At 65.2% G+C, this 112,646-nt stretch carries 113 protein-coding genes; 25 read left to right on the forward strand and 88 right to left on the reverse strand.

Translation table 11 applies throughout. The annotated features are described in order from the left end of the window. Positions 1–138: 138 nt before the first annotated feature. Positions 139–2,679 carry a phenylalanine--tRNA ligase subunit beta gene (pheT, locus tag ACX80G_RS12225; RefSeq protein WP_459307920.1) on the reverse strand — a complete coding sequence of 847 codons (2,541 nt, stop codon included), beginning with the start codon at positions 2,677–2,679 and terminating at the stop codon, positions 139–141. A 2-nt stretch (positions 2,680–2,681) separates the two neighbouring features. Further along, entirely contained in the window at positions 2,682–3,773 is a 1,092-nt protein-coding gene (pheS, locus tag ACX80G_RS12230; RefSeq protein ID WP_459307921.1) for a phenylalanine--tRNA ligase subunit alpha, read from the reverse strand. A gap of 134 nt (positions 3,774–3,907) precedes the next feature. Between pheS and ACX80G_RS12235 the strand changes: the two genes are divergently transcribed. Both ACX80G_RS12235 and ACX80G_RS12240 read left to right on the forward strand, forming a co-directional pair. Continuing rightward, entirely contained in the window at positions 3,908–4,375 is a 468-nt protein-coding gene (locus ACX80G_RS12235) for an eCIS core domain-containing protein (protein WP_459307922.1), read from the forward strand. Beyond that, a complete protein-coding gene (locus ACX80G_RS12240; protein WP_459307923.1) occupies positions 4,372–5,016 on the forward strand; it encodes an SIMPL domain-containing protein in 645 nt (214 codons plus the stop codon). The genes ACX80G_RS12235 and ACX80G_RS12240 overlap by 4 nt, the downstream gene beginning before the upstream one ends. Positions 5,017–5,094: 78 nt before the next feature. On the opposite strand, the gene ACX80G_RS12245 is transcribed toward ACX80G_RS12240, so the two are convergent. From ACX80G_RS12245 to ACX80G_RS12260, 4 genes are all read right to left on the reverse strand, one after another. Continuing rightward, positions 5,095–5,724, reverse strand: a complete 630-nt coding sequence (locus tag ACX80G_RS12245) for an HNH endonuclease signature motif containing protein (RefSeq protein WP_459308045.1) — start codon at positions 5,722–5,724, stop codon at positions 5,095–5,097. Beyond that, positions 5,610–6,494 carry a DUF222 domain-containing protein gene (locus ACX80G_RS12250; RefSeq protein ID WP_459308046.1) on the reverse strand — a complete coding sequence of 295 codons (885 nt, stop codon included), beginning with the start codon at positions 6,492–6,494 and terminating at the stop codon, positions 5,610–5,612. The genes ACX80G_RS12245 and ACX80G_RS12250 overlap by 115 nt, the downstream gene beginning before the upstream one ends. Positions 6,495–6,733: 239 nt before the next feature. Then, positions 6,734–7,378: a pyroglutamyl-peptidase I gene (pcp, locus tag ACX80G_RS12255; protein WP_459307924.1), complete on the reverse strand. Its 645-nt coding sequence runs from the start codon at positions 7,376–7,378 to the stop codon at positions 6,734–6,736. Between the two features lie 109 nt (positions 7,379–7,487). Next, complete coding sequence (locus ACX80G_RS12260; protein WP_459307925.1) at positions 7,488–8,687, reverse strand: cysteine desulfurase-like protein; 1,200 nt, start codon at positions 8,685–8,687, stop codon at positions 7,488–7,490. A 91-nt stretch (positions 8,688–8,778) separates the two neighbouring features. Here ACX80G_RS12260 and ACX80G_RS12265 point away from each other — a divergent pair, with 91 nt between their 5' ends. Continuing rightward, a complete protein-coding gene (locus ACX80G_RS12265; protein ID WP_459307926.1) occupies positions 8,779–9,843 on the forward strand; it encodes an Rv2578c family radical SAM protein in 1,065 nt (354 codons plus the stop codon). Here the strand turns inward: ACX80G_RS12265 and ACX80G_RS12270 are convergent. Both ACX80G_RS12270 and ACX80G_RS12275 read right to left on the reverse strand, forming a co-directional pair. After that, positions 9,840–10,283: a (deoxy)nucleoside triphosphate pyrophosphohydrolase gene (locus tag ACX80G_RS12270; protein ID WP_459307927.1), complete on the reverse strand. Its 444-nt coding sequence runs from the start codon at positions 10,281–10,283 to the stop codon at positions 9,840–9,842. The two genes, ACX80G_RS12265 and ACX80G_RS12270, sit on opposite strands and share 4 nt — an antisense overlap. A 41-nt stretch (positions 10,284–10,324) precedes the next feature. Continuing rightward, a complete protein-coding gene (locus ACX80G_RS12275; protein WP_459307928.1) occupies positions 10,325–10,624 on the reverse strand; it encodes a DUF6855 family protein in 300 nt (99 codons plus the stop codon). 183 nt (positions 10,625–10,807) lie between these two features. Between ACX80G_RS12275 and ACX80G_RS12280 the strand changes: the two genes are divergently transcribed. Beyond that, a complete protein-coding gene (locus ACX80G_RS12280) occupies positions 10,808–12,028 on the forward strand; it encodes an MFS transporter (RefSeq protein ID WP_459307929.1) in 1,221 nt (406 codons plus the stop codon). On the opposite strand, the gene ACX80G_RS12285 is transcribed toward ACX80G_RS12280, so the two are convergent. From ACX80G_RS12285 to infC, 4 genes are all read right to left on the reverse strand, one after another. Next, complete coding sequence (locus tag ACX80G_RS12285; RefSeq protein ID WP_459307930.1) at positions 12,021–12,929, reverse strand: TrmH family RNA methyltransferase; 909 nt, start codon at positions 12,927–12,929, stop codon at positions 12,021–12,023. The two genes, ACX80G_RS12280 and ACX80G_RS12285, sit on opposite strands and share 8 nt — an antisense overlap. 46 nt (positions 12,930–12,975) lie before the next feature. Beyond that, positions 12,976–13,392: a 50S ribosomal protein L20 gene (gene rplT, locus ACX80G_RS12290; RefSeq protein ID WP_459307931.1), complete on the reverse strand. Its 417-nt coding sequence runs from the start codon at positions 13,390–13,392 to the stop codon at positions 12,976–12,978. 97 nt (positions 13,393–13,489) lie between these two features. Beyond that, positions 13,490–13,684, reverse strand: a complete 195-nt coding sequence (gene rpmI / locus ACX80G_RS12295; RefSeq protein WP_019483418.1) for a 50S ribosomal protein L35 — start codon at positions 13,682–13,684, stop codon at positions 13,490–13,492. A 111-nt stretch (positions 13,685–13,795) separates the two neighbouring features. Further along, positions 13,796–14,821 carry a translation initiation factor IF-3 gene (gene infC / locus ACX80G_RS12300; RefSeq protein WP_459307932.1) on the reverse strand — a complete coding sequence of 342 codons (1,026 nt, stop codon included), beginning with the start codon at positions 14,819–14,821 and terminating at the stop codon, positions 13,796–13,798. Positions 14,822–15,164: 343 nt separating this feature from the next. Between infC and ACX80G_RS12305 the strand changes: the two genes are divergently transcribed. Next, positions 15,165–15,617 (forward strand): DUF1844 domain-containing protein, encoded by a 453-nt coding sequence (locus tag ACX80G_RS12305; protein ID WP_459307933.1) that lies wholly within the window; start codon positions 15,165–15,167, stop codon positions 15,615–15,617. Positions 15,618–15,690: 73 nt separating this feature from the next. Here ACX80G_RS12305 and ACX80G_RS12310 read toward each other — a convergent pair whose 3' ends face one another. From ACX80G_RS12310 to ACX80G_RS12345, 8 genes are all read right to left on the reverse strand, one after another. Beyond that, the gene (locus ACX80G_RS12310; protein ID WP_459307934.1) at positions 15,691–16,998 is read right to left on the reverse strand and encodes an MFS transporter; all 1,308 of its coding nucleotides are present in this window, start codon (positions 16,996–16,998) and stop codon (positions 15,691–15,693) included. 35 nt (positions 16,999–17,033) lie between these two features. Next, a complete protein-coding gene (locus ACX80G_RS12315; protein WP_459307935.1) occupies positions 17,034–17,909 on the reverse strand; it encodes an SseB family protein in 876 nt (291 codons plus the stop codon). Continuing rightward, positions 17,906–18,664: a bifunctional 1-(5-phosphoribosyl)-5-((5-phosphoribosylamino)methylideneamino)imidazole-4-carboxamide isomerase/phosphoribosylanthranilate isomerase PriA gene (priA, locus tag ACX80G_RS12320; RefSeq protein ID WP_459307936.1), complete on the reverse strand. Its 759-nt coding sequence runs from the start codon at positions 18,662–18,664 to the stop codon at positions 17,906–17,908. Before priA ends, ACX80G_RS12315 begins: the two co-directional genes overlap by 4 nt. A gap of 40 nt (positions 18,665–18,704) precedes the next feature. After that, entirely contained in the window at positions 18,705–18,863 is a 159-nt protein-coding gene (locus ACX80G_RS12325) for a CG2302 family histidine operon protein (protein ID WP_459307937.1), read from the reverse strand. Positions 18,864–18,865: 2 nt separating this feature from the next. Continuing rightward, a complete protein-coding gene (hisH, locus tag ACX80G_RS12330) occupies positions 18,866–19,504 on the reverse strand; it encodes an imidazole glycerol phosphate synthase subunit HisH (RefSeq protein ID WP_459307938.1) in 639 nt (212 codons plus the stop codon). Continuing rightward, complete coding sequence (hisB, locus tag ACX80G_RS12335) at positions 19,501–20,118, reverse strand: imidazoleglycerol-phosphate dehydratase HisB (protein ID WP_459307939.1); 618 nt, start codon at positions 20,116–20,118, stop codon at positions 19,501–19,503. The genes hisH and hisB overlap by 4 nt, the downstream gene beginning before the upstream one ends. Before the next feature lie 82 nt (positions 20,119–20,200). Next, positions 20,201–21,310 (reverse strand): histidinol-phosphate transaminase, encoded by a 1,110-nt coding sequence (locus ACX80G_RS12340; protein WP_459307940.1) that lies wholly within the window; start codon positions 21,308–21,310, stop codon positions 20,201–20,203. Between the two features lie 150 nt (positions 21,311–21,460). Then, on the reverse strand, positions 21,461–21,820 hold the full coding sequence (locus ACX80G_RS12345; protein WP_459307941.1) for a LysM peptidoglycan-binding domain-containing protein: 360 nt from the start codon (positions 21,818–21,820) through the stop codon (positions 21,461–21,463). 453 nt (positions 21,821–22,273) lie between these two features. Between ACX80G_RS12345 and lexA the strand changes: the two genes are divergently transcribed. Further along, on the forward strand, positions 22,274–22,930 hold the full coding sequence (gene lexA / locus ACX80G_RS12350; protein ID WP_459307942.1) for a transcriptional repressor LexA: 657 nt from the start codon (positions 22,274–22,276) through the stop codon (positions 22,928–22,930). A gap of 78 nt (positions 22,931–23,008) precedes the next feature. Here the strand turns inward: lexA and ACX80G_RS12355 are convergent, their stop codons facing one another. Together ACX80G_RS12355 and hflX are read right to left on the reverse strand one after the other, a co-directional pair. Beyond that, a complete protein-coding gene (locus ACX80G_RS12355) occupies positions 23,009–25,027 on the reverse strand; it encodes an ATP-dependent DNA helicase (RefSeq protein WP_459307943.1) in 2,019 nt (672 codons plus the stop codon). Continuing rightward, positions 25,020–26,564 carry a GTPase HflX gene (gene hflX, locus ACX80G_RS12360; protein ID WP_459307944.1) on the reverse strand — a complete coding sequence of 515 codons (1,545 nt, stop codon included), beginning with the start codon at positions 26,562–26,564 and terminating at the stop codon, positions 25,020–25,022. Before hflX ends, ACX80G_RS12355 begins: the two co-directional genes overlap by 8 nt. A gap of 294 nt (positions 26,565–26,858) precedes the next feature. Here hflX and ACX80G_RS12365 point away from each other — a divergent pair, with 294 nt between their 5' ends. Further along, complete coding sequence (locus ACX80G_RS12365) at positions 26,859–27,467, forward strand: class I SAM-dependent methyltransferase (protein ID WP_459307945.1); 609 nt, start codon at positions 26,859–26,861, stop codon at positions 27,465–27,467. Between the two features lie 10 nt (positions 27,468–27,477). Here the strand turns inward: ACX80G_RS12365 and dapF are convergent, their stop codons facing one another. From dapF to ACX80G_RS12400, 7 genes are all read right to left on the reverse strand, one after another. Further along, the gene (dapF, locus tag ACX80G_RS12370) at positions 27,478–28,422 is read right to left on the reverse strand and encodes a diaminopimelate epimerase (RefSeq protein WP_459307946.1); all 945 of its coding nucleotides are present in this window, start codon (positions 28,420–28,422) and stop codon (positions 27,478–27,480) included. A 4-nt stretch (positions 28,423–28,426) separates the two neighbouring features. Further along, positions 28,427–29,356 (reverse strand): tRNA (adenosine(37)-N6)-dimethylallyltransferase MiaA, encoded by a 930-nt coding sequence (gene miaA / locus ACX80G_RS12375; RefSeq protein ID WP_459307947.1) that lies wholly within the window; start codon positions 29,354–29,356, stop codon positions 28,427–28,429. Positions 29,357–29,358: 2 nt separating this feature from the next. Next, complete coding sequence (gene miaB, locus ACX80G_RS12380) at positions 29,359–30,882, reverse strand: tRNA (N6-isopentenyl adenosine(37)-C2)-methylthiotransferase MiaB (protein WP_459308047.1); 1,524 nt, start codon at positions 30,880–30,882, stop codon at positions 29,359–29,361. Positions 30,883–30,989: 107 nt separating this feature from the next. Continuing rightward, positions 30,990–32,300, reverse strand: coding sequence for a coiled-coil domain-containing protein (locus ACX80G_RS12385; RefSeq protein ID WP_459307948.1), 1,311 nt, complete (start codon positions 32,298–32,300; stop codon positions 30,990–30,992). Positions 32,301–32,546: 246 nt separating this feature from the next. Continuing rightward, positions 32,547–33,164 (reverse strand): regulatory protein RecX, encoded by a 618-nt coding sequence (locus ACX80G_RS12390; protein ID WP_459307949.1) that lies wholly within the window; start codon positions 33,162–33,164, stop codon positions 32,547–32,549. Positions 33,165–33,170: 6 nt separating this feature from the next. After that, positions 33,171–34,244, reverse strand: a complete 1,074-nt coding sequence (recA, locus tag ACX80G_RS12395) for a recombinase RecA (protein ID WP_459307950.1) — start codon at positions 34,242–34,244, stop codon at positions 33,171–33,173. Between the two features lie 190 nt (positions 34,245–34,434). Beyond that, complete coding sequence (locus ACX80G_RS12400; protein ID WP_459307951.1) at positions 34,435–34,653, reverse strand: DUF3046 domain-containing protein; 219 nt, start codon at positions 34,651–34,653, stop codon at positions 34,435–34,437. A gap of 99 nt (positions 34,654–34,752) precedes the next feature. Between ACX80G_RS12400 and ACX80G_RS12405 the strand changes: the two genes are divergently transcribed. Then, the gene (locus ACX80G_RS12405; protein ID WP_459307952.1) at positions 34,753–35,226 is read left to right on the forward strand and encodes a MarR family winged helix-turn-helix transcriptional regulator; all 474 of its coding nucleotides are present in this window, start codon (positions 34,753–34,755) and stop codon (positions 35,224–35,226) included. Between the two features lie 81 nt (positions 35,227–35,307). On the opposite strand, the gene ACX80G_RS12410 is transcribed toward ACX80G_RS12405, so the two are convergent. The 6 genes from ACX80G_RS12410 to dapA form a co-directional block, all read right to left on the reverse strand. Continuing rightward, positions 35,308–35,748 carry a helix-turn-helix domain-containing protein gene (locus ACX80G_RS12410; protein WP_459307953.1) on the reverse strand — a complete coding sequence of 147 codons (441 nt, stop codon included), beginning with the start codon at positions 35,746–35,748 and terminating at the stop codon, positions 35,308–35,310. A 126-nt stretch (positions 35,749–35,874) separates the two neighbouring features. After that, entirely contained in the window at positions 35,875–36,384 is a 510-nt protein-coding gene (locus ACX80G_RS12415) for a CinA family protein (RefSeq protein ID WP_459307954.1), read from the reverse strand. Then, on the reverse strand, positions 36,384–37,007 hold the full coding sequence (pgsA, locus tag ACX80G_RS12420) for a CDP-diacylglycerol--glycerol-3-phosphate 3-phosphatidyltransferase (protein WP_459307955.1): 624 nt from the start codon (positions 37,005–37,007) through the stop codon (positions 36,384–36,386). Before pgsA ends, ACX80G_RS12415 begins: the two co-directional genes overlap by 1 nt. A gap of 9 nt (positions 37,008–37,016) precedes the next feature. Next, complete coding sequence (locus ACX80G_RS12425) at positions 37,017–39,932, reverse strand: FtsK/SpoIIIE family DNA translocase (RefSeq protein WP_459307956.1); 2,916 nt, start codon at positions 39,930–39,932, stop codon at positions 37,017–37,019. Positions 39,933–40,068: 136 nt separating this feature from the next. After that, entirely contained in the window at positions 40,069–41,760 is a 1,692-nt protein-coding gene (locus ACX80G_RS12430) for a ribonuclease J (RefSeq protein ID WP_459307957.1), read from the reverse strand. Continuing rightward, complete coding sequence (gene dapA, locus ACX80G_RS12435; RefSeq protein ID WP_459307958.1) at positions 41,757–42,704, reverse strand: 4-hydroxy-tetrahydrodipicolinate synthase; 948 nt, start codon at positions 42,702–42,704, stop codon at positions 41,757–41,759. The genes ACX80G_RS12430 and dapA overlap by 4 nt, the downstream gene beginning before the upstream one ends. An 88-nt stretch (positions 42,705–42,792) precedes the next feature. On the opposite strand from dapA, the gene ACX80G_RS12440 reads away from it, so the two are divergent. Further along, positions 42,793–43,965, forward strand: coding sequence for a heparan-alpha-glucosaminide N-acetyltransferase domain-containing protein (locus ACX80G_RS12440; protein ID WP_459307959.1), 1,173 nt, complete (start codon positions 42,793–42,795; stop codon positions 43,963–43,965). Here the strand turns inward: ACX80G_RS12440 and ACX80G_RS12445 are convergent. The 10 genes from ACX80G_RS12445 to ACX80G_RS12490 form a co-directional block, all read right to left on the reverse strand. Beyond that, positions 43,948–44,406 carry a hypothetical protein gene (locus tag ACX80G_RS12445; protein WP_459307960.1) on the reverse strand — a complete coding sequence of 153 codons (459 nt, stop codon included), beginning with the start codon at positions 44,404–44,406 and terminating at the stop codon, positions 43,948–43,950. The two genes, ACX80G_RS12440 and ACX80G_RS12445, sit on opposite strands and share 18 nt — an antisense overlap. A 58-nt stretch (positions 44,407–44,464) precedes the next feature. Then, positions 44,465–44,947, reverse strand: a complete 483-nt coding sequence (locus tag ACX80G_RS12450) for a hypothetical protein (protein ID WP_459307961.1) — start codon at positions 44,945–44,947, stop codon at positions 44,465–44,467. A 5-nt stretch (positions 44,948–44,952) separates the two neighbouring features. Continuing rightward, entirely contained in the window at positions 44,953–45,711 is a 759-nt protein-coding gene (gene dapB / locus ACX80G_RS12455) for a 4-hydroxy-tetrahydrodipicolinate reductase (protein WP_459307962.1), read from the reverse strand. A gap of 43 nt (positions 45,712–45,754) precedes the next feature. Next, positions 45,755–46,237, reverse strand: coding sequence for a molybdenum cofactor biosynthesis protein MoaE (locus ACX80G_RS12460; RefSeq protein ID WP_459307963.1), 483 nt, complete (start codon positions 46,235–46,237; stop codon positions 45,755–45,757). After that, complete coding sequence (locus ACX80G_RS12465; protein WP_459307964.1) at positions 46,227–46,709, reverse strand: MogA/MoaB family molybdenum cofactor biosynthesis protein; 483 nt, start codon at positions 46,707–46,709, stop codon at positions 46,227–46,229. The genes ACX80G_RS12460 and ACX80G_RS12465 overlap by 11 nt, the downstream gene beginning before the upstream one ends. Further along, positions 46,706–47,191, reverse strand: a complete 486-nt coding sequence (moaC, locus tag ACX80G_RS12470; RefSeq protein WP_459307965.1) for a cyclic pyranopterin monophosphate synthase MoaC — start codon at positions 47,189–47,191, stop codon at positions 46,706–46,708. The genes ACX80G_RS12465 and moaC overlap by 4 nt, the downstream gene beginning before the upstream one ends. A gap of 20 nt (positions 47,192–47,211) precedes the next feature. Next, a complete protein-coding gene (locus ACX80G_RS12475; protein WP_459307966.1) occupies positions 47,212–48,570 on the reverse strand; it encodes a molybdopterin molybdotransferase MoeA in 1,359 nt (452 codons plus the stop codon). Between the two features lie 74 nt (positions 48,571–48,644). After that, the gene (locus ACX80G_RS12480) at positions 48,645–50,207 is read right to left on the reverse strand and encodes a molybdopterin-dependent oxidoreductase (RefSeq protein ID WP_459307967.1); all 1,563 of its coding nucleotides are present in this window, start codon (positions 50,205–50,207) and stop codon (positions 48,645–48,647) included. Between the two features lies 1 nt (position 50,208). Beyond that, positions 50,209–51,414 (reverse strand): sensor histidine kinase, encoded by a 1,206-nt coding sequence (locus tag ACX80G_RS12485; protein ID WP_459307968.1) that lies wholly within the window; start codon positions 51,412–51,414, stop codon positions 50,209–50,211. Beyond that, entirely contained in the window at positions 51,404–52,210 is an 807-nt protein-coding gene (locus ACX80G_RS12490; protein WP_459307969.1) for a response regulator transcription factor, read from the reverse strand. Before ACX80G_RS12490 ends, ACX80G_RS12485 begins: the two co-directional genes overlap by 11 nt. A 151-nt stretch (positions 52,211–52,361) precedes the next feature. Between ACX80G_RS12490 and moaA the strand changes: the two genes are divergently transcribed. Further along, positions 52,362–53,441 carry a GTP 3',8-cyclase MoaA gene (gene moaA, locus ACX80G_RS12495; protein ID WP_459307970.1) on the forward strand — a complete coding sequence of 360 codons (1,080 nt, stop codon included), beginning with the start codon at positions 52,362–52,364 and terminating at the stop codon, positions 53,439–53,441. Next, positions 53,442–53,705: a MoaD/ThiS family protein gene (locus tag ACX80G_RS12500; RefSeq protein WP_459307971.1), complete on the forward strand. Its 264-nt coding sequence runs from the start codon at positions 53,442–53,444 to the stop codon at positions 53,703–53,705. A gap of 96 nt (positions 53,706–53,801) precedes the next feature. Here the strand turns inward: ACX80G_RS12500 and ACX80G_RS12505 are convergent, their stop codons facing one another. The 8 genes from ACX80G_RS12505 to truB form a co-directional block, all read right to left on the reverse strand. Then, positions 53,802–55,268, reverse strand: coding sequence for a M16 family metallopeptidase (locus ACX80G_RS12505; protein ID WP_459307972.1), 1,467 nt, complete (start codon positions 55,266–55,268; stop codon positions 53,802–53,804). 3 nt (positions 55,269–55,271) lie between these two features. Continuing rightward, the gene (locus ACX80G_RS12510) at positions 55,272–57,551 is read right to left on the reverse strand and encodes a polyribonucleotide nucleotidyltransferase (RefSeq protein WP_459307973.1); all 2,280 of its coding nucleotides are present in this window, start codon (positions 57,549–57,551) and stop codon (positions 55,272–55,274) included. 285 nt (positions 57,552–57,836) lie between these two features. Continuing rightward, on the reverse strand, positions 57,837–58,106 hold the full coding sequence (rpsO, locus tag ACX80G_RS12515; protein ID WP_019483462.1) for a 30S ribosomal protein S15: 270 nt from the start codon (positions 58,104–58,106) through the stop codon (positions 57,837–57,839). A gap of 118 nt (positions 58,107–58,224) precedes the next feature. After that, positions 58,225–59,217, reverse strand: a complete 993-nt coding sequence (locus ACX80G_RS12520) for a bifunctional riboflavin kinase/FAD synthetase (protein WP_459307974.1) — start codon at positions 59,215–59,217, stop codon at positions 58,225–58,227. Positions 59,218–59,283: 66 nt separating this feature from the next. Beyond that, entirely contained in the window at positions 59,284–59,901 is a 618-nt protein-coding gene (locus tag ACX80G_RS12525) for a DUF4345 domain-containing protein (protein ID WP_459307975.1), read from the reverse strand. An 82-nt stretch (positions 59,902–59,983) separates the two neighbouring features. Beyond that, positions 59,984–60,454 carry a hypothetical protein gene (locus ACX80G_RS12530; protein WP_459307976.1) on the reverse strand — a complete coding sequence of 157 codons (471 nt, stop codon included), beginning with the start codon at positions 60,452–60,454 and terminating at the stop codon, positions 59,984–59,986. Further along, entirely contained in the window at positions 60,451–60,822 is a 372-nt protein-coding gene (locus ACX80G_RS12535; RefSeq protein WP_459307977.1) for a hypothetical protein, read from the reverse strand. The genes ACX80G_RS12530 and ACX80G_RS12535 overlap by 4 nt, the downstream gene beginning before the upstream one ends. Next, positions 60,819–61,736: a tRNA pseudouridine(55) synthase TruB gene (gene truB / locus ACX80G_RS12540; protein ID WP_459307978.1), complete on the reverse strand. Its 918-nt coding sequence runs from the start codon at positions 61,734–61,736 to the stop codon at positions 60,819–60,821. Before truB ends, ACX80G_RS12535 begins: the two co-directional genes overlap by 4 nt. Before the next feature lie 93 nt (positions 61,737–61,829). On the opposite strand from truB, the gene ACX80G_RS12545 reads away from it, so the two are divergent. After that, complete coding sequence (locus ACX80G_RS12545) at positions 61,830–63,026, forward strand: pyridoxal phosphate-dependent aminotransferase (protein WP_459307979.1); 1,197 nt, start codon at positions 61,830–61,832, stop codon at positions 63,024–63,026. 304 nt (positions 63,027–63,330) lie between these two features. Here the strand turns inward: ACX80G_RS12545 and rbfA are convergent, their stop codons facing one another. The 5 genes from rbfA to rimP all read right to left on the reverse strand — a co-directional run bounded on the left by rbfA (position 63,331) and on the right by rimP (position 69,089). Beyond that, on the reverse strand, positions 63,331–63,783 hold the full coding sequence (gene rbfA / locus ACX80G_RS12550; protein WP_459307980.1) for a 30S ribosome-binding factor RbfA: 453 nt from the start codon (positions 63,781–63,783) through the stop codon (positions 63,331–63,333). Between the two features lie 256 nt (positions 63,784–64,039). Next, positions 64,040–66,925 carry a translation initiation factor IF-2 gene (gene infB / locus ACX80G_RS12555; protein ID WP_459307981.1) on the reverse strand — a complete coding sequence of 962 codons (2,886 nt, stop codon included), beginning with the start codon at positions 66,923–66,925 and terminating at the stop codon, positions 64,040–64,042. Positions 66,926–67,077: 152 nt separating this feature from the next. After that, the gene (locus tag ACX80G_RS12560) at positions 67,078–67,386 is read right to left on the reverse strand and encodes a YlxR family protein (protein WP_459307982.1); all 309 of its coding nucleotides are present in this window, start codon (positions 67,384–67,386) and stop codon (positions 67,078–67,080) included. Between the two features lie 89 nt (positions 67,387–67,475). Next, positions 67,476–68,447, reverse strand: a complete 972-nt coding sequence (gene nusA / locus ACX80G_RS12565; protein ID WP_459307983.1) for a transcription termination factor NusA — start codon at positions 68,445–68,447, stop codon at positions 67,476–67,478. Then, on the reverse strand, positions 68,448–69,089 hold the full coding sequence (gene rimP, locus ACX80G_RS12570) for a ribosome maturation factor RimP (RefSeq protein WP_459307984.1): 642 nt from the start codon (positions 69,087–69,089) through the stop codon (positions 68,448–68,450). It lies immediately after the preceding gene. A gap of 105 nt (positions 69,090–69,194) precedes the next feature. On the opposite strand from rimP, the gene ACX80G_RS12575 reads away from it, so the two are divergent. The 3 genes from ACX80G_RS12575 to ACX80G_RS12585 all read left to right on the forward strand — a co-directional run bounded on the left by ACX80G_RS12575 (position 69,195) and on the right by ACX80G_RS12585 (position 72,187). Beyond that, entirely contained in the window at positions 69,195–70,232 is a 1,038-nt protein-coding gene (locus tag ACX80G_RS12575; protein ID WP_459307985.1) for a DUF4439 domain-containing protein, read from the forward strand. 20 nt (positions 70,233–70,252) lie between these two features. Next, the gene (locus tag ACX80G_RS12580; RefSeq protein ID WP_459307986.1) at positions 70,253–71,038 is read left to right on the forward strand and encodes a VIT1/CCC1 transporter family protein; all 786 of its coding nucleotides are present in this window, start codon (positions 70,253–70,255) and stop codon (positions 71,036–71,038) included. A 123-nt stretch (positions 71,039–71,161) separates the two neighbouring features. Next, complete coding sequence (locus tag ACX80G_RS12585) at positions 71,162–72,187, forward strand: aminoglycoside phosphotransferase family protein (RefSeq protein ID WP_459307987.1); 1,026 nt, start codon at positions 71,162–71,164, stop codon at positions 72,185–72,187. Between the two features lie 20 nt (positions 72,188–72,207). On the opposite strand, the gene ACX80G_RS12590 is transcribed toward ACX80G_RS12585, so the two are convergent. From ACX80G_RS12590 to ACX80G_RS12640, 11 genes are all read right to left on the reverse strand, one after another. Further along, positions 72,208–73,011 carry a sulfite exporter TauE/SafE family protein gene (locus ACX80G_RS12590; RefSeq protein ID WP_459307988.1) on the reverse strand — a complete coding sequence of 268 codons (804 nt, stop codon included), beginning with the start codon at positions 73,009–73,011 and terminating at the stop codon, positions 72,208–72,210. Between the two features lie 9 nt (positions 73,012–73,020). Then, positions 73,021–74,820 carry a proline--tRNA ligase gene (locus ACX80G_RS12595; protein WP_459307989.1) on the reverse strand — a complete coding sequence of 600 codons (1,800 nt, stop codon included), beginning with the start codon at positions 74,818–74,820 and terminating at the stop codon, positions 73,021–73,023. A gap of 145 nt (positions 74,821–74,965) precedes the next feature. Next, positions 74,966–75,691: a hypothetical protein gene (locus tag ACX80G_RS12600; RefSeq protein WP_459307990.1), complete on the reverse strand. Its 726-nt coding sequence runs from the start codon at positions 75,689–75,691 to the stop codon at positions 74,966–74,968. 66 nt (positions 75,692–75,757) lie between these two features. After that, entirely contained in the window at positions 75,758–76,696 is a 939-nt protein-coding gene (locus tag ACX80G_RS12605; protein ID WP_459307991.1) for a GNAT family N-acetyltransferase, read from the reverse strand. Further along, entirely contained in the window at positions 76,650–77,816 is a 1,167-nt protein-coding gene (gene ispG / locus ACX80G_RS12610) for a flavodoxin-dependent (E)-4-hydroxy-3-methylbut-2-enyl-diphosphate synthase (protein ID WP_196841195.1), read from the reverse strand. Before ispG ends, ACX80G_RS12605 begins: the two co-directional genes overlap by 47 nt. Before the next feature lie 45 nt (positions 77,817–77,861). Beyond that, positions 77,862–78,152, reverse strand: a complete 291-nt coding sequence (locus tag ACX80G_RS12615) for a YciI family protein (protein WP_459307992.1) — start codon at positions 78,150–78,152, stop codon at positions 77,862–77,864. Between the two features lie 19 nt (positions 78,153–78,171). Beyond that, positions 78,172–78,678, reverse strand: coding sequence for a hypothetical protein (locus ACX80G_RS12620; protein WP_459307993.1), 507 nt, complete (start codon positions 78,676–78,678; stop codon positions 78,172–78,174). A gap of 75 nt (positions 78,679–78,753) precedes the next feature. Next, complete coding sequence (locus tag ACX80G_RS12625) at positions 78,754–79,353, reverse strand: MarR family transcriptional regulator (protein ID WP_459307994.1); 600 nt, start codon at positions 79,351–79,353, stop codon at positions 78,754–78,756. Positions 79,354–79,558: 205 nt separating this feature from the next. Beyond that, positions 79,559–80,917, reverse strand: a complete 1,359-nt coding sequence (locus ACX80G_RS12630; RefSeq protein WP_459307995.1) for a M50 family metallopeptidase — start codon at positions 80,915–80,917, stop codon at positions 79,559–79,561. A 15-nt stretch (positions 80,918–80,932) separates the two neighbouring features. Beyond that, complete coding sequence (gene dxr, locus ACX80G_RS12635) at positions 80,933–82,150, reverse strand: 1-deoxy-D-xylulose-5-phosphate reductoisomerase (protein ID WP_459307996.1); 1,218 nt, start codon at positions 82,148–82,150, stop codon at positions 80,933–80,935. 135 nt (positions 82,151–82,285) lie between these two features. Then, the gene (locus ACX80G_RS12640) at positions 82,286–82,957 is read right to left on the reverse strand and encodes an SDR family oxidoreductase (protein WP_459307997.1); all 672 of its coding nucleotides are present in this window, start codon (positions 82,955–82,957) and stop codon (positions 82,286–82,288) included. A 91-nt stretch (positions 82,958–83,048) separates the two neighbouring features. On the opposite strand from ACX80G_RS12640, the gene ACX80G_RS12645 reads away from it, so the two are divergent. Further along, positions 83,049–84,593, forward strand: coding sequence for an HNH endonuclease signature motif containing protein (locus ACX80G_RS12645; protein ID WP_459307998.1), 1,545 nt, complete (start codon positions 83,049–83,051; stop codon positions 84,591–84,593). Positions 84,594–84,676: 83 nt separating this feature from the next. Here ACX80G_RS12645 and ACX80G_RS12650 read toward each other — a convergent pair whose 3' ends face one another. The 7 genes from ACX80G_RS12650 to ACX80G_RS12680 are packed head-to-tail and all read right to left on the reverse strand — an operon-like array spanning position 84,677 to position 92,385. Further along, positions 84,677–85,489, reverse strand: a complete 813-nt coding sequence (locus ACX80G_RS12650; protein WP_459307999.1) for an HpcH/HpaI aldolase/citrate lyase family protein — start codon at positions 85,487–85,489, stop codon at positions 84,677–84,679. Beyond that, entirely contained in the window at positions 85,486–86,016 is a 531-nt protein-coding gene (locus tag ACX80G_RS12655; protein WP_459308000.1) for a MaoC family dehydratase, read from the reverse strand. The genes ACX80G_RS12650 and ACX80G_RS12655 overlap by 4 nt, the downstream gene beginning before the upstream one ends. After that, positions 86,009–86,662: a CoA transferase subunit B gene (locus ACX80G_RS12660; RefSeq protein WP_459308001.1), complete on the reverse strand. Its 654-nt coding sequence runs from the start codon at positions 86,660–86,662 to the stop codon at positions 86,009–86,011. Before ACX80G_RS12660 ends, ACX80G_RS12655 begins: the two co-directional genes overlap by 8 nt. A 2-nt stretch (positions 86,663–86,664) precedes the next feature. After that, a complete protein-coding gene (locus ACX80G_RS12665; RefSeq protein ID WP_459308002.1) occupies positions 86,665–87,510 on the reverse strand; it encodes a CoA transferase subunit A in 846 nt (281 codons plus the stop codon). Between the two features lie 34 nt (positions 87,511–87,544). Next, on the reverse strand, positions 87,545–88,705 hold the full coding sequence (locus ACX80G_RS12670) for an acyl-CoA dehydrogenase family protein (protein WP_459308003.1): 1,161 nt from the start codon (positions 88,703–88,705) through the stop codon (positions 87,545–87,547). 3 nt (positions 88,706–88,708) lie between these two features. Next, complete coding sequence (locus tag ACX80G_RS12675) at positions 88,709–90,775, reverse strand: acetyl/propionyl/methylcrotonyl-CoA carboxylase subunit alpha (protein WP_459308048.1); 2,067 nt, start codon at positions 90,773–90,775, stop codon at positions 88,709–88,711. 5 nt (positions 90,776–90,780) lie between these two features. Beyond that, on the reverse strand, positions 90,781–92,385 hold the full coding sequence (locus ACX80G_RS12680) for a carboxyl transferase domain-containing protein (protein ID WP_459308004.1): 1,605 nt from the start codon (positions 92,383–92,385) through the stop codon (positions 90,781–90,783). Positions 92,386–92,547: 162 nt separating this feature from the next. Here ACX80G_RS12680 and ACX80G_RS12685 point away from each other — a divergent pair, with 162 nt between their 5' ends. The 3 genes from ACX80G_RS12685 to ACX80G_RS12695 all read left to right on the forward strand — a co-directional run bounded on the left by ACX80G_RS12685 (position 92,548) and on the right by ACX80G_RS12695 (position 94,245). Beyond that, positions 92,548–93,156, forward strand: coding sequence for a TetR/AcrR family transcriptional regulator (locus ACX80G_RS12685; protein ID WP_459308005.1), 609 nt, complete (start codon positions 92,548–92,550; stop codon positions 93,154–93,156). A gap of 50 nt (positions 93,157–93,206) precedes the next feature. Continuing rightward, positions 93,207–93,674, forward strand: a complete 468-nt coding sequence (locus ACX80G_RS12690) for a GNAT family N-acetyltransferase (RefSeq protein ID WP_459308006.1) — start codon at positions 93,207–93,209, stop codon at positions 93,672–93,674. A 316-nt stretch (positions 93,675–93,990) separates the two neighbouring features. Beyond that, complete coding sequence (locus tag ACX80G_RS12695) at positions 93,991–94,245, forward strand: DUF2283 domain-containing protein (protein WP_459308007.1); 255 nt, start codon at positions 93,991–93,993, stop codon at positions 94,243–94,245. 182 nt (positions 94,246–94,427) lie between these two features. Here the strand turns inward: ACX80G_RS12695 and ACX80G_RS12700 are convergent, their stop codons facing one another. The 3 genes from ACX80G_RS12700 to pdhA are packed head-to-tail and all read right to left on the reverse strand — an operon-like array spanning position 94,428 to position 98,100. After that, positions 94,428–95,900: a dihydrolipoamide acetyltransferase family protein gene (locus ACX80G_RS12700; RefSeq protein ID WP_459308049.1), complete on the reverse strand. Its 1,473-nt coding sequence runs from the start codon at positions 95,898–95,900 to the stop codon at positions 94,428–94,430. Between the two features lie 8 nt (positions 95,901–95,908). Next, positions 95,909–96,916, reverse strand: a complete 1,008-nt coding sequence (locus ACX80G_RS12705) for an alpha-ketoacid dehydrogenase subunit beta (protein WP_459308008.1) — start codon at positions 96,914–96,916, stop codon at positions 95,909–95,911. Continuing rightward, positions 96,916–98,100: a pyruvate dehydrogenase (acetyl-transferring) E1 component subunit alpha gene (pdhA, locus tag ACX80G_RS12710; RefSeq protein WP_459308009.1), complete on the reverse strand. Its 1,185-nt coding sequence runs from the start codon at positions 98,098–98,100 to the stop codon at positions 96,916–96,918. Before pdhA ends, ACX80G_RS12705 begins: the two co-directional genes overlap by 1 nt. Positions 98,101–98,303: 203 nt before the next feature. Between pdhA and ACX80G_RS12715 the strand changes: the two genes are divergently transcribed. Continuing rightward, on the forward strand, positions 98,304–98,783 hold the full coding sequence (locus tag ACX80G_RS12715) for an Lrp/AsnC family transcriptional regulator (RefSeq protein ID WP_459308010.1): 480 nt from the start codon (positions 98,304–98,306) through the stop codon (positions 98,781–98,783). A gap of 99 nt (positions 98,784–98,882) precedes the next feature. On the opposite strand, the gene ACX80G_RS12720 is transcribed toward ACX80G_RS12715, so the two are convergent. Beyond that, positions 98,883–100,505 (reverse strand): monocarboxylic acid transporter, encoded by a 1,623-nt coding sequence (locus tag ACX80G_RS12720; protein ID WP_459308011.1) that lies wholly within the window; start codon positions 100,503–100,505, stop codon positions 98,883–98,885. After that, positions 100,502–100,885 carry a DUF485 domain-containing protein gene (locus tag ACX80G_RS12725; RefSeq protein ID WP_459308012.1) on the reverse strand — a complete coding sequence of 128 codons (384 nt, stop codon included), beginning with the start codon at positions 100,883–100,885 and terminating at the stop codon, positions 100,502–100,504. The genes ACX80G_RS12720 and ACX80G_RS12725 overlap by 4 nt, the downstream gene beginning before the upstream one ends. A 225-nt stretch (positions 100,886–101,110) precedes the next feature. Between ACX80G_RS12725 and ACX80G_RS12730 the strand changes: the two genes are divergently transcribed. The 4 genes from ACX80G_RS12730 to ACX80G_RS12745 all read left to right on the forward strand — a co-directional run bounded on the left by ACX80G_RS12730 (position 101,111) and on the right by ACX80G_RS12745 (position 104,994). Then, a complete protein-coding gene (locus tag ACX80G_RS12730) occupies positions 101,111–102,298 on the forward strand; it encodes a sensor histidine kinase (RefSeq protein WP_459308013.1) in 1,188 nt (395 codons plus the stop codon). Between the two features lie 73 nt (positions 102,299–102,371). Continuing rightward, complete coding sequence (locus tag ACX80G_RS12735) at positions 102,372–103,106, forward strand: LytR/AlgR family response regulator transcription factor (protein WP_459308014.1); 735 nt, start codon at positions 102,372–102,374, stop codon at positions 103,104–103,106. A 10-nt stretch (positions 103,107–103,116) separates the two neighbouring features. Next, positions 103,117–103,500, forward strand: coding sequence for a DUF485 domain-containing protein (locus ACX80G_RS12740; protein ID WP_459308015.1), 384 nt, complete (start codon positions 103,117–103,119; stop codon positions 103,498–103,500). An 18-nt stretch (positions 103,501–103,518) separates the two neighbouring features. Next, positions 103,519–104,994 carry a sodium/solute symporter gene (locus ACX80G_RS12745; protein WP_459308050.1) on the forward strand — a complete coding sequence of 492 codons (1,476 nt, stop codon included), beginning with the start codon at positions 103,519–103,521 and terminating at the stop codon, positions 104,992–104,994. A gap of 7 nt (positions 104,995–105,001) precedes the next feature. On the opposite strand, the gene ACX80G_RS12750 is transcribed toward ACX80G_RS12745, so the two are convergent. The 6 genes from ACX80G_RS12750 to rpsB all read right to left on the reverse strand — a co-directional run bounded on the left by ACX80G_RS12750 (position 105,002) and on the right by rpsB (position 109,986). Further along, positions 105,002–105,580: a DivIVA domain-containing protein gene (locus ACX80G_RS12750; RefSeq protein WP_459308016.1), complete on the reverse strand. Its 579-nt coding sequence runs from the start codon at positions 105,578–105,580 to the stop codon at positions 105,002–105,004. A 34-nt stretch (positions 105,581–105,614) separates the two neighbouring features. Then, entirely contained in the window at positions 105,615–106,580 is a 966-nt protein-coding gene (locus ACX80G_RS12755; RefSeq protein WP_459308017.1) for a phosphatidate cytidylyltransferase, read from the reverse strand. Next, entirely contained in the window at positions 106,580–107,137 is a 558-nt protein-coding gene (gene frr / locus ACX80G_RS12760) for a ribosome recycling factor (RefSeq protein WP_459308018.1), read from the reverse strand. Before frr ends, ACX80G_RS12755 begins: the two co-directional genes overlap by 1 nt. Before the next feature lie 110 nt (positions 107,138–107,247). Beyond that, positions 107,248–107,988 (reverse strand): UMP kinase, encoded by a 741-nt coding sequence (gene pyrH / locus ACX80G_RS12765; protein WP_459308019.1) that lies wholly within the window; start codon positions 107,986–107,988, stop codon positions 107,248–107,250. Positions 107,989–108,129: 141 nt separating this feature from the next. Beyond that, the gene (gene tsf / locus ACX80G_RS12770; protein ID WP_459308020.1) at positions 108,130–108,966 is read right to left on the reverse strand and encodes a translation elongation factor Ts; all 837 of its coding nucleotides are present in this window, start codon (positions 108,964–108,966) and stop codon (positions 108,130–108,132) included. A 108-nt stretch (positions 108,967–109,074) separates the two neighbouring features. Further along, positions 109,075–109,986, reverse strand: coding sequence for a 30S ribosomal protein S2 (gene rpsB / locus ACX80G_RS12775; RefSeq protein WP_459308021.1), 912 nt, complete (start codon positions 109,984–109,986; stop codon positions 109,075–109,077). 561 nt (positions 109,987–110,547) lie between these two features. On the opposite strand from rpsB, the gene ACX80G_RS12780 reads away from it, so the two are divergent. After that, positions 110,548–111,102 carry a M23 family metallopeptidase gene (locus tag ACX80G_RS12780; protein WP_459308022.1) on the forward strand — a complete coding sequence of 185 codons (555 nt, stop codon included), beginning with the start codon at positions 110,548–110,550 and terminating at the stop codon, positions 111,100–111,102. A gap of 20 nt (positions 111,103–111,122) precedes the next feature. Here the strand turns inward: ACX80G_RS12780 and ACX80G_RS12785 are convergent, their stop codons facing one another. After that, positions 111,123–112,313, reverse strand: a complete 1,191-nt coding sequence (locus tag ACX80G_RS12785) for an acyl-CoA dehydrogenase family protein (RefSeq protein ID WP_459308023.1) — start codon at positions 112,311–112,313, stop codon at positions 111,123–111,125. Positions 112,314–112,646: the final 333 nt, after the last annotated feature.

Genomic DNA, 112,646 nt, shown 5'->3' on the forward strand with positions numbered 1-112,646 from the left:
AGTCCTTCTTGTTCCCGAACCCTGTGCGGTTTTGCCCGTTTTCTTGTCTGTCCCTTGGCGTTTTTCCCCCACCCCCCCCCGGTTCTGCACTTTGGGCCGGAGTACCTGGGCAGACGTGCACGGCCTTCGCCCCCAGGTTTAGCGCTGAACGGCGCCGTGGCGCTCGGCGGCCAGGTGGACTGCCGCGTCGCGGGCGACGCTAGCCTCCTCGGCGGTCAGGGTCCGGTCCGGCGCCCTGAACCGCAGGGCGAAGGCAAGTGACTTGTGCCCGTCCTCGATTCCCGCGCCGTCGTACACATCAAACAGGTGCACGTCTTCGAGGAGCTCCCCCGCACCCTCGCGCAGGGTCGACAGCACGACGTCGGCCGGCAGCCCGCCGTCGACCACCAGTGCCACGTCCTGGGTGGTGGCGGGAAATGTCGAGAGGTGCTTCGCGACGATCACATCCGGCGCGGCGTCGAACAAGAGGTCCGCGTTGATCTCCACAGCGACGGTCCGAGGAGGCAGGTCATGGGCGGCGACGAGCTTCGGATGCAACTCACCCGCGTAGCCGAGCAGTTCCCCGGTCCGCAGCCCAATGCGGGCGGTGCGGCCCGGGTGGAACACCTGGTGCTCGCCCTGGGAAATGTCCAGGTCCACGCCGACGACGTCGGCCATCAGCCGGACCGTGTCCAGGGCGTCGGCCCAGTCCCATGCGCGTGGCTGGTGGTTGGCGCCGGCTGGGGAATCGTTGCCGGTGAAGACTGCAGCAATGGTCAGCGGCTGATCGGGCAGCCCGTCATAGAGGCCGTCCAGGGTTTCCTCCGACGGACGCGCGCCGAGCACCGGAATGCTCCGGCTACCGACCGTCTCCTGCGGCAGGAATACCAGGCCGGCCTCATACAGCGCCAGATCGCGGAACCCGCGTGAGTGGTTTCGCTTCGCGACCTCGATCAGGCCCGGCAGGACCGAGCGGCGCAGGTAGCCCAGTTCGGCGCTCAACGGGTTGGCAAGTTTGACGGAGGGTCGCTCCGTCGCGTCGGCGGACCCGAAGGTGTTGTTGCTGTCCAGTGACACGAACGGGTAGGACAGCACCTCGGTGAGTCCGGCGTCGGCCAGCGCCTGCAGCACCCGGCGGCGCTGCACCTGGACGCGGGACAGGCCGCTACCAGGGGGCGCGACGGGGAGCCGCGACGGGATCTTGTCGTAGCCCACCAGCCGGGCAATCTCCTCGGTGAGGTCGTCCTTGATCTGCAGGTCCTGCCGCCAGCTTGGCGCCGTGACGGTGTGACCGCCGTCGTGCGCTTCCACCACGGCCCCCAAATCGGTCAGGGCACCGGTGATCTGCTCATCGGTGAAGTCCATTCCGATCCGGCCGGCCGGGTACCCGGCGGGCAGGTCGATGACGACGTCGTCGGGCTCGGTGCCAACATCGGTTCCGGCGTCGTCAGCGGTGCCACCGGCGAGCTCGACCAGAAGGTCGACCACGCGCTGCGCGGCGATGCCTGCCACCTGCCAGTCCACCCCGCGTTCGAAGCGCTTGGACGCCTCGGACGGCAGCTTGTGGCGGCGGCGTGAGCGAGCGATCGATACTTCATCGAAATGCGCAGCCTCAATCAGCACCGTGGTGGTGGTGTCGGAGACCTCGGTGTCGGCGCCGCCCATGACCCCGGCGATCCCTATGGCGCCCGACGCATCGGCAATCAGAAGGTCCCCGTCGTCGAGCGTGCGAACCTTATCGTCGAGGGTCTTCAGCGTCTCGCCTGGCGTTGCCCGGCGGACCACAATGCCACCGGTCAGCTTGTCCTGGTCGTAGCAGTGGGTGGGCTGACCCAGTTCGAGCATCACGTAGTTGGAGATATCGACGGGCAGGGAGATGGAGCGGATCCCCGCCAGGCGCAGCCGGGAAGTCAGCCACGGCGGCGTGGGACGGGTCGCATCAACGCCGTGCACGGTGCGGGCGACGAACCTGTCGCAGCCCGCCTTGCCGTAGATCGGCGACTCGTCGCCCAGCGTGACCGGGTAGCCCCCGGACATTCCTGCAGGAGCTGTAACCTGGGATGCCGGGTCGGTGAAGGTGGTCCCGGTGGCGTGGGCGTACTCGCGGGCGACCCCCCGGATGGAGAAGCAGTAGCTGCGGTCCGGGGTGACGTTGATTTCGGCGGCCTGGTCGTAGAGGCCGAGCAGGTCCATTGCGTCGGAGCCGACCTCCGGATCCAGTCCGAGGGTGGCGAGCACCAGGATGCCGTCGTGGTCGTCGCCGATGCCGAGTTCGCGCACCGACGCGATCATGCCGGCTGAGACGTGGCCGTAGGTTGTGCGCGCGGCGATGCGGAAGTCGCCGGGCAGCACCGCACCCGGCAGGGTGACCACCACCTTGTCGCCCTCAACGAAGTTGTGGGCGCCGCAGACGATGCCCTGCACCCCCGACGGGTCGATGCCCTCGGTAGTTAGCGTCTGGGCCTGACCTTCGGGGACCACGCGGACCTGGCACCAGTTGATGGTTTTGCCGTTGGTCTGCGGTTCCTTGACGACGGAGAGGACCTGGCCGACGACGACGGGGCCGGACAGGGTGTCGGTCGGACGGTGGACCGCCTCTTCCTCCAGGCCAACCTTGACCAGTTCGGCCATTACGTCTTCGGCGGTGGCGCCAGCCGGGACCTGTGCGAATTCACGCAACCAGGAAAGTGGAATACGCATGCCTAGATCTCCATCCCGAAGTGCTCGCTGAACCGTACATCGCCCTCAATCATGTCCCGCATGTCGCCGACCTCGTTGCGGAACATCAGAGTGCGTTCAATACCCATACCGAAGGCGAACCCGGAAAATTCCTCCGGGTCGATGCCCGCCGCACGCAGCACGTTGGGGTGGACCATGCCGCAGCCGCCCCACTCGATCCACTGCGGGCCGCCCTTGGCGCCGGGGTGCCAGATGTCGAGTTCGGCTGACGGTTCGGTGAACGGGAAGAAGTTGGGTCGCAACCGGATCTGGGCGTCGTCGCCGAACATCAGCCGGGCGAAATGCTCCAGCGTGCCGCGGAGGTCAGCCATGCTGAGGTTCCGGTCGATGGCCAGGCCTTCGAACTGGTGGAACACGGGCGTGTGGGTGGCATCGAGCTCATCGGTGCGGAACACCTTGCCGGGGCACAGCACGTAGAGCGGCAGGGGGCGTTCCAGCATGGAGCGCACCTGGACGGGCGACGTGTGGGTGCGGAGCAGCAGGTGTGCCTCGGGCGGGTCCACGAAGAAGGTGTCCTGCATGTCGCGGGCCGGGTGGTCCGGCTTGAAGTTCAGGGCATCGAAGTTGAACCATTCCGATTCCAGCTCGGGGCCTTCGGCGATCTCCCAGCCCATCCCGACGAAAATGTCGCTGACCCGTTCCTGCAGGGTGGACAGCGGGTGGCGAGCCCCAGCACGACGACGGCGCGGCGCGGCCGTCACGTCCACCGCCTCCTCGATCAGGATGCGGGCGTCGCGTTCGGTCTCCAGTGCGGTGGTGCGGGCGGCGAGCGCAGCGTTGATCTTGCCGCGGGCCGGGCCGATGTTCTTGCCCGCAGCTGCCTTTTCCTCCTTGGCGAGGGCGCCGATGCCCCGGTTCGCCAGGCTGAGCGGAGATTTATCACCGGTATGGGCGATCCGGACCTGCTTGAGCGCGTCAAGATCCGCCGCGGCGGCGATGTCGGCGAGCGCGCGGTCGACTGTCGCGCCGATGGCCTCCGCATCCAGTGGCGAAGGAACGTCGACGACGGCGGACGTCGCGTGGGCGGGTCCGCCCGGCTGTATGGAGTCAGACATCGGGATGTTCATACCTTCAGTGGTGGTGGGCAACTGGTGTTTCACCGCGGATCCGGTGACCGTTGGCAGACGGTGCAAGTCTAGCTAACACCGGCGCTGAGTCCCCAATGGGCGGCCGGGACCCACGTACTAGGATGACTTCCATGGTCCCGGCCCACAGAATGCGATGGCTGCTCAACTGGATGAACCTGTCCACGGCGGCGGGGCTTGCCCTTGCGACAGCGAAGCGCTGCGAGGTCCGCAGTGGCCCGGCCGGTCTACTTTTGGCCTTCGGCTACACCGGCACCTTGCCGGTCGCGAGCGCCTTCACGGTGGGGAACGTGATTCTGTTCCGCGCGTCGGCTTCGGAGGGGACACCCCGCCCAGCACTGCTGGCCCATGAATCCCGGCACAGCACCCAGTATGCGGCGTGCCTGGGTTTACCCTTCCTCCCCCTCTACTTCGGGGCGGCGGCTTTTTCTCTCCTGCGTACCGGCGATCCCGCGTCAGCGAATACTTTTGAACGCCGGGCGGGATTGGCCGATGGCGGCTATGTTCAGCGGCCCGTGCGGCCGCTTGCCACATCACTTTCCGCCGTCTTCGCGAAAAGGGGACCATCATGATGTCCAGCCCCGACGTTCCAACCATCACGGTTACCGGTACAGGCTCGGTCAGTGGTGTACCCGACCGACTCCACCTCGACGTCGGCGTGGAGGTACGCCGACCCACGGCCCCGCACGCCTATCTGCGGGCCGCAGACGCAGCGTCGCGGGTGTTTGACGCCCTCGACGCTTTCGCCTTCCCCTCTTTGACTCGGGCCACCCGCCAGATTGGGTTGCGGGCTGACATTCACTGGGCCGAGAACCAGGAGCAGAAAGTGTCCGGCTACGTTGCCTCGCAGGACCTCACGGTGACGATCGACGACCTCGCGTCCGCCTCGGCGGTCCTCGACGCCGTGGTGCACGCCGGCGGCGACGACGCCCGCATCACCTCCCTGGCCTTCGGGTTCTCCGATCCGGCGGACAGGGCCACCCTGGCCCAGGACGCTGCGTGGCGGGATGCACGTGACCGGGCTCAACGGTGGGCCAACCTGGCTGGGTGCGCTCTCGGTGGCGTGGAAACTATTACCGAAGAGGCGGGGGCTGTACCCCGCCCCGGGATGCGCACCATGATGGCCGAGGATTCGTCAATGCCGGTTACTCCCGGCGAGGCCGCCGTCGTCTGCAGCGTGACAGTGAGCTGGCGCATCGAGCCTGCTGAATAAACGAACTTGTGATGCGGGACCGACACCTTGCGCAGCATCTCGCCTCGACAGCTCGTGTTACCAGGGCAAGGGCGGTCCTTAATCACCGGCCCAGGGGTCCCGGAACCGGGCGTGTGCCGTCATCTGCGTGATGCTGACATGGCGATAGCAGTTGCGCCGCGGCTTCCGACCGGGATCTAGGTAGGGCGGGGGAATGAACCATGGGATGCCCTGACGCATTTTGATCTCCCAATTACCCTGCTCGACCAGATCATGATGAAAGCCGCACAGAAGCACCCCGTTGTCGATGGAGGTTCGACCCTTGGCATACCAGGGAATGATGTGGTGGGCTTCGCACCACACCGCCGGGATGGTGCAGTCCGGGAATCCGCAGCCTTGGTCACGTGCGACCAGCCCTCTGCGGAGGCCCGGTCCGAAGAACCTCTTGACCCTACCGACGCCGAGGATTTCGCCCTTTCCACCCAGCACCATCGGGACGATGTCCGCATCGCAGGCAATTCGGCGGACGGTAGCGGGACTGACTGGCCCGGCAAACACAGCATGACCGGTTCCGTTGACCCTCCCCGCTAGTTCCTCGAAGCCTACGGTCACCATCACCTGAGGCCGATGGCCGCCGGTAGCGAGCAGTTTGGTTGTTGCCAGCGCAATCCGACAGGCGCCAACCAGGCCGTCAAGCAGTTGTTGTGCCCGGGTCCGCCAATCGACGATGGGCTCGGCGTCTGGATCCAGCACCGCGCCGCCGCCGCCGACGCCGACGGTACCGAGTCCTGCGTTTGATCCGCGCCCTGCTGGCGATTCGTTGCTATCCGGGGATTGGTGGCTGTGTTCATGACAGTGGAGAGAACCTCGAACTGTCCTTCAGTGGCAGTGATCTCCAACCGGTGCAGCCCGCGGAGAAATACCCCCTGCCGACTTTTCAACAGCTCGTCGCTGGGTTCGTTTCCGTCCTGGTCAATCGCTGCTTCCCAGTGCCGGGCCACCACTGCCAGGACGTCTGTGTCTGACTCAGCGGCCTGCGAGGTCAAGGCCTGCTCCATGGCCACCAGCATTCCACGCGCCTGCGGTGTGGTGGCAGCCGGACGCACCCGCTCGACACTATCGCTAATCAGCGCGGCCGCTCGCCCTCCGACCTCACCGGCGGCCATCGCTGTGCTGAGATGTTGCAGCCGCGGCGTACCACTTGAGCCGTTGAGGAACCTGGGAGGCACGACGGTTGCCGCGAGCCGGAGCCTTCGGCGCGCTTCAGACCGTCCGATCAGCAGCCTTGCCCGCAAATAGTCGGCCGTATCCCGAAACTCGCCCCGCGGGGAGCCACCCTCCACACCAGGCATGCTCCACCTGATTGTTTGGCCGGACTCCCCCGTCGCCGCGATATTCTGCTGGTCCACGGCATGTGCTCCGAGAATCTGCAGGTACTCCACTGCCCGGGAGAGCTCCTCTACAGCAGCGACGGTATTGGCCAGCTCAAGCCTGCTCATAAGGCACGACCTGCCCGTAAAATTCCCGGCCAACGCGAGGAGATTTCTGTGCAGGGACGACACCGCTTCGGCTGGTCGAGGTTCAGAATCCAGGTGGGTGATGCTCATACCCAATTTTATTCGAAATTGTGTTCGATTTTCATAGATTTAGCCGTTCCTTTTGAGGGCTAACGGCGCTTTTTTCGTGTCACGGCATTCGTCCGCACCTACCTTCTGATGCACGCGCGATGACGAGAATCCTAGTGTTCGGCGCCCGCTGCCAGCCGAAGATCCGACGTCGTCCGCTGGCTGGTGAGCGCGATCTGGCGGAGTGCGGCCGCCATGTCGGCGACGGGCATGCCGGGTGCCCCGTGGGCGTCGGCCTGGTCCGACGAGTAGGGGACGTGGATGAACCCGCCGCGGGCGCCGCCGTCGGGGGTCGTCGCCAGCAGGTCCATCAGCCCGTAGAACACGTGGTTGCAGACGTAGGTGCCAGCGGTTTGGGAGATCTCGGCGGCGATGCCCGAGTCCGTCAGGTCCTGCAGTGCCTGTTTGATGGGCAGGGTGGAGAAATAGGCGGCGGGACCGTCGGCCCGGACCGGGGTGTCGATGGGCTGGTTGCCTGAGTTGTCGGGGATCCGGGCGTCGTCGATGTTGATCGCTACCCGCTCGAGGGAGATCCTTGACCGTCCGCCCGCCTGCCCCACGCACAGCACCAGGGCGGGGCGATGCAGCTGAACTGCGGCGCGCAGGGTCGCGATGCTTTCGCCGAAGGCACAGGGCAGTTCGACGGCGACCGCTTCGACGCCGGACTGGCTCAGGTGTGCGGCGGCCCGCTCGGCCGCCTGCCACGACGGGTTGCTCGCTTCGCCGCCGAACGGCTGGAATCCGGTGAGGAGGATCATGGGTCAAGCCTAGGCGCCGTCCCAGATGAGTGGCGGAGCCGCACCTGAGTGGTTGCCCCACAGCTAGCCTGCGGGTGGGCCACTTTTCTGGGTCGGAAGGCCGGGCGGGTCACGCGAGGCACGCCTTCAGCCCTTCAATCAACCGCTGTACCTCGTCGAGGTTCGTGTAGGGCGCCAGCCCCACTCGTAATCCGCCAGCCTCCCCCAACCCCAGCACGCCCGCTGCTTCGATGGCGTAGAAGTTGCTGGCTGGCACCAGGATGTCCCGTGCGGCGAGGAACCGGCTCACGTCGACGGCGGGGTGGCCGTCGACGGTGAGCAACAGGGTTGAGGTCCGGGCGGCGGCGCGGGAGTGGACCGTCACCGCCGGCAAATCCGCGAGCGCAGCCTCAAGGAGGTGCAGGAGGAACGACTCGTGCTGCCCGATGTCGGAGTGGGCGGCTACGAGACGGTGCCGGCGCGACCCGTCGCTGGTGCCCAGTGAGGCGATGAAGTCCACTGCCGCCGTCGCGCCGGCCATGATCTCGTACGGCAAGGTCCCGAGTTCGAAACGTTCGGGCACGGCGTTGGTGGAGGGTAGCAGTTTATCCGGGGTGAACGTCTCCAGCAGCGCCGGCTCTGCGGCGAGGACGCCGCAGTGCGGTCCGAGGAATTTGTAGGGCGAGCAGACGAAAAAGTCTGCTCCGAGCGCCTTCACATCGACGCTGGCATGGGCTGCGTAGTGGACCCCGTCGATGTACAGGAGGGCCCCGGCGTCGTGCACCAGCGTCGCGATCGCCGGAATGTCGGGCATGGTGCCGAGGAGGTTGGACGCTGCGGTGACGGCGACCAGCCGGGTTTGGGGGCTCAGGGCAGCCGCCAGTTCGTCGAGGTCAAGCTCGGAGGTGGCTGGATCGAAACCCATCCACCGGACTGTCACACCCTGACGCTCGGCAGCCTGGACCCATGGTCGGATGTTGCAGTCATGATCAAGGCGGGTCACGATCACCTCGTCGCCCGGCCCCCACCCGGCGCTGAGGTGCCTGGCGAAATCATAGGTGAGCTGCGTGGCACTGCGGCCGTAGACAATTCCGAGCGGATCCGCGTTGAGGAAATCCGCCAGGGCCGACCGGAATCCGAGCACGGCCGCGTCGGCGTTCCGTTCGGATGCGACCGAGGTCCCCCTGATGGATAGCGGGCTGGTCAGGGTGTCGGCGATGGCCTGTCCGACGATGCTGGGCGTCTGGGTTCCGCCCGGACCGTCGAAGTGGGCGATCCCCGAGGACAGGGAGGGGAAGTGGGAACGCAGACTTTCGACGTCGAGCGGCATGGAGTCCTTTCGGGGAGATGACTGAGCGTGGCTCAAGCCTAATAGCCGCGACTTCCTTCGAATAAGTTCGAAGATGTGTTCTACTGTATTCATGAGATGGGTTGGTCAAAGTACGACGACGACGGCGCCCGGTCCGCAGGAGGCGCTACTCCCCCTCAGCGGGCTGGTCCGCACCGTGAGGACGCCCGAATTCGCTGGCATCACCTTCCATGAGGTGCTGGCCAAATCGGTACTCAATAAGGTGCCCGGCGACTCAAGCATGCCGTTCCACTGGACCATCAACCCCTACCGGGGATGCTCGCACGCCTGCGTCTACTGCTTCGCCCGGAAGACCCACAGCTACCTGAACCTGGACACCGGACTGGACTTTGATTCGCAGCTGGTGGTGAAGACGAATGCCGGAGAAGTGGTACGCCGCGAAGTATCCCGCCGGTCGTGGCGGCGTGAGCACGTGGCCATGGGCACCAACACCGACCCGTATCAGCGGGCCGAAGGTCGCTACCGGTTGATGCCCGCCATCATCTCCGCTTTGGCCGATTCCGGAACCCCGTTTTCCATCCTCACCAAGGGCACGCTGTTGGCACGGGACATCCCGTTGCTGCAAAAAGCATCCTCCGCAGTGCAGATCGGGATGGGCATCTCCCTGGCGATCATCGATCCAGTGTTGGCCCATGCGGTGGAGCCCGGCACCCCGAGCCCCAAGGCCCGGCTGGAGCTGGTCAGCCGATTGCGGGACGCGGGCCTTCCCTGCGGCGTCCTGGCCATGCCGATCCTGCCCTGGTTGACGGACAGCGACGAGTCATTGGATGCCTTGTTTGGTGCGCTGGCAACTGCCGGTGCGACGGGCGTTTCGGCGGGCGCACTACATCTGCGTCCCGGCGCCCGCGAGTGGTATATGGATTGGTTGGCCGCCAATCACCCTGCGCTGGTGGGGCGCTATCAGCGGCTCTACCGCGGCGGAAGTTACGCGTCGAAGGAGTACCGGACCTGGCTGTCCGGCCGTATCCGGCACCACCGGGCCAACCATGGGTTCACCTCCGGGGCCCAGTTTTTCAGAGAGCTCGAACCGGGGGTGTCCAACGACGGCGGCGGCAGTCCCCCGGTAGGGGCATCCTCACCATCACTGGCAGCCGGCCCGGAGCCGACACTGTTCTAGAGCGGCGCAGCAACCAGGGCCAGCAGTGCGTCAACAATGGGACGATCCGCCGGGATCCACGCGAGGTCCACCAGTGCGGGTGAACCAGCGAGGGGAACCCAGGTGAGGAGGTCATGATCCTCCAGCGGCCTCGGCTCGCCCGTGGTCACCTCGGCGAGCCACACCCGCATGATGGCACCCTCGTTTAGGGGCCAACCGCTAGGAAGAGGTCCTCCCACTTCGGCGCCCAGCACCACTGTCACCCCGAGCTCCTCAAGCAACTCACGATGCAGGGCCTCGGTATCCGACTCCCCCGCCTCGACTTTCCCACCGGGGAATTCCCACATCCCGGCAAACTGCTCGGGAGTGGTCCGGCGGGCAGCGAGCAGCCAGGTGGGATGGTCGAGCGAATCAACAATCGCGGCGCCGACAATCTGGCGCGGTAACTTCTCAGCAGGCACGAACCGAGTGTAGCGGGCGGGTGCCTCACGTCGAACCACTCCTACCGGGCTCGCAGCTGGTTGTTCCGCTTGTCATGGGTGAGTTCTACCAACCCCAACTCTTCAGGGATTGGCGGCAGGTACATCCCGAACCGTCCTCGGTAGCCCTTCCGGAGGCCGTACCAGCCGGCCACCGGGTTGCCTTCGGACCGGCCCCACGCCTCGACCGACCCGTTGGGCGCCGGCTTGCTATCATCGGCAGCGCCAAGCGGAACCCATCCGTCCTGAGCGGACAGCCAGGCGACAAGATCCTCGATCGCCCGCAACTGGTACTTGAGCGTGGTGCTGCCAACCTGGCACACCGGGGCAGGCGGATCGGCATCCTCTTCCCTATACATCGAGTACTGGGAGGACCGACGCGAGGGACAGCACAACAGGCGCCGACGGAGCCTACGGCGCTACAGTTGAAATAGACAACGGCGTCGCTGCGTTGCGCCTAACAGACGCATGCCCCCACACCACCCCCAGCCGCCGAAACGAGTTCCATGTCTGACGCCCGAAGCACCGCCCTGACTCCACGTCAGCTGAACTTTGCCATCATCGCCCTCGCGATGGGCGGCTTCGGCATCGGCACCACTGAGTTCGCCATCATGGGACTTCTGCAGGAGATGGTGGGCGATCTCAATATTTCCATTCCCGAGGGTGGACACGTGATCTCGGCCTACGCGATCGGCGTCGTCGTCGGCGCTCCACTCCTTGCAGCGCTCGGCGCCCGGCTCCCCCGCAAGGGGATGGCGCTCGGCCTGATGATGCTGTTCACCGTTGGCAACTTGTCCTCCTACTTCGCCGCTGACTACGGCTGGCTCCTGTTCTCCCGCCTCATGTCGGGCCTGCCGCATGGCGCCTACTTTGGTATCGCCGCGGTCATCGCCGCCTCCCTATCCGCCCCGACACGCCGCGCGCACGCCGTCGCCATGGTGATGCTGGGGCTCAGCATCGCCAACGTCATCGGAGTCCCGTTTGCCACCTGGCTGGGTCAGATGTTCGGCTGGCGGACCATGTTCCTGCTGGTCGGCGTCATCGGACTGGTCACGATCTGGATGATTTCCCGCAGCGTCCCACACCAGAAGGTCCTGCAGAACGCCAGTATCCGGCGGGAGCTCGGTGCGCTGCAGCGCGGCCAGGTCTGGATGACGCTGCTTATCGGGACTGTCGGCTTCGGTGGCTTCTTTGCCGTCTACTCCTACATCTCCCCGACCATGACCGAAGTGACAGGACTCCCCGAGACCACCCTGCCCTTCGTCGTCGCCCTCTACGGGCTCGGTATGGTGACCGGAAACATTGTCGGTGGCCGCCTGGCCGACATTTCGGTGATGGGCACCATCTACTGGGTGATGGGCGTGATTGCCGTGGCGCTGGTGGCGTTCTCGTTCGCCGTCCAGTGGGCGCCAACCGCGCTGCTGTTCGTGTTCCTGGTCGGAGCGATCGGTGCCATGCTGATCCCCTCGCTCCAGGTGCGCCTGCTCGACGTCTCCCCGGATGCGCCGTCGCTCGCCTCGTCCCTGAACCACGCGGCCCTGAACGTTGCTAACGCCCTGGGCGCGTTCCTCGGCGGCGTAGTGATTGCCGCCGGCTGGGGCTACACGGCCCCGGCTCTTGTCGGTGCGGTGTTGGCTGTCGTCGGCCTCGCCGTCGCGCTGGTCAGTGGGCGCATGGACCGTCGCTCCGAGGCTGTTCGAGCGCCCGAACGGGTCACCGTCAGCTGAGGCGCTGCGCCCGCGCTGAGGCGTAGAGGCAGACGGTCGCCGCAGTCCCCACATTAAGGCTCTCGGCCCGCCCATAGATCGGTACGGCCACCCGGTGGTCGGCGCCCTTGAGGACGACGTCGGGCAGCCCCTGTGCTTCGTTGCCGAAGAGCCACGCCGTCGGTGCCTCGAGCTGCGCTTCCTTCACCTCGGTGGTGTCGGCTGATGCCGGCGCCAACCGGCGTCGCGCGCTCTCCTCCTGCAGAACATCGAGGTCGACGTCGCCATACCCGTCGGCTGCCAGCACCGTGATGCCGCGGTCCCGCAAGGATGAGAGGACCAGATCCAGGTCAGCGCCCAGGACCACGGGCAGGTGGAACAGCGAACCGACGGTGGACCGGACAGCCTTCGGGTTGTACAGGTCAACGCTCGACGACGTCAGCACCACCGCGTCGGCGCCCGCAGAGTCGGCGGCCCGCAGGATGGTCCCGGCGTTGCCGGGATCGCGCACTTCAACCATCACCGCGACCAGCCGGGGCTCATCGGCGAGTACTGCGTCGAGCGACACATCGACGAAGGCGCACACCGCGATCACGCCCTGCGGGGTCACGGTGGAGGACATTTCGGCCAGGACTTCCTCCGTGACGAGCCGCGGTGCCGGCTGATTTTCGAACAGGCCGAGCTCCGCGTGGCGTTCAAGGCACTCCTCGGTGATGAAGAGCTCCTCGATCACTGCTGGCGCGCCGGCAGCCCGGCGGGCTGAATGCAGGGTCAACGCCTCACGGACGGACTGCGGGCCCTCGGCGAGGAACCGGCCCTGCCTTAAACGAGCCGGACGCCCTGCGAGCCGTGCCACTTCCTTCACCCGATCAGCTCGGGGGTTGGTCATGGGGGGTGCCGCAGGGCGTCCGGTGTTATTCATGTACTGATATTCCCAGTAATCCGGTCAGGCCGGAAAACGGAGAGGGTTATGCCTTCGCTGGTGTCTTGGCAGCTGTTGACTGAGCGCCGGCCGGAGCCGAGGTGTCGGCAGGCAGGGAGTTCTTGGCAATCTGTACCAGCGCGGAGAACGCATTGGCATCGGAAACTGCAAGCTCGGCCAGCATCCGGCGGTCAACCTGAATCTCAGCGGCCTTCAGGCCCTGAATCAAACGGTTGTAGGTCAGGCCGTTGGCGCGGGATGCGGCGTTGATGCGCTGGATCCAGAGGCGACGGAAGTCACCCTTACGCTTGCGGCGGTCGCCGTAGCTGTAGACAAATGAGTGCAGCAGCTGTTCTTTAGCCTTGCGGTACAGGCGTGAACGCTGCCCGCGGTAGCCCTTCGCCCGCTCGAGAATTACCCGACGCTTCTTGTGGGCGTTTACCGCCCGCTTCACACGTGCCACGTGCGTACTCCTTCAGTAGATCTACCGGATTGTAGTGTCACACCGTCCTGCTGTGAGCAGTTGACTGGCGTAGCCCCGGTTAAGTGGTTTGGGTGAGTTAGATGCCGAGCATCTTTTTGATGACCTTGGTATCGGCCTTCGAAACAATCTTGTCGCTACCGAGACGGCGAGTCAGCGTGGAGGGCTTGTGCTCCAGGTAGTGGCGGCGGTTGGCCTGCTGGCGTTTGAGCTTGCCGCTTCCGGTCAGCTTGAAGCGCTTCTTGACACCGCTGTGGGTCTTCATCTTCGGCATGAGAACCGATCTCCTTTGGTTTCCACCCACGATTGCAGGTGGCTCGTGCGGCACCCGCGGGGGTGCCTGCGGGCTTATTCGGGCGCCTGGCGGCTCCGACGGGGGTGAACCCTAGTCGGAGGTGCTTGGCTTAGGCCGGCTCGGCGCGCTCCGGGGAGCCGCCTTGCTGGCAGGTTTTGGTGTTGCGGGCTTCGGCATGGCCGTCGGCTTAGGAGCTGCCACGGGCTTCGGCGCCGCGACCGGCTTTGCAACCGCTACTGGCTTCTCCGCTGCCTGCTTCTCCGTTGCCTTGACGGGTGCCTTAGCCGGAGTCTTGGGCGCCTCGGCCGCAGCTTTCTCGGCAGCCTTGGCTGCCTGGGCGGCTTCAGCTGCTGCGGCTTCCTGATCGGCCTTGTCCTGAACGGCCTTCTTACGGTCGACGATTTGCTGTGCCGCAGCTTCCTTCGCTGCAACTTCGGCCGCAATCACTTCCTGCGCGGCAGCCCTTTCGGCTGCCTCCTGGGAAGCCGTGGTCGAGTAGCCATCAGGGAGCAGGTCCGCGAGGCTCTGCGTCATGGGCGCCTTGTCCGGGGTGGTGTCGAGCTTCTCGGTACCAGCCTTCACTGCCTCGTTCGCGGCCTTGGCGTCGGCACGCTGGGTGGCGCGTCGCGCCTCAGCCTTGGCCTCGGCCTTGTTCTTGACCGGTCCGATAACCATGACCATGTTGCGCCCGTCGATGCGTGGAGTTGACTCCACGATGCCGACCTCGGCAACGTCTTCGGCAAACTTTTGCAGCAGGCGGATGCCCATCTCGGGTCGCTGCTGCTCACGTCCGCGGAACTGGATCATGGCCTTGACCTTGTCACCGGCACCCAGGAAGCGCATCGCATGTCCACGCTTGGTCTCGTAGTCGTGAGTGTCAATCTTCAGGCGGAACCGGATCTCCTTGAGAACCGTGTTCGTCTGATTCTTGCGCGCCTCACGAGCCTTCACAGCGGCTTCATACTTGTATTTGCCAAAATCCATCAGCTTGGCTACCGGAGGCTTGGCCTGCGGTGCAACCTCAACAAGATCAAGGTCTGACTCGGAGGCAAGACGGAGAGCATCCTCAATACGGACGATGCCTACCTGTTCGCCCGCAGGTCCTACCAACCGCACCTCAGGGACGCGGATACGATCATTGATTCTTGGCTCGCTAATGTGTTGCTCCTGAAATCTTAGGAAGTCTCACCTCGTGCAATCGAAGAAGGCCCCCGACTGCACATGCAATCAGAGGCCTCAATGATCGGCAGGCTCCACAATGCTGTGGAGCCGCACTGGTGAGATGACTACCTCAGACAGTACGTACCGACCTAACCCGGCTGCCACCATGCTTCGCAACGAAACACCTGGCAATCGCGGGTGGGAGAAACTCCGCTTGCAGACTGGAGTGATCTTTTTCATGGCCCATGCGGGCACAAAAAATACCGACCTCCAGTCGGTCTGTGACAAGCTTACCAGCATGAGCACTCCGGCCAGTAATCAAGACAGCGCACGCAACATCTTCCAGGCACCCGGGACCAGCGGCGCCCCCGCCGGGGAGCCGTTGAGCCAGGATCCCCTGGCTCAGACAGCCGATGACGACGGCCGGCAGGTCCGGCGCGACATCGCCGAGGTCAGCGCCGTGGAGCTGATCATGACCTCCGCACTGCACCTGATGAGCGCCGCCGCCGTGAAGTGCGGGCTGGCCGAAGGCGACGACGCCGAGGAACTCAAGGACCTGGATGAGGCCCGCAAAATCATCACGGCTCTGGCCGGGTTTGTGACAGCAGCGGCACCGGAGATCGGCGGCCAGCATGCCGGCCCGCTGCGCGACGGCCTCCGTTCACTGCAGTTGGCGTTTCGTGAAGCATCGATCATCCAGGACGCCCCCGGCAAGGGGCCCGGCGAGAAGTTCACCGGCGCGGTCAACTAGTCTTCGTCGCCGTCAGCCCCACCGCGGCGCCCCGGCCGCAGCGGGCACGGGCGGCGGCAGGCACGGGCGGCAGCTAGCGCCGTCGTCGTCGTCGTACCTGCTGTGCACCCAGACCGAGTAGGCAGATCACGACGGCGACCGCGCCCACCGTAGTAAAGGCGGCAGACGGCCCCACCGTGTCAATGGTGATCCCTGCCAGGGGGGCGCCGAGGGCGACCCCCGAGGTCAGCGCCGAGCCGTACCATCCCATCGCCTCCCCGCGGCGTTCCTCCACCACGAGGTCCGCCACCCGCTCCGACGCTGCGGAGAGGACCGGCGCGCACAGGAGTCCCGGCAGGATGGACAGGAGGCATAGGGTCAGGGTGTTCTCGGCGAACCCCATCGGAATGGTGAACAGGCCCATCAGCAGGAGCAGGAGCAGCGGTGACACCGGTCGATGCAACGCCCCGTAGATCAGCCCGCCGACCACCGAGGCAGCGCACCAGGCGGCGAAGACCAGTCCCAGTTCGCCCTCACGTCCCGACTCCTCGAGAGCCGCGACGATGCCCACCTCGGTTCCTGCGAGCACCATCCCGGCGCCCGCAGCGACCACCATGACCACTGCCACGGCAATGGTCAGCCAGGTGAAACTGCCCGCGACCCGCTCCTTCAACGCAAACCGTCCACGGGAGGAGTGCACTCCTGGGTACAGTTCGGCGGATGCCTCGCCCACATGCGCAGGCGCCGAGGCGACCAGGGCGCCAACGGCCGCCGCCCCGTCCTCAGCCTCGGTCGGTGCGGGGGAAACGGCGCCGAGCTGTTCGCTCCGGGTCGGCGGATTGAACCACATCAGGAACAGGCCAGCCCCGGCGGTGGCCAGCCCCACCAGTGTCAGTCCGAGCACTGTGGAGACCTGCGTGGCCAGTACAACGCCCAAAGCCGGCCCCACCATGAAGATCAGCTCGGTGCCAATCGCGTCCAGGGTGAACGCCGTCCGGCGTTTCTCCCCGGTCACCATCACGCCGAGGGACTGCCGGACCACCGAGAACGCGGGAAGGGTGAACAGCCCACCGATCAGCGCAGCAAGGAGCAGCCACTCATAGGACAGCTGCGGGGCGACGGACCAGATCACGGCTTCGGCGACGACCGAGGGAATCAGCGCCTTCCGCAGCCCGGCACTATCCACCCGGCGTCCCCGCCATGGGGCTCCCACGGCAATGCCGATGGTCAGGAGGGCCGCCACCGCACCGGCTTCCGCGTACCCGCGGTCGAGGGTCTGGACAACGTGGAGGGTCAGCAGGACACCTGCCGCTGAATGCGGGAATCGGGCGATCATGCCGACGATCAGCAGACGCCGCACCGGGACGATGCGTAGCAGGTCCCGGTAGAGGGCAAAATTCACGTGGTTCACTTTTCTGCGGGTCTGCCCGCACATGCTCAGCGGGTCAGGACCACTTCGAGAGAGTCGACCCGTTCCACAAATTCTCTATTGCTCCGCAGTCGGTCCTGCAGTCCCTGGACCACAGCACGGACGGCGTCTTCATCCAACCCGCCGCGCAGTGTCACCTGGAGCCGTACCTCTGGGCCCGGGCCGCCACCGGATGTCAGTGTACCGTCTGCCGCCCGGGCCGGGACCCCGCTGCCGGGGCTCAATGCGACCCGTAGAATTGCCGGCTCCTCCGCGGTGGCCTGGGCCACCAGGTCGGCGACCCGCGGGTCGCTGTAGGCGGGCTGCCACGGAAGCTGCTGGGCCAACGCCCAGACGGCAGGGCGCCGCACCACGAACGTGAAACATGCGCCCGGGTCGATCACCAGCAACTCCGACCCGTCAGCCACTGCCGACAGGGCGGCGCGCGGTGCGTAGACGGCGACGGGCCGGGCGTCGGGATGCCAGGCTGTGAGGGCGGCCGCCGAGCTGAAGACCGGTAAGGCGGTCCGCCCGTCGGGGGCCTTCAGTGTCACAAGGGCCATGTCGGCTTCCTTGTCCCCGGGCTTGTCACCCACTCTGTCCCCCGCCGGCCCGTTGTGCTGCTGGGCGGCTTCGCTATCTTCTGCAAGTTGGGCCATCACCGGGACGAAGACCCGAACCCCGGCGAGGGCGGCCAGCACACTTGCCTCATCGCCCGCGCCGGCACGCAGCCGGTCAACTGCCTCGGTGTAGGCGGGCGGTGCGGCGCCGTCGTCGTCGTCGAAGTTGTGCAGCGGGTTTCCGTCGCCGCTCAGGTCACGGCCCTCCCACGGCTGGCCCGCCGAATCGGTGGTGTTGGCCGCCAGGGCCGCAGCAATGTGCGCCGGCAGGTGCCGCTCGCTCACACCCGCGGCTCCGGGTGGCCGGCGACGTCAAGTGCCTGGGGCAGCGTGAACGCGCCGGCGTAGAGGGCCTTGCCCACGATTGCCCCTTCCAGGCCGTGCGGTACCAGCTGGCGCAGCGCTGCGAGATCGTCAAGGCTGGAAATTCCGCCGGACGCGACCACGGGGCGCGAAGTCCGCTCGAGCACCTGCTGGAGCAGCTCCAGGTTCGGGCCGCGGAGGGTTCCGTCCTTGGTGACGTCCGTGACCACGTACCGGGAGCAGCCGGCATCCTCGAGGCGCTGCAGAACCTCCCAGAGGTCACCGCCCTCTTCGGTCCACCCGCGTGCCGCGAGAGTGGTGCCGCGGACGTCCAGCCCGACGGCGATCTTGTCGCCGTAGCGGGCGATGGCGGCCGCAGTCCACTCGGGGTGCTCCAGGGCGGCGGTACCGAGGTTCACCCGGTGCGCGCCGAGTTCGAGGGCCGCGTCGAGGGAAGCATCGTCGCGGATACCTCCGGACAGCTCAACCTTGATGTCAAGTTCGCTGACGACGCGCTTGAGTAGCTCACGGTTCGAGCCACGGCCGAACGCTGCGTCGAGGTCCACGAGGTGCACCCATTCCGCGCCGTCGTGCTGCCAGGCGAGGGCCGCCTCGAGGGCGTCCCCATAGCCGGTTTCGCTGCCGGCCTCGCCCTGGACCAGGCGGACGGCCTGACCGTCGACGACGTCAACGGCGGGGAGCAGTTCAAGAATGGGCGATTCAGTAAAAGGGCTCATCGGGTGGTGACTCTTTCGTAGCTGTCGGATGTCTCGATAATCAGAGGTCGGTCAAGGTCAGGAGGTAGGCGGCAAGTAGTGCCATTCCCGCCAGCACCCAGAAGCTGATAATCAGGGCCTTGGGCAACTCCTGCCGCCGGAAGGAGATGGCCCCGCCGATCAGCAGCCCGGATAGACCCATCAGCACTATGCTCCACATGGCTACCGCAACCCCGCCGACCAGTTGGAGAGCAGGCGCGCGCCGGCGTCGCCGGACTTTTCGGGGTGGAACTGGGTGGCGCTCAGCGGCCCGTTCTCGACCGCCGCGATGAACGGTCCGCCGTGGTCCGCCCAGGTCACCATGGGAGGTTTCATCGCTGGTTGGGTGACGTCGAACGTCCACTGCTGTACTCCATAGGAGTGAACGAAGTAGAACCGCTCCTCTTCGATGCCGTCGAACAGTGTTGACCCCTCGGGTGCTGTCACAGTATTCCAGCCCATGTGGGGAACGACGTCGGCCTGGAGCCGCTCAACGGTGCCCGGCCATTCGCCCATCCCTTCGGTCCTGATGCCATGCTCAACACCGTCATCGAAGAGGATTTGGAGTCCGACGCAGATTCCGAGGACCGGCCGGCCGCCGGCCACCCGCCGACCGATCATCCGCAGCGCGTCGACGTCCTTCAGTCCCTTCATTACCGTGGCGAAGGCCCCCACGCCGGGCACCACCAGCCCGTCGGCGTTCAGGACGTCGTCGGGCTTGGCGCTCAGCGTAACCTCGGCGCCGACGTGCTCAAGGGCACGCACGGCTGAGCGGATATTGCCTGAACCGTAATCGAGGACTGTGACGCGTGGCGCGCTCATAGTGCCCCTTTGGTGGACGGGATCCCGTCCACCCGTGGGTCCGGCTCCACTGCGGCGCGAAGCGCACGGGCAAAGGCCTTGAACTGGGCTTCCACAATGTGGTGGGGGTCGCGTCCGCCCAGGACCGTCATGTGCAGGCAGATCTGGGCGTGCAGGGTGATGGCTTCGAAGACGTGGCGGGTGAGCGAACCGGTGAAGTGCCCGCCGATCAGGTGGTACTCCTGGCCTGCAGGTTCGCCCGTGTGGACGAGGTAGGGCCGGCCTGAAATGTCGACGACGGCGTTGGCCAGTGCCTCGTCCAGGGGAACTGTCGCTTCGCCGAACCGCCGGATTCCCGCCTTCGTGCCGAGGGCTTCGCGGAGCACTTCACCGATGGTGATGGCGACATCCTCGACCGTGTGGTGGGCGTCAATGTGCGTGTCTCCGGTGGCCCGGACCGTGAGGTCGATCAGCGAGTGCTTGGCCAGCGCAGTGAGCATGTGGTCGTAGAAGGGCACGGAGGTGCTGATTTCCGCGCGTCCGGTGCCGTCAAGATCGAGTTCGACGAACACCGACGATTCGCTGGTGGTCCGTTCCCGGCTCGCGGTGCGTCGGGCGGTGGTTTCCACGCTCATGGCTATCCTTCGGTTGGTACGTAGCGGATGGGTGACGGTAGCTGCATCATTCGGGTGTCGCATCGAACGGCCTCCTACCAGTCTAGGAGACGGTTTTGCCCAGCAGGGCACTGAGGGAGTCGAGGAACACTGTGGTCTCCATCTCGGTGCCGGCGGTGACCCGCAGGTGGCCTGGGATGCCAACGTCGCGAATCAGCACCCCCGCTGCCAGGAGGCCCTGCCAGGTCCCGTGCGGATCCTCAAGCCCTCCAAAGAGCACAAAGTTGGCGTCCGAGGGCACGGGGGTTAGGCCCAGCGCTCGGAGACTGTCGACGATCCGGTCGCGCTGGGTTTTGATGTCTTCCACGTTGGCGAGCAGCTGGACCGAGTGGGTCAGGGCCGCGTTGGCCGCCGCCTGCGTGATAGCTGAGAGGTGGTAAGGCAACCGGACCAGGCGCAGCGCGTCCGCAACCTCCGGTGCCGATGCCAGATAGCCGAGCCGCGCGCCGGCCATGGCGAAGGCCTTGCTCATGGTTCGGGACACCACGAGGCGCTCCCGGCCCTCCAACAAGGTCAGTGCGCTGACGGTATCGGCGTGGGCGAACTCGGCGTAGGCCTCGTCGACAATCACAATGGCGTTGGCCTTCTCGCTTGCCTCGTAGACCGCTTCCACCACGTCCAGACCCAAAGCGGTCCCCGTCGGGTTATTGGGCGAGCACAGGAACACGACATTGGCGCCGGACTCTTGTACCTGGCGTGCAGCGTCTTCCGCGCCCAGGTCGAAAGTGCCGTTGCCTTCCCCGGCTAGGTAGCGGGTGCCGGTACTGCTGGCGAGCAGGGGGTACATCGAGTAAGTAGGGGGGAAGCCGATCGCCGACCTGCCGGGGCCGCCGAAGGCCTGGAGGAGGTGCTGCAGCACTTCGTTGGAACCGTTGGCGGCCCACAGGTTAGCGGCGGTCAGCCCGTGGCCGAGGTAGCGCGCGAGATTTGACCGTAGTTCGCTGAACTCTCGGTCGGGGTAGCGGTTCAGGCCGCCAACTTCCCGACTAACGGCGTCAACAATCGCCCGTCTCACGTCGTCGGGCACCCCATAGGTGTTTTCGTTGACGTTGAGCAGGATTGGCACGTCCAACTGGGGAGCCCCATAGGGGTGCTTCCCCCGGAGATCATCGCGCAGGGGCAACCGGCTCAACCGCTCAAACTGTTCGTTCACCTGTCAAGGTTATGCTCCGAGCCGCATCAGAGCAGAATCCGCGGGGCACTGACTGGCCCTTCGCTGCCTGCTGCCGGCAGCCGAGACTGGCTGGCCGGGCTGTCGTGGCTCACTGGGATTTCGAGAACAGTCCCGTGCTTCGCAAGGGTCTTACCGGTTGGTCGGGACGTCCAGCTGCTGCCCGGCCTGAAGAACTGACGTACCGAGGCTGTTGAGTTCAACGATCTCGGAGACCACGTCGCGCGGGTCGCGCTCGGGAGCGAACTCGGTGGCGATCTGCCAGATGGTTTCCCCGGCAGCGACGCTGACGCTGACGGTCTGCGTGACCTCTCCGCCCTCGGCCGCTGCCTTGGCGGGCGAGTTGAAGAATCCTGACAGCATCAGGACGGCCGATGCCAGCAGAACAATCGGCAACCCGACCAGCAGGAGCCTGCCCCTGCGGGTGAGTCGCAGCTTACCCGCAACCTTCTCGGCAGCGGGGACATTCTGGTGTGTGGTGATGACAGACATGGATAGACCTCTCTGTGCTCTCGAATCAGTCCATTCGAATCCGGGTTTCAAACCGAACCAACCGCGGCGGTTGAAGGTGGTGTTCGAGCAGAAACCGGACTGGCCTGTTTCGTTCGAACCTATCTTCGAATTGCTGCTTTCTTATTTTTAGCACTTATTGACGAACTTTGTCGAGACACGATCGAACAAATGTTTGAAAACGTGTCTCAACTCCCATACCGTTGGCGGTAAGGATGAAGGTTCGGTTCCAGCAGAACTCAGCACATCATCCGGCTCTGACAAAATAAGCTCGGCTCCCGAAATCCAGGGATCTGCCGGGGTACATAGATTCTTATCGAAGGGACAGCGACCGTGAAAGAGTCGGACGGACCACTGGATGGACCAACTTCGGATCTGCCCCCCACCCCGCTTCCAACGCGCGGCCGGCCCCGCGGCCGGCAGGTGCCCAAGGGCATGACGCCCCGGCAGAAGAAGATCCTCGAAACCATCCAGCGGGCGATCGGTACCAATGGGTACCCGCCGTCAATGCGGGAGATTGGGGATACGGTGGGACTCGCCAGTTTGTCGAGCGTCACCCACCAGCTGTCCCAGCTGGAACGGATGGGCTACCTTCGTCGCGACCCCAAGCGCCCCCGGGCCATGGAAATCCTGCTTCCACTAACGCTCGACCACGACCATAAGAGCGCCCCCCAGGGGTCAGATCCCAGCGTCCCGTCCGAGATCGGCGGCGCGGTGGACGCCGCGATGGTACCGCTCGTTGGCCGGATTGCTGCAGGTGGCCCGGTCCTGGCCGATCAGGTAATCGAAGATGTCATGCCGCTGCCCCGCCAATTGGTCGGCCATGGCGACCTCTTCATGCTGCGCGTCTACGGTGACTCGATGATCGACGCAGCCATTTGCGACGGCGATTGGGTAGTAGTCCGCAGACAGCAGGAGGCGCAGAACGGTGACATTGTGGCGGCCCTGTTGGATGACGAGGCCACAGTGAAGACCTTCCGCCAACGCGACGGCCACACCTGGCTGCTCCCGCAAAACACCCAGTACGAACCAATCCTTGGTGACCTAGCCACCATCATGGGCAAGGTTGTCTCGGTGATGCGCGCTCTCTGACCGCACACTGCCCGCCGCCACACCGCGCACCACCGCGGCGGAGGCGAACCGCGCCGAACCGCGCGGAGGGGAAAACTGTTAGGGGCTGGGCTCCCCGGCCAGGCGCTCGAGGACGCCCACCGCCGTTGCGCGGTCCGTGGTCGACCAGAAGGGTGGCAGCGCCGCCCGCAGGAACGACCCGTAGCGCGCGTTGGCCAACCGGGAGTCAAGGATCGCGACCACTCCCCTGTCCTCTGTCGCGCGGATCAGCCGACCTGCTCCCTGCGCCAGCCGGACCGCAGCATGGGTGGCTGACACGCTCATGAACCCGTTGCCGCCGGCCTTGGCCACGGCCCTGGTCCTGGCGGTCATCAAGGGGTCATCTGGCCGGGGGAAGGGTATCCGGTCGATGGTGACCAGCCGGCAGGACCTGCCTGGGACGTCGACGCCCTGCCAGAGGGACATGGTGCCGAAGAGGCATGTGTCGGGCTCATCGGAGAACTGTTTGACCAGGGCTGACATCGAGGATTCGCCCTGGCACAGGATCTGAAAATCGACCCGGGGACGCAGCGCCTCGGCTGCTTCCTCGGCGGCCCGGCGCGAAGAGAAGAGTCCCAGCGCGCCGCCGCGGGACGCCTTGAGAAGGACCTCGAGTTCGTCGAGCTGTTCTGCCGAGGTGCCTCGTTCGGGCTTCGGCAGGTCCTTGGCGACGTAGAGCACGCCCTGCTTCGGGTAATCGAACGGACTGCCGACGTCGACGCCCGTCCAGGAGGGAGCCGAAGCTCCGGCAAGGCCCAGCGACCCGGCAACCGGCCCAAACTCGGAGCCGATAGCCAACGTTGCCGACGTCAGCACGACGGTGTGATCGGCGAACAGGCCCTCACGCAGTTTCCCCGCCACCGACAGTGGAGCAATGTTGATCGTGGCCGGTGCGGCGTCGTCGGGCTGCGAGTACCCGGTACCGGGCGAGAAGGTGCTGGGCCGTGATGCCCAGAGTACTTCGCCCGCAGGGGTGGCCGTGAGGAGGCGCTCACAGAGTTCGAAGACCGCCAGCACATGGGATTTGGCAAGTTGACGCCCACCGTCGGCGGGCGTCGGCCCGTCACCCTTGGCGTCCGACAGGACGGCACGGCAGGCCTCACGGACCTGGGTAACGGCCGATTCCTGCTCCTCGTCCAGCCCGGACGCCATCAGCCCTGATGGGACCCCTTCCACTGTCGACTCGAAGAACCGGTTCGCCGAGTCAAGGGGTTCGGCACTCACCGACAGGTGCCTGCGCGCGGCCGACGCCGCGGCGGAGATCATGCCTGTGGAGAGTTGCCCGGAGACCGCGCCCGTGACGCGGTCATGCAGTTCGTGTGCCTCGTCGATCACCACGACGTCGTATTCGGGGAGCACCGCCAGCCCCTCGAAGGCACTGATGGCGAGCATCGCGTGGTTGGTGATGACAATGTCGGCGTCGCCGGCTTTGGCCCGGGCCCGTTCACTGAAGCACTCGGCGGCGACCGGGCACTTCTGTGCACCGAGGCATTCCATGCTGGTCACCGACACCTGACGCCAGGCCTGCTCACTGACGCCGGGGGTCAGCTCGTCACGATCACCGGTATCGGTGGTCTCGGCCCACTCCCTGAGGCGGACCACCTCGCGGCCCAGGGGTGTGGCGGGGCCGGCCGCTGGGTGCGGGGCTGCTGTGTCCTCCCCCATACTGAAAAGTGCCTCCGGTGCACCTTCCTCAGGGAAACCGCCGCCCGTCTTGTGTTTGCACACGTAGTTGCCGCGGCCCTTCAGGAGCACGACGTCCACCGGCCGGGGCAGTTTTCCCTTGAGGGCCTTCAGTAGCCGCGGCACGTCACGTCCGACAATCTGCGCCTGAAGGGCGAGGGTCGCCGTCGAGACGATGGCCGGCTTCTCATGGGTCAGTGCGTGCGAGATCAGCGGGATCAGGTACGCCAGAGACTTACCGGTGCCCGTGCCCGCCTGGACCAGCAGGTGGTCGCCGGAGGTCAATGCTTCGGCTACCCGCCGAGTCATCTCATGCTGGCCGACACGGTTCTCGCCGCCCATGGCATCGACTGCTGCATCGAGGAGTTCCAGCGGCCCAATGGTACCGCTAGGCATGCTGGCGGAATTCCTCCAGCTCGGCGGCGAGACCCTCGCGGACCATCACATCGAGGCGGGTGCCCGACTCGACGTGCTCAAGACTGAGGATCTCGGCGTCGGACTGGTGGAGCCGGCTCACGACGTCGCCACGCTCGTACGGCACGAGCAGGGCCAGCTTGACGCTGGGGCGCGGGATAGCGGCGCTGACGGCTTCCAGCAGCTCCGCGATACCCTGCCCGGTGCGCGCGGAGACTACGATATGCCGTGGCTCGCGCTGGCGGAGCCGCTCGATCACAAAGGGATCTGCCGCGTCGGCCTTGTTCAAAACGATGATCTCTGGGACCTTGCGGGCGTCCACCTCGGAGAGGACCTCCCTCACGGCGGCAATCTGCCCCTCCGGGTCAGGGTGGGACACGTCCACTACGTGCAGGATCAGGTCCGAGTCGGCGATCTCCTCCAGCGTCGACCGGAACGCTTCGACGAGCTGCGTCGGCAGCGACCTGACGAAGCCAACAGTGTCTGCGAGGGTGTAGCCCAGCCCATCGGCCGTCTCTGCCTTACGCACCGTGGGATCCAGCGTCGCGAACAGCGCATTCTCCACCAGGACCCCGGCGTCGGTCAGCCGGTTCAGGAGCGACGACTTCCCGGCGTTGGTGTAACCGGCGATCGCTACCGAAGGAATCTCATTACGACGGCGGTTGGCGCGCTTGGTTTCGCGGGCCGGCTTCATGGCGCTGATTTCGCGCCGCAGCTTGGCCATCCGGGTGCGGATCTTTCGCCGATCAAGTTCGATCTTCGTTTCGCCGGGGCCACGTGAGCCCATACCGGCGCCGGCACCACCGACCTGGCCGCCGGCCTGACGGGACATTGAGTCGCCCCAGCCACGAAGCCTGGGGAGGAGGTACTCAAGTTGGGCTAGCTCAACCTGGGCTTTACCCTCACGGGATTTGGCATGTTGGGCGAAGATATCGAGGATCAGGGCTGTCCGGTCGATGACCTTGACCTTGACGATGTCCTCCAGGCCACGACGCTGGGACGGGGAGAGCTCGCTGTCGACGATCACGGTGTCGGCTCCGGTGGCGACCACGATGTCCTTGAGCTCCTGGGCCTTACCGGAGCCGAGGAAGGTGCCGGGGTCCGGTTTGAGTCGACGTTGGACTATTCCGTCAAGCACCTCGGAGCCGGCGGTGGCGGCAAGGGCGGACAGTTCGCGCAGGGAATTCTCGGCGTCTTCAGCCGTGCCTTCGCTCCACAGTCCGGCGAGGACGACCCGCTCCAGACGGAGTTGGCGGTATTCGACCTCGGTGACGTCTTCGAGCTCGGTGGACAGCCCTGCGACCCGCCTCAGCGCGCGCCGTTCGTCGAGATCCTGTTGGTCGCCGTCGTAAGACGAACGTGCGCCGTCGTTAGCCGACGAAGGCCCGGCGAAACGGTTTCCAGCCCCCTTCGCGGACACTGCTTCATCCTTCGCCAGGATCCTGTCGATGACTGCCTGAATTTCGGCTGGGCCAATCTCCGGTTCCGGCGTGGCCGGTCCCCCGTTACTCGTGGACATACGCTCCCTAAATGGTGTTGCTCAATGGTAATCGCCCCAGCACCCACTGCGGGAGGCAATTCACTGAGCGCGCAATCATTTCGTCCCCCGACTCTGGGCCGGATCGGTGAGCAACGTGGACCGCGTGGGTCAGTTCAGGCCTTGAGGGTGGAAATACCGCTCACCGATGCCTAGATTGCTCACCGGAACGGACCGGGTGCCCAACGGTGTCCCGCGGTGCCCGCCCGCCGCCCGCCCGGGGTCGGTAGCGGACAACCCCGACCCCTCACCACATATCGTCTAGGCTGGTTTGTTATGGATTCCCACTACTTCAGCGCCCAGCCGTCCGGCCCGGAGACCCGCAAACCGCTGCGCACGATGCTCGCCGGGGTGGAGCGCACACTGGTGACCTCCTCAGGAATTTTCAGCGCTGATTCGATCGACAAGGGCACCCGCATCCTGCTCGCCGAGGCGCCCGATCCGGTGGGCGGGCGAATGTTGGATATCGGCTGCGGCTGGGGGCCGCTGGCGCTCACCATGGCCCTGAAGGCGCCCGACGCCGAAGTGCTCGCCATCGACGTCAACGAACGGGCCCTGGCACTCACGGTAGAGAACGCGAAGCTGCTGGGACTGAACAATGTGCTGGCCCAGCGTCCCGAGGAGGTCGACGCCGACGCAACCTTCGACACCATCTGGTCCAATCCCCCAATCCGGGTCGGCAAGGATGAGTTGCACGCGCTGCTGCTGAAATGGCTTCCGCGGCTGTCCCCGGGTGGTTCATCCTGGCTGGTGGTGCAGAAGAACCTCGGTGCCGACTCGCTGCAGAAGTGGATCGCCGATCAGCTGGGCGATGGCTTCGAGATATCCAGGACGGCCACCTCGAAGACGTTCAGGGTCATCCGGGTCGAGCGGCTCCGCGCCTAGAAGACCGCGCCTAGAGGAGGGTGCCGGTAGCCACGAACACGACTGGCCCGCTGAGGCTGACATGTTCACGGCCGTCGGTTCCCGCATGAAAGCGCACGCCGACGACGCCGCCGGGCACCTCGACCCTCCACACCAAGGGCGCCTCGGCCCCGGCCCAGAACCTGGTGGCCACGGCGGCGGCACAGGCCCCGGTGCCGCAGGATAGGGTTTCCCCGACGCCACGCTCGTGAACCCGCATGCGGACCTGGCCGACACCGTCGTTCACCAGCGGGTCGTGGGGCACCACGAATTCAACGTTGGTGCCATCGGCGGGCGCGGGCTGGACCAGTGGCGCGTCGAAGAGCCGGGTCGCCTCAAGTTCGGCGGGATCGGCGAGGGCCACCACTGTGTGCGGGTTGCCCATGCTGATGGATAGTGCAGGCCGGGGCACTTCAAGGCCGGTGGCCTCGACCAGTGAGTCCGTGCCGCGTGCGGTAGCGACGTCGGGGAAGATGAACTCCCAGGGCCCCATATCCACCGAATAGCCGTCGGGCGACCGCTCCACCACTTTGATCCCACCGCGGGTCCCGATTGACACGGTGGCTCCCTCGGCGAGGCTAAGAAGCCCAGCCGACACCAGCAGATGGACAAACACCCGAACCCCGTTGCCGCACATCTCCGACAGTGAGCCGTCCGCGTTGCGGTAGTCCATGAACCATTCCGCCGAGGGGTCGCCCTGCAGCAATGCCCTGCCCTCGGGGAGGTACTGGGATCGGATGGCCCGGATCAGCCCGTCCGCTCCGATCCCGCGATGCCTGTCGCAAATGGTCCGGACGTCGTCGGGCCCAATCTCCAACGCTCCATCCGGGTCGGTGATCAGCACAAAGTCGTTGCCGGTGCCGTGGCCCTTGGTGAAGGACACCCCGGTGAGGGTGGTCGGGGCGGGGGAAACAGGGGCGTCGGGTGGTGTAGTCACGTGTCTAGGATAGGCCGAAGGTCTGCCGGATGTGGTCCGCAGCCCGAGTGCTGAGGTGCGGATCCTCCCAATCGAGCCAGGTGATCCGCGGGTCGGCGCGGAACCACGTGAGCTGTCGGCGCGCGAAGCGACGGGTCGCGTCGATGGTCTCGGTGGCCGCCTGGTCCAAGGTCAGCCCACCATCGAGAACCTGGAGGAATTGGGCGTAGCCGAGCGCTCTGGACGCGGTGCGGCCGGTGCGCAGCCCGTGGTTGTCGAGGCTGGCCACTTCCTCAAGCAACCCTTTATCCACCATGGTGTGAACCCTGGCCGCGAGGCGCGCCCGCAGGAGGGCGCGGTCGACCTGCAGCCCAAGCTGCAGCGATGGCTGGTGGTAGCGGCGTTGCGGCATGAAGGAGCTGAAGGGACGGCCGGTCACCTCGTGGACTTCCAGCGCGCGGATCAGGCGCCGATCGTCGAGGTCCCGCCCGGCAGAGAGCGGGTCGATCTGCGCCAGCCGCTGGCGGAGCGAATCGGCCCCGTCGCGGGCCAGGTCTGCCTCCAGCCGGGCCCTGACAGGGGGGTTGGTACCGGGGAATTCGAGCATATCGAGGGCTGCCCGCACGTAGAGACCGGATCCGCCGACCAGGATCGGCAGTTTGCCCCGGTCCCGGATGGCGGTGATCGTCGCGCGTGCCTGCTGCTGGTAGGCCGCCACGCTGGCTTCCTCATGCACGTCGAGGGTGTCCAGCAGGTGATGCGGTATCCCCTGCCGTTCCTGGACTGTGACCTTGGCGGTGCCGATGTCCATGCCCCGGTAGAACTGCATGGAGTCGGCGTTGATGATCTCGCCGTCGAACTGCTGCGCCAGGTCAATGCCGAGCGAGGACTTCCCCGATCCGGTGGGCCCGACGACGGCAATCAGGGGTGGCGCTGCTGTGCCCGTCGCAGTCACCGTTAGGCGCCGCGGACCGGGAGCGAGGGCATCCCCAGCGACACAGCACCCGCAGTTGCGGCCCCGGGGCCGGTCGCACCGGGTGCCGGCGCACCGCAGGAATCGGCCTGGGACCTATCCCAGGCGTCGCCGGCCCGGGACCTGCGGATGTGAATGTCGGCGCCCGACGCTGGGTCGGCGACCAGGTGGAAGGCAGCGGCCTCGGTGACCGTAACAGTCACCAGGTCGCCGGGCCGGGGTGGCTCGACCCCGTCGGGTACCGAGAAGTGCACCAGCCGTTGATCGCGGGCCCTGCCTGACAGGCGGTGGGTTTCGCTGGCTTTGCGGCCCTGTTGGGCGGTCACCATCAGCTCGACGGTGCGTCCGAGCTGGAGTGCGTTTTCTTCGGCGGCGATCCGGTCCTGTAGAGCGGTCAGGCGCTCGAACCGTTCCTGCACCACAGCCTTCGGGATCTGGCCGGGCAGGTCCGCGGCGGGCGTGCCGGGACGCTTGGAGTACTGGAAGGTGAAGGCGGTGGCGAACCGGGACTGCTCGACGACGTCGAGGGTGGCCTGGAAGTCCGCCTCTGTTTCCCCGGGGAACCCGACAATGATGTCGGTGGAGATTGACGCGTGCGGCATCTTTTCCCGCACCCGGTCCAGGATGCCCAGGAACTTTGAGGAGCGGTAGGACCGGCGCATGGCTTTCAGAATCTGGTCGGATCCCGACTGCAACGGCATGTGCAGCTGGGGCATCACAGTGGGCGTCTCGGCCATCGCGTCGATGACGTCGTCGGTGAACGCTGCGGGGTGGGGGCTGGTGAACCTGACCCGTTCGAGGCCTTCAATGCTGCCGCAGGCACGGAGCAGTTTGGCGAATGCCCCCCGGTCGCCGAATTCCACCCCGTAGGAGTTGACGTTCTGTCCCAGCAGGGTGACCTCAATGGCGCCGTCGGCGACCAGCGCCTCAATCTCGGCGAGGATCTCCCCCGGGCGCCGGTCGCGTTCCTTGCCCCGCAGGGCCGGCACAATGCAAAAAGTGCAGGTGTTGTTGCAGCCAACCGAAATCGACACCCAGCCGGAGTAGACCGCGTCGCGCTTGGTCGGCAGAGTGGAAGGAAAGACATCGAGGGACTCGAGAATCTCCAGTTGCGCCTCGTTGTTGTGACGGGCCCGCTCCAGCAGGGCTGGGAGGGCACCGACGTTGTGGGTGCCGAACACTGCGTCAACCCACGGCGCCTTCTTCAGGATAGTGTCGCGGTCCTTCTGGGCGAGGCAGCCTCCAACGGCGATCTGCATGCCGGGATGTTTTTCCTTCACCGAGGCGAGCATGCCAAGGTTTCCGTACAGCTTGTTATCGGCATTTTCGCGGACCGCGCAGGTATTGAAGACGACGACGTCGGCCTGCGTGCCGGTGGCCGCCGTGTAGCCGGCGTTTTCCAGTAGCCCCGAGATCCGCTCGGAATCGTGGACGTTCATCTGGCACCCGTAGGTGCGAACCTCGTAGGTGCGCAGCGCCCCTGATAGTGGCGTGGGGTCTCCCGCCAGATCGGCGGCGGGATCTGCGGGAAGGGTAGGGGCGATAGGACTCACCCGTTAAGGGTACGTGTGCCGGGCGTGGCCCCACAATCGGCTCCGGGCGGGGGCAGGGGTGGTTAGTACCAGCCCACACGTTGGGAATGCTGCCAGGCGGCGCAGGGTGATCCGTACCGGCCCGAGATATAGCCCAGACCCCATTCGATCTGGGTGCGGTAGTTGGTGCGCCAGTCGGCGCCGGCACTGCCCATTTTACTGCCGGGCAGTGACTGCGGGATGCCGTAGGCGCCACTGGAGGGGTTGTTGGCGCTGGTCAGCCACCGGGATTCTTTGTTCCAGAGGTCTACCAGGCACTGGAACTCGCCGTCGCCCCATCCGAATGAGGAGAGGCGGGAGGAGGCGTAGGCCTGTGCTCCGGCAGGGTCGTCAACGATCGGTGCCGGGGCCGGCGGAGCTGGTGCAGGGGTTGGCGCGGGCGCGGGTACAGGGGCGGGCTCAGGGTGCGCCGGGGCAGGGGCCGGGCCCGGTAGGAGCGCTGGCGGACGTGGCGCCGGTGCCTGGGGCGCCGGCATCGGGGGCGCCTGTGTCTGGGGCGCCGGCATCGGGGGCGCCTGTGTCGAGGGCGCCGACTTCTGGGGGGTCGGCGGCCGACCTGCCGGATCCGCTACCGCGGGCGGTGCAGGAGCTCGGGGAGGTGCCGTGGTCATCTCAGCGGACTCGACCGCCGCCCGAACTAGCGCAGCAGCCTCTGCTGCCGCTTGCTGCTCGAGGAAGGCGGCCTGCTCCTGCAAGCCTTGAATGCGCTCGGCCTCCACCGAGGCCGTCGTGTCATTGAGCTCCGCGAGCTGTTCGAAGAGCACCGCGGCCCGGGCTTCCTGCTCCTGGACCCCGGCCCGCGCTGCAGCGTCGTCGCCCCGGGCGACGCTGAGACGGTCGGCGGCTTCGGCAGTGAGTTCACGGTGTCGGTTGGCGGCAGCGGCGTAGCGGTCCTGGAGGGATTCCACTTCCTGCTCCGCTGCTACGGCGTTGCTGTAAGAGCCGGCGGCACGATCGGTGACCCTTTCCAGCACCATCATCCGGTCGAGGAGATCCATGGCGCCCTCAGGATCCAGCAACGCCAGCATCCCGGTGTTCGTGCTTCCCGTCTTGTAGGAAAGAGCGGCAGCGGCTCCCGCTGCCTCGTGCTGGTCGGCCGACTCGGCTCGCGCATTGACGAGCTGGATCGCAAGGGTATCGGAGAGCCGCTCACTGACCCGTAGCTCCTCTACCGCGCGGGTGTGGTCGGCAGCGGATTCTACCGCCGCGTCACCCAGCTCTGCCGAGGTCGAGCGGAGCCCCTCCAACAGGGATTCGATGTCCGTGACCTGGCCCCGTTTGGCGGCGGCGTTGTCCTTGGCCTGACGAATGTCGTCCCAGGTCGGAAAGTCCAAGGCGACAGCGGGAGTAACTGGGGTCAGGAGCGAGGCACCAAGGACTAGCACGGCTAACGCTGCACCAGCGCCCATCCGTGCAGCAGTTAAAGTCCGCCCCAACCCGATCATGACGCTGCTCAGCCTACAGTTCAGGGTTCAGGGTCCGCCAGACCTTTGTTGGCCGATTAAGGGAACGAATGGATAACGGGTCAATGGAGCGAGACAACCCTGAACCAACCGGCTGCATCAAGTGGATGCGTCGGGTCAGTCGAGATCCGGACCAGCGCCGGTTCCCTCAGCATCATCGGCGTCAATGTCCCTAGCGGCCTCATCGAGCACCAATCTGACCACGCTGAAGGCCAGCGACGGGCCGTAGCCCTTGCGTCCTAGCATGCTCACCAGCCGTCGGGTCTCTTTGTCACGGGCGGCCCTATCCATGCACACGGCGCCAGGCCGGTGCTTGCGGCGGACGAGCTCTTCAGCTGCGTCGCGCTCCTCGTCGTCGCTCACCTGGGCGAGGGCCTCCTCGGCGATGTCTCCGTGGATACCTTTCCCGGCTAGTTCACGTTTCAGCGCGCTCCGGGCCAGCGACCGGGTCGAGGCCCGGCTCCTTACCCACATCATGGCGAATTCTGCGTCGTCAACCAGCTCGACCTCTTCGAACCGGTCCAATACGGCGACAGCCACCTCGTCCGGCACATCCCGCTCCGCTAGTTTGGAGGCGAGCTGATGGCGACTTTTTGGTGCCAGCGTCAGTTGGCGCAGCACGATCGAGCGGGCGGTCGCGTACAGGTCGGCATCGGGCTCGGAGGCCCGCTTTGCGGTTCCAGGGATGCCCTCTTCTGTCCCACCCCTGGAGCCGCCATTCCGTCCGAACGCCATGGTTGCCTAGCGGTTCTCTCCGCTAACCGCCTTCAGCTTGGGCTCAACCTTTGCCTTTGGCTCGACCGTTGCGTCCTCGGCCGCTACCCCGACGCCGAGCTTCTCGCGGATGCGGCGTTCCAGCTCGTCGGTGAGGTCTGGGTTGTCGAGTAGGAACTTCCGTGCGTTTTCCTTGCCCTGACCCAGCTGGTCCCCGTCGTAGGTGAACCAGGCACCGGACTTTTTGACCAGGCCGTTTTCGACGCCGACGTCGATCAGCCCGCCCTCGCGTGAAATTCCGTAGCCGTACAGGATGTCGAACTCGGCCTGTTTGAAGGGCGGCGCCATCTTGTTCTTGACTACCTTGGCGCGGGTCCGGTTTCCGACCGGGACCGCACCTTCCTTCAGTGTCTCGATCCGGCGGACGTCAATCCGGATGGACGCGTAGAACTTCAGCGCTTTACCACCGGTGGTTGTTTCGGGGCTACCGAAGAACACGCCGATCTTCTCTCGAAGCTGGTTGATGAAGATCGCTGTGGTTTTGCTCTGGGCGAGGCGACCGGTGATCTTCCGGAGCGCCTGACTCATTAGCCGTGCCTGCAGGCCCACGTGGCTGTCGCCCATGTCGCCCTCGATCTCGGCGCGCGGCACCAGTGCTGCCACCGAGTCGATCACGATCACGTCAATCGATCCGGAACCGATCAGCATGTCCATGATCTCCAGCGCCTGCTCGCCGGTGTCCGGCTGGGACACCAGGAGGGCGTCGGTATCGACACCCAGTCGTTTGGCGTACTCGGGGTCAAGGGCGTGCTCAGCATCGATGAATGCCGCAATGCCACCGTTGCGTTGCGCGTTGGCGACAGCGTGCAGGGCCAGGGTCGTCTTACCTGAGGACTCTGGACCGTAGATCTCCACGACCCTGCCCCGGGGAAGCCCGCCAATGCCCAACGCGGCGTCAAGCGCGATCGAACTGGTGGAAATGGTCTCAATTGGGGCGCGCACCTCATCGCCCAGACGCATCACCGAGCCCTTGCCATACTGCTTGTCGATCTGCGCGAGTGCTGCTTCGAGTGCTTTCTCGCGGTCTGCTGGTGCGGCCATTCTTCACCTCGGTTTGTTATGGCCGTGACGGCCTTTTTCGTGTTCAATTCGACCGTAACCCGGGGCACTGACAAATTGAGAAGCATCACGGCGTATGTGGATAACCATGACTGCCGTCTGTTAGAAATGATAGTCCTATCCGAACAAATATTCGAATAACTCGTGCGGCGTGTCAGGGGCTGGCCGGGCCCTAGGTGGGGGTGATGTCTCGGCCCAGGCGCCGTTCAAGTGGTACGTCCTGCAGCTCACACACCGCCGCCCAAATGTCCCGGGGTCCGATTCCTGCGCCGAGCGCCTCCACCGGAGTGCGACCCCCGAGTTCCGCCAGGACGATGGTGCGGGCCAGGGTACGGGAGTACCCGCCCCCAAACTCGTCATCCATAAGCCGCCAAAAGTCACTGGTTCGCATGGGGTAATCCTCTCACTTCTGCCCGGCTGGCGGTTCGACTTATTCTCCCAACGAAACTCTTTCCCCGGCGATTGTGTCGGTCACCATAGAATGAACCACATGACAGCCGAGCATCGTGAAGCCGACCCCACCGTTGACACTGCCATTCAGGCACTGGAGCAACAACTGAGCATGTTGTGGCGGAGGGCACGATCGAACTCCTACAAGGTGGCCAGGCGGGTCCACCCGGACATGGAGCCGGCTGCCTATGGGCTGCTGGTCATCCTCCAGCGCGAGGGTGCCATGAGACTGACGGACATCGCCGCGAGCATCGGCGTCGGGAAACCGTCGGTCAGCCGCCAGATCGCCATGCTCGAGCAGTTGGGGCTGGTGCAGAAGGAGGCCGACCCCCTGGACGGCCGCGCCCAATCCATCACCCTGACCCCCGCCGGATCGCAGCAGTTGGTCACCGCACAGACTGCCCGCAAGGAAGCGTTCCACAATCTGATGGATGACTGGGACGTCAAGGACCTCACCACCCTCGGCCAGCTGATCGCCCAGCTCAATGAGACGTACACCAAAGACAAGTGGTGATTGACCCACAACACAACCCGCCGGGATTGTCCCGGCGGGTTGTGTTTATACGGTCTCGGTGAGACTGCTTTGACCGCGCCGTTAGCGGTTCGTGGCTGCTAGTCCGCGGCTGAAATCGTTGGCGAGGTCATCGCGGATGTCTCCCACGAAAGCCCTGGCGAATTCCTGTGGGACGGTGTCGGGTACTGACACACCCTCCGCCTCGGCGAGACGCTCACTGACCTCGCGGAGCATGAGGGACAACGGGACGTCGAGCGCCGTGCAGATGGAGGAAAGAAGCTCGGAGGACGCTTCCTTCTGGCCTCGCTCCACCTCGCTCAGGTAACCCAGCGAGACTCGTGCGCTATGCGACACCTCGCGCAGTGTGCGTCCCTGCCGCTGGCGAACGTCCCGCAGGACATCCCCAATCTCGTGGCGTAGCACTACCATCTTGCGCTCCTTCGGCTTCCGCTGTGCGTCATCCGCCAACCCCACATCCCGCCAACGGACTACTCCGTTTATGGATACGGGTTGCTTTACCATCTGAATCGCCATGCTCCCTCGTTGCATTTGAACCGGAGTCTCCTTACGGAGCTGTACCGGCTTCGTAGTGTCAAGCCTAAGCTGTCAACCTGTTCAATGGCTGACAGTAATGATAACTGTTCGGTCCTAGGATTTGTTCCCTGCGTCCTGCTCTCGCAATACAGCACTCAATTGGTCCAGTGCGGCAGCACACGCACGCTGGCGCACCTCCTCCCGGTCGCCGTCGAACAGGTACTCGCTGACAGTTGTTCCGGCCGCCGACGCGACAGCAACGAAAACTGTACCGACGGCTTTGCCCCCGTGGGGTTCGGGCCCGGCGGCCCCGGTGGTCGACACGGCCAGATCAGCGGTGAACACCCGGCGCGCCCCGTCAGCCATTTGGCGGGCGACGACGGCGTCCACGGCTCCGGTTGCCGCAAGCCCATCGGCGTCAACACCGAGAACATCCACCTTGACCCTGTTCTGGTAGGTCACCGCCCCGCCCTGAAAAACAGCGGACGCGCCGGGTACCGCTCCGAGCTCCGCGGCAACCAGCCCGGCGGTCAGCGATTCGGCTGTCGCGACGGTCAGGTTTCGGGTGGCAGCCAGGCTGACCACCTCGGCGGCGGACCCCGACGCGTCGGCGGAGGTAGCCATTACGACGTTGGGCCGGGCTGTCCCGGTGCGCGGGCGTCGCGTCGCAGCCGGACCGCCTGCACAATGTAGTCCAGCCCGGTGATGACGGTGACAGCAACGGCCGTGAGCATCACGGCGATGGCCAGCCAGGAATACCAGTCCCCCACCAGACCGGCGAGCGGGAGCAGGTACAGGAAGATCGCGAAGGTCTGGATCACGGTTTTGAGTTTCCCGCCCCGCGAGGCGGGCATCACCCCATACCGGATGACGGCGAAGCGCAGCACGGTAATGCCGAGTTCACGGACCAGGATCACGATGGTCACCCACCACCAGAGTTCGCCCAGGATTGAGAGCAGGATCAGGGCAGAGCCGATCAGCAGCTTGTCGGCGATCGGATCCGCGATCTTCCCGAAGTCGGTGATCAGCCCTCGGCTGCGGGCCAGGTCGCCGTCCAGCTTGTCGGTGTAGATCGCGACGGCGAAGACCGCCACGGCCAGCCAGCGGAACAACCCCCCGCTGCCGTCGTCGGCTGAGTCGTCGAGGAGCAGGAACCAGATGAAGAACGGGACCAGCAGGATCCTCACCACCGTAAGGACGTTGGCGATGTTCAGCGTAGGGACCTGTTTGGCCGGAGGGATACTCACGGCTCAAGGCTACCTTCCCGTGAGGGACCAGGCGTCAGTGGAACCGTCAGCGTCGTCGTCGGACCCGTCGTGATACTGACCCGTCTGGCGGCGGGCCTCAAGGTCGTCGGCCACCAGATCGATGGGCGCCGCAGCGCTGGCGGCCGGTTCGTCGGGGACCGAGACCGGGCCGTCGCCGCGCATCGCGCCGAGCACGGCGGCCAGGTCATCCGGCTTGACCAGCACATCACGGGCCTTGGAGCCCTCCGAGGGGCCCACCACGCCGCGGGACTCCAGCAGGTCCATCAGTCGGCCCGCCTTCGCGAACCCAACCCGCAGTTTACGTTGCAGCATGGAGGTGGACCCGAACTGGGTGGTGACCACCAGTTCGGTGGCCTGCAGCAGGACGTCGAGATCATCCCCAATGTCGTCGTCGATCTGCTTCTTCGGGGCCTCGACGGCCACGTCCTCCCGGTAGTTGGCCTTCAACTGACCCTTGACGTGTTCCACCACGCGGTGGATTTCGGATTCGGTGACCCAGGCGCCCTGCACGCGCATCGGCTTGGAGGCGCCCATCGGGAGGAAGAGCGCGTCGCCCTGACCAATCAGTTTCTCGGCGCCTGGCTGGTCCAGGACCACGCGGGAGTCGGTGACCGACGACGTCGCGAACGCCATCCGTGACGGCACGTTGGCCTTGATCAGGCCGGTGACGACGTCGACCGACGGTCGCTGGGTGGCGAGGACCAGGTGGATACCGGCGGCACGCGCCAACTGGGTGATGCGCACAATCGAGTCTTCGACGTCGCGTGGTGCCACCATCATCAGGTCGGCGAGCTCATCGACGATGACCAGCAGATAGGGGTAAGGGCGGACCACGCGCTTCGATCCCTCGGGCGGGATGACCTTCCCGTTCCGGACGGCTTTGTTGAAGTCGTCGATGTGCTTGTACCCGTAGTTGGCGAGATCGTCGTAGCGGGTGTCCATTTCGCGGACTACCCACTGGAGCGCCTCGGCAGCCTTTTTGGGGCTGGTGATGATGGGGGTGATCAGGTGGGGAACGCCTTCGTAGGCGGTGAGTTCCACGCGTTTGGGGTCGACCATCACCATGCGCACCTCGTCGGGGGTGGAACGCATCAGGATCGACGTGATCATCGAGTTCACGAACGATGACTTACCGGCGCCGGTGGCACCAGCGACCAGCAGGTGGGGCATCTTGGCGAGGTTGGCGACGACGAACCCGCCTTCAACGTCCTTGCCGACGCCCATCACCATCGGGTGGTCGGTTTTGCGGGCGTTGCCGGAGCGCAGGACGTCGCCCAGCGACACCGTCTCGCGGTCGGTGTTGGGGATCTCGATGCCGATCGCCGACTTGCCCGGGATCGGCGACAGGATGCGGACGTCGGAGCTCGCCACCGCGTAGGAAATGTTCTTGGACAGGGCGGTCACCCGCTCCACCTTGGTGCCCGGTGCCAGCTCGATCTCGTACCGGGTCACCGTGGGACCGCGGGAGAACCCGGTAACTTTGGCATCCACGTGGAACTGGTCGAGGGTGTGGGTCAGCGCGGCGACCACCGAGTCGTTGGCGTCGGAGCGTTCCTTGGGAGGGGTTCCCGCGGGTAGGTAGTCCGACGGCGGGAGGGTGTAGGTGACATCACCGGCCAGTTGCAGCTGCTCGGTCCGCTGCGGCATGGGGGTTGGCGGTACCTGCGGTTGCACGGGGGTCGAGGGAACCCGGGGCACCGCTGTGGGGAGCACTGCCATGGCTTCGGTGGCCGGTTCGGGGCTCTGGGCGCCCGGGTCGTGTCCGGGGTCGTGGGGATCAGCCGGGATACCGTGATCCTGCTTGATCTTCTCGGTAGCCCGTTCCTGCTGGGTGGGACGACGGACCCCCGGCGGTACCCGCGGCTCCGTGGGAGCAGCGGCCTGGTGCCCCCGCTGGTCCTGGGCATCGTGATCGACGTCGTCGTCCACCACCGCCCGCTCAAACGCCTCGTCGCCGACGTAGCCGTCCAGCTCAGCCTGCTCCCGGTCAGCCGCGCGGTCACGTCCGAAGAGGCGCATCCTTCGCTTGGGCTTCTTCGTGGGGGTGGAGGGGCGTTCGTCGAGGTAGCTCTGGTCGTGCTTCCCGTCGGCGGCTTCGCCGTCACCACGCTCGCCCTTCTTCTGCCGATCCTCGTCAATGAGGTCCTGCCCCATGAGGTGTTCATACAGGGCCCGGAGCCGGGAGGGGATATGCCGGAAGGGGGTGGCGGTAACGATAAGCACGCTCAAAAAGATCAAGACCGACAGCAGAACAACCACTGGCCAGACGGTCAGGATAGCGCTCAGCGGGCCAGCAACCAGGAAGCCAACCACTCCCCCGGCCTGCCACAGGCGTTCGAAGCCGTCCACGAGGGCGGGCGCCCCGCCGGAGAGGTGCGCGATACCGGAGCCAGCGAACAAGGCGATGGTCATGCCGATGCCGACCCGGTTGTTGGCACGGTGATTCTCGGGGTACCTGAAAAGACGGACCGCACCGATCAGCAGCATGAACGGCACCAGCAGCGCCATCCAGCCGAACGTTCCGGCGGCGACAGCGTGCACGACGTCGGCGCCGGGCCCGGTCAGTGCCCACCACTCGACTGCGGCAACGGCAACGCTAAGAATCATGAGGAACAGGCCTGTGCCATCCCGGCGCAGTTCCTTCTCCGGGCGGACATCATGACCAAACTTGCGGACTCCCGATGCAACCATGTGGGCCAGGCCCATCCATAGTCCCCTCAGGGCGCGCAGCGGCAGGGGAAGGGTGTCACCGGGCTGCACGGGCTGCTGTTTGGTCGGTTGCCGGGTGCTGCCGCCACTTTTGGTAGCACCGCTGCGGCCCGAAGTTGAACGCGCAGCAGTCGAAGTGTTCTTACCGCGCGACTGCTGTGAACCTCTGGGGCCCGGGGAAGTACGAGTCGCCATGGAGCTAACGGTACCGGACATCGCCCCGGATTTCCGGGACATACGCGGCCGGTTCTGCACTGCCGCCTGCACAGCTGCCCGCCAGGTGAGCGAGTTCGGTGGGCATCGAGGCCTATGCCCAGTGGGTCCCGGTCGCCTAGGCCTCCAGGACCACCGGGATGATCATGGGCCGACGGCGATAGCGACGGTTCACCCACGTGCCAATCACCCTGCGGACCACCTGCTGCAACTGGTACACGGTGTGGTCCTTGTTACTCATGACGGCTTCCTCGAGTGCCGCGTTGAGCTGGGGCTTGATCTCGTCGAACACCGAGTCGTCTTCGGCGAAGCCCCGGGCGTGAATGTCGGGACCCGACACGATCTTTCCGGTGCTCCGGTTGACCACGGTGACGATGGAGATGAACCCCTCTTCGCCGAGGATGCGGCGGTCCTTGAGATCGGCGTCGGTGATCTCCCCGATGCTCGACCCGTCCACGTAAACGAACCCACATTCCACCGCCCCAACGATGCGGGCGACACCATTCGCCAGGTCGATCACCGAGCCGTCGTCGGTCAGCAGCACGTTCTCGGTGGGGACGCCGGTCTGCTCGGCCAGCCGGGCGTTGGCGATCAGGTGCCGGGTTTCACCGTGTACCGGCATCACATTGCGTGGCCTGATGATGTTGTAGCAGTAGAGCAGTTCGCCCGCCGCAGCGTGCCCGGAGACGTGGACCTTCTCGTTGCCCTTATGGATGACGTCGGCACCGAGCTTGAGTAGCCCGTTGATCACCCTGAACACCGCGTTCTCGTTGCCGGGGATGAGGAAGGATGCGAGGATCACCGTGTCGCCCTTGCCCACGGTGATTCTGTGGTCGCCGTTGGCCATCCGGGACAGGGCCGCCATCGGCTCCCCCTGGGACCCGGTGGACATCAGCACCACTTTGTCGTCGGGCAAACTGTCGACGTTCTTGATGTCAACGAGGATTCCGTCGGGGACTTTCAGGTACCCCAACTTCGTGGCGATGGTCATGTTCCGCACCATTGATCGCCCGGCGAAGCAGACGAAGCGCCCGTGGGCTTCGGCGGCGTCGAGTACCTGTTGGACCCGGTGGATGTGGGACGAGAACGAGGCGACGATAACCCGTTTGGTGACCTGTCCGAACAGCCGGTTCAGGACCGGGCCGATCTCGCGTTCAGCGGTGGTGAAACCGGGCACGTCGGCGTTCGTGGAGTCGACCATGAACAAGTCAACCCCCTCCTCGCCGAGCCGCGCGAACGCCCTCAGATCGGTGATGCGCCCGTCCAGCGGAAGCTGGTCCATCTTGAAGTCCCCGGTGTGCAGGACGTTTCCGGCAACAGTGCGGATGAAGACGGCGAGGGCATCCGGGATGGAGTGGTTGACCGCCACGAACTCGCATTCGAACGGGCCGAACTGCTCAATCTGCCCCTCGGTAACGGTGAGGGTGTAAGGAGTGATCCGGTGTTCCTGCAGTTTCGCTTCGATCAGGGCCAGCGTGAGCTGGGAGCCGATCAGCGGGATGTCTTTCTTGTGCCGCAGCAAATAGGGGACGGCGCCAATGTGGTCCTCATGACCGTGCGTCAGGACCAGGCCGACGACGTCGTCGAGCCGGTCCTCGATGTACGAGAAGTCGGGGAGGATCAGGTCGACGCCGGGCTGGGTTTCTTCGGGGAACAGCACTCCACAGTCGACGATCAGAAGTTTGCCGTTCAGTTCGAACACCGCCATGTTCCGGCCAATTTCGCCGAGACCGCCCAGTGGGACGATGCGCAGCACGCCCGGCGCGAGGTCCGGTGGGGCGATGAGTGCTGTGGCGGCCGACACCGTCATGCCCGGGTTCCCTCCGAGCGGCGGGTGGAGCGCGGGCGGTCGAAGTTCATCCCCGCTTCGGCCAGGTCGGCGAGAATGGGCTCCATCTCGGTGGTGGAGGGCCCTACGAGGGGCAACCTGACCACAGCGTTGGGGATGAGGCCCTGCATTTCGAGGATCTGCTTCGCTGAGACAGTACCGGGGAGGTGGGTCATGACTGCGCGGACCACCGGATCAAGCTCGAAGTGGATCCGGCGGGCGGTGTCGACGTCGCCCGCGCCGGCGGCGTCGACCAGTGCTCTGAACTGGGCAGTGGCGACGTGCGCGCTGACGCTGACCACGCCAACGCCGCCGGCGATCATCCAGGGCAGGGTGAGGCCGTCGTCGCCGGAGTACACGTCGAGGGTGGTGTTGGCGAGCACCCGGGTGATCTCGGCGAAGTCAGCTTTCGCGTCCTTCAGCGCCACGATCTTCGGGTTGTCCGCCAGCCGGATCATGGTCTCGGTGCGGATCGGGATTCCGGACCGGCCCGGAATGTCGTAGATCATGATGGGCAGATCCGTGGCTTCGGCGACCGCCTCGAAGTGGGCCAGCACACCGGCCTGGGTGGGCTTGTTGTAGTAGGGGGTCACCACCAGTTGACCGTCGACGCCGGCGCGCACGGCGCGCTGCGCCATCTCGATGGAGTGCGAGGTGTGGTTGGTGCCAGTGCCGGCGATGACCTTGGCACGCCCGCCCACCGTTTCGACGACTACCCGGAAGAGGTCTTCCTTCTCCTGGTCCTCGAGCGTTGACGTCTCTCCGGTGGTACCGGAGATCACCAGCCCGTCGCAGCCGTCGTCGACCAGCTGATTAGCGAGCTGGGCGGTGGCCTCGAAGTCAACGCTGCCGTCAGCGTGGAACGGGGTCACCATCGCTATGGCCAGGGTGCCGAAGGGAAGGGTGCGGGTGTCGGTGTGAGCCATGGGTAAAACGTTACCCGCTTCGGCACTGATTGGCGCCCGCCACGCATCCCCGCCGCGGTGCGACTCCCCGCCGTGAGACGATCAGGTCATGGTATCTGGCAAGGCAACCCGTCGACTGAGCGGAGTCGACGCCGCCCGCGGCGTGGCTCTTTTCGGGATGATGAGCACCCATATTTTCCCCCTCTATGTTCCGGGTAGCGCGACCGCCACCTGGGTGGCGCTGGTCTTCTCCGGGCGGGCATCGGCCCTGTTCGCCGTCGTCGCCGGACTTGGCCTGGCCTTGCTGACCGGAGGGCACCGGATCCATAACCGCCCGTCGTTGGGGATGGACCGCCGGGGTATCGCAGCCCGGGCCGCGGTGATCATGCTGATCGGGCTGATGCTTGGCGGACTGGAAACCAACATTGCCATCATCCTGTTCCACTATGGGGTGCTGTTCCTGCTTGCCCTGCCGTTCGTGTCGATGCCCCTGCGGCGCCTCGCGTGGTGGGCTGCCGGGTGGGTGCTCCTCTCCCCCGTCGCCGCGTACCTGCTGCGGCCGTGGATCGCGGACACCGTCAGCCCGCCATCGGTGGGCGGTAACCCCCTGTTTGAAACGCTGCTTGAACCGGCAACCCTGCTGGCTGACATCACGGTGACCGGCTACTACCCGGCGCTGCAATGGCTGAGCTACCTCCTGATCGGGATGGCCGTCGGTCGGCTGCCGCTGAGAGACCTTCGTGTGCAGCTGGGACTCGTCGTTTCCGGTGCCGCAGTGGCCCTTGCGGCGAAGGCGGCCAGCGGCTACCTGCTGGGACCGGCCGGCGGCCTGACGGCACTATTGCAGACCCCCGACGGCAGCCGGTACCCGCTGGAGGCGATGATGAACGTCAGCCTGACCGGTGTTGACCAGTCGGGCTCGTGGTGGTGGTTGGCGGTCAGCGCCCCCCATTCGGGCTCTCCGCTGGATCTGCTGCACACCAGCGGGACGGCTGCCCTGGTGATCGGGCTATGCCTGCTCGCGACCCGGCGGTTTGAATCCGCGCTGCTCCCCTTGTCCGCGGCGGGCGCGATGACCCTGACCCTGTACACCCTGCATATCTGGACCATGAGCATTGTCGACGCCCAGAATCCCGTGCCGGAACCGTCTCTGGTCTACTGGGGACAGGTGGCCGTCTTCGTCGTCCTGGGGGTGCTCTTCCTGAAGGTCAATGCCCGCGGGCCGTTGGAGCTGGTCACCTCGGGTGCGTCCCGGACGGCTCGGTCAGGCCTGGGCAGCTGACGCTGGCTCGGAGCGGCGGCGGGCGTGATTGACGCCGTGGACTGTCAGGAGAATCCCGGCCAGCATGCAGCCGGCCACGAGCAGCAACGGACCAGCACCGACCGGGCTGATCAGCAGACTCATCAGGATCTGGTAGCTGGTCGATTCGCTGATGCCATCTGGTGCGGGGATGAACCTGGCGTAAGGATTCATCCCCTGTAGGGAGAACACCACCGACGACACTCCCGCCACCACCATCAGGAGGGCCAGCAACCAGGCTGCCATGAAGAACGGGTTGACCGACCGTTTACCCGTGACGCGGTGCCGGGTGGTCCCATCATCGGTCCGGCGCTGCCCCGCCTCACCGTAGTTGCCGTCGTCGCCGTGTGTTGCCTGACGATCACCTGACGCACCCACTTCGGTGATGATGACCCGGTCCGTATCGTCTCTCTCAGTCCCCATGGGGCGACTCTACGGATCTTCTGCCGCGGAGCCAACCGGGTGCACCCGCCACGGGAGGTTAGCGGGCTGTTGCGTACAGTTTCCCGGCCGTCCGCATGGAGCGCCGGGCACGGGTCCTGTCCCCGGCTGCGTCGTAGGCGCAGGAGAGCCTGAACCAGCCCCGCCAGTCCTCAGGTGCCGCTTCTACTTCCGCCTGGTATTCGGGGAACCGGGCGTCGGCCGCCGACCTGACAATCCGGCCAGCGGGAGTCCGGGGGAGGTCGTCGATGGGTAGCCTCCCTTCGGCGTCGAGGTCGTTGGCCATCTTCGACGTCTGCAGCCCGAACAGGAGTTCGCGGATCATGGCCCAGCCGCCGATCAACGGCAGCAAGAGATAGGCGAGTCCCAGGGCCTTGGCCACCAGATCGGGGTCGGCCAGGAGGATGATGCTGCGTTGCAGGGCGACGACGAGCCAGAAGACGAGCAGCAGGCTCACCAGGGCCACCCCCACCTTGGAACGGTGGCGCTTCAGGGTGCCGAAGAATCCAACAGTTTCAGCCATGCGGCTCACGCTTCCAGATCGAGGTAGCCGTCCAGCCCCACCGTCAGGCCGGGGTGGGATGCGACGCCGCGGACACCCAGCAGGACGCCGGGCATAAACGACTCGCGGTGATACGAATCATGACGGATGGTGAGCTGCTCCCCCGCGCCGCCCAGGAGCACCTCCTGGTGCGCCACCAGACCGCGCAGCCGCACCGAATGCACCCGGACGCCGTCGACGTCGGCGCCGCGGGCACCGTCACGCTCACTGGTGGTCGCGTCGGGACTCAGCGGGAGGCCGGCTTCGCGGCGGGTCTGGGCGATCAGGGTTGCCGTCCGGACGGCAGTGCCGGAGGGCGCATCGATCTTGTCGGGGTGGTGCAGTTCGATAATCTCCACCGACTCGAAATATCGGGCGGCGCGGGCGGCAAAAGCGGTGGCGAGTACCGAGCCGAGCGCAAAGTTGGGGGCGATCAACACGCCGGTCGCCGGGTGGTCGACCAGGAGGGTGCGGAGCCGGTCCAGGCTGGGCTCGTCCCAGCCGGTGGTGCCCACCACGGCGTGGATGCCGCGTTCGACGGCGAATGTCACGTTCGCGAGCGTCGCGTCGGGCACCGACAGATCAACGATGCACTGCGCGCCGGCGGCCACGAGGGTGTCCAGCGAATCGAGCCGCCCCAGGGCGGCGACGAGGTCAAGGTCCGGCGCGGCGTCGATGGCTTTGACCGCTTCCGACCCCATCCGCCCGGCGGCTCCCAGCACGGCGACGGCAAGTTGTTCAGTCATAACACCCAACCCTACTGATCAGGTACTCTCCTGCCCATTTGGGTCAGGAGTCCGCCCCGGCGGCCGGAGGTTCAGTGCCGCCACCGGTGGAGGCTGCACTGCCGGCCCCGACCCATTCGACGGTACCGTCGGTGAAGAACTGTTCTTTCCAGATGGGGACCCTCTCCTTGACTGTGTCCACCAGTTCCGAGCACGCGGCGAAGGCCTCGCCGCGATGCGCGGAGGCGACTGCTGCCACCAGCGCAGGATCACCGATAGCCAACGGGCCGACGCGGTGTGCCACCCAGATCCGGACGCCGTCATACCGGGCGGCGATCTCGTCGGCGATCCCGGCGATGATCCGCCCGGCACTGGGATGCGCCGTGTAGCTCAGGGAGGTGACTTCTCGGCCGCCGTCGTGATTCCTGACCACGCCGCCGAACCCGACCACAGCGCCGCAGTCCGCAGCGTCGACCCGCGCGAGGGCCTCGTCGAGACTGATGCTGTGCTGCGCGAGGGACACATGCACCACACTGCTAGTGTTCACTTTTTCCTTCCAGCTGGGAGCAGATGTGCCCCAGCAGCGGTTTGAGGACGGCCAGGCCGTCCTTGACCCCGCCGGGCGAGCCGGGCAGGTTGATGACGAAGGTGGTGCCCGCGGTACCGGCATGGCCCCGGCTGAGCGCCGCCGTCGGCACCTTTTCGGTACCGACGCGGCGGACGGATTCCATGATGCCGGGCAGATACCGCTGGAGGTACGGTGCGGTTTGTTCGGGGGTGACATCGTCGGGGCTGAGCCCGGTCCCGCCGCTGGTGATGAGCACCGAGGGTGAACCGGTGAGTGCCGCACCGATCGCCAGGCCCACCTGGTCGCCGTCGGGCACCACGTGTGCCTGCTCCGCCGCGAAACCGTTCTCCAGCAGCCAGCCGAGGATGACCGGGCCACACTCGTCCTGGTAGATCCCGGCGGCGGCCCGGGTGGACGCGATGATTACTGCTGCGGTGCGCTGCCCGGTCATGCCGTCCAGTCCCCGCTTTTGCCGCCGGACTTCGCCAGTACCCGCGTGTCGGTGATGACGGCGCGCTTGTCCACGGCCTTGATCATGTCGTAGAGCGCCAGAGCTGCCAGCGACGCCCCGGTCAGTGCTTCCATTTCGACGCCGGTGACCGCCGTCGTCTTGACCAGGCAGGTGATAGTGACCGTGTTGTCGGCGGCACTGAAGTCGACGGTGATTTTGCTCAGCGGCAGCGGATGGCACAGCGGGATCAACGAGGAGGTCTGCTTGGCGGCCATGATCCCGGCCACCCGGGCGACAGCCAACGCGTCACCCTTGGGGAGCCCGCCGGCGGTGATCAGGCCCACCACCTCGGCGGTGGTGCGCAGGACGGCTTGCGCGGTGGCCTCGCGCGGCGTTTCGGTCTTGGCTGACACGTCAACCATGTGCGCGCTGCCGTCCTCGCGCACATGGCTGAGCGACGCCGGGCCGGTGTTCTCGGTCATGCTGTCCTCACTGTCATGCTTCAAAATCGTGTGCCTTCGGTGGCGAGCGGGTGCGACGCCGGGATCCCGAACGCGGGGCTACCTTGCACTCCATCCACCAGCCAGACCGACACCAAGTCCCCTGCTGTGAGGTTTCCGGTGCCCACGGGCAGGTGCACCAGCACATTCGATTCCGCCAACGCGTGGATCAGGTGCGATCCGGGGCCGCCTATCAGCCTAACCGTTCCGACCGGCTCCCCCGCTGCCGCCCGGGGGGTGTACCAGCCCCGCCTGACCTGGTGTTTCGCTTCCGGTGATGTCACGTCGTTTTCAAGGGCGGCGATCAGCGACACCCGAGGGTGTGGGACGCCTGCGACGGCGGTGAGTGCCGGCCGGAGGAACATTTCGAAGGATACGAGAGCGCTGACCGGGTTGCCGGGGAAACCGAGGAACGGAACCCCGCCGATCGTCCCGAGCGCCTGCGGTCCGCCGGGTTGCATAGCGACCGCGAGGAACTCGACGCTGCTATTGGCCAGCGCCTGTTTCACCACCTCATAGGCACCCTGGCTGATCCCGCCGGTGGTGAGGATCAGGTGGATGCCGCTGCTGGCGACGGCGGAGAGAGCTTCCCGCAGGAGCGTCGGGTTGTCGTCCATCAGCCGGTGCCTGACGACGGCGGCGCCAGCGTCGAGGAGCGCGGTTTCCAGGAGGGTGGTGTTGGCGTCGAAAATCTTCCCGGGTTGCGGCGTGCTCCCGGGCTCCTGGACTTCGTCGCCGGTGGTCAGCAACAGGACGGTGAACGGGCGGCGCACCGGGACGCTGGCCACACCGCAGGCGGCGAGGAGCCCCAGCTGGGCCGGGCCAAGCAGCGTACCGGCGGCAAGCGCGACGGTCCCGGCGGCGATGTCGCTGCCGGTCCGGCGGATGAACGCTCCGGATTCGACTGTGCCGGGCAGGCCGACGGTCAGCTCCTCGCCCGAGTCGTAGTCTTCGGCCGAGTAGAACTGGGCTGGAGTCACCCGTTCGATGGGAACGACGGCGCCCGTGCCCCGCGGGATCATGGCACCGGTCATGATGGGCGCCGCCGTGCCCTGCACCAGCTCCGGCGGTTCGATCCCGGCGGGGATGGGCGCGCCGACGCTCAGGGTTCGCCCAGCCGGGTCGCCCGCCGAGCCAAGATCGGCCTCGTGGACGGCGTACCCGTCCATCTGGGAATTGTCGAACGGGGGCAGGCTCACCGGGGCCAGCAGGTCGGAGTCCAGCACCCGTCCGCGGGCGTCGGCCAACCGTACCCGCTCGGTGACCTCGTCGTCGTCGGACCGGTGGCCGGCGGGGTAGCTGCTGCTGTAGCGGAGCAGCCCCAGCACGGCCTGTTGATGTTCCTCGACGCTTCTGATCATGGGGTCCCTACTTGCCGTCACGATTGCCTCTGGTTCTCCACCCTAGTGCCCGGCGGACGGTAGCGGCGGGATGGTCAGGAAACGGTGAACGACACGGTGTGGAGTCCCGTGGCGCCGTCGGGGGCCACCGGCGCCAGGCTCTCCTCCTGGCTGGTGCCAGTGGCATCGGTGGCCCGCACCTGCACGCTGTGGGTCCCCGGTTCCAGATCCACGTCGGCGGAGAACTGACGCCAGGTGTCCCTGGAAATTTCAGACCCGAGGCGGGCCTGCTGCCACTGCCCGCCGTCAACCCTCACCTCCACCGTCTCGATTCCGCGGTGCTGGGCCCAGGCGTAGCCGGCGATCGTCACGGTTCCCGCCGGCACCGTGGCATTGTTCCGGGGCACGTCTATCCTTGATGAGGTCTTGACCGGGCCACGCTCGGACCAACCGCGCGTGGACCAGTAGGCGACGTCGTCGTCGTAGCGGGTGACCCTCAACTCGGTCACCCATTTGGTCGCGGACACGAACCCGTACAGTCCGGGCACCACCAGACGCACCGGGAAACCGTGCTCCATCGGGAGGGTTTCCCCGTTCATCCCGACGGCGATCAGCGCGTCCCGGTCATCGGTCATCGCTGCCAGCGGGGTGCTGGCGGTGAACCCGTCGATGCTGCGGGACAGCACCATGTCGGCGCCGTCCTGCACACCTGCCCGAGCCAGCAGTTCGCGCACGGGCCAGCCGAGCCACTTGGCGTTGCCAATCAGGTCCCCACCGACCACGTTCGAGACGCAGGCGAGGGTGATGTAGCGCTCTACCAGGGGCAGGGCGAGAAGCTCGTCGAAGGTTAGCTCGACCTCCTGTTTCACCATGCCGGTCACCCGCAGCCGCCAGGAGTGCGGGTCGACGACCGGCACTACCAGGGCGGTGTCGATCCGGTAGTAGTCGTCGTTCGGGGTGACGAGGGGCGGGACTCCGTCGACGCCGAGATCGGCCCCGGCGGGGATGACCGCGGTGGCGGCCGGGTCGGCGCTCGCCGTCGGTCTCGGCGTGGGGAGCACGATCAGCTCCCGGGCCCGGGTCACCAGCGACTGGCTGTTCCGCACTCCGGCGGCCGCGGCGCCGGTGACTACTGCCACGGCACCCCCGACGCCCACCCCGGCCAGGAAACGCCGCCGCGCCACCGGCCCGGGGCTTACGGCGTCCCCGTTGTCCCGCCGGGGCTGCCACGCCAGCAGCCTGTCGATCAGGATGCTGATCAGCATGACGCCGAGCACCAGCGCGACCACCGGGGCCGCGAACGATGCCGTCGATGACTGAGGTCGGGTGGCGACCGCTGCGATCCCGGCCAGCCCGAACGCGAGCACTACTGCGGCCCCGGCGCGGCGCCACCGGTACTCAAGCATCCCGGCGCCCGCCGCCACTACGGCAATGACCATCAACATGGTGATGAGGAACACGAGCTTGTCGGCTGTGCCGAACGTTTCGATCGCCCAATCCTTCACTCCCGGCGGGAGCACATCGATGACCGTGGAGCCGGTCGCTGTCACCGGGGAGAGGGAGGGGCTTGCCAGTGCTGCTGTCAGCTCGGCCGCAATCACCGCGATAGCCACCGCAATCATGCCGGTGAGGGCTGCCCAGCCTTTGGTCCGCGCCATCTCAGTGTTCTCTCTCTACTGTGCTGGAGATACCGGGGGTACCCGCGCTATCCACTGTGCTGGTGGGGGTGTCGCCGTCGTCTCCGTACCCGGCCAGGGGAAGCACAGCTGTGAAGCAGCAGCCGTCGAGGGTGGTCTCGACGGCGAGGCTTCCGCGGTGCGCGCCGATGATTCCGGCGGCCACGCTGAGCCCCACACCGGTTCCGGTGTAGCCGCCTGTTTCTCGTCGGGGATTCTTCTGCCAACCGGCGATAAAGACCTGGTCCAGGTCGTCGACGGCGATCCCCCCGCATTCGTCAGCCACCGTGAGCACCGCATTGTCGCCCAGCCTGGACAGGCCGATCCTGACCCTGGTTTTTTCCCCGGTGTAGAGGATGGCGTTGAGGATCAGGTTGCGGACCGCCCTGGACATCATCGGCCCGTCGCCGGGCACTATCGGGTTGTCCCCTCCGTCGCCCTCAACGGCAACGCCCCGCTGCGCTGCCAGCGGCATCAGGTCGGCGATGGCGTCGCTCACCACGTCGTACAGGTGGAGCGGCTCAGACGACAGGTGCAGGCTACCCTCCTGGATTTTTGACAGCTCGAGCAGTCCGTTGATCATCACCGCCATCTGGTCGGTCTGGGAGATGAGCTGGGAGTGGTAGCCGGAGACGTCGGCGGCAAGGCCGTCTTCGAGGGCCTCTGCCATGGCCCTCATGCTCGCCAGCGGGGTCCGCAGATCGTGGGATATCCAGGTGACCATCTTCCGGCGTGAATCCTCGATTGCTGCTTCTCGACGGCGTGACTGTTCCAGCCGGGCGCTCGTCCTTTTCAGTTCCTGTGCCAGGGATGCCAGCTCCGAGCTCATGGATTCTGGGCCGAGCTGGATTGTCTCTCCCGCCCCGATGCTGCGCGCCGCCGTCGCCAACTGCACTGCGTTCCGTGCAACCCGCGTCCCCAACAGCAGGGACAGGCCGAACGCTACAAGCGACGCCACACCGATGATGTACCACATGATCTGCAGGTCCAGGGCGGTGATCACCATGGCGTTGACGGCGCTGATCATGCCCGCCACGAGGACCCCGATGGTCGCGAACAGCACCAGGCAGAACTGGACCACCAGGGATGAACGGCGCAGCAGCCGCAGCAGGGCGAACGTCGCAGCACCGATCACCACCGCCCAAAGGAGGGCTAGCGAGACGATCGAGAGCAGCTGGTCAGTGGTCATCGCTGCCTCCCCCGGTCGCTGCTGAACCGGCCCCAGGTCCGGCTCCGGCCGCGTTGAAGCGGTAGCCGACCCCCCAGACGGTCTGCAGCAGGCGGGGACTGGTGGGGTCCACTTCGATTTTCTCCCTGACCCGCCTGACATGGACGGTCACCGTTGAAAGGTCACCGAATTCCCACCCCCAGACGGAGCGGATCAGCTCGTCACGGGTGAACACCTGCCGGGGATGATGCAGGAACCAGGCCAATAGTTCGTACTCCCGCACGGTCAGGTACAACTCGGTCCCACGGTGTTCGACGGTTCGGGCTGCGGGGTCCAGCCGGAACCCGGCGACGTCGACAGGTTGGTCAGGGCTGGTGTCAGGAGTTCCTCTACGCAGCACTGAGTGGACCCTGAGCACCAGTTCACGGGGCGAGAAGGGTTTTGTCAGATAGTCATCCGCGCCGGCTTCCAGCCCATGGACGCGGTCGTCCAGAGTTCCGAGCGCGGTGAGCATGATGATTGGAAGGGTCCGGCCCGAAGGGTAGGCGGGGGCAGAACGGATCCGCCGACAAACTTCCATCCCATCCAGGCCGGGCAGCATCCGGTCAAGGATCATGAGGTCCGGCCTGCTGGTCTGGGCGAGATGCAGGGCCGTGACCCCATCGGCCGCTGTGTCCACAGCAAATCCTTCCTTAAGCAGGTAATCCCGCACCACCTGGCGGAGCACCGATTCGTCCTCAACGACCAGGATTCGTCGTTGCCCCGGCGGAAGGTCGCCGGGATGGGCGTTGCGCGGCACTTTCGAGGGGGTGGACACCCTCCTATCCTAGATTTCTCCGGCTGCATCAACCTCCCGTTTACCCGCTGGCGGGTAATTTGTTCGTGTTCTGGAAGGAATCGGGGATTCCCGTGACCTGTCGGACGCACACGAAATAGAGACCGCAGCTGAAAGGGCGTAATCTCGAAGGATGGGAATTGAACTGGGAATGCCGCATCTCGGGGTCCAACGCCCCACCGATGCCGGGCCGGGGCTCATGGATAGTTTTGGCCGAAAGGCCACTGACATGCGGCTGTCGTTGACAGATAAATGCAATCTGCGCTGTACCTACTGCATGCCCGCCGAAGGACTGGACTGGCTGCAGAAATCGGCTGTCTTGTCCCGCGAGGAAATTGTCAGACTGGTGCGGATCGGCGTCGACACCCTCGGTGTGCGTGAATTGCGTCTGACAGGTGGCGAGCCTCTGGTCCGCGCCGACCTGCTGCAGATCATCGGAGACATCCGCGCCAATCACGCCGACCTGCCGATCTCCATGACGACCAACGGCCTCGGCCTGGACAAGAAGGCCCGCGCCCTCAAGGATGCCGGCCTGAGCCGGATCAACGTGTCAATGGATTCCCTGCACCCCGACACGTTCGCCCAGCTCACCCGCCGCCCGTTCCTGGACCGGGTCCTGCGCGGTATTGAGGCTGCAGCCGAGGTGGGGCTGGGTCTCGTCAAGATCAACGCCGTCCTGATGCGCGGCATCAACGACGAGGAAGCACCGGATCTTCTTGAGTGGGCGGTGTCCAAGGGCTTCGAGCTGCGTTTCATCGAACAGATGCCCCTGGACGCCGATCATGGGTGGACCCGCGACGGTATGATCACCGCCCTGGAGATGCGGACCCTCCTGGAGCGCCAGTTTGTGTTGACGCCCGACCCCCGCAACCGCGACGGCGCTCCCGCCGAACGCTGGGAGGTGCGCCGGATCGCGGCACCCGACATCGTCGTCGGGACCGTCGGCATTATCGCGTCGGTGACCGAGCCTTTCTGCGCCGACTGCCGGCGTACCCGGGTCACCGCCGAGGGCAAGATCATGAGCTGCCTGTTCTCGCGCGAAGAGACCGATCTGCGGGACCTGCTGCGCTCAGACGCCGACGACGACGCCATCGCCGCCCGCTGGCAGGACGCCATGTGGGCCAAGCCCAAGGCGCACGGAATGGGCCATGTGGGGCTGGGGTCGGCCGACTTTGTGCAGCCGGACCGCAGCATGAGCGCGATAGGCGGCTAGATGCTGGTCCGATACTTCGGCGCCGCGCAAGCCGCAGCCGGTATGGCAGAAGAGCGCCTCGACCTCGGTCCGGCGTCACTCGACGCGGTGCTGGAGCACATCACGGTCCGCTACCCGCTACCGGTTCGGGTGGGCGGGCCGGCGATGCCCGAGGTGATTGCCCGGAGCAGCTTCCTCCTGAACGAGGTGGCCGCCCGGGACCGCAACCGGGTGCTCGTTGTCGGCGACGTCCTGGACATCCTGCCGCCCTTCGCCGGCGGCTAACAAACCTACGCCCCACCCCTGCGTCATCAGCCTTAAGCACCGGCGACGCGCCCCGGGCGGGGTGCGTCGCTGATGGCTTAAGCGTGTTCCGGCCGACTAGTGACCGAAATCCGCCGGGGTATCAAACGGCCCGACGACGGTGATGGTGCGCGGCGCTGCAGCCAGTTCGGCGGCCAGTTCCCGTACCTGCTCTTCGGTGACGGCGTTGACCCGGGCCAGAACCTCATCCAGGCCGAGGAACTCCCCCGACACCAGTTCGGCCCTGCCGAGCCGCGACATCCGCGACCCGCTGTCCTCAAGCGCCAGCACCATGCCACCGGAGAGCTGCCCGACGGCGCGGCGCAGTTCCTCGGCTGAGATGCCATCAGCCGCGAGCCGGTCCAGCTCAGCGCCGAGCAACCCGATCACCTGACCGGTCTTCGCCGGCGAGCACCCCGCATACATGGCGAAGTAGCCAGCATCCGCGTAGGAGGCGGAGAACGAGTAGGTCGAATAGACCAGTCCTCTCTTCTCCCGGATCTCCTGAAACAGCCGCGACGACATGCCACCCCCCAGGACAGCGTTCAGCACGCTCATCACGAACCGGCGGCCGTCGGTCGCGGTGATGGACGGGCAGCCGACCAGGATGTTCGCCTGCTCTACAGCGCGCCGGATGACCCGGATCCCCCCGGTGCTTTCAATCGGCACCGGCGTAGCCGACCGACGGGCGACGGGTAGCGCCTCGGCCTCCAGGGTCCAGCCGGCGGTCCGCAACGCGTCGAGTACCAGGCCACAGACCACGTCGTGGTCCAGTCCTCCGGCCGCGGTGACGACCAGTTCCGACGGCCGGTAGTACTGGCGGTAATGCGCCAGTACCGAGTCGCGGGGCACCGCCTTGATGGCGTCGGGAGTGCCACCGATGGGGCGGCCCAGCGGGTGGGACCCGAGCACCGCCCCGACGAACTCTTCGTGGGCGACGTCGGCGGGGTCATCGCTGTCCATCGCAATTTCCTCGAGAATGACGTCGCGTTCCTGCTCCAGCTCGTCGGCGTCGATCACTGCTGACGTGACCATGTCCGCAATCACGTCGATCGCCATCGGCAGGTCGGCGTCAAGGACCCGGGCGAAGTAGCAGGTGTGCTCTTTCGCGGTGGCGGCATTCGATTCGCCGCCCACCTCATCGAAGGCCTCGGCGATTTCCAGCGCGGTGCGCCGCGTGGTGCCCTTGAACAGCAGGTGCTCCAGGAAATGGGTGGAGCCGTGCTGGCCTTCGGCCTCGTCCCGTGACCCGACCCCCACCCAGAAACCGATGGTCGCCGACCGCTGACCGGGCATCGCCTCGGTCAGCACGCGGACCCCGCCGGGGAGCACCGACCGGCGCACGACGGCGCCGCCCAGCGTTCCGGCGACAAGCGTCGGATCCTGGCCGGCGTCAGTGCCGTCGGCTGAGGGCGCGGGGGTGGGCAACAGCGGCAGGACGATCGACGTCGGCCCGGTACGATTCTCTTGTGAAACGACCAACGGCCCTGCTCCCGACGACGTGTCGGGAACAGGACCGGAGGCGTTGTTAGCTGATACAACCATTTGTTAGTTGTCGTCACCCTCTGTTGAACCGACCGATGCAGCTGAGTCTGCTGAAGCATCGTCAGCGGCAGCGTCGTCGGCAACAACTGGGGAGAGCGACAGCTTTCCGCGGTCGTCGATCTTGGTGATTTCGACCTGGACCTTCTGGCCCACCGAGACGATGTCGTCGACGTTGTCGACGCGCTTGCCGTTGGCCAGCTTCCGCAGCTCGGAGATGTGCAGGAGCCCATCCTTGCCCGGAGTCAGGGAGACGAAGGCACCGAAGGTGGTGGTCTTGACGACCGTACCCAGGTACCGCTCGCCAATCTCAGGAATCTGAGGGTTGGCGATGGCGTTCACCGCGGCACGTGCAGCCTCGGCCGCACCACCGTTGGTGGCGCCGATCAGGACGGTGCCGTCATCTTCGATCGAGATGTCAGCGCCGGTGTCTTCCTGGATCTGGTTGATCATCTTGCCCTTGGGACCAATGACCTCGCCGATCTTGTCAACCGGGATTTTCACCGAGATGATGCGTGGCGCGAACTCGGAGAGCTCGTCCGGCACGTCGATGGCTGCCTCAAGGACACCCAGGATGTGCAGACGGGCTTCGCGGGCCTGCTTCAGTGCTGCCGCGAGCACAGAGGCGGGAATCCCGTCGAGCTTGGTGTCCAGCTGGATGGCTGTGACGAATTTGGCGGTACCGGCAACCTTGAAGTCCATGTCGCCGAAAGCATCTTCGGCGCCGAGGATGTCGGTCAGTGCCGCGTAGCGGGTCTGACCGTCGACGACGTCGGACACCAGGCCCATGGCGATACCGGCGACGGGTGCCTTCAGGGGCACACCGGCGTTGAGCAGCGACAGGGTTGAGGCGCAGACGGAGCCCATCGACGTCGAGCCGTTGGAGCTCAGCGCCTCGGAGACCTGGCGGATCGCGTAAGGGAATTCCTCACGGCTCGGCAGGACCGGCATGAGGGCGCGTTCCGCGAGGGCACCGTGACCGATTTCGCGGCGCTTCGGCGAACCGACGCGGCCGGTTTCACCGGTGGAGTAGGGCGGGAAATTGTAGTTGTGCATGTAGCGCTTGCGCGTTACCGGCGACAACGAGTCAATCTGCTGCTCCATTTTGAGCATGTTCAGCGTGGTGATACCCATGATCTGGGTTTCGCCGCGCTCGAAGATCGCCGAACCGTGGACGCGAGGCAGCACCTCCACCTCGGCGGTGAGCTGACGGATGTCGCTCAAGCCGCGGCCGTCAATACGGATCTGGTCCTTGAGGATGCGCTGGCGGACCACGCTCTTGGTGACGGACCGGAAAGCAGCTGAGAGCTCCTTTTCGCGGCCTTCGAACTGCCCGGCGAGGTCAGCGGTGACGCTGTCCTTGAGGGCGTCGGAGGCGAGATCGCGCTCCTTCTTGTCAGCGATCTGGAAGACCTCGGTCAGCTTGGCTGCAGCTGCCGATTCGACTGCCGCGAAGACGTCGTCCTGGTAGTCGAGGAAGACCGGGAAGTCGACGGTCGGCTTGGCGGCGCGGCCGGCTAGGTCAGCCTGCGCGTCACAGAGGGCGCGGATGTACGGCTTGGCCGCTTCCAGGCCGTCGGCGACGATCTCTTCGGTCGGTGCTGTGGCGCCGTCTTCCTTGATGAGCTTCCACGAATTGTCGGTCGCTTCGGCTTCGACCATCATGATGGCGACGTCGTCGCCCTCTGGTCCGGTGACGACGCGGCCAGCGACGACCATGTCAAAGACCGAGTTCTCCAGTTCGGAGTGCTTTGGGAACGCGATCCACTGGTCCTGGCCGCTGCCATCGGAAACGAGTGCCACGCGGACACCGCCGATCGGACCCGAGAACGGGAGGCCGGAGAGCTGGGTGGACATGGAGGCTGCGTTGATGGCGACGACGTCGTATCGCACGTCGGGGTTGATCGCCAGGACGGTGACGACGATCTGGACCTCGTTGCGGAGGCCCTTCACGAAGGCCGGGCGCAGCGGGCGGTCCATCAACCGGCAGGCGAGGATCGCCTCGGTGGAGGGACGGCCTTCGCGGCGGAAGAAGGAGCCTGGGATACGCCCTGCGGCGTACATGCGCTCCTCGACGTCCACGGTCAGGGGGAAGAAGTCGAAGCCTTCGCGGGGGTGCTTGCCGGCGGTGGTTGCTGACAGCAGTGCTGTGTCTTCATCGATGTACACCATGGCGGCGCCGGCTGCTTGCTGTGCAAGACGACCGGTTTCGAACCGTACGGTGCGCTTGCCGAACCGGCCGTTGTCAATCACGGCTTCGGCGAATTGAATTTCGGGACCCTCCATAGAGAGTCACCTCCGTTTCTGTTGGGGCTGGTGCCCTGCCGGAACCTGATCACCTTTCTATGCGGTGATTCTCGCACCCGGTCTTCGATCGAGATCCACGGGGACTCTCGCGTGCGCTGCACTGTCTAGTGCTGCACGGCCGTCTGCTCCCGGAGACCACTACCGAGGACCGCGAATGCGCGGTACCTGCCTGGCTCCAATGTGTTTTTAGTTGTTCGTGTGGCCGGAGGCCACACGTGGAAGGCGGCTCCTTCCCTCAAGGAAGGCGCCGCCCCACGTGTCTGACTAGCGGCGCAGGCCGAGACGCTCAATGAGCGTACGGTAGCGCGTGATGTCGGTTTTGCGCAGGTAGTCCAGCAGACGACGGCGGCGTCCAACCATCAAGAGCAGGCCACGACGCGTGTGGTGGTCGTGCTTGTGCATCTTGAGGTGTTCGGTCAGGTCGAGAATACGGCGGGACAGCATGGCAATCTGCACCTCAGGTGAGCCTGTGTCGGCTTCCCCGGTTGCATATTCCTTAATGATTTCCTGCTTGATAGCGGCGTCAAGGGCCACAATAACTCCTAGAGTTGTACCGTGAACAAGTTCCCTGGCCTGCGCGGAGGTCACCCGCCGCATCACAGACACAGAAAGATCCAGCCACCACGGACTGCAGCCGGATCCACGGTCTAGTTTACCTGCTGAGGCGTTGTTCTGTCGAAAGGACCGTACGGGTCTGCCCGACGTCGAGCCGCATCTGCGCGATCAGGGCATCCGGCCCCGTATAGGCCACCATCCCGCGAAGCCGACAGGTGAACTCCACGATGACGGTCTGCCCATAGAGGTCGAAGTCAGAGACCTCTTCCGGGGGCCGGTCTATGACGTGGGCCTCCACCTGCCGGCTCACCCCTTCGAAGGTGGGATTCGATCCCACGGAAATGGCGGCGGGCCAGCGGGTGCCCGCTTCGTCGACGAGCCAGCCGGCGTAGATCCCGTCGGCGGGGATGTACCCGCCGGACGCTGGGGACAGGTTGGCGGTCGGGTAGCCCAGCTCGCGTCCGCGGGCCGCGCCGTGGACCACTTCGCCGCGCATCCGGTGTGGCCGTCCGAGGATCCGCGCGGCGGTGGCGACATCGCCGTCTTCCAACGCCTCGCGCACCCAGGTGGAGGAACACCGCCGGTCGCCGTCGGCCTCGGTCGGGGCAGTGGGGCTGGCGCCGAAATCGTCGATGACAATGACCTCGAACCCGAGCTTCTGGCCAAGTTCACGCATGGTGCCCAGATCACCGCTGTTGTCGCGGCCAAACCGGACGTCGTGCCCGATGACCACCGCGCGCACGTTGAGCGTATCGACGAAGACCTTCTGAACAAATTCTTCCGGCGTATTTGCTGCTAGTTCCAGCGTGTAGTGCATCATCAGCAGCGCCTGGATACCGGTGGTGGCCAGCGTCTCGACGCGGTCCTCGAGCCCCATGATGAGTTCGGGCGCCTGCTCCGGCCGGTGCACCTTGGCCGGGTGCGGTTCGAACGAGATGACCACCGCTGCTGCGTGGTGGGCTTCGGCCGCGGCGACCAGTTGCTGCAGCACGCGCTGGTGTCCGCAGTGGACGCCGTCGAAGTTGCCGATGGTGACCACCGATGGACCAAAACCATTCGGAACACTGGCCAGGTCAGTCCAGTAGTGCACGCATCTCCTCTTTCGTTGTGAACCGGTGCCGGGCGGGCCCGGGTGGTTCGGTGCCGACAGCCGGTGTTAGCCGCGGGCTGCGTATTCGTTGCGGATTTCGGTGGTCTTGGCAATATACCGGTGCCAGACGAGCAGTGCCGCCGGGAAGGCGAGTTCGATGACCATCAGGATGATCATCATGAAGTGCGGGGTGCCGGAGAAGGCCCACGACAGGACGCGGCCGATACCGCCGATGAACACCATCAGGCAGACCAGCCACAACATGTTGGCCCATTCGAATTTCACGGCGATGGTGATGAACGCCGCGCCGACCCCCACCATCATGGCCGCGAAGAACCGGAACTGGTTTTCCAGGGTGGGGTTGGAACTTGCCTGGTCGGCCTCGGGAAGGCCGCCCGTCCCGGTAATCAGGTAGTACGCTCCGAAGCCGGCGATGACGAGGCCCACCAGGACGACGACGGTGCGGAAGACTCCCCACTCCGATTTCCCGGTCCTGGTTTTGGTCGTGGCCTTGCCGGAGGTCTTTCCGCCCCTGGAGGTTGGGCTGGCGCCGGGCGTATCGGTTTTGGGCTGCTGGTTGGATCCGCGCGACTGCCCGGCGACAGGGCCGCCCGGCGTGGTGCCGGATGCCGGACGGGTGCTGTCCTGCGGGTTGCCGGCGGGGTGATTCTCTGGGCTGGACATGATGCTCCTTCGAAGGTGGCTGACGAACGCTGCTGCTGCCGGTGATCGTAAGGCTGCTGCTGATGTTCCTGCTGTCATACTCTCACGCAGGGGGGCTGGACCGCTCGGTTGCTGGTCGCCTCGCTGTGCCAGGCCGGTTGAGATACAGCCACCACAGTCCAAGCACCGGAAGCAGCAGCGGTACAAAGCCGTATCCTCTGCCAAACAGGGACCACACCGTGTCGCTGGGGAACGCCTCGGGGTCCAGGAGGCTGAACAGCCCAACCGTCAGCACCCCGACCAGTTCCAGGCCCACCGCTCCAACCGAAATCCAATACCACCGTTTGCCCGGCATCGCGAGGGACACCGTGGCGAGCACGTACACGCCGGCGGCCAGGGCGGTGAGGAGATAGGCCAGCGGCGCCTGACCGAATTTGGTGCCGATCTGGAAGGCCGCCCGCGCGGTTGCCGCGAGGGCGAAGACACAATAGACGGCGATGAGCAGCCGACCTGGGCCACTGTTGCGGTGCCGGGTCGGCACAGCGGGTGTCTGTTCAGCAGGGGTCGTGCTCACAGGGGTACCCGATCCCAGATTTGTTCCATCCGGTACAGCATAACGAACACGGTGATCCCGGCGGCGCCGAGCACCAGGTTGCTCCACCGGCTGCGCTCAAGAATGGCCCACCAGAATCCTGCCAGCGGAATACACAGGGCGGTCAGAAGGTAGCCCCAGAACTCCCACGCCTCACCATTGAGGGTCTCTCCCCCGGCCTGCCTGATGATGGCGGCCACCCCGTAGACGACGAGGAACAGCTCGACGGCGGCGACCGAGAGGATGGTGATGTCATTGGGTGGCTGGCGGATCACCGCCGCGCCGACGCAGATCGCTGCAGAGACCAGGCAGACGACAACTCCCGCGATGAAGAATCCGTCGACGATCACTGGGCGGAGCCGTTTCCGGGCGCGAAGACCAACAGGGGGCGGGCCCGTTCTGACGAGTTCTTGAGGAGGGCGACCAGTGTGCCGTCGGGGGCGAAGGCGGCCACTGGTCCGTCGTCGTGCCCGGCCGGGATGAAACGGCCATGGGATAGATCGAGTGCCTCAGCTGCGGAGAGCTCGCGGGGGGGAAAGAGCACACGCGCAGCATCATTGATAGGCAACAGCCGGAGGTCAGTGGCCAGTTCCTCGAGGGTCGCGGCCTGCTCCAGCGAGTAGGGGCCCACCCGGGTCCGACGGAGCGCGGTCAAATGTCCGCCGACCCCCAACGAGACACCCAGGTCGCGGGCCAGCGCCCGGATGTACGTTCCCGAACTGCACTCGACTGTAACGTCGACGTCCTGCAGGGTGCCCTCGGCCGGTGTGGTGATCACGGGCCGGATGTCGTGGATGTCGAAGCGGTGGATGGTGACGGGACGCGCCGCAAGCACCACGTCCTCGCCGGACCGGACTCTGGTGTAGGCGCGCTCCCCGTTCACTTTGATGGCACTGACACTGCTGGGCACCTGCTCAATGTCGCCGGTCAGGGCTGCAGCACCAGCGCGAATGGCTTCGGGAGTCACCCCTGCAGCGGTGGCGGAGGCGACCAGGGCGCCTTCGGCGTCGTCCGTGATTGTCGACTGGCCCAGCCGGATGGTTGCAGTGTAGGTTTTGGAGGTCCCGACCACATAGGTGAGGAGCCGGGTAGCCCGGTTGATGCCGACCACCAGCACCCCCGTTGCCATCGGATCGAGGGTGCCAGCATGACCCACCTTCCGGGTCCCTGCCATCCCGCGCATTTTGCTGACCACGTCATGACTGGTCCAGCCCTGAGGCTTGTCCACGATAATCAGTCCTGAGTGGACCTGCCCGGAATTCACGCCTCCCAGTATAGGCGCGATGCGGTGGACGCCAGGTCCGGCCTCGGTGGTCCACCCGTCGCCGTCGCTGTCGGGCGAGGATACGCTTGCCTCATGCCGAAGATTTCTCCCCACGCCGACGGACTGCCCGCCAACCAGATCCGCGAAATCACCCAGGCCGCCTGGGCCACGCCCGGTGCAATAGTGCTCAGCATCGGCGAGCCGGGCTTTCCGGTGGCGCGCCACGTGCTGGAAGCCGGGATGGCGGCCCTGGACCGGGACGAGACCAACTACACCCCCAATGCCGGCATTGCGCCCTTGCGGGAGGCATTCGCTGCACGGTTTGCTGACCAGCAGTCGGTCGGGGTGGATCCCGGGCGGGTGTACGTGACGGCCGGCGCCCAGCAAGGGCTGCACCTGGCGATGAGTCTGCTGCTCGACGCCGGGGACGAGGTGCTGATTCCCAATCCCGGCTACCCGACCTTCGGCATGACAGCGAGGCTGTTGCACGCGGTCCCGGTGGAGTACCCCCTGCATGCCGGGCACGGTTTCCAACCGCGGGTTGAGGATCTTGAGGAGTTGCTCAGTCCCCGCACCCGGGTGCTGGTACTCAACTCGCCGTCGAACCCTCTCGGCGCGGTGTTCAGCGAAGCCCTGACGCGGTCCTTGATGGATTTCGCCCGCGCCCACGACCTGTGGGTCATCTCGGATGAGTGTTACGAATCGTTCATCTACGACGTGCAGCATGTCAGCCCGGCACGCTTCGATGGGACCGGAGAGTCGGATGGTCCGGCCGAAAACGCTGCCCGCGTGTTCACCTCGGTCACCCTGTCGAAGACCTACGGTCTGACAGGAATCCGGGTTGGCGCCCTGATCACCCCGCCAGGGATGCAGCAGCGGCTCGACAATGTGATGGAGTCAATCGTGTCCTGTGTTGCGGCGTCGTCGCAATATTCGGCGCTGGCGGCCCTGACCGGACCGCAGGACTATGTCTCCACGGCCCTGGCTCATTACCGGAACAACCGGGACGCGGCGTCGGCGGTGCTGGCGTCACGTGGCATCGAGTTCCTTGACGCGGAGGGGGCTTTCTACCTATGGGCTGATCTGTCCCACGCCACCGAGGGGGATGTGCGGAGCTGGGTGCACCGCCTGCTCCGGGAGCAAGACGTTGCGGTGGCGCCCGGCACGGCGTTCGGCTCGATTGGTGAGGGCTGGATCCGTATCTCGCTCTGCGGCGATGCGGCCGAACTCATGGAGGGCCTTTCCCGCCTTCCGTCCCGACCGCAGGCCACCGATCGGACGCTGCATTGAATCAGCTCTTCGGGCCTGATCAGCTGAAGCTCGTTCCTGGTGGCTTCTTTCGCCAACGCGAAGCGCGCTCCGACTCGACACTTGACGTCGTGGTCCACCAATTTCACCTGAGCCAGACCCGGATCGCTGCCGCACAGAGCTCCTCACTGCAGCCCTGGACTGGGCCTGACCAGGCCTCAGACCGCCCCGTTTATCCGGCGACCCGGTTCGATGCAGTTCAGGGTTGAGACCGGGCCTCCAGGTCCCATACAAAGCAGGAGGGCGGGACCGCCACTGCGGACCCGCCCTCCTGCTGTTGAGCTCGTTACTTCGAAGCGTCGACGTCGTCCTCGTCGTCTTCTTCCGGTTTGCGGTACGGATCAGCATCGCCGGCGAACTGTGCCCCCTGAGCGATTGCCGCAACCTCGGCGTCGCGTTCACGGGCGGTGCGCAGCAACTCTTCGAGGTGGCTCGCGTTGACCGGGATCTCGTCGGGGACGAATTCCAGGGTAGGCGTGAGCCGGGCGGTGATGTTCCGGCCCACCTCGGACCGCAACACACCTCGCGCCGATTCGAGCGCGGTGCGGGTGGCGACCTGTTCGTCTGCGTCGCCAAACACCGTGTAGTACAGGGTGGCGTGCTGGAGGTCGTTCGTCACCCGCGCATCGGTGATGGTCACTGCTTCAAGCCGTGGATCCTTCACCCGACGACGCAACGCCTCAGCGACAATAACCTTAATCCGTTGTGCAAGCCGTGAAGCCCGTGCCGGATCTGCCATAGCTAACTCCTCCTGCCTAAACATTTATCTAAACAAAAATCGGGGACTTCAAGGACGCTGGCGAGGACTGCCGTCGTCGCAAGCCCCCAGCGTGCGGTCAAGCCGAGAAGGCGACTTAACCGCGCTAAACGAACGCCCGGGAATCCGGGGCGCCTACGGTTGGTGGGCGTCTGAGCGAACGCTCCGGACGAAGTCCGTGTGCGGGCGCGAAGTGGGCAAAGGCGCCCCGGATTCCCGGGGCGCCCAAGCTCACAACCTAGACGCGCGGCTTTTCGCGCATCTCGTAGGTTTCAACAATGTCGCCTTCCTTGACGTCATTGAAGGACCCGAGGCCGATACCACATTCGAAGTCAGTCCTGACCTCGGTGGCGTCGTCCTTGAAGCGACGCAGGGACTCAACGGTGAGGTTGTCGCCGACAACCGTCCCGTCGCGGACCAGACGCGCCTTGGAGTTCCTGCGGATAACACCGGAGCGGACAATCGAGCCGGCGATGTTGCCGAACTTGGAGGACCGGAAGACTTCCCGGATCTCTGCGGTGCCGAGCTGTGCCTCTTCGTACTCTGGCTTGAGCATGCCCTTGAGCGCTGCCTCAATGTCATCGATTGCTGCGTAGATGACGGAGTAGAAGCGCAAGTCGACGCCTTCGCGGTCGGCAAGGTCTGCCACTCGCTCGGCTGGCCGCACGTTGAACCCGATGATGATCGCCGAGTCAACGGTGGCCAGGTTGACGTCGTTCTGGGTGATGGCACCCACGCCGCGGTGAATAACCCGCAATGCGACGCCGTCGCCCACATCGATCTTGAGCAGTGAGTCTTCGAGTGCTTCAACAGCGCCGGACACGTCGCCCTTGAGGATGAGGTTGAGGGTGTCAACCTTGCCCGCTGCAACCGCCTGATCGAAGTCCTCGAGGCTGATGCGCTTGCGGCGCTTCGCCAGGGCAGCGTTACGGTCGGCGGCCTCACGCTTCTCAGCGATCTGACGGCCGGTCCGCTCGTCCGGCGTCACCAGGAAGGTGTCACCGGCGCGAGGCACCGTCGAGAGTCCAAGGACCTGGACGGGGCGCGACGGTCCGGCGATCATGACGTTGTCACCGTCCTCGTTGAACATGGCGCGGACGCGTCCGTGGGCCACACCGGCGACAATCGTGTCACCGACGCGCAGCGTTCCCGACTGGACCAGAACCGTGGCAACCGCACCGCGGCCCTTATCGAGGTTCGCTTCGATGGCAATACCGCGGGCGTCCTTGTTCGGGTTGGCTCGCATGTCGAGAGCCGCATCGGCTGTCAACAGCACAGCTTCGAGGAGCTCGTCGATACCTTCGCCCTTGAGCGCCGACACGTGGACGAACATGGTGTCGCCACCGTATTCCTCGGGAACCAGACCGTACTCGGTGAGCTGCCCCTTGACCTTGTCAGGGTTGGCGCCCTCCTTGTCGATCTTGTTCACTGCGACGACGATCGGCACGTTGGCGGCCTGTGCGTGGTTCAGCGCCTCAACCGTCTGCGGCATGACGCCGTCGTCGGCTGCGACAACCAGGACCGCGATGTCGGTGACCTTCGCACCACGGGCACGCATGGCGGTGAACGCCTCGTGACCGGGTGTATCGATGAAGGTGATGGCCCGTTCGGTACCCTCGTGATCGTGGTCGATCTGGTAGGCACCGATGTGCTGGGTGATGCCGCCCGCTTCGCCTTCGACGACGTTGGACTTGCGGATCGCATCCAGCAGGCGGGTCTTACCATGGTCAACGTGACCCATGACGGTGACCACTGGAGGACGGGCCTCAAGCTCAGTGTCGCCTTCGGCTTCAAGTTCGGCGTCGAGGTCAATGTCGAAGTTCTCGAGCAGCTCGCGCTCCTCGTCCTCCGGGGACACGACTTGGATCTTGTAGCCGAGCTCGGTGCCGAGCACATCGAAGGTGCCTTCGTCGAGTGACTGGGTTGCTGTCGCCATTTCACCGAGGTGGAACAGGACAGTGACCAGTGCCGCCGGGTTCGCATCTATCTTCTCGGCGAACTCGGCGAGTGAGGAGCCGCGACGCAGCCGGACAACGGTGTTGCCGTCGCCGCGGGGTACGCTGACGCCGCCCAGGGACGGAGCTGACATCTGCTCCAGTTCCTGACGCTTGGCGCGCTTGGACTTGCGCTGCTTGCCGCGTCCTGCTCCACCCTTACCGAAAGCACCGGCGGTGCCGCCGCGTCCGCGACCACCCTTGCCGAAGCCGCCGCCTGCCGGAGCTCCGCCGCCCGCACCGGGAGCGCCGCCCGGGCCGCCACCTGGGCCGCCGCGGCCTGGTCCGCCGCCTGGCCGGGCCGCGCCGCCGCGGCCTGGAGCCGCTGGACGTTCGGTGCGGTTAGGCATCATGCCCGGCGTGGGGCGTGAACCTGCTGCACCGGCTGCCGGACGGGGACCGCCCGGACGGGCTGATCCGGCGGCGGGACGTGGTCCGCCTGCGCCGGCGGCGGGACGTGGTCCGCCTGCGCCAGCGGCTGGACGCTGTCCACGCTCGTCGTCGCGACGTCCCGGGCGAGGCATCCCCTGTGAGGGGGCAAAGGGGTTGTTGCCTGGACGGGGTCCGCCTGAGCGATCCCCGTCGCGTCCCGATCGGGGCATCCCCTGTGAGGGGGCGAAGGGGTTGTTGCCTGGCCTGGGCGCCCCAGGGCGGGCTGCGCCGGAACGTGCGGCGGGTGCCTGCGCCTCGGCCGGTTTTGGTGCTGGTCGGGCGCCTGGCTTGGCTGCCGATGACTGTTCCTGCGCTGCTGGTTCCGCCGCGGAAGCCTGCGGCGCCGCAGCTGCCGGCTCGGGGGCCGCAGCCGGGGTTTCCTGGTGTTCCTTTTCCGGTGCCTTCGGTGCGGGGCCGGCCGGGGTGGCGGCTTTCGGCGAGGCTGGAGTGGGGGCGTTCGGGGTGGCAGCTGGGGTTGTCGCCGGTGCTGGTGCGGCCTTGCCCGGCGCTGGTTCAGCGGCTGGCTTGGCTGCAACGGGTGCATCCGGGAATGCGCCGCGAAGTTTCTTCACGACGGGTGCCTCAATTGTCGATGAGGCGGAGCGGACAAACTCGCCCAGCTCCTGCAGTTTGGCTACTGCATCTTTCGAAGTAATTCCGAGCTCTTTGGCGAGCTCATGTACGCGGACCTTAGCCACATTTCTCCTGTCTCGGTCCGCACCGAGTCAGGCACGAACCGTCTAATTCCTACTGCAGACCACAGCTGCCGGGGCAACTGAAAAGCCATTTGCAAAGCTCAACAGATTGTTCATCGTTGGGCACTCATCGCTGGGTACTCATCGGGAATCCATCAGTTTTCTGACCCGCTTTCAGGGAGGACGGTTTGTTTGGGGTGGCTTCGTAACGAAGCTTCCTTGAGTGCCTGGAGTCGATCCTCGACGTCGCGAGTGTCAACCTGGCCCCGAAAGGCGCGGTTGAACGCGCCGCGTTTGAGGGCCTGTTCCATGCACGCCGGCTGGGGGTGCAACCACGCACCTCTACCGGAGAGCCGGCGGCGATCGTCAATCATGACGGCGTTGGAGCCGTCCATCTTGTCTTTCACCAACCGCAGCAAAACAGCCTGGTCATCGCGGTTCCGGCAACCCACGCACGTTCTCATGGCGGTTTGTTGAGATGGCAATGACCTAAGCCTCTTCCATTCTAGCGCCTATCCGGAGGCAAGACAGCATCGGTGATAGTCGGGGGCGTTCAGGCCTTCACGGCGTCGGACACAATGTCGATCCGCCAGCCGGTCAACTTTGCTGCCAGGCGGGCGTTCTGGCCTTCTTTGCCGATGGCGAGTGAGAGCTGATAGTCGGGGACCACGACGCGGGCCGATCTGGTGCTCTCGTCGGTGATCGTGACCGACGAGACCCGTGAGGGCGACAGTGAACTTGCGATGAAGGTGGCGGGATCGTCGCTGTAGTCGACAATATCGATTTTCTCGTCGTTGAGCTCATTCATGACTGCCCGCACACGGGACCCCATCTCGCCGATGCACGCACCCTTGGCGTTAACGCCAGGTCTTTGAGCCCTGACGGCGATCTTGGTGCGGTGTCCCGCCTCCCGGGCAAGTGCGACGATCTCGACCGTGTGGTCGGCGATCTCCGGCACCTCCAGTTCGAACAGCTTCCTGACGAGGCCCGGGTGGGATCGCGACAGCGTGATCGAGGGGCCCTTCATGCCGCGGTGAACGTCGACGACGAAGGCACGTAACCGGGTGCCGTGCAAGTATCTTTCGCCGGGAACCTGCTCGGGAGGTGGCAGTAGCGCCTCGACCGATCCGAGGTTGACCTGAATCATGTGCGGGTTGGTGCCCTGCTGGATCATCCCGGCCACCAGTTCGCCCTCCTTCCCACGGAACTCACCGAGGATGTTGTCGTCCTCGGCGTCACGTAAACGCTGCAGGATGATCTGGCGGGCCGTGCTGGCCGCAATTCTGCCAAAGCCGGTGGGGGTGTCGTCGAACTCCCCCACTGGCGCGCCGTCGTCGTCGGTCTCGGTGGCCCAGATGGTGACGTGACCGTTCTTGCGGTCCAGTTCGGCCCGGGCGGTGTCCTGCGATCCCGCGGTCTTGTGATAGGCCACCAGCAGCGCCTGCTCGATGGTGGGGATCAGGAGCTCCAACGGAATTTCCCGTTCACGTTCAAGCAGCCTTAGCGCACTCATATCAATATCCATTTAGGCCTCCGAAGCTGGGTGTGTCGTAGAGGTACGGGCATCGTCGCCGATGCCTTCGTCCCCGGTGTCATCAAGATGCGCAAACTCAACCTGCACTGTGCCCTTCCGGATGTCAGTGAACAGCAGAGTCAGGGGGTCGCCTGTTTTAGGCTTCATCCCCTTTTTTACGGGTAGGTGGGGGGTCAACCGGATACCGTCGGCGGTGACTGTCAGAAGCCGGCCAGTCACGTCGTCGCCCTTTGACGGGCGGACCGTAACCAGTCGACCCACGTTGCGCCGCCAGTGGCGGGGCTGGGTGAGGGGACGCGACACCCCCGGCGAGGAAACTTCGAGGCTGTAGGGACGCCCGTGGTCGTGGGGATCGGCATCCATGGCGAGCGAGACATCGTGGGCGACGGCGGAGATCAGGTCAAGATTGACTGAACCGTTCTGATCCTCGGGCAGGTCGACCACCACGTTCACTACCCGCTCGGATCCCGCAGATTTGATCTCAACGGCCTCCAGGAACAGGCCGTGCCGCTCAACGGTGGGCAGCAGCAGCGCGGTGAGCCTGGCCGATTCGCCCTGGTCGTCGGCCTCGCGTGCCTGTTGCTGCAGCGTGCTTGCCGCAGGCGGACTGTCATTGCCCGGCCGAACCGCCATTGCTGCCTCCCACTCGATGATGTTGTAGCTCTAGGGTACCGACTTTCCGGCGTATGCGGTGTACCGGCTGCCGATCGGGCGGGGATCGTGACATCATCAGGAGTTGTGAAGGACTCTGCTGCCCCCCGGCCTTCCGGCTTCCCCGTCGCCGCGCGTACCGTCGCACGACGAATCGCCAGGACGCTCGGGCTTCTCCTGACGTTCGCCCTCGTGGTTGCCCTCGGACTGAACCTCGACGGCCCCCAACCCGAGGGCCCGCCGCCCCTGACCTTGACCGAGGAAGCCCAGCTGGCTGCCGAGGTCCGGGCGGCGGACCTCTCCGGTGCGGCAGCAGTGCTTGCTGGCTCCACCGTATCGGCTACCCCGGGATCGGATCTGGGGGGCACCTACACCAAGACTGCCAGCATGCTGCAGGACCAGGCCGAGGCCCTCAGGCACCCGATGCCCTCCGCTCCGGCGACGACCGACCGGTCTACCACCGAGGCACCCATCCCCCTCGAGCCGGCACCTACGCCGTCCGGGTTCGTTGCTGACCTGTTCGCCTCAGCCCAACAGAACCTCGACGCCGCGATCACCGCCGAACCGGGTATTGCACGGCTCCTCGCCTCAGTGGGGACCAGCCAACGGCAGCAGGCAATCACACTGGCCGGGCTGCAGGACCTGGAAGTTCCGCCGGCAGCCGTCATGCCTGCCGCCGCGGTGAACCCGTCCCCAGACTGCGCCGGTGCCACCCCGGCCAATAGCACGGAGGCCAGCTGGCTTGCTGATGCGGTGACCGCCGAATGCCGATCGGCCTATGCCTACGAGGTCACTGCAGCGCGAACACCCGACCCGGCACCCCTGCTGATGTTGGCAGACCAACACACAGCCGCAGCAGTGGAGGGTGAGACCCTACTCGACGCTGGAGCCTGCACCCCTGTCCCCCCGCACCTTCAAGCGTTCTCCCTCGACCCCGGATTCGTTGAGGATCCGGCCGCGACGCTCGCCGCCCTCGACACGAGCCTGGTCGGGATGTACGCCGATCTGGTGGGTTTGACCGACGGTTCAGCACGGCAGTGGGCGGTCCAGCGGTTCGCTGCCGTGACCGACCACCGGCGCTCAACCACCAACGTCGTTGAGGCGTTTCCCGGCATCGCCAAGTGAAGTCCTGAAAGGTAGCCACCATGTCAGACCGTGTTCCTGATTCGAATAGCGTTTCTCGACCGGCCAGTGTTTCTGGGCCAGTCACGGCCGCCACCGCTGCCCTGCACACCGACGAACCACACCGCGGCGATCTGGCGCACCGCCTGAACTGGCTGCGCGCCGGTGTCCTCGGAGCAAACGACGGGATCGTGTCGGTGGCTGCGATAGTGGTCGGCGTCGCCGGAGTGACCAACACCACGGGCCCCATCCTGACCGCCGGCCTGGCGGCACTGGTCGGTGGGGCCATCTCCATGGCACTCGGCGAGTACGTATCGGTGAGCAGCCAGAGTGACAGCCAGCGCTCCCTGATTGAGAAGGAACGCCGTGAGCTCAGGGAACAGCCCGACGAGGAGCTTGCCGAACTCGCTGCCATCTATGAGGCCCGCGGTCTCACCCCGGCCACGGCTCACACGGTGGCTGTGGAGCTCACCGGCCACGACGCTCTTGCCGCCCATCTGGACGCCGAGCTGGGCATCAAGGAAACCGACGTCGTCAGCGCCTGGAACGCTGCGTTCGCCTCGGCGGCTGCCTTCATCCTGGGTGCGATCCTGCCGCTGCTGGCCATTTTGCTGCCGCCGCCAGAATGGCGGGTCCCCAGCACATTCGTTGCTGTCCTTCTTGCCTTGTCGGTGACTGGGGCGATGGGGGCGGCAATCGGTGGCGGATCCAAGACCCGGGCCTCCCTCCGCGTGGTGGCCGGCGGCGCGTTAGCCCTGGTCGCGACCTTTGTGATTGGGTCATGGCTGGGCGCGAGCAACCTCGTCTAACACCGCCGAGAAGCGAGATCCGCCGACCTGGGACTCCACCGCGACCCGGGGTGCCCCTGACTCGCCAGATCTCACGCCTCGGCGGGGGCTTTGGGCGGGGGCTCGGAGCCTAGACTTAGCCTCGTGGACGTACCCGGAATCGAGCTCCCCGCCGCGTTGGTCGGTAATGCACTGCGCCTTCCGGGCGGGCGCGGCTGGCTTACCCGGTGGCGGGAGCTGGCCCAGACCCTGCTGGCCGAGTGGGATCTGACCCTCGATCTTTCCGCCGCAACTCGCCCCTGGTTCGGCAGCGCCGCTGTGGTCCTCCCGGTTCGGTGCGACGACGGCAGCCCCGCCGTGCTGAAGGTATCGGTCCCCCACGACGAGGCACTCACCGAACCTGATGCGCTGGCACTCTGGGCTGGCCGGGGAGCCGTGCGTCTCCTGGCAGCAGCCCGGGACGACTATGTCCTGCTGCTGGAGCGGTTGGACGGCGATCGGTCACTCACCGGGACGCCGCTGGATGAGACGGCGTCCGTGTGGGGCACCCTGGTCCGGTCCCTTTCCTTGCGCCCGAATAACGGCAACTTGTGGCAGGACATCCCTTCGGTTGCTGCCCAGGCCGAGATGTGGACCGACACGCTGCCCGCTGACTGGGACCGGCTGGGCCGACCGTTCGACCGATGGCTACTCGAGTGCGCCCTGGAGGTTTGCCAGGTGCGCGGCGCGGTGGGGCGCCGGTCCGAGCAGGACGTGCTGGTGCATTCCGATCTCCACTATTCCAACATCCTCCCCCGGCCGGCATCTGCTCGCACAGGATCCACCGGCCCTGGGGCCGGTGCTTCCACCTTCGTGGCGATCGATCCGAAGCCGATGATTGGAGATGCCGAGTTCGCCGTCGCGCCGATGCTGTGGAACCGGATCGGCGAGCTGTTTCCCCGGGACCCGGCTGGCCACCTTCGGGAAAGATGTTCCGATCTGGCGTTCGCCGCTGACCTGGACCCGCTGCTGGCGCGGGACTGGTCCGTGGTCAGGGAGGTGCAAAATGCACTCTCAGCAGTCGAATCGGGAAATCGGGACGGTGCGCAGCGCTCCCTGTGGGTGGCCAGCACCCTGCTGCGGCGCACCCTGCCCGAGCTGCCGGCGCCAGCGGACCTGGTCAGGCCCTGAACGATCTCCCGGTTCGGGACCTACAGGTTCGGTCTAATGTTCTCGATCCACACGTCGTAACCGAGTTTGGCGACCAGCGCTGACACCACCACCAGAAAGACAATCCTGATGAATTTGCTGCCCTGCGTGATGGCCATGCGTGAGCCGAGGTACCCACCGGCCATGTTGGCGAGGCCGAGCACCAGGCCCAGCCCCCACAGCAGCGAACCATTCGGGAGGAAGAACATCAGCGCACCGAAGTTGGTGGCCAGGTTCACGATTTTCGATTTGGCGCTGGCGTCGAGGAAGCTGTAGCCGAGCAGTGTCACCATCGCGATGATCAGGAAGGACCCGGTGCCCGGGCCGATCAGCCCGTCGTAGAACCCCAGCACCAGCCCGATTGCCGCTGCTGTTCCGTAGTGCCGCCCACCGGCGTGGCGCAGCGTCGTCAGCGTGCCTACGGTGGGGCGGAACGCGGTGAACACGGCGACCGCGATGAGCGCCACCACGATGATGGGTTTGAAAACCGAGGACGGCAGGGAGGTGGCGATGATCGCCCCACCGAACCCACCCACCAGGGCGATACCTGCCATCGGCAACGCCGTCCTCAGGTCCGGTTTTGCCCGCCGGTAATAGGTGATAGCGCTGGTGGTGGTGCCGAAGAGGGACCCCATCTTGTTGGTCGCCAAGGCCTGCACCGGGGTGATCCCCGGGACCAGGAGCAGGGCGGGTAGCTGAAGCAGCCCGCCACCACCGACTACAGCATCCACCCAGCCCGCAGCGAATCCCGCGACCACCACCAGGAGCAGGGTCGCGAGCTGGATCTCCTCCAGCCCGGAGTACATCCGGTCCCGCTACTGGGTGACAAGGCGGCGGAGGTGTTCAACAACCTCAGCCACTGCGACGTTCTCCGCCTCGCCGCTGCGGCGATCCTTGACCTCCACCACGCCGTCCACCAGGCCGCGCCCGACGACGACGACGGTCGGCACGCCGATCAGCTCGGCGTCACCGAACTTCACCCCCGGGGAGACCTTGGGTCGGTCGTCGTAGATGACCTCCAACCCGGCGGCGGTGAGGTCCTCGGCGAGCTGGTTCGCTGCAGCGAAAATTTCCTCGCCCTTACCGGTGGCCACCAAATGGATGTCGGCTGGCGACACATTCCGTGGCCAGATGATGCCCTTGTCGTCCCGGTTGGATTCGGCCAGGGCAGCGATGGCACGGGTTACCCCGACGCCGTAGGAGCCCATCGTGACGGTTGCGAGTTTGCCGTTCTGGTCGAGGACCTTCAGCCCCAACGCGTCAGCGTATTTCCTGCCGAGCTGAAAAATGTGGCCCATCTCGATACCGCGGGCCGCCTTCAGTGGGCCGGACCCGTCGGGTGCCTCGTCGCCGTCGCGCACCTCGACTGACTCGATGACCCCGTCCCAGGCGAAGTCGCGGGAGGCGACCAGACCGAAGACGTGTTTGCCGGAGACGTTGGCACCGGTGATCCAAGAGGTGCCCGGAACGACACGCGGGTCCACCAGATAAGGAATCCCGGTGGATCCGTCGGCGCCAAGTACCGGAGCGTCGAGGCTCAGCCCCGGGCCGATGTAGCCCTTGACCAGGCCCGGGTGCTTCCTGAGATCGTCTTCTGAAGCGGGTTCCACCATCACTTCGCCACCGACTTCAAGGTGCGGCGGCAGGTTCGCTTCGATGCGTTTCAGGTCAACGCTCCGGTCGCCCGGCAGACCGACAATCACCAGGCGGCGTTCACCGGTGGGCAGGACCGCGGCAAGCACGACATTTTTCAGGGTGTCAGCGGCAGTCCACTGACGGTCGTCGCGTGCGAGAACCTCGTTGGCATGGCTGACCAGCGTGTCGATGGTGGGGGTGTGAGGGGTGTCCTTGATGTCCGCCGGCGCGGCACCGGTGAAGTCGATTTCCTTCGGCACGACGGTGGTGACTGCCTCGACATTGGCGGTGTAACCGCCTTCGGATGCGACGAACGTGTCTTCGCCGATTTCTGACGGGTGCAGGAATTCTTCGCTCTTGGATCCGCCCATCGCGCCGGCAGTGGCGGCAACGGGGACCACTGTGAGGCCGAGGCGCTCAAAAATCCGGAGGTAGGCGCCGCGGTGCAACTGGTAGCTGCGCTCCAGGCCGGCGTCGTCGATGTCGAAGGAGTAGGAATCCTTCATGATGAACTCCCGGCCGCGCAGCAGTCCAGCGCGGGGGCGTGCCTCGTCGCGGTACTTGGACTGGATCTGGAAGAGGCTCAGGGGAAGATCCTTGTACGAGTTGTACAGGTCCTTCACCAGGAGGGTGAACATCTCCTCATGGGTGGGTGCCAGCAGGTAATCTGCGCCCTTGCGGTCCTGCAGCCGGAAGATCCCGTCACCGTACTCGGTCCACCGGTTGGTTGCTTCGTAGGGCTCTTTGGGCAGCAGTGCAGGGAAATGGACTTCCTGGGCGCCGATGGCTGCCATTTCCTCGCGGATGATGGTCTCCACCTTGCCGAGCACCCGCAGTCCGAGCGGCAACCAGGTGTAGATCCCTGGCGCTGCCCTGCGGATATAGCCAGCCCGGACCAGGAGCCGGTGGCTGGCTACCTCGGCGTCGGAGGGGTCCTCGCGCAGGGTGCGCAGGAAAAGTGTGGAAAGTCGAAGGACCACGCGTTAAAATCCGTTTCTTCAGCACTGACTGCCTCGGCAGCTTCATCAGATACCAATCTAACCGTTTCCGGCAGACCCCGGTGACACAGACGCTCGTCACGGACACTTGGCACGGACGCTTGACACCGACGCTTGTCACGGACCGCTAAAGACCACGCAGCGCGGCAACCGTCGAATCAGCGAGGTCCCGTCCCCGTGCCAAATCCAGCGTGTCGTCCCCCGAGCTGCCGATCGTCACGTTGATGGTGGTGGTCCCGGTGACGGCGGTCAGCGAGATGGTTTGCTGAATAGTCCCCGGCACCCGGACCATGGTCTGGACTGCGAAGGCTTCGTCGGCGATGGTGGTGACCGGCAGTTCGGTGACGCCCACGGATACCACTTCCCCAGCGATCTCCATGTCGAAATCGCTGCAGTCGGCGAGTTGGTCCCGGTTGGCGTCGAGTTGGTCCTGGATCACTTCATCCGATTCGTGGCTGGACAGGCCGATCGAATCCGGCTGCAGAGACGACGCTCCGGCGAAGGTCATGGTGGCGAGTGCTGCGCTCAGGGCCTGTTCGGTGAGCTCCGGGTCGGCGAAGACGTTGCATTCCTCGGGCGAGACGGTCAGCTCGCCTAGGTTCGCGGCCTGATCCACGATGAGCTCCCGAATCTCCGGGTCGGTCAGGATGACCCCTTCAAGGGACGCCTCCTCGTTGACCGTTGCCAGTGCCGCTGCCAGCTCGCTGGGAGTGAACTCGGCGTTCAGGCTGGCCGACGGGTCACCGCCAGGTTCGGCGGTGACCGTTGGGTCGCTGCCTCCTCCTGGGTCAGGGGCCCGGAGCGGGCGACAATGTGGACGGGGGCGGGCGGTCGTCAGTGCCCTGGTCCGCACTGCACCCGGTGCCGATGACCAGCACGGCACACGATAGCGCGGTCAGCCGGCGGCCACCCCGCCCACTCAAAGCAGGACCGTGGCGAAGGTCCCCACTTCGCTGAATCCCACCGTCCGGTAGGCGGCCAGCGCCCTCGTGTTGAACGAGTTGACGTAGAGACTCACTACCGGGGCGCGTTGCTGGGCGGCGAGGACGACGGCGGCAAGGTAGCCCGCGCTGAGCCCCTGCCCGCGGTAGGCCGGGTTCATCCAGACACCCTGGATCTGAACCGTGGTGCTCGAGACTGTGCCAAGTTCGGCCTTGAAGATCACCTGGCCGTCGTCGTCGAAATCTGCCAGCGACGCCTGTCGCCGGACCAGGGACGCCACCCTGCGACGGTAATATTCGCCGCCGCCGGTGAAGGGTGAGTAGCCGACTTCTTCCTCGAACATGGCGGCGCACGCAGGAACAATGACGTCCAGCTCGTCTTCACGGGTGAATCGGAGCCCAGCAGCGGGCTCGACCTTGGGCTGTCCGGTGATGGCCAGCAGCGGCTGTGCGGGGCGCACGTCGAATGGCTCTGGACTGTACTCCTGCAGGGTGGACCAGATGGCCAGCACCGCTTCGGAGGGCCCGAAGATCGAGGAGAACTTTCGCGTGGACTGCCCCAGGTAGGTGCCGAGGGCGGCGCCGTCGGCAGCCGACACTGCGATGGGCACCAGGTTGACACCCGCCCAGCACGCCGAAACCAGCTCACCGTCACGGAAAATGCCGATCACTTCGCCGCCAGCATAGGACGGCGACAAGCCGCGGGATGCCTCAAGGTGCGAGGCGATGAAGACGTTGGCGGTCGGGTCCCGCTCAACCAGCCGTCCGAGGGCTTCGTTGTGCTCCTTGCCGAGCGTCGCGAACCCATCGGACGGGGCGGGATTCGCCGGCCCGACCGGGCCGGTCGTGTCGTACTGCTCGGTGGGGGACCTAACTGACGGTAACCATGGGGCCACCCTGGCCAGCAGTCTCGCCATCTGCTTCCCCCATCTCCTCGGCTATTCTCATGGCTTCTTCAATGAGTGTCTCAACAATCTGGTCTTCGGGAACAGTCTTGATGACTTGGCCCTTCACAAAGATCTGGCCTTTGCCGTTGCCGGAGGCCACACCAAGGTCCGCTTCGCGGGCTTCGCCTGGACCATTCACCACACAACCCATCACTGCCACCCGGAGCGGGATCTCCATGCCTTCAAGGCCGGCGGTCACCTGCTCGGCGAGCGTGTACACGTCGACCTGCGCACGCCCACAGGAGGGGCAGGACACTATTTCCAGTTTGCGCGGCCGCAGGTTCAGCGACTGCAGAATCTGGTTCCCTACCTTGATTTCCTCCACGGGCGGGGCCGAGAGGGACACCCGAATGGTGTCACCAATCCCCTTGGACAGCAGCGCGCCGAACGCTGTCGCCGACTTGATGGTGCCCTGGAAAGCGGGACCCGCCTCAGTGACGCCGAGGTGCAGGGGCCAGTCGCCCCGTTCGGCCAGCAGTTCGTAGGCTCGGACCATGATCACCGGGTCATTGTGCTTCACGGAGATCTTGAAGTCGTGGAAGTCGTGTTCCTCGAAGAGGGAGGCTTCCCAGACAGCCGACTCTACGAGCGCTTCCGGGGTTGCCTTGCCATATTTTTCCATCAGCCGCGGGTCGAGGGAGCCAGCGTTGACGCCGATGCGGATCGAGGTTCCGGCGGCCTTGGCCGCGGCGGCGATCTCCTTGATCTGGTCGTCGAACTTGCGGATGTTTCCAGGGTTGACCCGGACGGCCGCGCAACCAGCATCGATGGCAGCAAAAACGTACTTCGGCTGGAAGTGAATATCAGCGATGACCGGGATCTGTGACTTTCGGGCGATGATCGGCAGCGCTGCGGCGTCGTCAGCGGACGGGCAGGCGACCCGCACAATGTCGCAGCCGGTGGCCGTCAGCTCAGCAATCTGTTGCAGGGTCGCGTTGATATCGGTGGTGGGGGTGGTGGTCATGGACTGGATGCTGATAGGCGAATCCGATCCGACGCCCACTGAGCCGACCTTGATCTGCCGGGTTTTGCGGCGGGGAGCAAGGACGGGCGGTGGGGCGGCTGGCATTCCTAAACTGACCGAGGTCAAAGGATCCTCCATGTGTAGTTCATCGGTACATCAAATGTGGTGGGTCTAGGCATACTGCGACAACAGGCCAATGCCGGGCTTCCACTCGGTGGCCTTTACCGCGGCGATGGCACCCTGGAGGGCGAACGGATCCTGGCGCAGAAGGTCGTTGAGCGACTGCTCGTCGTCGGCGGTGAAGATCAGCAGCGCACCCGCGCCATCGGCGAACGCGCCGGACGCGAGGACCCGACCATCGGTCACGAGGCTGGTGAGCCACTCGCGGTGAGCCGGCCGGTGCTCGTCGCGTAGGTCGGAGCTATCGGGGCCATACACATATTCCACTGCGTAAACACTCATGGATCCACCTTATACGTGATTACAGGAGGTACGCCGCCGCGAAGCCGGCGACGGCGGCAGCCCACAACAGGGATGTCAGGGTTCCGATGATGAAGCGTTCGGCAACCGCTGGGGTCTCCTTCAACTCCGCGTACCTGCCGAGGCCCTTGATCGCCACGACGTAGGCGATCGCGACCGGTTCGTTGGCGATGATGGCGCCAGCCACCCCGAGACGCTCCAGGATGCCGATGACCAGACCACCACGGAGGACCCCGGGTCGGGCTGGTGGCTGCGCCGGGGTTGCTGGTTCGTGTGCTGGCGGGTCTGGAATCACGACCCTTGCGGCACCGGCGGGTACCTGCTCAGCGCGATCCGGCGATTCGTGCTCGGTCGTCTCGTGCTCGGCCTTCTCGTGCTCGGCTGTCTCGAGCTGGGTCGTCTCCTCGCGCTCGTCGACCGAGCGTGCGAGCTTGAGCACACCGGTGGTCACCGGCCAACCGACACCGGCCGCCACCAGCAGCGTCAGTATGATCCACAGTGCTTCCATGTAGGCCCTCGTCTTCCTGTCGTTACACCGGGACTCTACAGTCTGGGTCTGACGCTTTCCCCCCGGGAAACGACCTTACCCACGCGAAGCGACGTCGGCCCGCTGCAACAGCACCGCCGCAGCGGGACGGGCGGCCCATTCCTCGACCCACGCCGACCGGCTAACCGCCTTGCTGACAGCCTGGGAGGTGATGCCGAGCTGGCGCGCCACAGCAGTCTGACTCCCCCATTTGCCTGGTTCCAGCAGATCGAGGACACGCCATTCCGCGGCGGTCCGTTTCATGACGTGCAGCCCGATCAGCATCAACACGCCCTCGGCTTCGGCGGTCCCCAGTCCACCATCAACTGCGACGGCCGCGCGGTCGCCAGCCTTCTTTGCTTGTTCGACTGCGGAACGGGCGGCGACGAAGGCGGAGCCTCTCCCCTCACGCGCGCTCGATGGCAGGGGCAGGTCCACGCCCCCAACGCCGATTCCGACATACCAGCCGCCCACTCGAAGGCAGAGGAGTGCGACGTCGACCACCGCCTCTGGCGAGTCAAGGACCCCTTGAGCTTCGTCGCCCACCGACCGATCGAAGGGGACGACCGTTGGCACGTGCCGCAGCAGGTCGAGGAGCCCGGGGACGCCGTCATTGGCATGGGAGCTGCCCTTTTGGTCGATGGTCATGACAAACATAGCTTCACCCTAAAGGGTTGCAAAAGTAATAACAACCTATTTGGCGCTCAATTCGATTTACAACCTTTAATCCGACGCCCGACTGTGCATCCCACCGACGCCAGAAAAGTGGGCTAGCTGCAGGGAAGTGGTCGGCCAACAGCGATCCTGCGCCTAGACCACTAGTTCGCGCGGTTCGGCAGCGGTTCGGCTCGTTGGGTGGAAGCTAGCCGAACAGATTGACCGGCTTCACGATGTCCGCGTAAATCAGCAGGGCACCCATTCCCATGAGCAGGACAGCGACCACATAGGTGAGCGGGAGAAGCCTGGCCATGTCGAAAGGGCCGGGATCGGGGCGCTTGAACAGCCGTGCGGAGGTCCTGCGGATTCCTTCCCACAGCGCACCCGCGATGTGTCCGCCGTCGAGGGGCAGTAACGGGATGAGGTTGAAGACAAACAAGGCGATATTGACGCCACCCACCAGGCCCACCAGGGTCGCCACCCGGGATTCGATGGGGATTTCGTCCATGGCGGACACCTCCCCGGCAATCCGGCCGACGCCGACCACGCTGATCGGCCCTTCGGGATCCCGCGGCGCATCGGAGAACGCGGCTTGCCCCACTTCGACGACCCGCTGCGGCAGATTGATTACCACGCCGGTCACTGCCACAACGTTTTCACCCACCGCAGGCAACACGTCGCTTGCCGGGCCGGGAACGAGTTCCTGTTGGGAGCCGACGCCGATAAACCCGACGGCTTCGAGGACCGGGCTGCCGTCGTCGTCAAGCTTGGGCCGCCCGTCAATGTCGGGAACGGGGCGTTCCGTCAGCAGCGGCGTAATGGTGGCGTTGACGGTGTCGCCGTCGCGCACGTAACTAATGTCGGTTTCTTCGCCTGCCGTGTCCCTGATCCAGGCGGACAGCTGGGTCCAGTCGGTGACTTCCTGACCGTCGTAGCTCACCACCTGGTCGCCTGGCTGCAGTCCGGCGTCGAAGGCTGGGGCGGGGGGATCCTCGTCGGAGCAGGCAGTCTGCCCCGTCGATGCCTGCTGGCTGGCTGGCACCACACATTCGTAGACCTCGGAAACCGTGGTGGTCGCCTGCGGCGAGCCGAAACCCATGATCAGGATGGCGAACATGATGACGCCGATGAGCAGGTTCATCACCGGCCCGCCGAGCATGATGACGATGCGCTTCCAGATGGGCAGCTTGTAGAAGACCCGGTTTTCGTCGCCTGGGCGGAGCTGCTCGGCGGCGGCCTGTCGCGCGTCGGTGGTCAGTTGCTGGAACATCCCGGTGCTGGAGGGGCGGACTGCTGTCCCGGTGCTGTCACCGTCGTTGTCCTTCGCTGGCGGGAACATTCCGACCATGGAGACGTAGCCGCCGAGGGGAATGGCCTTGAATCCGTATTCGGTGTCGCCGCGGCGGCGCGAGAAGAGGGTGGGCCCAAACCCAATCATGTACTGGGTCACGCGGACCTTGAAGAGCTTGGCGGGGACAAGGTGCCCCACTTCGTGGAGAGCGATGGACGCGGCAATACCTATTGCAACGAAGAGCACTCCCAGAACGAAGAGCAGAATGGACAACGCGTTTCCTTTGGCTTAGCTGAACTGATCCTGCACACCACAACGAATCCGGGCCAGTGTGCGTGCCCGTTTCTCGGCGTCGAGCACCGTGCTGACAGTGAGCGGCCCGCTGCTGTCGTGCTCAGCGGTGACGGCCTCTACCGTATCCACAATGTCAGTGAAACCTATCGCTCCGCCGTGAAAAGCTTCAACCGCTTCTTCGTTGGCGGCGTTGTAAACGGCCATCGCCGTTCCGCCGCGGGCCGCTGCCGCTTTGGCGAGCCGGACGGCGGGGAACGCCTCCTCGTCGAGGGGCTCGAACGTCCAGGTGGCCGCCGTCGTCCAGTCGCAGGGGGTCGCCGCTCCAGGAACGCGGTGCGGCCACCCGATGCCGAGGGCGATGGGCAGGCGCATGTCGGGTGGCGACGCCTGGGCGATGGTGGACCCGTCGGTGAACTGCACCATCGAGTGGATGATCGACTGGGGGTGGACGACGACGTCGATCCGCTCCAGTGGGATGCCGAAGAGCAGGTGCGCCTCGATGACCTCGAGCGCCTTATTGACCATGGTCGCGGAATTGGTGGTAACCATTTTGCCCATGTCCCAGGTGGGGTGTGCCAGGGCCTGCTGCGGGGTGACGTCTTCGAGGTCTTTCTTCGCTTTGCCGCGGAAGGGGCCGCCCGATGCGGTGAGGATCAGCCGGTCCACCTCGCCCGCGGCGCCGGAGCGGAGGCACTGGGCGATCGCTGAGTGTTCGGAATCCACTGGGACAATCTGGCCCTCGGCTGCTTCGTCCTGAACCAGCTGGCCACCCACAATGAGGGATTCCTTGTTCGCAAGGGCGAGCATATGTCCGGCTTTGAGCGCCGCAAGGGTCGGGGCGAGTCCGATCGATCCCGTGATGGCATTGAGAACGACGTCGGCGTCAGGCCAGGCGGCGAGGTGGGCCGAGGCGTCCGGACCGGTAAACAGTGTCGGCGAATAGTTCTTGCCTGACGCTGTCCCGGCGGCTGCCGCGCGGATGGCGGCGCTGAGTTCTGCTTCGGTGCCGGTTGCTGAGGCGACTGCCTGGGCGTTGGTCGCGACGGCCTGTTCCGCCAGCAACGCGAGGTTTCCACCGCCGGCCGCGACGGCCGCGACGGCAAACCTGTCCGGCGCCTGGCGGATGACGTCGATGGCCTGGGTGCCGATCGAGCCGGTCGATCCGAGGATGACGACCCGGCGGCGTCCTGTGTCAGGCGCGGTGAATATCATGGTTCAAGTATCGCGCACCGGCAGGTTCGTCTACGCAAAAAAACGGCCCCCAGGCCCACGTCCGCCGGTTGGATTGGCAGCATCGGAGCCCAAGGGCCGTTTCTGTGATCTCGCGGATCTTGCGGGGTAGACCGCTTAGCGGCTGATCGAGGCAAGTGCGTCGGGGATGGCTTCCTCGCCCGAAATCAACTCGAGGATCTGCCGGTCCCCCAGCTTTGTTTCGAGCAGTGCGGCGATCACTGCTGCCACGTCCTTCCGAGGCACCGATCCCTGGCCGGTCTTCGAGGTGAGGCGCACCCGTCCGGTGGCGGGGTCGTCGGTCAATCCACCCGGTCGAACGATGGTCCAGCTAAAGGAGGACCGCGCTGCCAGGTCTTCTTCGGCGGCGAGCTTCGCCTGGAGGTAGGAGTAGAAGGTGTCGTCGAGGTCGTCGGGACGCTGGCCGTTGCGGACCGTGTCGGCTCCCATTGACGAGATCTGCACAAACCGTTTCACGCCAGCTATTTCGGCCGCGTCCGCCAGCAGCACCGACGCACCGCGGTCGACCGTGTCTTTGCGCTCTGCGCTGCTCCCTGCCCCGGCACCTGCTGCGAAGACGACGGCGTCGGCTCCGGCCAGCACCGTGGCAAGATCGTCGGCCGAACTTGATTCAAGGTCAACGACCGCTGGGGTGCCGCCGTCGTTCTCGATGTCTTTGTTGTGCTCAGGGTTGCGAATAAGACCGACAACCTCGTGACCCTGGTGAACAAGCTGGCGGGTGAGTTCGCGGGCAATTTTTCCGTGGGCTCCTGCTATTACTGTTCTCATACAGGGGTAACGGCTGAAGGGGTCCATCAAATTCCCTCGGGCAATTTTTTGGAGTACTGATTTTAGTACACATATTCGAATATAATTAGTTATGGCCGTTGAGACCGCTGACCAGATGAAGCTCGGACAGGACACCACCCCGCCCAGCAGTAGCGGAGAGCGCACAATAAGTGACGTCCGGCCGGGGGTAAGCGGCAGTATTTGCCTGTTCCGGGAGGATGAGCTGACACCGGAACGGGCCATTGAGACGCTGACAGTTCTGGAATCACTCATCGGGTGGGCCCAGGCGATGAGGGCGAAGGTCATTACGGTGGTCGAAGCGCAGGTACGTGATGAAGCTCGGAACACTCAAGGTCTCGATGGTTGGGTTGACCCGGCGGCGGCGGCCAAACTAGCCGAGTCGATGACCGAGAGTCTGGCCGCCGCCGAGATAGCGTGCGCTCTGAGGTTACCGGATCGCACGGCGCTAGGTCTCCTTCAGGACAGCATTATCTTATGCAGGGACTTCCCGGCCACCCTCGAAGCCCTGACCTGGGGGAAGATCAATTACCCGCAGGCGCTGACCATCGTTGAGGAAGCAACGCTCCTCCCCTCAACCGCCCGCGTGTCGTTTGAGGCAGCACTGCTGGAAAGAGCCCCGGAAATGACCAGAGCGCATCAGCCTGATCAGGACGGCATGTGCTGGATCTCCGCACATCTGGCCGCAGAAATTGGAATCGGAATCCACAACATGTTGACTGCCCTTGCCCAACAATGCCAGGGACCCGACCAACCGCGCACCCTCACCCAACTCCGCGCAGACATCTTCAGCGATCTCCTCACGGGCCGCTCCGCGCTGCCCGGCAGCCTGGCTCACCCAGCAGAAGGAGCCCCCACGGCTCGACCCAGTGTAGAAGGATCAGCCGTAGAAGCCGGGGAATCTATTGGTGAGTCCGGTGCCAAGTCTGCAGGCGGATCCGGCGCTGAGTCATCGGTCGAGCCCGGTGAAGAGTCTGCGGTCGAACCGGGTGAAAAGTCTGGCGCCAGGTCTGCTGGCGAACCGACAGGTGAAACCGGTAGCCCACCCCAACCGTCCCGGCAACGGTTCACCGGCCCGGAGGTTCTGGTCACCATTGACGCGGCCACCCTCGCCGGGCTCACCGACCATAACGGCACCCTCGAAGGGTACGGACCGCTCAGCCCCGACGTGGCTCGCGGCATCGCGGCCGTGGCCGGGACTTTCACCCCACTACTCACCGACGACCACGGCAACCTGCTGGCTATCGGCCGTAAACGACGATTACCTTCACCGATGGTCCGCCGATGGCTCCGGGTCCGTGACGAGACCTGCCGGTTTCCCGGTTGTCGACGGTCGGCGGCAAATTCTGAGATCGACCATCTCATCCCCTGGGCGAAGGTACACGACACTCACCACGCCAACCTTGCACACCTCTGTCGAAAGCATCACCGGTTCAAAACCCTCACCCGATGGAACGTGGTTCAAGACCGTACCGGCTGGCTCGACTGGACCTCACCGTCCGGTGGAAAATACACCACCAGACCGGCCGTCGACCTGGCCCCACCACGATCGAGTCACAAACAGACTGCGGAACAGTCACCGAATCAACTACCCCGAGACGACCCACCGCCGTTCTAGGTCTGCGGATGCCGCAGTGGCTGGACGGCGAAGCACCGGGCGCGAAAGCGATGCGACGCTTTCCGGCTTCCGCCGGCTACTTCCTAGCCTTTGTCGGCCCTCGCCAGGGTCTGCTCTGCGTGACGGAGAATCGGGCCGTCGATCATCCGCCCCCGTAACTGGAACACGCCACCACTTCGGGCAGCCTCAGCCAGAATCGCTCGAGCGTAGTCGACCTCCTCCGCAGTTGGTCGATACGCCGCCCGGATCACCGTCGCCTGGCTCGGATGGATACACGCCTTCGAGCCGAAGCCGGACGCCACAGCGTCTCGCGATTCAGCAGCCAACCCGTCAAGATCAGCGATATTGATATACACCGAATCCATCGCCGCCTTGCCAGCGGCCGCCGCCGACAGCAACACCTGCGATCGTGCGTGCGATGCCACCTGGCGGTACGACCCGTCGTCGGTACGGCTCGAGGATCCGCCCAACGAAGCCACCAGGTCCTCCGCACCCCACATCAAAGCCACGACGTTGGGTTCGGCGGCGATCGCCGGCGCGTTGAGAATTCCTCTCGCAGTCTCACACAGCGCAACGACCGCGAACCGGTTCAACCCCCATAGGTCAGCCGCTGATTCGGTCTTCGCCAGCATCACCGTGCGGTACGCCGAGTGCTTGAGCATCTCGACGTCGAGCGCGAAGTCGGCCGTCGACGCAGGGTTGATTCTCACGATGGTTCGCGACGGGTCGAGTCGGCTGGCAGCAACAGCGTCACGGGCCGCCATCTTGGCCGCTGGCGCCACAGCATCCTCAAGATCGAGAATGACCGCATCCGCACGTTCGGCCGCCTTACCGAACCGCTCAGGCCGATCTGCCGGGCAAAACAACACCGCCGGGCCCATGGTGAAAGTACTCATGAATTTTGGTGCCCTTCCTTGGTCCACATCAACACGCTCCGGGTCAGCGTGGCGACAACCGTCCCGTCCTGATTGCGGCCGGTGTGATCCATCGTGACGATTCCCTGGCCGGGACGCGACGCCGACAGCCGCTTCTCAGTCACCACGGTCTCCGTGTACAGGGTGTCGCCATTGAACAACGGGTGCGGAAATCGCACGTTGGTCATGCCCAACTGCGCCACGATGGTCCCCTGCGTGAGCTGCGGGACTGACTGCCCGACGACGGTCGCCAACGTCAGCATCGAGTTCATCAGCCGCTGCCCGAACGGCTGTGATTCGCTCCACGCAGCATCGAGGTGCAGCGCCTGGGTGTTCATGGTCATGGTGGTGAACAGGACGTTGTCCGCCTCGGTCAGGGTGCGCCCTGGCTTGTGCGAATAGATCACCCCGGTATCGAGCTCATCGAAGTACAGCCCCCGTTGCTCGACGACGGTCCAATCCGATCCCGACGACGATGCTGACGTCGATCCCGACGACGGCTCAGGCATGGAGGTCAACCTCCAGGTGGGCGCCGGTGGCGGCAATAACCTCGTCGACGCTCACGCCGGGCGCCGTTTCGCGCAACACCAGAGTGCCGCCGTCGCGATGGGGGTCGACGTCGATCACCGCGAGATCGGTGATGATCCGGTTGACGCACCCCTTGCCCGTCAGTGGCAGCGAGCAGGATCCAACGATCTTCGGCTTGCCGCTGCGATCAACATGCTCCATCATCACGATGACCCGCTTGGCGCCAAACACCAGGTCCATGGCACCGCCCATACCCTTGACCATCTTGCCGGGAATCATCCAGTTGGCGAGATCGCCATTCTCGGCAACTTCCATTGCGCCCAGAACCGCCACATCGACGTGGCCACCGCGGATCATGCCGAAGGAGGCCGCCGAGTCGAAGAACGCCGCCCCGGGATTGACAGTCACCGTCTCCTTTCCTGCATTGATCAGGTCCGGATCCAGCTGATCCTCGGTGGGATAGGGTCCGACGCCGAGAATCCCGTTCTCCGAATGCAGTACCACCTCGACACCCTCGGGGATGTAGTTGGGAATCAGCGTTGGCATGCCGATACCCAAATTGACGTACTGTCCGTTGTCCAGTTCCTGGGCGACCCGGGCTGCGAGCTCGTTACGTGTCAGTGCCATGGTCAGACCGCCTTCGCCGGGTTGGAGATATCAGATGCTTCGGAGAACAACGGCTGCTCGGTGGCCGGCGTCAGCCCGGACGGCTGCGCCCGATCGGCGGCGAGCGCCACGGTCCGCTTCTCGATCCGTTTCTCCGGATCCGGCGTGAGAACCACGCGCTGAACGAAGATCCCCGGAATGTGGACGTGCTCGGGATCGAGCTCCCCCGGCTCGACCAGCTCTTCAACCTCAGCGATAGTGATCCTTCCCGCCTGCGCGCAGAGCGGGTTGAAGTTCATAGCGGTGGCATGGAAGACGAGGTTGCCGTGCCGGTCGCCCTTCCAGGCATGAACCAACGCGAAGTCGGGGTTGACGGACTCTTCCAGCACATAGTCCTGCCCGCCGAAGCTGCGTACCTCTTTCGGTGCCGATGCGACGGTCACGTTGCCGGCGTCATCGTACTTCTGCGGCAAACCTCCCTCGCTCACCTGGGTGCCGACCCCGGCCGGCGTGTAGAACGCGGGGATACCGGCGCCACCGGCGCGCAGCCGTTCGGCGAGGGTGCCCTGCGGCGTCAACTCCACCTCGAGTTCGCCCGACAAATATTGACGCGCGAATTCCTTGTTCTCACCCACATAAGAGCTGATGGTGCGGCGGATGCGGCCGTCGAACAGCAGGACACCCAGTCCCCAGTCGTCGACACCGCAGTTGTTGCTGATGGTTTCGAGGTCGGTGGTGCCCTGCTGGTGCAGCGCGTCGATCAGGGCCACCGGGATTCCGCACAGCCCAAACCCGCCGACGGCCAGGGACGCACCATCGGGGATATCGGACACTGCCTCGGCGGCCGTCGCAACAACTTTGTCGATCACTGTAACTCCTTCACTACTGGCGTTTGACGGGCTGCTACAGCCCGAGTTCCCGGGCGATCAGCATCAGCTGAACCTCGGTGGTTCCCTCGCCCACTTCGAGAATCTTCGAGTCGCGGTAGTGACGTGAGACGGTGAACTCGTTGATGAAGCCGTAGCCGCCGAAGATCTGGGTGGCGTCACGGGCGTTATCCATTGCAGCTTCGCCCGCCACCAGCTTAGCGATGGAAGCCTGCGTCTTGAACGGCTTACCAGCGAGCATGCGGGATGCGGCGTCGTAGTACGCCAGCCGCGCGGTGTGCGCCCGAGCCTCCATCCGCGCGATCTTGAACTGGATCGACTGGAACGACCCGATGTTGGTGCCGAACGCCTGCCGTTCCTTGGCGTACTTGATCGACTCTTCGACACAGCCCTGGGCGGCACCGGTGGCCAGCGCGGCGATGGCGATGCGGCCTTCGTCGAGGATCTGCAGGAAGTTGGCGTAGCCGCGGCCGCGGGTACCCAACAGATTGGCTTCGGGAACGCGGACATCGGTGAGCGTGAGCGGGTGGGTGTCCGAGGCGTTCCACCCCACCTTGTTGTAGGCCTTCTCGGCTGTGAAGCCCGACGTGTTGGACGGCACCAGGATGGTTGAAATTTCCTTTTTCACCGACCCGTCGTCACGTGTGATGGTGTCGGTGACCGCGGTGACGGTGACCAGACGGGTGATGTCGGTGCCGGAGTTGGTGATGAACTCCTTGGTGCCGTTGATGACCCATTCACCGTCAACGAGTTTCGCCGTCGTCTTGGTGCCCGACGCATCCGAACCGGCCTCCGACTCGGTCAGACCAAAGCCGCCGAGTGCCTTGCCGCTGGCCAGCAGCGGAAGCCATTCTTGCTTCTGCTCCTCGGTACCGAACCGGTAGACCGGCATCGCGCCGAGTGACACGCCGGCCTCGAGGGTAATAGCCACCGACTGGTCGACCCTGGCCAACTGTTCCAGGGCGAGGCAGAGGGCGAAGTAGTCGCCACCCATGCCGCCGTATTCCTCGGGGAAGGGCAGCCCGAACAGGCCCATGTCGGCCATCTGGTCCACGACGGCGTACGGGAAGCTGTGCTCCTCGTCATGCTTGGCTGATACTGGCGCAACAACCTCGTCGGCGAAATCGCGGACGGTGGCTACCAGGTCCTGGTATTCCTCGCTAAGTTCAAAGTTCATGACTTACGCTTCTTCTTTCCTTGGGGTGTGTCCTGCGGCGGCGGGCAGGGTTTCTGTGGCGTGAATTCGTGCGACGACCTGGTTGGCTTTGACCAGATCACCGGCTTTGAGGTGGATGGCCACCGTGCCGGCGACGGAGGCCGTCAACTGGTGTTCCATCTTCATGGCCTCGACGCTGAGGATCGGCTGTCCCGCGACGACCGTGTCGCCGTCGGCCACTGACACCGAGGTGACGGTTCCTGGCATTGTGGAGCGCACCTCGGGGTCGGCGGTCCCGTCGGCCCGGGCGATCTGCGACAGCTGGGTTTCGAGGCGCTCGGCACGTTCAAGAATCCGGACCGACGTCGACCACCCGGCGTCGGAATACCAGAGGGTAGCCCCGTCCTGTTCGACGGCAGCCCGACGGCGGATGCCATCCACCGTGACGATGCCCTGTGCCCGATCATGGGTCACCGACCGGGACAACCCGTCGCCGATCCGAACGCCGTACCCTGTCGCTGTCGGCTGCACCAGCACCTCCCGCACATCGTCCGGTGTGACGGCGAGATGCAGCGTGCGGGGTCGGTGCGCGCCAATCCGCCACCCGTCCCGACGCGCCCAGGGCGAGCCGGCGGTGGTGGCGTCCGGTGTCCCCGCCCCGACGGCTGCAAGGATCGACACTTCCTCGTCGGAAATACGGCGGAACGCCAATCCCGGCAATTTGCGTTCGATCATGGTGGTGTCGAGACGGCCGGCGCGGACGTCGTCGTCGTTGATCAGCAGCTTGAGGTACTCGATGTTGGTGCTGATGCCCAACACGACGGTGTCGGCGAGCGCCTGGTCCAACCGGTCGAGGGCCTCGGTGCGGTGCCGACCCCACGCGACCACCTTGGCGAGCATCGGATCGTAGCTGGCCGAGATGTCGAGTCCGCCGAGCAGGGAGCTGTCTACCCGGATTCCCTCGCCGACTGGTTCCACGAGGTGGACTACTGTACCGGTGGAGGGCAGGAACCCCGCCTCCGGATCCTCGGCGTAAACGCGCGCCTCAACCGCGTGCCCGGTGAGCACGACGTCGTCCTGGGACACGGTGAGCTTCTCGCCTGCCGCGATACGCACCTGCCACTGCACCAGGTCGATGCCGGTGACCAGCTCGGTGACAGGGTGCTCCACCTGGAGCCGGGTGTTCATCTCCATGAAGAAGAACTCATCGGGCGCGTCGGCTGACACGAGGAACTCGACGGTTCCCGCTCCGCTGTAGTCGACGCTGCGGGCAGCGTTGCAGGCGGCTTCGCCGATGCGGGCCCGGGTTGCCTCATCCAACAGGGGCGAAGGGGCCTCCTCAATGACCTTCTGGTGCCGGCGCTGCAGCGAGCACTCCCGCTCCCCCAGGTGAATGACGTTGCCGTGGTTGTCGGCCAGGACCTGGACTTCGATATGTCGCGGCGTGAGGATCAGGCGTTCCAGGAACAAGGTGTCGTCCCCAAACGCCGACGCGGCGACCCGGCGCGCGGTCGGCAGGGTCCCGGCGAGGTCCTCCGGGCGTTCGACCACGTGCATCCCCTTGCCGCCACCGCCGGCCGAGGGCTTGATCAGCAAGGGGAACCCGACGTCGGCCGCAGCCTCCAGTAGCTGCTGATCGGTCAGCCCCGGCTGGGCAATACCAGGCACCACCGGCACCCCGTAGTCCATCACATGGTTCTTGGACCGGATCTTGTCGCCCATGACGTTCAGGGCGTGCACCGAGGGACCGATGAAGGCTATTCCGGCGTCGCTCAGCGCCTGCGCGAAGGCCTGATTCTCACTGAGGAATCCGTATCCGGGATGGACCGCCTGGGCGCCGGTGCGCCGGCAGGCGTCGAGGATGGCGTCGATGGACAGGTAGCTGAGCGCTGGTGACGCTGGCCCGATCCGCACCGCTACGTCGGCTTCCCGCACATGGAGGGCACCGGCGTCGGCGTCGCTGTAGACGGCGACCGACCGGATGCCCAGCGTACGGAGGGAACGGATCACCCGGCACGCGATTTCGCCGCGGTTGGCCACGAGGACGGTGTCGAACAGGGCGCAATCGGTATCAGGTTCGATGGGTAACATCTCGCTCACATCCGGAAAAGGCCGAAGGAGGTGTCCCGGACCGGCGCGTTGGCACAGATGTCCAATGCGAGGCCGAGCACCGTGCGGGTATCCGCGGGGTCAATAATGCCGTCATCCCAGAGGCGGGCCGTTGAATAGTAGGGGCTGCCCTGCGCCTCGTACTGGTCACGGATCGGGGCCTTGAACGCCTCTTCGTCCTGAGCGCTCCACTGCTCGCCGCGTCCCTCAAGCTGGTCCCGCTTGACGGTACCCAACACCGATGAGGCCTGATTGCCGCCCATCACCGAAATCCGGCTGGCCGGCCACATCCACAGGAACCGCGGCGAATAGGCCCGCCCGCACATCGAGTAGTTACCGGCCCCGAAGGAGCCGCCGACGACGACGGTCAGTTTGGGGACCCGGCAGGTGGCGACGGCGGTGACCATTTTGGCGCCGTTCTTGGCGATTCCACCCGCCTCGTAGTCGCGGCCGACCATGAAGCCCGACAGGTTTTGCAGGAAGATCAGCGGAATCCCGCGCTGGTCGCAGAGTTCGATGAAGTGGGCTCCCTTGAGGGCCGACTCGCTGAACAGCACACCGTTGTTGGCGACGATGCCCACCTGGTGGCCGTGCAGGGTGGCGAAGCCGGTGACCAGGGTCGTGCCGTACTCCTTTTTGAATTCGTGGAACAGGCTGCCATCGACGAGCCGGGCGATTACTTCGCGGGCGTCGTAGGAAGCGTTGACGTCGGTGGGGACGGCCCCGTACACCTCGTCAGGGTCGACTGTTGGTTCGGCGGACTCCGTGATCTCCCAGGCCGGCGAGTTCCGGGGCAGGGTGGAGATGATGTCACGCACGATCTCCAGCGCATGGGTATCATGCTCCGCCAGGTGATCGGTGACCCCCGAAATTTTCGAGTGGACGTCTCCCCCGCCCAGTTCCTCGGCGGTGACGATCTCGCCGATCGCCGCTTTCACCAGGGGCGGCCCACCGAGGAAGATGGTGCCCTGATTGCGGACGATGACCGTCTCGTCGCTCATCGCCGGAACGTAGGCTCCGCCTGCGGTGCAGGACCCCATGACCGCTGCAATCTGGGGGATTTTCCGGGAGGACATGGTGGCCTGGTTGAAGAAGATCCGGCCGAAGTGCTCCTTATCCGGAAACACCTCGTCCTGCCTGGGCAGGAACGCCCCACCGGAGTCCACCAGGTAGACACACGGCAGGTTGTTTTCCAGCGCAATCTCCTGGGCGCGCAAATGCTTCTTCACCGTGAGGGGGTAGTAGGTGCCGCCCTTCACGGTTGCGTCGTTGGAAATCACCAGCACCTGGCGTCCGTGAACCAGTCCGACACCGGCGATCACGCCCGCGCCGGGGCATTCGTCGTCGTACAGGCCGTTGGCAGCCAGCGGTGCGATTTCCAGGAAAGGGCTACCGTCGTCGAGCAGTTGATCGATGCGCTCGCGCGGGAGGAGCTTGCCGCGGGCGACATGCCGCTCACGCGACCGCGGCGGGCCCCCGAGAGAAGCCGCAGCGAGCCTCTCACGCAGTTCGGTGACCAGTTGCCGCTGCGCAGTGTCGTTCGCGAGGAAGCCGGGGCTGGTGGGATCCACCTGGGATGTCAGCGTCTGCATAGGGGTCTTTCCCTGGCTGGTCGCTCGTCGACGAGCGGACCGTCTGTTTGGAAGCACTTTCAGTTAGTATGTACTAACTGAGTTTAGGTTAGTAGCTAATAGCCGACTTGTCCACCAAAATGGGGTGACCGGTCCATGAGACCGCACGAGATGGGGGCGACAATGGAAGCTTCTGCTCCGAGTCGGATGACCGGCCGCAGCATGGCGAAGGCCTCCCGGCGCGCTGCGCTCCTGGATGCTGCGGCCCAGCTGTTTGCCGATCGAGGCTACAACGGTGTCTCCATCGAGGACCTCGGCGCCGCCGCCGGCGTCAGCGGTCCGGCCGTGTACCGTCACTTCAGCAACAAGCCAGCGGTCCTCGCGGCGCTCCTGGCCGGGGTCAGCGAGGATTTGCTCCGTGGCAGTAACGCCGTGGTAGCGAACGCCCCTGATCCGGCGTCGGCGCTCCGGGGACTGATCGAGTTCCAGGTGGATTTCGCATTGCGCAATGCCAATGTGATCAGGGTGCAGGATCGGGACCTCAACAGCCTGACCCCCGAGGATGAGCACACTGTGCGGTTCCTGCAGCGCCAATATGTGGAAGTGTGGGTGGATATCATGGCCAAACTCCTGCCCGACGACGACCCCGCCCAGCTTCGCCGCAAGGCCCACGCGGCCTTCGGACTGATCAACTCGACTCCGCACACGACTCCCCGCCGGAAAAGCAGTAGCGACATTTCCGACCTGCGACTCCTGCTGGAGAAAATGGCATGGTCGGCGCTTAATGCGTAGTCCATTGCCTAGTACCCTGTTTCTACCCGCCACCTAACCGAAAGTTCGATGTGACTTCACTACGCGCCGTTGAACCCTCCGACCTGGACGAGTTTTTCACCCATCAACTCGATCCCAGCGCCAACCACATGGCTGCCTTCACGGCCAAGAACCCAGCGGACCGTGGGGTGTTCAACCATCACTGGCAGAACATCCTCAACGATCCCCAGATCACCGTGCGCACCATCCTCAACGACGGCGCAGTGGTAGGCAGTATCCTCGCCTACCGTAACGACGAAACCCCCGAGATCAGCTACTGGATCGATAAGGCCCAGTGGGGTCAGGGCATTACGACGGCGGCCGTGGGGCTGTTCCTCGAAGAGTTCACCGACCGACCCATCCGTGCCCGCGCCGTGGTGGACAACGTCAATTCCATCAAGATCCTCGAACGCTACGGCTTCGAGCACATTGGCGAGGTCCAGGGATTCGCCAACGCCCGCGGCGCCGTCGTCAAGGAACTGGTGCTGGAACTCCGCTAAACCCTCCAGGCTCCGCGACGCTTCTTTACTGTCGCGTTCCGGTGGGTACCGTCGCGTTCCGGTGGGTACCGGAGGCTACCGCCGGGTACCGGTGGGTACCGCCCCGGTCCGGTGAACCCCGCTCCACTCAGGTGGGGAATGTGGACCAGAGGGAGGGACATATCGGACACTGATGCCCGGATTGACCCGCCTGGTCCACTTCGCTCACCAGAATCGGGTACGAAACTCACCGGAACCGATGACGAAAGCCGTGTAGCGCCGTCGTCAAGGAACTGGTGCTGGAACTCCGCTAGACCCGCAGGATCAAAGGTCGACCATGAAGATTACCTACGACAAGCAGGCTGACGCCGCGTATGTCATGATTGCCCATCGGATCAGGGATTGGGAGTCGGGCACGCAGGTGCATGAGATAGCGACGCCCGGCGGACACGGCGAGATTGCGCTGGATTTCGACAGCCAGGGACGCTTGCTCGGCGTAGAGGTTCTTGGCGCCGGGCGGGTCCTCCCGGCCGGGGTCCTGGCGGAGGCCGAGCCGAATCAGGACACCGAGCCGGCTCAGGACACCATCTGACCCGATCCGTTCCGCTCCGGCCCGTTCTGCTCCGGTGAGCAAGGTAGACCTGAGGGAGGGACAGGTTGGGCACCGAGGCCCGATTTGACCCCTCCGGTCCACTTTGCTCACCGTCATCGAGGGTGAAGCCGGCCTGCAGCCACCCATTCGAAAGTGAGTCTGCTGCCCGCGCGTCGCCTCTGCTAGATCATGGTCAGGACCATGCCGGGATCGGACAGGATGGTTCCGATATCGGCAAGGAACCGTGATCCCTGCTCTCCGTCGACCAGCCTGTGGTCGAAGGACAGGCTCAACGTCATCACCGAGCGCAACGCGATCTCGCCCTGGTACTCCCACGGGGTCCGACGGACGGCTCCCATCGCCAGGATGGCTGCCTCCCCCGGATTGAGGATCGGCGTGCCGGCATCGATCCCGAACACCCCAACATTGGTGATGGAGATGGTCCCATCGGAGAGGTCGGCCGGGCTGGTCTTCCCAGCGCGTGCAGTCTCGGTGAGTCCGGTCAATGCCTGAGCGATCTCCTTGAGCGTCAGCTGATCGGCATCCTTGATGTTCGGCACCATCAGTCCCCGCGGCGTCGCGGCAGCAATGCCGAGGTTCACGTAGTGGTGCTGCACGATCTCGGAACTGGCAGCGTCCCAGCGGGTATTGACCGTCGGGTTGCGGTCCGCCGCAATACAGAGCGCCTTGGCGACCACTGTGAGCGGGGTGATCTTCACACCGGCAAACGCCCGGCTGGCTTTCAGCCGTGCGATGAGGTCCATGGTGGGCGTGACATCGATCGTGAGGAACTCGGTCACGTGCGGCGCGGTAAACGCGCTCGCGACCATCGCCGCAGCGGTGTGCTTGCGGACTCCCTTAATCGGTGTCCTGGTTTCCCGCTGGGTTGACCGCTGCGGCCTGGCGGCCATCTCCGGCTCAACTACCGGTTGCTCGCGGTGGCTGACCGCGCCCACCACATCGTCACGGGTAATCAGCCCGGCGGGACCGGATCCGGTCACCGATGCGAGCTCGATCCCAAGGTCGCGGGCAAGCTTCCGCACGGGTGGAGTGGATCGGGGACGTCCCGACGGAGAGGTGGCCAGCGGGCTAGCCGTTGGTTCAGGCGCCGGCACAGCGCGCGGCAGCACAGCGGGTGCCGGCGCTAGTGCCGCTGGTACCGCTGGTACCGCTAGTGCCGCTGGTACCGATACTGGCAGCAGGCTCGCTACAGCCGATCCACCTACAGCCGCTCCGCCTCGCGCACGCCGGGCCGGACGGCCACCCTTCTCGACTGCTGCGCCATACCCCACCAGGTTGGGTTCGCGTTTGGCGGGGACATCCCCGTCGGTCGTTCCCGCAACAGCCTCCGCGCGGTCAGAACCCGCGGCCGCCGGCCCCCCGACCCCGGGGCTCCCTCCCTTCGCTCCTTCGACAGCTGGAACATCAAACGAAATGATCGGTGCCCCTACCTCGACCACCGTGCCCGGCTGCTCGTGCAGCCTGGCGACCACCCCGGCATAGGGCGACGGCAACTCGACCACCGCTTTGGCGGTCTCGACGTCGGCAATGATCTGGTTAAGTTCGACGACGTCGCCCTCGGCGACATGCCAGCTGACAATCTCCGATTCGGTCAGACCTTCGCCAAGATCCGGGAGCCTGAATTCCTTGATCACAGTTGCCACTACCTTTCGAGCCCGCTCAGCGAATTGGTCCGTCCCAGGACGCGGTCAACGCCGTCGAGAATACGATCCAGATCGGGCAGGTGATGAAATTCGAGTTTGGAGTACGGGTACGGGATGTCGAAGCCGGTCACCCGAACCGGTGCGTGCTCCAGATAGTCGAAGCAGCGTTCGGTGATGCTGGCAGCAATCTCAGCGCCCAATCCGCCCGACTGTGCCGCCTCGTGAGTGATCACCAGCCGGCCGGTCTTACGCACCGAAGCCTCAATGGTGGCGAAGTCGATGGGGGCGAGCGACCGCAGGTCAATCACCTCGACGGAGACACCGTCGTCGGACGCCGCGATTGCCGCGTCCCGCGCGGTGGGAACCAGCGGACCGTACGTGACCAGGGTGACGTCGCTGCCCTGGGTGACCACGTGAGCGTCTTCCATCGATGTTGCTGACAGGTCGATCGACTCATCCACCTCGCCCTTGACGTGGTAACGGCGCTTCGGCTCGAAGTACAGCACCGGGTCGTCGCTGGCGATCGCCTGCTGGATCATCGTGTACGCGTCCTGCGGGTTGGAAACGCTCACCACCCTCAACCCGGAGGTGTGGGTGAAGTAGGCTTCCGGCGACTCGGAGTGATGCTCGGGTGACCCGATGCCCCCACCAAACGGCACCCTGATGGTGATGGGCATCTTCACGGCGCCCTGGGTCCGGTAATACAGCTTCGCCACCTGGCAGACGATCTGGTCAAACGCCGGATAGATAAACCCGTCGAACTGGATTTCCACCACCGGTCGGTACCCGCGGTACGCCATCCCGACGGCGGTGCCCATGATGGCCGACTCGGCCAACGGGGTGTCAAGGACACGGTGCTCGCCGAAATCCTTCTGCAGCCCCTCAGTGATGCGGAAGACACCGCCGAGCTTCCCGATGTCTTCACCCATGAGGATCACCTTCGGATCGTTCTCCATGGCCCTGCGCATACCGGCGTTGATGGCCCGGCCAAAGGTCATCGTGGACATTAGTGGCTTCCTTCCGTGGCTGACCCGCTGGCATCCTGTGATGCTGAATCAAAAGGCGCTGAATCGTCAGACGCCAAGTCAACAGGCGCCGAGTCGAACGACGCCAGATAGCGTCCGTAGTTGTCCTGCTGACGGTCCAGCCAGGAATTGGGGGTGCTGTAGACGTGCTTGAAGACGTCCATCGGTTCGGGCTCGGGCATCTCAATGCAGCCGGCGCGGAGTTTCGCGGCGACGTCGTCGGCCTTGGCACCGACCGAGGAAATGAAGTCGGCGGTGAGCAGACCCAGTGAGTCAAGCAGCGCCGACAGCCGGGAAATGGGGTCCTTTGCCGCCCAGTCCTCAAGTTCGTTCGCGTCACGATATTTGGTGGGATCGTCGGCTGTGGTGTGGGGACCCATCCGGTAGGTGACGGCCTCAATGAAGCTCGGCCCGCCGCCGGTCCGTGCCCGGTCAAGCGCTTCGCGAGTGACCGCCAGGCAGGCAAGCACGTCGTTGCCGTCAACGCGTACCGAAGGGATCCCGAAGCCGGGCGCCCGGTTGGCAATGGGAACGTGTGCCTGCAGGCCCACGGGTTCCGAGATGGCCCAGTGGTTGTTCTGGCAGAAGAAGATGACCGGCGCCTGGTAGCTCGCGGCGAAGACCATCGCCTCGTTAACGTCCCCCTGGCTGGTGGCGCCATCGCCGAAGTAGGTGACAGCTACCGAGTCCGCACCATCCTGTTGGATCCCCATCGCATATCCGGTGGCATGCAAGGTCTGCGCACCGATGATCACCTGCGGGGTGGCCATGTTGATCGAGAAGGGGTCCCAACCCGCCGACGCGTTGCCCCGCCAGACCCGCAGGATGTCGGTGAAGTCAACCCCTCGGCAGTACGCCACCGCGTTCTCGCGGTAGCTGGAGAAAACAAAGTCATCCTCACGCAACGCGCGCCCCGAACCGATCTGCGCTGCCTCCTGCCCCAACAGGGGCGGCCACAGTGCCAGCTCTCCCTGCCGCTGCAACGCGGTTGCCTCGGCGTCGATCCGGCGCACCACCACCATGTCCTCGTAGAGCGCCTGCAGCGCCGGGCCGTCGACGTCGGCGACCCACCGGTCGTAGTGTCCGCTCGTTCGCCGAACACCCGAGGGTGTCAGGAGCTGGATCAGTGTGTCTTCTCCGGCGGAAGTGGCGTCATTCAGGGGCACAATTACACGACCTTCAATGGTGTGGCCGGGCCCCCATCCGGATCGCATGAGACGGAAAGGGAAGCCTGATCCTTGACCTCCAGGCGTCTTTACCCAAAGATACTGTGACCCTACTCACAGGCGCCATGGAGCACAACCGATAACCGTTTGATTGAGCACAATGCCAGATATCCGGCATCAGCACCGTGTTAGCATTGCGCATTATGCTACCCCTGGATTCTACTGACACTCGCCTCCTGATCGCCCTGGCGAAAGACCCCCGGCGCACGGTCGTGGCGCTGGCCCAAAAGCTGGGTCTGTCCCGCAACACGGTACAGGCCAGGATGGCTCAGTTGGAGAAGAAGTCGGTGTTCCTCTCCTTCGAGCGCCGGATCAATCCGGTAGCCCTGGGCTACCCGCTGATGGCGTTCATTCACGTCCACGTTCAGCAGCAAAAACTCGCCGCCATCACTGAACAACTGGCCAATATTCCCGAGGTGCTCGAAGCGTACGGGCTCACCGGTCAGGCGGACATCCTGGTACGGGTGGTGTGCGCCGACGCCGAGGACCTCTTCAGGATCAACGGGAAAATCCTCGGCTGCGACGGAGTGGAACGATGCGATACCTCCCTGGCCATGGGGGAACTGGTTCCCTTCCGGGTTGAGCCCCTCCTGGAGCGCGGGCCCCGTCACCCGGGCAAGTAGGGAGCGGCCGGGTCAGGCACAACCCCCTTACACGGCAGCAGGCCGACCCGATGTCGGGTCGGCCTGCTGCCGTGTAAGGAAATGATCGAACCCGGCGACTTAGTGTTCAGTCGCCTTTTCCGCGCCGACCCCGGTCAGGGACCGTACTTCCATTTCCGCCTGCTTCTGCGGATCCTCGGTGGTCTTGGCGAGGACGCTACCCAGCCAGCCGAGGAAGAACGCCAGCGGGATGGAGACGATACCCGGGTTGTTCAGTGGGAACAAGACGAAGTCGGCGCCCTGAATCATCGAGGTCTCCTTGCCCGAGACGACGGGCGAGAAGGCGATGAGCAGCAGTGCTGAACCGAGCCCGCCGTACATGCTCCAGATCGCACCCTGGGTGTTGAAACGCTTCCAGAACAGCGAGTAGAGGATGGTCGGCAGGTTGGCGCTGGCTGCAACCGCGAAGGCCAACGCCACCAGGAAGGCGATATTCTGCCCCTGCGCGCCGATGCCACCCAGGATGGAGAGGATGCCGATCACGACGACGGTCCGTCGCGCCACCTTCACCTCACCGTCGGGATCCAGGTTGCCCTTGCGGATGACGTTCGCGTAGATGTCGTGAGCGAACGAGGCTGCGGCAGTGATCGTCAAACCGGCGACGACGGCGAGGATCGTCGCGAACGCGACCGCCGAAATGATGCCGAGCAGGATGGGCCCGCCCAGTTCAAACGCAAGCAGTGGTGCTGCCGAGTTGACCCCACCCGGAGCGGCCTGGATGCGATCCGCGCCGATCATGGCGCCGGCGCCGTAGCCGAGGACCAGGGTGAACAGGTAGAACCCGCCGATCAGCCAGATGGCCCACACCACTGAGCGGCGGGCTTCCTTGGCGGTTGGTACGGTGTAGAACCGCATCAGCACGTGCGGTAGTGCTGCGGTGCCGAGGACCAGCGCCAGGGCGAGGGACACGAAGTCCAGCTGCGAGGTGCTGGTGGCACCGTACTGCAGGCCCGGGTTGATGATGTCGGGGTTTCCAGCGGTTTCCATCGCTGCACCCAGCAGCGTGGAGAGGTTGAAGTCGTGGAGAGCAAGCACCCAGATGGTCATGATGAACGCGCCGGTGATGAGCATGACCGCCTTGATGATCTGCACCCAGGTGGTGCCCTTCATCCCACCGATCAGTACGTAGAGGATCATCAACCCGCCGACGACGGTAATGACCAGGGACTGACCGATCCGGTCGTCGATCCCCAGCAACAGGGAGACCAGTCCGCCGGCGCCAGCCATCTGTGCGAGCAGATAGAAGAAGCAGACGGCCAGTGTGGTGATGGCGGCGGCGATGCGCACGGGGCGCTGGCGCAACCGGAACGAGAGGACGTCGGCCATGGTGAACTTGCCGGTGTTGCGGAGCAGTTCCGCCACGAGGAGCAGGGCCACCAGCCAGGCCACCAGGAAGCCGATGGAGTAAAGGAATCCGTCGTAGCCGTTGATGGCAATAGCACCGACGATTCCGAGGAAGGAAGCCGCCGAGAGGTAGTCGCCGGCAATGGCGGTGCCGTTCTGCGGTCCGCTGAAGGACCGGCCCGCTGCGTAGTAGTCGGCGGCGGTCTTGGTGTTACGGCTTGCACGGAGCACGATCACGAGGGTGACCGCGACGAACAAACCAAAAATGGTCATGTTCAGCCATGGTTCACCGACCTGGGTGCTTTCGACCGTCTGCATCGGCAGGGAGACCGGCATCATTTGTTCACTCCTGGCTTTTCAGTGAAGACCTCCGGAGCGGTGACCTCAAGCTCGTGGCGGATATCCGCGGCGATCGGGTCGAGCTTCCGGTTGGCGTAGGTGACGTACCCCATCGTGATGGCGAAGGTGGTGACGAACTGCAGCAGGCCCATGATGAGCCCGATGTTGATGTTTCCCCAGACCGGGGTGGACATGAAGTCCGTCGCGTAGGACGCCAGCAGCACATACAGGAAGTACCAGAGCAGAAAGAAGACTGCCATGGGAAAAACGAAACTGCGGTGGCGTTTGCGCAGTTCCACGAACTGCGGATTCTTCTGGTATGCGGTGAAGTCGACGGTCGCTGTGGTGCCAGCTTCCGGCGGCGATGGCTCGGTAGCCATGGTTCCTCCTCGTTGAGAACGTCTTCCACGCCGGGCCGACTCCGATTCGGTTAGGAGCAGCGACAGGCGCGTGAAGGTGTGACTCCCATCACCTTGCGTCCTGCGAGCGCGGTTTCACAGTACCGCAGCACGGTGTATCGCTCAGTGGACGCTCAGCTGCGGTGAGCGGACCCCTCGTGCGGCGAGTGGGACGACCGCGGAGTGGTTGACGGCTACTGTTGAGCAATGTTCAGCACTGCCGTCGACACCGCCCTAGTAGGCGCCATTGTCTCCCTGACGATCGCCATGGTTGCTGCCCTGGGATTCAAGCTGTCCCGCTCCTACCGAGACCTGGGGTCCGACGCCGACCGCGCCACCTATGCGACCCTGCACACCGCGGCGCTCGCGTCGGAGCACCTGCGTGCCGGGCTCACCCCCGCGGGAGCCTCGAAGGCCAGCAAGCATTTACGCAGCCTGCTGCGGTGCGACACGCTCCTGATCACCGACGAAAGCGCTGTGCTCGCCTGGGATGGTGGGCGCGAGATGCCCGAGCAGGTGATGGACCTGGTGCAGCAGGTCCTCACCAGTGGGCGGACCCAGATTTTCAGGGAGGCCCAGTTGGGCCCGGCCGCAGTACCAGGTGACGGGCAGGTGGTGATCTCCCCGATCCGCGTCGACAAGCGGGTGGTCGGCACGGTGGGCGCCTTCGCCCCGCACGTCAATGCCGGCCTGGTACGGGCCGCCAACGAGGTGGCCGGCTGGGTGTCCACCCAGGTGGAACTCGCCGAACTTGACTCCTCCCGGACCCTGCTGATGGAGGCTGAGGTGCGTGCCCTCCGCGCCCAGATCAGCCCCCATTTCATCTACAACTCGCTCAACGCCATCGCATCCTTCATCAATACGGACCCCGTCCGGGCCCGCGAACTGGTGGTGGAGTTCGCCGACTTTACCCGGTACTCCTTCCGTCGGCATGGTGACTTCACCACCGTTGCGGAGGAGCTCCGGTCCATCGACCGCTACCTGCTGCTGGAGCGTGCCCGGTTCGGGGACCGACTGAAGGTCAGCCTGGAGATTGGCCCCGAGGTGCTCAGCACAGTCATTCCGTTCCTCAGCCTCCAGCCCCTGGTGGAGAACGCCGTCCGGCATGGCCTCGAATCCACTGACGGATCGGGTCACATCACCATTACGGCGCACGACGCCGGAGCAGTCGCCGAGGTGACGATTGAGGACGACGGCGTCGGCATGGATCCCGACTATCTGCGGTCAGTCCTCGCTGGGCATACCGACGGGGTACATGTTGGGCTCCGGAACGTCGATCAGCGGCTACGCCAGGTGTACGGCGAGGATCACGGGCTCGCCATCGACACCGCGGTGGGCGCTGGCACCATGATCACCCTGCGGATCCCGAAGTCGCAGCCAGACCACCACGCCTGAGCACCTGTCCCACATCACAGGTCACACAGCCCACGTCACACGTCGACGGGCAGGTGCGCGTAATCTTGAGCACATGGTCAATGTTGTCATCGCCGACGATGAGCTCCCCGCAGTTGAGGAACTGGCTTTCCTACTCGCCAAGGATGCGCGGATCGACACCATCCACCGTGCCTCCAGCGGCGCCGAGGCACTGCGCGCCCTCGAGACCCACGACGTCGACGCGTTGTTCCTCGACATTCACATGCCGGCCCTCTCCGGCCTGGACATCGCCCGGGTCATTTCCCGGTTCAGCCGACCTCCCGCCGTCGTCTTCGTCACCGCTGACGAGGACCGTGCCCTTGAGGCGTTCGATCTGCGGGCCGTCGATTACCTGCTCAAACCGGTGCGGCTGGAACGCCTCGCCGAGTCTGTCCGGCGTATCTGTGAACTGATGGAAGCGGGCCAGGACGGCACCGCGGCCGCGCCCGAGGTGATCACCGTCGATCAGGGCGGTATCAGCCGGATGATCCGGCGGGACGATATCCGCTACGTCCAGGCGCAGGGCGACTATGCGCGCCTCCACACCGCCGAGTCGAGCTACCTGATCCGTATTCCCCTCAACGATCTGGAGCGTCAGTGGGCCGACGCCGGCTTCCTGCGGATCCACCGGTCCTACCTGGTGGCGATGAACCAGGTCCGTCAGGTCAGGATCGGGGCGGGCCGCGCATCGCTCCTCGTGGGGGACGCCGAGCTTCCGGTCAGCCGCCGGCACCTTCCGGTGGTGCGGGACAAGCTTGAGGCCACCCGCCTCCGGCCCCGACAGCCGTGAGGTGCCCTCGATGACGACGCCGGACGGCGTACCCCAGCGGGTGCGGGTCACCGCGCCGCGCAGCGCCGCCCGGCCGGTTGGCGGCTCCTACCCGGTCACCCGGGAAATGGCCGAGCAGTCGGAGGTGGGCGAACTGTTTGTCCGTTCCTTGATCCGGTCCCAGCTCAGGCTCGCCGTGGTGGTTGCCGCCGGCTTCCTGGTCATCCTGATTGGTATCCCCGTGATGTTGGCGGTCTTTCCACAAATCGGGAATCTTTCGGTGTTCACCATCCCGGTGCCCTGGCTCCTGTTGGGGGTGGGCGTCTACCCGCTGGTCATCAGCTGCGCGGCCCTCTACGTGCGCAGCGCTTCCCGCAACGAACAACGTTTCAGGGACCTGGTCGATGAGGACTAGGCCGCTGTGAACGCTGAACTGAATCCGGTGGTCGGCTACCTGGCGCTGGCCCTGGTCTCCCTGAGCACCGTGCTGATCGGCATCTATGGGCTGCGGATCTCGCGGACCACCGGCGACTTCTACGTGGCCTCGCGGACCGTACGGCCCTGGTGGAATGCGTCAGCGATCGGCGGCGAATACCTGTCGGCTGCGAGCTTCCTCGGCGTCGCCGGGCTGATTCTCATCTCCGGCGTGGATGCACTCTGGTTTCCGATCGGGTACACGGCCGGGTACCTGATGCTGCTCCTCTTCGTGGCCGCTCCCCTGCGGCGCTCCGGCGCCTACACGATCCCCGACTTCGCTGAAGCCCGCCTCGAATCGCTGATGGTGCGGCGCGTGACCAGCCTGCTCGTCGTCGTCGTCGGCTGGCTCTACATTGTGCCGCAACTGCACGGGGCCGCACTCACCGTCCAGATCACCACTGGGCTCCCGCCGTGGGTGGGCGCGGTGGCGGTGGTGGTGGTGGTCTGCCTCAGCGTCGTGACCGGCGGGATGCGGTCCATCACTTTTGTGCAGGCCTTCCAATACTGGCTCAAGCTGACCGCGCTGGCGGTGCCGATCGTCTTTATCCTGCTGCGGCTTTCCGCAACCGGGAGCCCGATCACCGATGCCGGTGCGGTGTTTGCTACCGAGCTGAATATTGTCGGTGACGCATCGCTGTACCGCAATATTTCCCTGGTGATCGCGCTGCTGTTCGGCACTCTTGGCCTGCCCCATGTGCTGGTGCGTTTCTACACCAACCCGGACGGCGCCTCGGCTCGCCGGACCACCCTCATTGTGCTGGGCTTGCTGTCGGTGTTCTACCTGTTCCCCACCATGTACGGGATTCTCGGCCGGATCTATACCCCCGATCTTGCGGCCGACGGCACCGCCGACGCCACGGTCTTGCTACTCCCGAGCCGTATCTTCGAGGGTACCGCCGGGGATCTGCTGTCGGCCCTGGTCACGGCGGGGGCGTTTGCCGCGTTCCTCTCGACGACCAGTGGGCTGGTGGTATCCCTCGCCGGGGTGGTCAGCCAGGAGTTCTTCCAGGGCAGCGTGCGCGGGTTCAGGCGGGCCGCAGTGATTTCGGCGTTGATCCCCTTGCTGTTGGCACTAGCCACCAACACGCTGGCGTTGGCCGGCAGCGTGAGCATGGTGTTCGCCTTTACTGCCTCCACGATCTGTCCGCTCCTGCTGCTCGGAATCTGGTGGCGCGGGCTGACCGATGTGGGAGCCGTTGCGGGCATGCTCGCTGGGGCCGTCCTGTGCGGCGGATCTATCCTGACCGCGGCGGCGCTGGGGCCAGCGGCGGCGCGCTACGAATGGCTTGAGCAACCCGCGTTGTGGACGGTGCCAGCGGCGTTCGCTGTCACCATCTTGGTGTCGCGGCTGACCGCCCGCCGGACGCCGGGAAGCGTGTCACGGGTCCTGGCCAGGCTGCATACACCGGAACCGGTGCAGGGACCAACGTAGGCCGCAACTAGTCGATGGCTGCCATCAGTTCGACCACGCGGTCCATGAATGCGTCGACCTGGGTTTCCTCGTAACCCTCAGCGCCCACCGCGTCACGGAAGACGGAGCGGCGTACGACGTCGACACTCAGCGGGGCATCGCTTTCGAAATAGGCGAGAAGTTCGTTGCAGAGGGTGTCGACGTCGTCGACGTTGTAGCTGGCGGCCTTTCGCCTGGTGGGACGCCTGAACCTTTCGCCGGGCTCACGGTGCAGCCTGCTTCGCAGCACGGCCGAGGAGCGGCCAATCTGCATGAGCCAGACGTCCTCGCCCTTCGCCGAGATCAGGCGGTCGCGCTCGCGCTGCGCGAAGACGTCCTCCAACCGGTCCAGCGCAGCGTCGACGGCCTGCGGCTCGTAACCACCCTTGGCGGGGTCGAAGGCCATCGACCGAACGTCGATGCTGCTCACCGGGCCACCGGTCAGGTCTTCCGTGTTGTAGAACTCGCGAGCCCGGGTGAGAAAGCTGTCCACTTGCCGAAGGTTGTAGCCATACTCCCGGCGTCCCACCCGCGCGAAGGGAGAGCTGCCCTGACGAGCTTCGTCCATGGTGTCCTGAGTCCTTTGGGTTGTGCGGCCGGGGCTAGAGGAATCCCGGTACCAATGTAACTGACAGCACGAACGCAACCGGGGAGGCGAAGACAATGGAGTCGAGCCGGTCCATCATGCCGCCGTGCCCCGGCAGAATATTGCCCATGTCCTTGACGCCCAGTTCACGTTTGATCATTGACTCGGCGAGGTCCCCGGCGGTCGCGGCGGAGACGGTGGCCACTGCCAGGACGAGGCCAAACCACCAGGGCCGCTCCAGGAGGAACACCGCTGCAACGGTTCCCACCAGCACGGCGCCGCCCACTGAACCGGCGAAGCCCTCCCATGACTTCTTCGGGCTGATCTTCGGCGCCATGGCGTGCTTCCCGAAGAACGCTCCGATCAGATAGCCGAAGGTGTCGTTAGCGACCACCAGAAGAAGCAGCGTCGCCACCAGCAGCTTGCCCGAAGGTTCCCGCAACAACAACATGGCGAAGCTGAGCAACAGTGGTATCCAGAGCACAACGAAAACGCCAGCCGCGATGGATCTCGCTGCATCCGGTGCCGGGTCGACACTGCGCCATAAGGCCAGCGCGGTGGTGGATAGGACGACGGCGTAGGCCAGGGCCTCGGGGCCGCCGAGGTATGCAGCAAACGGCAGCGCAATCGTCGCAACGATGGCGGGTACCAGGGGAAGCCGAATCTGTCGCACCTCGAGCGCCCGGGAAACTTCCCAAACGCCGAGCAGTGCAAAGGCTGTGGAAATCGCCACGAAGGCAATGGGCAGGTAGAGGATCCCGCCCAGCACCGACCCGAGGAGCGCGACTCCCACGGCGATTGCCGCTGGCAGGTTTCTTCCTGCCCGGGATGGGCCCTTCGGCGTGCCACGGGTCTTCCGCCCGGACCTGCGGCGGAGCTGCCGGGTGCCGGGAGCCTGCTGGGCGCGCCGCCCCCTCACCACGGCGTCCACGCTGGCCGCTGGCTGGGCGCCGGTGTTAGCAGAGTGGTGGGTGTCGCTCATCAGACCTCGAGCAGCTCGGTTTCCTTGCGCTTGAGCAGCTCGTCGATCGTGTCTGTGTGCGATTTGGTGCGGGCGTCGAGGTCTTTTTCGCCTCGCGATCCCTCGTCTTCGCCGGCGCCGCCGTCCTTGACTGCCTTATCAATGCCGTCTTTCGCCTTGCGGCGGATGTTGCGGATGGCAATCTTGGCGTCTTCGGCTTTCGTCTTGACCAGCTTGACGTATTCTTTGCGGCGTTCCTCGGTCAGCTCCGGAAGGACCACCCGGATAATGTTGCCATCGTTTGATGGATTGGCGCCTAGGTCGGAGTCCCGCAAGGCCCGCTCAATGTCGTTCAGCGCCGCCCGGTCGAAGGGTGTGATCAGGAGGGTACGCGCCTCAGGGTTCTGGAAGGACGCCAACTGCTGGAGCGGCGTTGGAGCGCCGTAGTAGTTGACCATGACCTTGGAGAACAGCGAAGCGTTGGCACGTCCGGTCCGGATGGTGGCGAAATCTTCCTTCGCGGCCTCCACCGCCTTATCCATTTTCTGGGTGGCCTCTAGCAATGTTTCGTCGATCACTGTAACTCCTAAGCAGTGCGCCCGCTGAGGTGCAGCGGCGCGTCGTCCGGTTCGATTTCCAATCCTAGTTCACGCGGGCGGCCCCGCTGGGGCAAACCGGCGGAGTCCGCCTAGGTGGTGACGATGGTCCCGATCTTTTCGCCGAGGATCGCCCGGGTGACGTTGCCCTCGCCCTCCATGCCGAAGACGACCATCGACAGGTCATTGTCCTTGCACATGGTCATGGCTGTCTGGTCCATGACCCGGATATCCTGGCGCAACGCATCATCGTAGGAAAGCGTCTCAAGCTTCTTCGCTGAGGGATCCTTATGCGGGTCGGCGGTATAAACGCCGTCGACACCGCTCTTGGCCATCAGCACCAGGTCAGCGTGCACTTCGAGGGCCCGCTGCGCCGCGACCGTGTCGGTGGAGAAGTAGGGGAGCCCCGCCCCGGCGCCGAAGATGACGACGCGGCCCTTCTCGAGGTGGCGGATGGCGCGGCGCGGGATGTAGGCCTCGGCGACCTGCCCCATCGTGATGGCGCTCTGTACCCGGGTTTCGACGCCCGCCTGCTCCAGGAAGTCCTGCAGGGCCAGGCAGTTCATGACGGTGCCGAGCATGCCCATGTAGTCGGCGCGGGACCGGTCCATGCCGCTCTGCGAAAGTTCGGCTCCCCGGAAGAAGTTACCGCCGCCGACGACGATGGCAACTTCCACCTGACCGACCGTCGCGGCGATCTGCTTCGCTACCGAGCGGACCGTCTCCGGGTCGACGCCGAGCTTGCCACCACCGAAGACTTCGCCGGAGAGCTTCAGAAGCACCCGACGTCGTTGGCTTTCCTGGCCATGCGTGCCCAAATCAGAGTTATCCATTGTGCCTCCAAGGGCGGTTGCGGGGTTCGTTGCTAAAAGAATACGTTGCGGTGCCGTCTGGCTTGTCCCATGGGGCAGGAAAAAGGGGTGATCACCGTGGTAACCACCCCTTTGTCCAACTGCCTGCTGTGCCTAACTGACCTAAGCTCCAACCCGGAACCGGGCGAATGCGGTCGGCGTGGAGTTGGCCTCAGCCAACACCTGGGCCACCGACTTCTTGGCGTCCTTGGCGAATGCCTGGTCGACGAGTACGCCCTCCTTGAAGAAGCCCGTCAGACGCCCTTCAACGATCTTGGTCAATGCTGCCTCAGGCTTGCCTTCGGCGCGCGCGGTCTCGTCGGCGATGCGACGTTCCGTCTCGACAAGTTCCGCCGGTACTTCGTCACGGACGAGGTAGGTCGGCGAGTAGGCAGCGATGTGGACTGCGATGTCGTGGGTGGCTTCCTTGGCGGCGTCGCCCTCACCCTCAACAGCGAAAAGCACACCAACCTGGGCCGGAAGGTCCTTGGACGTCTTGTGCAGGTAAGCATCGACGATGCTGCCCTCGATGCGTGCGAGACGGCGGATAGCCACCTTTTCGCCCAGCAGGGCGCCGGCCTCGATGACATGCTCGGAGACGGGCTTGCCGTCAACCGTGTAGGCGAGGAGGGTGTCGACGTCGTTGGCGCCGGACTCGATCGCTGCGGCAAGGACCTTGTTGGAGAATTCGACAAACGGGCCTGCCTTGGCGACGAAGTCGGTCTCGCAGTTGACCTCGACCATGACGCCGACGTTGCCGTCGACCTTGGCTGCTACGAGGCCCTCAGCGGTTGAACGGCCCTCGCGCTTCGTTGCACCCTTCAAACCCTTGATGCGGATGAGCTCCATCGCCTTGCCGGCGTCGCCGTCGGCCTCGTCGAGGGCTTTTTTCACGTCCATCATGCCAGCGCCAGTGCGCTCGCGGAGGGCCTTGATATCAGCGGCGGTGTAGTTCGCCATATGAACTCCTAAGTATGTTGTGTCCAAGAAGGGTGGTGCCTGCAGGCTCTGACGCCTGGGCAGATAGAGAAGGGGGCGCAGGTGAGACACCCGCACCCCCTCATCCGGTTACTTGCTGTCGTCGGCTGCTGGTGCTTCCTCGGCTGCAGGAGTTGCTGCTGCTTCAGGTGCGGCGGCCTCTGCAGGTGCAGCTTCAGTTCCGGCTTCCTCAACTGCTGGCGCGGCGTCTGCCGCTGGTGCGGCGTCTGCGGCGCTGTCGCCCAGCAGTTCGCGCTCCCACTCGGCCATTGGCTCGGTCGCGGCGTCGGCGTCGTTTCCACCGGAGCGGTTGTGACGGGCGATCAGGCCCTCTGCAACGGCATCTGCAACCACGCGGGTCAGCAGGTGAACGGCGCGGATGGCGTCGTCGTTGCCGGGGATCGGGAAGTCAACCTCGTCAGGATCACAGTTGGTGTCGAGGATCGCGACGACGGGGATGCCGAGCTTCTTGGCTTCGTCGATGGCCAGGTGTTCCTTCTTCGTGTCAACGATCCACACGACCGAAGGGGCCTTGGTCAGGTTGCGGATACCACCGAGGTTGGTTTCCAGTTTGGTAAGTTCGCGGCGCAGGAGGAGGAGTTCCTTCTTGGTGTGCCCGGATCCGGCCACATCGTCGAAGTCGATTTCCTCAAGTTCCTTCATGCGCTGGATGCGCTTGGACACGGTCTGGAAGTTGGTGAGCATGCCACCGAGCCAGCGCTGGTTGACGTAGGGCTGGCCCACGCGGGTCGCCTGCTCGGCGATGGCTTCCTGTGCCTGCTTCTTCGTGCCAACGAAAAGCACCGTGCCGCCGTGTGCGACGGTGGCCTTGATGAACTCGTAGGCGCGGTCAATGTAGGACAGCGACTGCTGGAGGTCGATGATGTAGATGCCGTTGCGCTCGGTGAAGATGAAACGCTTCATCTTCGGGTTCCAGCGACGGGTCTGGTGGCCAAAATGTACGCCGCTGTCGAGCAGTTGGCGCATGGTAACGACTGGCATGTCGTTCCTCTCTATCGGCAGGGCGCGTGGCGCCGTTTCTGCCTGTTGACGGTTGCTAGTGTTCCGTTCGGGATGAACGTCACTCCTGGTACCAGTTGGCCTTCGCCCATGGAGTCCATCACCGGAAGATTTTCCGGACCGTTGGAGCCATGCCCTTTGCGACCCGCAGGGCCGCAAAGGGAAAAGATACGCGTAGTCAGTCACGACGAGCTGCCACTCTCCGAAGATCTTGCGGAAGGCGCGCGGCATCGCAGCAAACTGCTGTATCGAGTGTACTACAGGGCGCTCGTCAGCCGGGACCGGAGGCATAACTGCACTTATCCACATAGCAGCCCCACACCCCCAATGCAGGGCCGGCCGGCGAACACTTGAACCATGTCGAAGAGCAGCATTCGAAACCGAGTCCGGCGCGGGGGCAAAATCGGGGGCAGGGGCCCCGACCCAGGCAAGGGTTCCACCCTGGTCAGAAGCACCGACTGGAATCAGGGATCCGGCCAGGTCACGAGCCCAGGCCAAATTCATGGTTCAGTTCGGAGCAGGGCCGCCGCTCTCGTGGTGCTCGTGGCTAGCGCCTTGCTGGTGCTGGCCACCGGGTCCGCTGGTGCCGGTGCGGTTCGCACGGGCCCGGGCATCACGGCCGAGCCAACGTGGACCTGGCCGCTCTCCCCCACACCGAGGGTGCTGAGACCCTTTGAACCACCGGCCCAGCGGTGGCTGGCAGGCCATCGAGGCGTCGATCTCCCAGCCACCGGGACCGTCGACATCCGCAGCCCTGCGCCGGGTCGGGTGGTCTTCACTGGGTGGGTGGTGGACCGGCCGGTGGTCACCGTGGACCACGGCGGCGGGCTACTGAGCAGTTTCGAGCCAGTAGTTGCCCGCCTGCAGCGCGGGGAGGTGGTTCACAAGGGCCAAACGGTCGGCGCCCTTGCGTCTGAGCTGCGAGGCCCCGAACCGGACGCCGCCGATCTGCGCACCTCAGGTCCGGAAGCCGCCGGGACGCACTGCCCGACGACCTGCCTGCACTGGGGGGTCCGACGGGGTGGCGTTTACGTGAATCCGCTCGACTTTGTCGTTGACCGCCGCCCGTCGGTGCTTCTCCCCCTGCACGGCCCGTGAGTCAAACGATACGCATGGGCTTAGACGAATGCGGCGATACCCGTGATGGCTCGTCCTGTCACCAGGGTGTTGATCTCGTGGGTGCCCTCATAGGAGTACACGGCCTCCGCGTCGGAGAAGATCTTGGCCATTTCGTAGTCAGTGACAATTCCGTTTCCGCCGAGCAGGCTGCGGCCCATGGCAACTGTCTTGCGCATTCGTGCCGTGGTGAAGGCCTTAGCCATGGCCGACTGCTCGTCCTTAGCAAGCCCATCGTCTTCCAGCTGCGCCAGACGGACCATCATGCCCATTGAGCTAACAGTATTACCCAGCATCTCGACGAGTTGCTGCTGGACGAGCTGGAAGGAGGCGAGCGGGCGCCCAAACTGGTACCGCTCCACTGTGTAGCGACGCGCCACATCGAATGCTGCGAGCTGCTGACCTACCGCCTGCCAGCCGACCGAGAGCCTGGTAACCTTCAGCACTTTGTTGGTGTTCTTGAAGCTGTTGGCCCCTTTAAGGTGGAAGTCGTCGTGGACCACTACGTTGTCGAGGGTGATATCGGCGTTCTCGACGGTGCGCAGCGCAATCTTGTTTTCGATCTTGGTGGCGTGGTAACCCTTGAGACCGGTGTCCACCATGAAGCCTTTGACCTGGTTGTCCTCGAGATCACGGGCGTAGATGACGACCCAGTCCGAGAAGGTGGCGTTTCCGATCCATCGTTTGGCTCCATTGATGATCCAGCTATCGCCGTCGCGGCGGGCCGTGGTGCGGGTGCCGCCGGCCACGTCGGATCCGCCGAGAGGCTCGGTTAGTCCGAACGCGCCGATCTTTTTCATCGAGTAGATGTCTGGGAGCCAGGCTTCCTGCTGCTCCTGCGAGGCAAGTTCTTCGATCGACCCGGTAAACAGACCATCATGGACCCCAATAAATGTTGCGATTGAGGTATCGGCGCGGGTGAACTCGGCGTGCATCAGACCGGCGAACAGATTGGAGAAGCCCTGACGGCGGACCGGGCTCATTATATCCAGTTCGGCAAGCTTGGGGATGAGGTCTTTGGGGAACGTTGAGGCGTTCCACCAACCCGTGGCATGAGGCTTGACTTCGGCTTTCAGGAACTGGCGAATCTCTTCGAGCCGGTCTCGTTCCTTCTGGCTGAGTAGTGCTTCGTAGGAGTAGAAGTCGCCGTCAGCGTACGGGAGGTTGTTTACATCGATGACCGGCTTGCTCATGCGGGTGTCCTTTACGTAGTCCAGCGGTTCTTGGGACTATGTTACCCATGAGTAACTTCGTTGCCAATGACCGACGCGGGATCAGGCGAAACAACGAAGTCCCCGGAACGCATTGTTCCGGGGACTTCGCAGAGGTAGGGCTGATGGGGCTTGAATCCAGGACAAACGGATTAGCAATCCCTGTCTTTTGTCAGTTTCCGGTGGATTCCACCACCCCATAAATCCCCAGTAATAACGCCCCTTGAGTGATTCCGACTGATCATCGCCTTTCGACCCGGCTCGTTGTTTCCGGTGGGTAAGCGGTGGGCTGAACGCCACCTGTGTGCGACCGAA

The sequence above is a fragment of the Arthrobacter glycogeni genome (assembly GCF_054510815.1).

Bases quoted from the DNA above. Each gene is read 5' to 3' on its own strand.
- pheT (WP_459307920.1), bottom strand. From the start codon at position 2,679: ATGCGTATTCCACTTTCCTGGTTGCGTGAATTCGCACAGGTCCCGGCT.
- pheS (WP_459307921.1), bottom strand. From the start codon at position 3,773: ATGTCTGACTCCATACAGCCGGGCGGACCCGCCCACGCGACGTCCGCC.
- ACX80G_RS12235 (WP_459307922.1), top strand. From the start codon at position 3,908: ATGACTTCCATGGTCCCGGCCCACAGAATGCGATGGCTGCTCAACTGG.
- ACX80G_RS12240 (WP_459307923.1), top strand. From the start codon at position 4,372: ATGATGTCCAGCCCCGACGTTCCAACCATCACGGTTACCGGTACAGGC.
- ACX80G_RS12250 (WP_459308046.1), bottom strand. From the start codon at position 6,494: ATGAGCAGGCTTGAGCTGGCCAATACCGTCGCTGCTGTAGAGGAGCTC.
- pcp (WP_459307924.1), bottom strand. From the start codon at position 7,378: ATGATCCTCCTCACCGGATTCCAGCCGTTCGGCGGCGAAGCGAGCAAC.
- ACX80G_RS12260 (WP_459307925.1), bottom strand. From the start codon at position 8,687: ATGCCGCTCGACGTCGAAAGTCTGCGTTCCCACTTCCCCTCCCTGTCC.
- ACX80G_RS12265 (WP_459307926.1), top strand. From the start codon at position 8,779: ATGAGATGGGTTGGTCAAAGTACGACGACGACGGCGCCCGGTCCGCAG.
- ACX80G_RS12280 (WP_459307929.1), top strand. From the start codon at position 10,808: ATGTCTGACGCCCGAAGCACCGCCCTGACTCCACGTCAGCTGAACTTT.
- ACX80G_RS12285 (WP_459307930.1), bottom strand. From the start codon at position 12,929: ATGAATAACACCGGACGCCCTGCGGCACCCCCCATGACCAACCCCCGA.
- rpmI (WP_019483418.1), bottom strand. From the start codon at position 13,684: ATGCCGAAGATGAAGACCCACAGCGGTGTCAAGAAGCGCTTCAAGCTG.
- ACX80G_RS12305 (WP_459307933.1), top strand. From the start codon at position 15,165: ATGAGCACTCCGGCCAGTAATCAAGACAGCGCACGCAACATCTTCCAG.
- priA (WP_459307936.1), bottom strand. From the start codon at position 18,664: ATGAGCCCTTTTACTGAATCGCCCATTCTTGAACTGCTCCCCGCCGTT.
- ACX80G_RS12325 (WP_459307937.1), bottom strand. From the start codon at position 18,863: ATGTGGAGCATAGTGCTGATGGGTCTATCCGGGCTGCTGATCGGCGGG.
- hisH (WP_459307938.1), bottom strand. From the start codon at position 19,504: ATGAGCGCGCCACGCGTCACAGTCCTCGATTACGGTTCAGGCAATATC.
- hisB (WP_459307939.1), bottom strand. From the start codon at position 20,118: ATGAGCGTGGAAACCACCGCCCGACGCACCGCGAGCCGGGAACGGACC.
- ACX80G_RS12345 (WP_459307941.1), bottom strand. From the start codon at position 21,820: ATGTCTGTCATCACCACACACCAGAATGTCCCCGCTGCCGAGAAGGTT.
- lexA (WP_459307942.1), top strand. From the start codon at position 22,274: ATGACGCCCCGGCAGAAGAAGATCCTCGAAACCATCCAGCGGGCGATC.
- ACX80G_RS12355 (WP_459307943.1), bottom strand. From the start codon at position 25,027: ATGCCTAGCGGTACCATTGGGCCGCTGGAACTCCTCGATGCAGCAGTC.
- hflX (WP_459307944.1), bottom strand. From the start codon at position 26,564: ATGTCCACGAGTAACGGGGGACCGGCCACGCCGGAACCGGAGATTGGC.
- ACX80G_RS12365 (WP_459307945.1), top strand. From the start codon at position 26,859: ATGGATTCCCACTACTTCAGCGCCCAGCCGTCCGGCCCGGAGACCCGC.
- ACX80G_RS12390 (WP_459307949.1), bottom strand. From the start codon at position 33,164: ATGGCGTTCGGACGGAATGGCGGCTCCAGGGGTGGGACAGAAGAGGGC.
- recA (WP_459307950.1), bottom strand. From the start codon at position 34,244: ATGGCCGCACCAGCAGACCGCGAGAAAGCACTCGAAGCAGCACTCGCG.
- ACX80G_RS12400 (WP_459307951.1), bottom strand. From the start codon at position 34,653: ATGCGAACCAGTGACTTTTGGCGGCTTATGGATGACGAGTTTGGGGGC.
- ACX80G_RS12405 (WP_459307952.1), top strand. From the start codon at position 34,753: ATGACAGCCGAGCATCGTGAAGCCGACCCCACCGTTGACACTGCCATT.
- ACX80G_RS12410 (WP_459307953.1), bottom strand. From the start codon at position 35,748: ATGGTAAAGCAACCCGTATCCATAAACGGAGTAGTCCGTTGGCGGGAT.
- ACX80G_RS12415 (WP_459307954.1), bottom strand. From the start codon at position 36,384: ATGGCTACCTCCGCCGACGCGTCGGGGTCCGCCGCCGAGGTGGTCAGC.
- ACX80G_RS12425 (WP_459307956.1), bottom strand. From the start codon at position 39,932: ATGGCGACTCGTACTTCCCCGGGCCCCAGAGGTTCACAGCAGTCGCGC.
- ACX80G_RS12430 (WP_459307957.1), bottom strand. From the start codon at position 41,760: ATGACGGTGTCGGCCGCCACAGCACTCATCGCCCCACCGGACCTCGCG.
- dapA (WP_459307958.1), bottom strand. From the start codon at position 42,704: ATGGCTCACACCGACACCCGCACCCTTCCCTTCGGCACCCTGGCCATA.
- ACX80G_RS12440 (WP_459307959.1), top strand. From the start codon at position 42,793: ATGGTATCTGGCAAGGCAACCCGTCGACTGAGCGGAGTCGACGCCGCC.
- ACX80G_RS12445 (WP_459307960.1), bottom strand. From the start codon at position 44,406: ATGGGGACTGAGAGAGACGATACGGACCGGGTCATCATCACCGAAGTG.
- ACX80G_RS12450 (WP_459307961.1), bottom strand. From the start codon at position 44,947: ATGGCTGAAACTGTTGGATTCTTCGGCACCCTGAAGCGCCACCGTTCC.
- dapB (WP_459307962.1), bottom strand. From the start codon at position 45,711: ATGACTGAACAACTTGCCGTCGCCGTGCTGGGAGCCGCCGGGCGGATG.
- ACX80G_RS12465 (WP_459307964.1), bottom strand. From the start codon at position 46,709: ATGACCGGGCAGCGCACCGCAGCAGTAATCATCGCGTCCACCCGGGCC.
- moaC (WP_459307965.1), bottom strand. From the start codon at position 47,191: ATGACCGAGAACACCGGCCCGGCGTCGCTCAGCCATGTGCGCGAGGAC.
- ACX80G_RS12475 (WP_459307966.1), bottom strand. From the start codon at position 48,570: ATGATCAGAAGCGTCGAGGAACATCAACAGGCCGTGCTGGGGCTGCTC.
- ACX80G_RS12480 (WP_459307967.1), bottom strand. From the start codon at position 50,207: ATGGCGCGGACCAAAGGCTGGGCAGCCCTCACCGGCATGATTGCGGTG.
- ACX80G_RS12485 (WP_459307968.1), bottom strand. From the start codon at position 51,414: ATGACCACTGACCAGCTGCTCTCGATCGTCTCGCTAGCCCTCCTTTGG.
- moaA (WP_459307970.1), top strand. From the start codon at position 52,362: ATGGGAATTGAACTGGGAATGCCGCATCTCGGGGTCCAACGCCCCACC.
- ACX80G_RS12500 (WP_459307971.1), top strand. From the start codon at position 53,442: ATGCTGGTCCGATACTTCGGCGCCGCGCAAGCCGCAGCCGGTATGGCA.
- ACX80G_RS12505 (WP_459307972.1), bottom strand. From the start codon at position 55,268: ATGGTTGTATCAGCTAACAACGCCTCCGGTCCTGTTCCCGACACGTCG.
- ACX80G_RS12510 (WP_459307973.1), bottom strand. From the start codon at position 57,551: ATGGAGGGTCCCGAAATTCAATTCGCCGAAGCCGTGATTGACAACGGC.
- ACX80G_RS12525 (WP_459307975.1), bottom strand. From the start codon at position 59,901: ATGTCCAGCCCAGAGAATCACCCCGCCGGCAACCCGCAGGACAGCACC.
- ACX80G_RS12545 (WP_459307979.1), top strand. From the start codon at position 61,830: ATGCCGAAGATTTCTCCCCACGCCGACGGACTGCCCGCCAACCAGATC.
- rbfA (WP_459307980.1), bottom strand. From the start codon at position 63,783: ATGGCAGATCCGGCACGGGCTTCACGGCTTGCACAACGGATTAAGGTT.
- ACX80G_RS12560 (WP_459307982.1), bottom strand. From the start codon at position 67,386: ATGAGAACGTGCGTGGGTTGCCGGAACCGCGATGACCAGGCTGTTTTG.
- nusA (WP_459307983.1), bottom strand. From the start codon at position 68,447: ATGGATATTGATATGAGTGCGCTAAGGCTGCTTGAACGTGAACGGGAA.
- rimP (WP_459307984.1), bottom strand. From the start codon at position 69,089: ATGGCGGTTCGGCCGGGCAATGACAGTCCGCCTGCGGCAAGCACGCTG.
- ACX80G_RS12580 (WP_459307986.1), top strand. From the start codon at position 70,253: ATGTCAGACCGTGTTCCTGATTCGAATAGCGTTTCTCGACCGGCCAGT.
- ACX80G_RS12590 (WP_459307988.1), bottom strand. From the start codon at position 73,011: ATGTACTCCGGGCTGGAGGAGATCCAGCTCGCGACCCTGCTCCTGGTG.
- ACX80G_RS12605 (WP_459307991.1), bottom strand. From the start codon at position 76,696: ATGGCGAGACTGCTGGCCAGGGTGGCCCCATGGTTACCGTCAGTTAGG.
- ACX80G_RS12615 (WP_459307992.1), bottom strand. From the start codon at position 78,152: ATGAGTGTTTACGCAGTGGAATATGTGTATGGCCCCGATAGCTCCGAC.
- ACX80G_RS12620 (WP_459307993.1), bottom strand. From the start codon at position 78,678: ATGGAAGCACTGTGGATCATACTGACGCTGCTGGTGGCGGCCGGTGTC.
- ACX80G_RS12625 (WP_459307994.1), bottom strand. From the start codon at position 79,353: ATGTTTGTCATGACCATCGACCAAAAGGGCAGCTCCCATGCCAATGAC.
- dxr (WP_459307996.1), bottom strand. From the start codon at position 82,150: ATGATATTCACCGCGCCTGACACAGGACGCCGCCGGGTCGTCATCCTC.
- ACX80G_RS12640 (WP_459307997.1), bottom strand. From the start codon at position 82,957: ATGAGAACAGTAATAGCAGGAGCCCACGGAAAAATTGCCCGCGAACTC.
- ACX80G_RS12645 (WP_459307998.1), top strand. From the start codon at position 83,049: ATGGCCGTTGAGACCGCTGACCAGATGAAGCTCGGACAGGACACCACC.
- ACX80G_RS12650 (WP_459307999.1), bottom strand. From the start codon at position 85,489: ATGAGTACTTTCACCATGGGCCCGGCGGTGTTGTTTTGCCCGGCAGAT.
- ACX80G_RS12655 (WP_459308000.1), bottom strand. From the start codon at position 86,016: ATGCCTGAGCCGTCGTCGGGATCGACGTCAGCATCGTCGTCGGGATCG.
- ACX80G_RS12660 (WP_459308001.1), bottom strand. From the start codon at position 86,662: ATGGCACTGACACGTAACGAGCTCGCAGCCCGGGTCGCCCAGGAACTG.
- ACX80G_RS12670 (WP_459308003.1), bottom strand. From the start codon at position 88,705: ATGAACTTTGAACTTAGCGAGGAATACCAGGACCTGGTAGCCACCGTC.
- ACX80G_RS12675 (WP_459308048.1), bottom strand. From the start codon at position 90,775: ATGTTACCCATCGAACCTGATACCGATTGCGCCCTGTTCGACACCGTC.
- ACX80G_RS12680 (WP_459308004.1), bottom strand. From the start codon at position 92,385: ATGCAGACGCTGACATCCCAGGTGGATCCCACCAGCCCCGGCTTCCTC.
- ACX80G_RS12685 (WP_459308005.1), top strand. From the start codon at position 92,548: ATGGAAGCTTCTGCTCCGAGTCGGATGACCGGCCGCAGCATGGCGAAG.
- ACX80G_RS12695 (WP_459308007.1), top strand. From the start codon at position 93,991: ATGAAGATTACCTACGACAAGCAGGCTGACGCCGCGTATGTCATGATT.
- ACX80G_RS12705 (WP_459308008.1), bottom strand. From the start codon at position 96,916: ATGTCCACGATGACCTTTGGCCGGGCCATCAACGCCGGTATGCGCAGG.
- ACX80G_RS12715 (WP_459308010.1), top strand. From the start codon at position 98,304: ATGCTACCCCTGGATTCTACTGACACTCGCCTCCTGATCGCCCTGGCG.
- ACX80G_RS12720 (WP_459308011.1), bottom strand. From the start codon at position 100,505: ATGATGCCGGTCTCCCTGCCGATGCAGACGGTCGAAAGCACCCAGGTC.
- ACX80G_RS12725 (WP_459308012.1), bottom strand. From the start codon at position 100,885: ATGGCTACCGAGCCATCGCCGCCGGAAGCTGGCACCACAGCGACCGTC.
- ACX80G_RS12730 (WP_459308013.1), top strand. From the start codon at position 101,111: ATGTTCAGCACTGCCGTCGACACCGCCCTAGTAGGCGCCATTGTCTCC.
- ACX80G_RS12735 (WP_459308014.1), top strand. From the start codon at position 102,372: ATGGTCAATGTTGTCATCGCCGACGATGAGCTCCCCGCAGTTGAGGAA.
- ACX80G_RS12740 (WP_459308015.1), top strand. From the start codon at position 103,117: ATGACGACGCCGGACGGCGTACCCCAGCGGGTGCGGGTCACCGCGCCG.
- ACX80G_RS12750 (WP_459308016.1), bottom strand. From the start codon at position 105,580: ATGGACGAAGCTCGTCAGGGCAGCTCTCCCTTCGCGCGGGTGGGACGC.
- ACX80G_RS12755 (WP_459308017.1), bottom strand. From the start codon at position 106,580: ATGAGCGACACCCACCACTCTGCTAACACCGGCGCCCAGCCAGCGGCC.
- pyrH (WP_459308019.1), bottom strand. From the start codon at position 107,988: ATGGATAACTCTGATTTGGGCACGCATGGCCAGGAAAGCCAACGACGT.
- tsf (WP_459308020.1), bottom strand. From the start codon at position 108,966: ATGGCGAACTACACCGCCGCTGATATCAAGGCCCTCCGCGAGCGCACT.
- rpsB (WP_459308021.1), bottom strand. From the start codon at position 109,986: ATGCCAGTCGTTACCATGCGCCAACTGCTCGACAGCGGCGTACATTTT.
- ACX80G_RS12785 (WP_459308023.1), bottom strand. From the start codon at position 112,313: ATGAGCAAGCCGGTCATCGATGTAAACAACCTCCCGTACGCTGACGGC.